Here is a 115,343-nt window from a genome sequence, read left to right as displayed (position 1 = left end):
CGGCCCGGGCCGCCTGCCCGTCGCTCACGGGAGCACCACGGCCCGCAGCTGCTCCGCGACGTCCTCCGGGTTGGTGTCGGTGATGAACGCGCCCATGCCCGACTCCGAGCCGGCCAGGTACTTCAGCTTCCCGGGGGCCCGGCGGATCGAGAACAGCTGGAGGTGCAGCCACCACTCGTCGCGGCCGTCGCCCACCGGCGCCTGGTTCCAGGCGGCGATGTAGGGCATCGGGGTGTCGAAGCGGTGCCGGAAGCGGCCCAGGACGTCGAGGTAGACCTCGACGAAGGCGTCGCGCCGGGCGTCGTCGAGCGCCGGCAGGTCGGGGGCCCGCCGGGTCGGGAAGAACTGCACCTCGTAGGGCCAGCGGGCGGCGGCCGGCACGAACGCCGTCCAGTGCTCGTTCGCGGTGACCACGCGGGGGCCCTGCTTCTCGCCCTCGACCAGCTCGGCGAACAGGTCGCCGCCGGTGCGCTCGCGGTGCCGGCGCACCGAGTCGAGCACCTTGGCCGCCCGCGGCGGCAGGTACGGGTAGGCGTAGATCTGCCCGTGGGGGTGGGACAGGGTGACGCCGATCTCCTCGCCGTGGTTCTCGAACGGGAAGACGTACTCGATGCCGTCGATCGCGCCGAGCTCGGCCGTCCGGTCGGCCCAGACGTCGACCACCAGCCGGGCGCGCTCCGCGCCGAGGTCGGCGAAGGCGCGGTCGTGCTCGTCGGTGAAGCAGACGACCTCGCAGCGGCCGAAGCCCGGTCGCAGCTCGGCCAGCGGGGCGCCCGGCGCCGTCGGCGGCACGTCGCGCTCGACGGCGGTGGCCAGCGACGGGAAGCGGTTCTCGAAGACGACGACCTGGTAGTCGCTCTCGGGTATCTCGGTCGGCCGGCCCGGCGCGGACGGGTCCAGCGGGCACTCGTCGGCCGGCGGCAGGAAGGTGCGGGTCTGGCGGTGCGAGGCGATGGCCACCCACTCGTCGAGCAGGGCGTCGTACCGCAGCTGCGAGCGCGTGCTGACCGGCGGGAGGTCGCGCGTGTCGACGGCGTCGCGCGGCCGGGCGTCGTCGTCGCTGTCGAAGTACAGAATCTCCCGGCCGTCGGCCAAGCGACGGCTCGTCCGGATCACCTTGCCGACCTCCACGTCTCCGGGGCCGGTTCCGGCCCACTGGACGCTATCCCCGGCTCCTGATCAGGGGCCACTCGGGGCACCGGACGCCCCCAGGACGCGGCAGAGCCCCCGGCCGGGTGGCCGGGGGCTCTGCGCGCTGTAGCCCCGAGGGGATTCGAACCCCCGCTACCGCCTTGAGAGGGCGGCGTCCTGGGCCGCTAGACGACGGGGCCGCGGCCGGTCCATCTTCCCACGGCGTCCCGGTGCGGTGGCACCGGGGGCCGCGGATGCGCCGAGCGCCCCCGGTCTCGGTGGACCGGGGGCGCTCGGACGGTGCGTAGCCCCGAAGGGATTCGAACCCTCGCTACCGCCGTGAGAGGGCGGCGTCCTGGGCCGCTAGACGACGGGGCCGTGCGGGCGGTGCATGAGGAACCGTGCTGCCAGGACGTCAGCTTCCTCGCTGGGGTACCAGGACTCGAACCTAGACTAACGGAGCCAGAATCCGTCGGGCTGCCAATTACCCCATACCCCAAGGTTGGCGTGGCACCTCGCGGCGCCGGAGACGACCATACCCGACGTTCCGGGAGGGCCGGTCACCGCCCCCGGGGCGTGGCGGCCGCGAGCGCCGGCGGGCGCAGGTCCAGCGCCGGGGTCACCGTCTCCGGGCGCAGCCGGCGGCGCGACCGCGCCACGACCGCCACGTACGCGCCCAGGGCCAGCAGGTCGACCAGGACGACGAGGAATGCGGGGCCGGAGACGCTCTCGGTGGCGACCGCCTCACCCAGCGCGCCGGCCAGCAGGAAGACCAGCACGTTGTTGACCGCGTGCAGCACGACCGCCGCCTCCAGCCCGCCGGTGAGCCACACGACCGCCGAGGCCGCCAGCCCGAAGCCGAAGCGGCTGAGGAAGGTCAGGAAGTCGGGCGGGACGTGGGCCAGCGAGAACAGCGCCGCGGTGACGACCCCGGCGACCACGGCGCCGGTCGTGGGGCTGCGGATCCACCCGGCGATGGCCTGGCTGAGGTAGCCGCGGAACAGGTACTCCTCGGCCGCCGACTGCAGCGGGGTGGTGAGGATCACCACCAGCAGCAGCCAGCCGTACCCGCTCACCGGCCCGCTGATCGACTCCGGGTCGATGGCGACGCCGATGCCCACCGTGAGCGCGATGCCGACCCCGAGCGTGGCCAGCGCCCGCAGCGTGAACGGCGCGAACAGCCGCCAGCGCAGCCGCGCCAGCACCGACGCCGACCAGCCGACCTGCATGCCGTGCGCCACGCCCCAGGCCAGCCACACGGTCGGGATGGCGACGATCAGCGTGAGGTTGGTGACCAGCAGCGTCGCCGGGTCGATCAGGTTCTGCATGGCCAGGTCGGGGCCGATCCCGGTGACGATCGCCACCAGGACGACGACGACGTCGGCCACCGCGAACACCACGGCGAACAGCAGCAGCCCGAGCAGCGGCCGCCACCACCGCCAGTCCCGCGCCCGCATGGCGTGCAGGAACGGCTGCGGGACGTCGTGCGGCGGGGTGCCCGGCGGGGGCGCCCAGCGCACGTCCGGCGGCGGCTGCCACGGGACGGGGGCCGGCGGGTACTGCTGCGGGACGCCGGCCCAGGGCCCCGGCGCGTACGGGGCCGCGTACGGCTGGAGCGGGTGCGGCTGCGGCGGGTGCTGCTGGGGCGGGTACGGCTGCGGCGCGGCGGCCCACGGCGGCTGCGGGGCACCGGCCCACCCCGCGCCGATCCCCGCCACCACCGGCGGGGCCCCGTAGGGGCCGGTCGGCGGTGGGCCGGTGTAGGGCTCCGGCTCGGTCACGCTTCCCCGCCTTCCCTCGTGGCCGTGCGGCTACGCGCCGGTGCCGAGCGCGCGCGCCCGGTCGAGCCGGGCGAGCGTGCGCTCGCGGCCCAGCAGCTCGATCGACTCGTACAGCGGCGGGGACACCGTGCGGCCGCTGACCGCCACCCGCACCGGGCCGAACGCCTGCCGCGGCTTGCGCCCCAGGCCGTCGACCAGCGCGGTCTTCAGCGCCTCCTCGATCGCCGCGGTCGACCAGTCCCCCAGCCCGGCCAGCGCCGTCGACGCGGCGTCGAGCACCTCGGCCGCGCCGTCGCCGGCCAGCTGCTTCTCGGCCGCGGCCGGGTCGATCTCGACGTCGTCGGTGAACAGGAAGGCCAGCAGCCCGACGGCGTCGGAGAGGACGACCATGCGCTCCTGGGCCAGCGGGGCGATCGCGTCGAGGACGCGGCGCTGCTCGTCGGTGGGCGGGTCGGCGACCAGCCCGGCGGCCGCGAGGAACGGGACCACCCGCTCGACGAACTCCTCGACCGGCAGGGCGCGCAGGTGCGTGGCGTTGATCGCCTCGGCCTTCTTCAGGTCGAAGCGCGCCGGGTTGGCGCTCACGCGGGTGACGTCGAAGGCCTCGACCATCTCGGCGACCGAGAAGACGTCGCGGTCCTCGGCGATCGACCAGCCCAGCAGGGCCAGGTAGTTGGCCAGCCCCTCGGGCAGGAAGCCGCGCTCGGGGTAGACGTCGAAGTTCGCCTGCGGGTCGCGCTTGGACAACTTCTTCGTCCCCTCGCCCATGACGTAGGGCAGGTGGCCGAAGCGGGGGGTGCCGGCCGCGACGCCGATGTCGGTCAGCGCGGCGTAGAGCGCCAGCTGCCGGGGCGTCGAGGGCAGCAGGTCCTCGCCGCGCAGCACGTCGGTGATGCCCATCAGGGCGTCGTCCACGGGGTTGACGAACGGGTACAGCGGGACCCCGTTGCCGCGCACGAGGACGAAGTCGGGCACCGAGCCGGCCGCGAAGCGGACCTCGCCGCGGACCAGGTCGTCCCACACCAGGTCGGTGTCGGGCATCGTCAGCCGGAGCACGGGCTGGCGGCCCTCGTCGCGGAAGGCGGCCTTCTGCGCGTCGGTGAGGAAGCGGTCGGCGTTGTCGTAGCCGAGCTTGGGGTCCTGCCCCGCGGCGAGCCGGCGGGCCTCCACCTCCTCGTTGGTGGAGAAGGACTCGTAGGCGTGCCCGGACTCGAGCAGCTTCGCCGCCACGTCGCGGTAGATCCCGTGGCGCTCGGACTGCCGGTAGGGCCCGTGCGGACCGCCGACCTCCGGGCCCTCGTCCCAGTCCAGGCCCAGCCAGCGCAGGCTGCGCAGCAGGTGCTGGTAGGACTCCTCGGAGTCGCGGCTGGCGTCGGTGTCCTCGACGCGGAACACCAGCTGACCGCCGGTGTGCCGCGCGTGCGCCCAGTTGAACAGGGCGGTGCGCATCAGGCCGACGTGCACCATGCCCGTCGGGGACGGGCAGAAGCGGGTGCGGACCGTCACCGGGCACCCGCCGTCGAGCTGCGGTCGGCGTCGGAGACGGGGTTGGACAGCGTGCCGAGGCCCTCGATCGTCACGTCGACCCGCTGGCCGGCCGCGATCGGCCCGACCCCGGACGGCGTCCCGGTGAGCACGACGTCACCGGGCAGCAGCGTCATGACGTCGGAGATGTAGGAGACCAGGGTCGGGACGTCGAACAGCAGCTGGCTGGTGCGGCCGGACTGGCGCAGCTCGTCGTCGACGGTGCAGGTGATCTCGAGGTCGGCCGGGTCCTTGCCCAGGCCCCCGAGGTCGGTCTCGATCCACGGGCCGAGCGGGCAGAACGAGTCGAAGCCCTTGGCGCGGGTCCACTGCCCGTCGCTCTTCTGCATGTCCCGCTCGGTGACGTCGTTGCCGATCGTGTAGCCGAAGATCGCCCCGGCGACCTGGTCGGGGCGCACGTGCCGGGCGCCGCGGGCACCGATGACGACGGCCAGCTCGGCCTCGTGGTGCACGTTGGTGCTGCCCGGCGGGATGCGGATCGAGTCGCCGGGGCCGATCACCGAGGTCGACGGCTTGAGGAACAGCAGCGGCGCCTTCGGCGCGTCGCCGGTGTCCATCTCCCGGACGTGCTCGGCGTAGTTCTTGCCGACGCAGACCACCTTGCTCGGCAGGATCGGCGAGAGCAGCCGCACGTCGGCCTGGGCGTACCGGGCGCCGGTGAAGTTGATCTGGCCGAACGGGTGGCCCTCGATCTGGGCGACGTTGCCGTCGCCGTCCAGGACGCCGAAGGACATGCCCTGCGGGCTCGCGAAGCGGACGATGCGCACGTGGTCGAGGCTACTTCCGCCCACCTAGGGTCTCCCCCGTGGCCTGTCGCTTCACCGAGCTCGTCGTCGACTGCCGCGACCCGGAGGCGCTCGCCGCCTTCTGGGCCGCCGTCCTGGGCTACCGGGTGCTCTCCCGCGAGGAGGACGAGGTCGAGATCGGCCCGGAGGCCGGCTTCGGCGGCCCGGCCCCGACCCTCGTGTTCGGGCGGGTGGCCGACCCGACCCCCGGCAAGCTGCGGCTGCACATCGACGTCTCGCCCACGGACCGCGACCAGGACGCCGAGCTGCAGCGGCTGCTCGACCTCGGCGCCCGCCCGGCCGACGTCGGTCAGACCGGCGAGGAGTCCTGGCACGTGCTGGCCGACCCCGAGGGCAACGAGTTCTGCCTGCTCAGGAACCGCCAGAGCCCCTGATCACTCGACCGGGGTGCCGACCCGCGAGCGGTGGCGGACGGCGTAGGTGAGGGCGTCGACGAGGGCGTGCCAGGACGCCTCGACGATGTTGTCGTGGACGCCGACGGTGGTCCACTCGCCGACGCCGTCGGTGGTGTCGATGAGCACCCGGGTGGTGGCGCTGGTGCCGCCCTTCCAGCCGAGGATGCGCACCTTGTAGTCGGCCAGCGCGACGTCGGCCAGCTGCGGGTACCGGCTGACCAGCGCCTGCCGCAGCGCGTTGTCCAGCGCGTTGACCGGGCCGTTGCCCTCGGCGGTGCTGATGATCCGCTCGCCGTCGACGTGCACCTTGACGGTCGCCTCGCTGACCACGACGCCGTTGCCCCAGTGCTCCACCGAGGTCTTGTAGCTCTCCAGCTCGAACAGCGGCGCGGGGGCGTCGGGCAGGGCGGCGCGCAGCAGCAGCTCGAAGGACGCGTCGGCCGCCTCGAACGACCAGCCGTCGGCCTCGAGCACCTTGACCTGCTCGACGACCTTGCCGATCACGTCGGCGTGGCCGTCGAGGTCGACCCCGAGCTCGCGGCCCTTGAGCTCGACGGAGGCCCGGCCGGCCATCTCGGTGACCAGGATGCGCATGTCGTTGCCGACGACGGCCGGGTCGAGGTGGTTGTACAGCTCGGGGCTGACCTTGATCGCGCTGGCGTGCAGGCCGGCCTTGTGCGCGAACGCCGAGGCGCCCACGAAGGGCTGGTGGTCGTCGGGGGCGATGTTGGCCAGCTCGGCGATCGCGTGGCTGACCCGCTGCAGCTCGGGCAGGCACTCGGCCGGGACGACGGGCAGCCCCATCTTGGTGACCAGGTTGCCGATCAGGGCGAAGGTGTCGGCGTTGCCGGCGCGCTCGCCGTAGCCGTTCGCCGTCCCCTGGACGTGGGTGACGCCGGCCTCCACCGCGGCGAGCGAGTTGGCCACGGCGCAGCCGGTGTCGTCCTGGCAGTGGATGCCCAGCCTGCCGTCGACCCGGGCGCGGACCTCGGCGACGACCCGGCCGACGCCCATCGGCAGCATGCCGCCGTTGGTGTCGCACATGACGCCGACCTCGGCGCCGGCCGCGAACGCCGCCTGCAGGACCCGCACGCCGTAGTCGGGGTCGGCCCGGTAGCCGTCGAAGAAGTGCTCGCAGTCGAGGAACACCCGCCGGCCGTGGCCCACGAAGAAGGCGACGGTGTCGGAGACCATCGCCAGGTTCTCCTCCAGCGTCGTCCGCAGCGCCTCGCGCACGTGCCGGACGTCGGACTTGGCGACCAGGCAGACGACCGGTGCCTCGGAGTCGAGCAGGGCCCGGACCTGGGGGTCGTCCTCGACGCGGACGCCGGCCTTGCGGGTGGCGCCGAACGCGACCAGCTGGGCGTGGCGCAGCTTGAGCTCGGTGCGGGCGCGGGCGAAGAACTCGGTGTCCTTGGGCAGCGCGCCGGGCCAGCCGCCCTCGATGAAGCCCACGCCGATCTCGTCCAGCAACCGCGCGACGGCGAGCTTGTCGGCGACGGAGTAGCTGATGCCCTCGCGCTGGGCGCCATCGCGCAGCGTGGTGTCGAAGACATGGAAGTCGGGGGTGCTGGCCACGGGAGCTCCTGGGTGCGGATTCTGGAATGTTCCCGGCAAACAAAAAGACCCCCCGGGTACGGGAGGTCTGCGCGCAGTCGGGAACGGACTGCGCGCTAGGCGATAATGACGGTGCGGAGGACGGACATCGCCGACGAGTAAAGCACGTCCGCCGCCCGCCGTGGTGCACCGGTGCGGGACGGCGTCCCCCTCGTGGACCCGCCGCGGCGAGTCAGAGGACGGAGAACCCGGCGGGCAGGCCCGTCCGTCCGGTCGCCGCGAGCAGGAGCGGGCCGGCGGTCCCGTCCGCCGCGGCCAGGTCGGCGACGAGCCCCAGCGCCTGCGCGGCGGCCGTCGGGGGGACGACGGGCGCCTCGCCGAGCGCGACGGCGAGGTCGCAGGTGTGCACGACCAGCTCGAAGGTGCGGGTGGGCAGGTAGTCGGCCAGCCGCATGCCGCCGGCGACCGTCGTGAGCACCTCGCCGCCGTCCCGGGCGCCGACCAGCGGGAGCACCCGGTCGGCGATCGCGGCGACCGCGGCCGCGGGGTCGTCGCCCAGCGCGGCCCCGGCGTCCCGGCCGCGCTCGGCCACCGCCGGGCCGGCGGCGATCGCCCGCGTGGCGCGGAAGTAGTCCGCCGCCGACGCCACCTCCACCGTCGCGGCCGGCTGCCCGAGGTAGGCCTCGACGGTCAGCAGCGACCGGCTGGTGTGGCCGACCAGGGCGCGGACGTCCCACTCCCCCAGTCCCGGCGCGCCCCAGCGGTCCCCGACGGCCGCGGCGGTGGCGACGAACCACCCGGCGGCGTCGGCGAACGCCCGGCGCGACCCGTCCCAGGCGACTGGCGACGTGCTGGAACGGCCCGGCTGCAGGGGACCGCCGCCAGCGTGCGAGCGGTGGGGGGCAGCGGGGTCCTCCATCAGCCGCCGGCGAGCGCGGCCAGCCGGTCGCCGACCTCCGCCGTCCGGACCGGACCCTGCGGGTCGCGGGTGGACACGTCGAAGGCGACCGCCGCGTTGACCTTCTTGGCCTGGTCGGCCCGGCCGAGGTGCTCGAGCAGCAGCCCCACCGACAGGACCGTGGCGGTCGGGTCGGCGATCCCCTGGCCGGCGATGTCCGGCGCCGAGCCGTGCACCGGCTCGAACATGCTCGGGTTGGTGCCCGAGGCGTCGAGGTTGCCGCTCGCCGCCAGCCCGATGCCGCCGGTCACCGCGGCGGCGATGTCGGTGACGATGTCGCCGAAGAGGTTGTCGGTGACGATGACGTCGTAGCGGCCCGGGTCGGTGATGAAGAACATCGACGCCGCGTCGACGTGCTGGTAGGCGACGGTGACGTCGGGGAACTCCGAGGCCAGCTCCTCGACCGTGCGCGACCACAGCCCGCCGGCGTGGGTCAGCACGTTGGTCTTGTGGATCAGCGTGAGGTGCCGGCGCGGCCGCAGCCGGGCCCGCTCGAAGGCGTACCGGGCGACGCGCTCCACGCCGAACGCGGTGTTCAGGCTGACCTCGGTGGCGATCTCCTGCGGGGTGTCCTTGCGCAGCACGCCGCCGTTGCCCACGTAGGGGCCCTCGGTGCCCTCGCGCACGCAGAGCATGTCGATCGGGCCGGGGGCGGCCAGCGGGCTGGTGACCCCGTCGAACAGCTTCGCCGGCCGCAGGTTCACGTGGTGGTCGAGCTCGAAGCGCAGCCGCAGCAGCAGCCCGCGCTCCAGGATGCCGCTGGGCACACCGGGGTCACCCACGGCGCCGAGCAGGATCGCGTCGTGCTGGCGCAGCTCGTCGAGCACGGTGTCGGGCAGCAGCTCGCCGGTGCGCTGCCACCGGGCGGCACCGAGGTCGTAGTGGGTGGCCTCGACCTCGGGGGCCACGGCGGACAGGACCTTGAGCCCCTCCGCCACCACCTCCGGACCGATGCCGTCTCCGGGGATCACTGCCAGGCGCATGAGCGAAGACCCTAGGTCAGGTGGTGGTCAGGTCCGCGGCACGGGCCTCGCGCGCGCCGATGCGGCCGGCGATGTCGGCCAGCAGCTCGCCGGGGACCGGGCTGTCGACGGTGACCGCCATGAGCGCCTCGCCCCCGCGCGTGGTGCGGCTGACCTGTGCACCCGCGATGTTCACGCCCGCCTCGCCCAGCGCCGCGCCGACCACGCCGACCACGCCGGGGCGGTCGGTGTAGGTGAAGAACAACAGGTAGCCCGAGGCCTCGAGGTCGATCTCGAAGCCGCCGACCTCGGTCAGCCGCGGCACCTGGTTCTTGCCGTAGAGGGTGCCCGAGACCGCGACCTGGGTGCCGTCGGCCATCGCCCCGCGCACGCTGACCAGGTTGCGGAAGGTGGGGCTCTCCAGCTCGCTGGTCAGCGCCACCTCCAGCCCGCGCTGCTCGGCGAGCAGCGGCGCGTTGACGTAGGTGACCTGCTCCTCGACGACGTCGGAGAAGACCCCCTTGAGTACGGCGAGCTGCAGGACCGAGTCGTCGAACTCGGCCAGCTTGCCGCGCACCTCGACGTTGACCGACTGGGCCAGGCCGCCGGCGACGGCGGTGAACAGCCGGCCGAGCTTCTCGGCCAGCGGCAGGCCGGGGCGCACGTCCTCGGCGACCACGCCGCCGGCCTGCACGTTGACCGCGTCGGGCACGAACTCGCCCTGCAGCGCCAGGCGCACCGACCGGGCGACGGCCTTGCCGGCCTTGTCCTGCGCCTCGGTGGTGGAGGCGCCCAGGTGCGGCGTGACGACGGTGTTGGGCAGCTCGAACAGCGGGCTGTCGGTGCACGGCTCCTTGGCGTAGACGTCGATGCCCGCCGCGGCGACCTGCCCGGTCTTCAGCGCGTCGACCAGCGCGGCCTCGTCGACCAGCCCGCCGCGGGCGGCGTTGACGATGATCACGCCGCGCTTGGTCGTCGCCAGCTCGGCGGCGCCGATCAGGCCGAGGGTCTCCGGCGTCTTGGGCAGGTGGATGGTGATGAAGTCCGACGTCCGGAGCAGCTCATCCAGCGACACGAGCCGGACGCCGAGCTGCGCGGCGCGACCGGGCTGGATGTAGGGGTCGTAGGCGATCAGCTCGACGCCGAAGGCGGCGAGCCGCTGCGCCACGAGGACGCCGATGCGACCGAGACCCACGACGCCGACGGTCTTCTCGGCGACCTCGACGCCGGTGAACTTCGAGCGCTTCCACTGGGCCTCGCGCAGCGACGCGTCGGCCGCCGGGATGTGCCGGGCGGCGGCGAGCAGCAGCGCGACGGCGTGCTCGGCGGCGCTGACGATGTTGGACGTCGGCGCGTTGACGACCATGACTCCGCGCTCGGTGGCGGCGGCGACGTCGACGTTGTCCAGGCCGATCCCGGCGCGGGCCACCACCTTCAGGTCGGGGGCGGCGGCCAGGGCCTCGGCGTCGATCTGCGTGGCGCTGCGGATCATCACGGCCGCGGCGTCGGCCAGCGCCGGCAGCAGGGCGGCGCGGTCGGCCCCGTCGACGTGCCGGATCTCCACCTCCCCGCCGAGCACCTCGAGGACGCTCGGGGCGAGTTCTTCGGCGATCAGGACGACGGGGGCGCTCCCCGTTCCGGTGGCGGTCACAGGAGGACAGCCTAAGGACGCGACGCCCGCGGGCGGCGGGCGGTCCCTGGAGCGACACCACCCACCTCGGGTGAAGGCTGCTTGCCCTGCGGGGGGTCGACCCCCATCCTGGCCGCCGGAGAAGTCGGCACCCCCCTTGCCGGCGGAGGAGACCATGACCGAGCAGAACAACCCCTACGGGCAGCAGCCGTCCTACGGCCAGCAGCCCTCCTACGGCTCGCAGCCGCAGTACGGGCAGCAGCCCGCGTACGGCGCGCAGCCGCAGTACCCGGCCGCCCCCTACGGGCAGCAGCAGCCCTCGCCCTACGGCTCCACCGGCGCGCCGCAGCCGTACGGCCAGTACTCGGGCGGCCGGCCGGCCAAGCCCGGCGGCGTCGTGACCGCCGCCGTCTTCGGGTTCATCTTCGGCGCGCTCGGCGCGCTGGCCACGGTCGGCCTGCTCTTCGCCGGCGCGCTCTTCGGTGGCGCGGCCGGGGACGCCGACGAGGCGCTGCCCGGTTTCGGCTCCTTCGTGGGCGCGGCCGCCGGCATCGCGATCGTCATGGGGCTCCTGGCGCTGGCCTGGACCGTCCTGATGTTCTGGGGCTCGGCGTGGGCGCTGTCCGGCCGCAGCCGGGTGCTGCTCATCGTCGGCGGCTCGATCGCCATCGCGACCACCGGCCTGTCGTTCTTCGGCTCGCTGGGCAACGCCGACCAGAACGGCGCCGGGAGCATCGCGCTCTCGCTCGTGTTCTTCGTCGTCTCGATCCTCATCGTCGTCCTGCTGTCGAACCGGGCCGCGAGCTCGTTCTTCCAGGCGTCCCGGGCGCAGCGCGGCCGCTGAACCCGAGGTGCGAGGCCGTGACCCCCGCGGGGGGTCACGGCCTCGTCACGCAAGGCGCGCATCGCCCCACGGCGTTGCGCCTCCCCCTACACTCCGCCGCCGACCGCCCGTCCGGGCGGCCGCACGTCCCAGGAGGAAACGACCAGATGACCACCCCCACCCCCGGTTCCGACCCGAACTACCCGCAGGGGGGTGCTCCTCAGGGCCAGCCCGGCTGGGGCGCTCCGCAGCAGGGTGGCTACCAGCCGGCCCCGAACTACGCCGGCGGCCCCGCCGGCTACGGCGCGCCCGCCGGCGCGCGGCCGTCGCAGGTCACCACTGCCGCCGTCCTCGGCTTCGTGATCGCCGCTCTGGCGCTCATCGGCGCGCTGGGCTTCTTCGCGCTGTCGACGCTGCTGGGCATCTTCGCCCTCTTCGGCATCCTCTACCTGGGTCTCGCCGCGCTGAACATCGTCGGCGGCGTCCAGGCGATCCAGGGCAAGGGCTCCACCCTGCTGAAGATCGGTGGTCTCGTCACCGCCGGTCTGGCGCTGCTGGGCCTCATCCTGGCGCTGACGCAGGGCACGTTCGACTTCTGGTCGGTCCTGCTGATCGCGGCCGGTGTCGCGATCTTCTTCCTGCTCAACCAGCCGGCGTCGCAGCAGTTCTTCGCCTCGCGCGGCGGCCGGTAACCCCACCCGCACGACAGAGGGCCCCGCTGCCGACCGGCAGCGGGGCCCTCTCTGTTGCCCGATGGAACGGCCCCCTTCAGGGTCCCGCCCCGAGCGGAGCGAGGGGGTGGGGGGAAGGGGGTCCTCCTAGTTGCGGGCGGCGGTGCCGGTGTAGTCGTCGGACGCCGACACCCAGCTCATCAGACCGCGCAGCCTGCGCCCGGTCTCCTCGATCGGGTGCGCCTCGGCCTCGGCCCGGCGGCGCTTGAAGTCCGGCGCACCGGCGTCCTGGTCGGCGATGAAGGAGGCGGCCCACGAGCCGTCCTTGATCGCGGCGAGGACCTCGCCCATGGTGGCCTTGACCCGCTCGTCGATGACCTTCGGGCCGGAGGTGTAGTCGCCGTACTCGGCGGTGTCCGACACCGACCAGCGCTGCTTGGCGATGCCGCCCTCGTACATGAGGTCGACGATCAGCTTGAGCTCGTGCAGGCACTCGAAGTAGGCGATCTCGGGCTGGTAGCCGGCCTCGGTGAGGGTCTCGAAGCCCGCGGTCACCAGCGCCGACATGCCGCCGCAGAGCACGGCCTGCTCGCCGAACAGGTCGGTCTCGGTCTCCTCGGCGAAGGTGGTCCTGATGACGCCGGCGCGGGTGCCGCCGATCGCCTTGGCGTAGGACAGCGCCAGCTGCAGCGCCGAACCGCTGGCGTCCTGCTCGACGGCGACCAGGCAGGGCACGCCCTTGCCGTTCTCGAACTCGCGCCGCACCAGGTGACCGGGGCCCTTGGGGGCGACCATCGCGACGTCCACGCCCGCCGGGGGCTTGATGTAGCCGAACCGGATGTTGAAGCCGTGGCCGAAGAACAGGGCGTCGCCGTCCTGCAGGTTCGGCTCGACCGCCTCGCCGTAGAGGTGCCGCTGCACGTGGTCGGGCGCCAGGATCATGATCAGGTCGGCCTCCGCGGCCGCCTCGGCCGGCGTGACCACGCGCAGGCCCTCGGCCTCGGCCTTCGGCCGGCTCTTGCTGCCCTCGGGCAGGCCGACCCGGACGTCGACCCCGGAGTCGCGCAGCGAGAGGGCGTGCGCGTGCCCCTGGCTGCCGTAGCCCAGGACGGCGACGGTGCGCCCCTGGATGATCGAGAGGTCGGCGTCGTCGTCGTAGAAGATCTCGGCGGCCATGCAGTTCCCTTTCAGATGGTGCTTCATCGCGATAAAGCGTGGACGGGTGCTCGTGGCCCCCATCGAGGGGGTCCTCGTCTCAGGCGGTGCGCTCGACCGGGCGCAAGGTACCGGCGCCCGACATCGACCGCGGACCCCGGCCCAGGGCGACGGTGCCCGACTGGGCCATCTCCTTGATCCCGAGCGGGGCCAGGACGGCCAGCAGCGCCTGCAGCTTGTCGGGCGTGCCGGTCGCCTCGAGGGTCACGGTGTCGGTGTTGACGTCGACCACCCGGGCGCGGAAGAGCTCGGCGGTCTGCAGCACCTGCGTGCGGTCGGCCATGGGCGCGCGGACCTTGACGAGCAGCAGCTCGCGCTGGACGGCGGCGCCCTCCTCGAGCTCGACGATCTTGATCACCTCGATCAGCTTGTTGAGCTGCTTGGTGATCTGCTCCAGCGGCGCGGACTCCGCGTCGGCGACGATCGTCATGCGGGAGAGGTCGGGGTTCTCCGTCGGCCCGACGGCGAGGGACTCGATGTTGAAGCCGCGGCGGCTGAACAGCGCCGAGACGCGGGCGAGGACGCCGGACTTGTTCTCGACGAGGACCGACAGGGTGTGGCGGGTCATTGCCCCAAGGTTCCTTTCCGGTGCCGTCCGGCACCGAGTGCGGCCCCCCTTCAGGGGCCCGTCGCGAGCGTGCGAGCGATGGGGGGAAGGGGGGTCCTACACCTGGTCGTCGCCGAAGACCGGGCGCACGTCGCGCGCGGCCATGATGTCGTCGTTGCTGGCCCCGGCCGCGACCATCGGCCACACCTGGGCGTCGTGGCCGACGACGAAGTCGATGACCACCGGGGCGTCGTCGATCGCCATGGCCTTCTCGATCACCGCGTCGACGTCGTCCCTGCTCTCGCAGCGCAGGCCGACGCAGCCCATCGCCTCGGCGAGGAGCAGGAAGTCGGGGATGCGCACCGGGCGCGGCTTGCCCTGCTCGTCCTGGACGTGCAGCTTCGTGTTCGAGTAGCGGCCCTCGTAGAAGAGGGTCTGCCACTGGCGGACCATGCCGAGGTTGCCGTTGTTGATCACGGCGACCTTGATCGGGATGCCCTCGATGGCGCAGGTCGCCAGCTCCTGGTTGGTCATCTGGAAGCAGCCGTCGCCGTCGATGGCCCAGACCGTGGTCTCGGGGCGGCCGTACTTGGCGCCCATCGCGGCGGGGACGGCGTAGCCCATCGTCCCGAGGCCGCCGCTGTTGAGCCAGGTGCCGGGCTCCTCGTAGGAGATGAACTGCGCCGCCCACATCTGGTGCTGGCCGACGCCGGCGGTGTAGATCGCGTCGGGCCCGGCGATGCGGCCCAGCCGCTCGATGACGTACTGCGGCGAGAGCGAGCCGTCCTCCGGCCAGTCGTAGCCCAGCGGGTACTTCTCCCGCCAGCTGTCCAGCTGCGCCCACCAGCCGGCCAGGTCGGGGGTCCGCCCGGCCGCGTGCTCGGCACGCAGCGCGTCGACCAGCTGGGCGATCGTCTCCTTGGCGTCCCCGACGATCGGGACGTCGGCCTTGCGGTTCTTGCCGATCTCGGCCGGGTCGATGTCGGCGTGCACCACCAGCGCGCCCGGGGCGAACGAGGCCAGGTTGCCGGTGACCCGGTCGTCGAAGCGGGCTCCCAGCGCCACGATGACGTCGGCCTTCTGCAGCGCGGTGACCGCGGCGACCGTGCCGTGCATGCCCGGCATGCCCAGGTGCTGGCGGCTGCTGTCGGGGAACGCCCCCCGGGCCATGAGAGTGGTGATCACCGGCGCCCCGGTGAGCTCGGCCAGCGCGGCCAGCTCCGCCGTCGCCCGCGCCTTGAGCACGCCGCCGCCGACGTAGAGGACCGGTCGGCGCGCGGCGGCGATCAGCTGCGCGGCCTCGCGGACCTGCTTGCCGTGCGGCCGGGTGGTCGGCTTGTAGCCCGGCAGGTCCAGCCGCGGCGGCCAGGAGAAGTCCGTCGTCCGCTGCAGGGCGTCCTTGGAGATGTCGACCAGGACCGGGCCGGGCCGGCCGGTGGCCGCCAGGTGGAACGCCTCGGCGATCCGCTGCGGGATCTCGTCGGGGTCGGTGACCAGGAAGTTGTGCTTGGTGACCGGCATCGTGATGCCGCGGATGTCTGCCTCCTGGAAGGCGTCCGTGCCGATCGCCCCGCTGGGCACCTGGCCGGTGATCGCCACGACCGGGACCGAGTCCATGTGCGCGTCGGCCAGCGGGGTGACCAGGTTGGTCGCGCCCGGACCGGAGGTCGCCATGCAGACGCCGACCTTGCCGGTGGCCTGCGCGTAGCCGGTGGCCGCGTGCCCGGCGCCCTGCTCGTGCCGCACCAGCACGTGCCGCACCGAGGAGTCGAACAGCGGGTCGTACGCCGGCAGGATCGCCCCGCCGGGGATGCCGAAGATCACCTCGACGCCGACCGCCTCGAGCGAGCGGACGAGGCTCTGCGCACCGGTGATGCCGGACACCGGCTCGGGCGTGCGGGGGGATCGGGCGGTGGTCTCGACGCCGGCGAGCGAGGCGGCGGCCTCGTGGGAGGCGTCGCGGCTGGCGGACTCGCTGGTGTGTGCCTCGCGGGGGGGCGTGGTGCTCATCGCGGCGTTTCTCCTGGGGCGCGGGCGGGGTGCGGTGCGGGCCGGCCGAGGTCACGTGGGCGTCCCCGGCCAACAAAAAACCCCTCGTGCCGCAGGCACGGGGGGTCAGCGCGTCGGTCGAGGTACCGACGCGCTAGGCGATTACGAGGCGGGCAGGGCGCACCCGCACACTGTGCGCCCTGCGAGGCGCCGTCGTCAACCAGGCCGTCCCACTCAGTGGACGGCGAGAGTGTGATCCGTGAGATCGGCGGCGTTCCGCAGCACGTCGGCGTCGAAGCCGTCGATGGCGGCCCGGAGCTGCTCGGGCGCCACCGGACGGCCGAGCAGGTAGCCCTGGAGGAAGCGGCAGCCCAGCTCCGCGAGGACGGCGAGCTGCCCCGGCGTCTCCACGCCCTCGGCGACGACGTCCATGCCGAGGGTGCGCCCCAGCTCCACGACGCTGCCCACGAGCGCGGCGCTGCGCGGGTCGCCCTCGATGTGGCCGACGAAGTCGCGGTCCATCTTGATGACGTCGACGGGCAGCCGGGCCAGCCGGGCCAGGGAGGAGTAGCCCTTGCCGAAGTCGTCGAGGGAGATGACGACGCCCATCTCGTGCAGCGTGGACAGGTCGCCCTCGAACCGGTCCTCGGCGCTCATCAGCACCGACTCGGTGAGCTCGACCATCAGCCGGTGCGGGGGCACGCCCGCCTCGGCCAGCGCACGGGCGACGTCCGGGGCCAGGCAGCCGGCCTGCAGGTGCCGGATGGACACGTTGACGCCGAGCTGCAGGTCGCGGCCCTCGGCGAGCAGCGGCGCCAGCGCGCCCACCGCCTCGCGCAGCACCCAGCGCTGCAGCGGGACGATCAGCCCGTCGGCCTCGGCCAGCGAGATGAACTCGTCGGGGGGCACCGTGCCCAGCTCGGGGTGCTCCCAGCGGACCAGCGCCTCCAGCCCGAGCACCCGCCGTTCCTCCACGCCGACGACCGGCTGGAAGAGCAGCCGCAGCTGGCCCTCCTCGATCGCCACGGGCAGGTCGCGGGCCAGCACGGCCCGCCGTCCGCCCGCGCCGTCCGGGGTGTCGACGTAGCAGCGCACGCAGCTCTTGCCGGCGGCCTTGGCCGCCCGCAGCGCGAGGTCGGCCTGCCGCAGCGTCGTCGCGACGTCGTCGGCCGGGTCGAGCGCGGCGACCCCGATGCTGCCGGAGACGTCGAAGACCAGCCCGTGGCCGCCCGCCGGCGCGGTGGGGCGCAGGTCGCGCAGCTCGGCGACGATGCGCTCGGCCAGCGCCGTCGCCTCCTCGAGCCCGGCGCGGACGAGGACGGCGAACTCGTCACCGCCCAGCCGGCTGATCAGGTCGCGGTCGCGCACGGTGCGCCGCAGCCGGCCGGCCACCTGGACCAGCAGGTCGTCGCCGGCGTCGTGGCCGGCGACGTCGTTGACCGGCTTGAACCCGTCGAGGTCGAGCATGAGCAGGGTGAACTCGTCGCCGCCGGCGGCCCGGTCGCGGGCGCTGTCGAGCGCCGACATCAGGCGGGCGCGGTTCGGCAGCCCGGTCAGGAAGTCGGTGTAGGCCATGCGCTCGAGCTCCTGCTCGGCGCTGCGCCGCTCGACGACGTCGCGCAGGTGGAGCACCAGGCCGTCGCCCGCGCGGTCGGGCAGGCGGGCCGACGTCGTCGTCCGCACCGTCTCCAGCCACCGCCACCCGCCGTCCCGGCTGCGCAGCCGGAACTCGGGGGTGGGCCCGTCCCCCGGGTCGGCGGAACGGCCGAGCGCCCGCGCCAGCTCGGGCCGGTCGTCGGGGTGGACGAACTCCTCGAGCGCGCGGCCCACCAGCTCGCGCGCCGACCAGGTCGAGCCGGACGCCCAGGTGATCGCCCCGCCGCTGTCGAGGACGAGCGTGATGTCGGCGGCGCGGTGCACGAGGGTGCGGAAGAACGTCTCGGTCCGCAGCACCTGCCGCGTCAGGCGGGCGCCGTCGGCGGCCCACACGAGGGTGCGCACGAAGGTGAGCACCAGCAGGACGGCGACGGTGGCGACCTCGGCGGTCGTCGCGTCGCGGCCCAGCGCCCAGCCGCCGAGGAGCAGCAGGACGACGGAGAAGCTCAGGCAGTAGCTGACGACCACGCCGGCGAGCGGCATCACCGTCGAGGGGTCGGCCGACGGCGCCTGCGGGCCGGGATCGGCGGCCAGCGCCAGCGTGGCGGCGGCCAGCATGGCGAGGTAGGCGGTGGTGGTGACCGCCGCGAGCACGGCGGAGGGATCGGCCACCGCGAGCGCGCCGGCGACCATCGCGACGGTCAGGGCACCGAAGGCGAGCAGCAGCCAGCCGACCGCGGCCCGGCGCGGGGCCGAGACGCTGCCGAAGGTGACCAGGCCGACCACGCAGAGCACCGCCCCGACCGTGGGGTACCCGGCCGAGACCAGCGCGTCGCCGCGGTGGGGCACCGCGGTCGCCAGGGGGACGAGCATCTCGAGCAGGACGGCGAGCGCGGTGAGCGCGACCGCGGCGTCGAGGACGACCGCGACGCGGACCCGGCCACCGGTGGAGCGCACCAGCCGCCAGCAGACGAGCACCGTCGCCGGACCGGTCGCGGCGAGGGCGAGATCGGCGACGCCGGCCTCGGCCGGGTTGACCCCCACGCCGGCGGCGGCGCGCCCCAGCTGGCCCAGCGCGAGCAGGCCGGACACCAGCGCCACGCCGCGCCACGGCACCGCCGCGGCCGGTGCCAGCGCCCGGCTGTGGCGGACCAGCAGCACGACGACCGCGAGCGTCGCCACCGCGAGGGCGGCCGGCGCGACCCGCGGGGTCCAGCCGGGACGGAGCAGGGTCTGCGCGGCGAGCGCGAGCGCGGTGGCCGCGAGCGCCAGCACGACCGGTCCGCGCGGCCAGCCGGCGACCGGCCGGTCGCTCACCGCTGCCCGACCAGCCCGGGCCACAGCGCGCCGGCCCGGTCGCGCAGCAGCGCGGTGAGCCCGGCGACCGGGAGCGGCCGCGAGATCAGGAAGCCCTGGGCGAAGCCGCAGGACAGGCTGCAGAGGGTGGCCAGCTGCGCCGCGGTCTCCACGCCCTCGGCGACGACGTCGACCCGCAGCGCCCGGCCGATGCCGATGACCGACTCGCACAGCGCGCGCTCCTGGGCGTCGCGGTCGACGCGGGCGAGGAACGACCGGTCCAGCTTGAGGATGTCGACCGGCAGCCGGGTGAGGCTGGCCAGCGCGGAGTTGTCCGCGCCGAAGTGGTCCAGCGCCACGTGCACGCCCATGAGCCGCACGCTGGCGATGTCGAGCGCGATGCGCTCGTCGTCGGCGAGCACGGTGGCCTCGGGGACCTCCAGCACCAGGCGCTCCGGCGAGAGGCCGGTGCGGTGCAGCGCGTTCTCGACGTCGGCGACGAGGGTGCCGCCGGCGACGTAGGAGGCGGCCAGGTCGATGCCGAGCCGCAGCGGGGTGCCGGAGCTCGGCAGCGCGGCCACCTCCCGCATCGCCTCCTCCAGCGCCCAGCGCTGCAGGTCGCCGACCAGTCCGGCGCGCTCGGCCAGCGGGACGAACTCGGCGGCCTCGAGGTCGCCGAACTCCGGGTGCCGCCAGGTGAGCAGCGCCTCGACGCCGGTGATCCGCTGCTCGCCGAGCGAGACGATCGGCGAGTAGAGCAGGGCCAGCTCCCCGCGGGAGCCGGCGCCGTGCAGGTCGTCGAGCAGCCGCTGCCGGCGGGCCTCGGCCTCGCCCAGCGCCGGCGTGTAGCGGGCCGCGGAGCCGGGACCGGTCGCGCGTGCCGCCCGGACGGCGAGCCCGCCGCGGCCGAGCAGCTCCTCGACGTCCCCGTCGGGCTCCAGCACCACGAGCCCGACGCTGGCGGTCAGGTCGACGATGCCGGCGGGCGTCGGGATCGGCTGCTCCACCACGGCCAGGCAGCGGTCGGCGAGCTGGTCGGCCTCGGTCGCCGTGCTGCGGGCGAGGATGCCGAAGCCCCCGCCGCCCATGCGCGCCACGACGTCCTCGGCGCGCACCGTCGCGCGCAGCCGCCGCCCGATCTCGGCCACCACTCCCCCGACGACCTCGCGGCCGGCGAACTCGCGGACGTCGATCAGGCCTTCCATCTCGATCAGCAGCAGCGTGCTGCTGGTCGCGCCGTCGTCCCCGTGCGGCTCGGACCCGGGCTCGGTGAGGGCGTCCCGCACCGCGCGCAGGAACCCGGCCGAGTTCGGCAGGCCGGTCAGCGGGTCGGTGTAGGCCACCCCGCGCAGCGCGGCCTCGCGGGTCTCCCGCTCGGTGACGTCGCGGCAGTGCAGCACGACCGCGCCCACGTCGGGGTCGCGGCGCAGGTCGGACACGCTGGCCTCGAGGCTGCGCCACCGGCCGGCGGAGTCGGCCATGCGCAGCACGACGAGGCCGGTGGCCTGCTCGCCGGCGTCGTCGGCGGTGGCCGAGGGCACCGCCGCGGCGAGCAGGTCGGCGTCGTCCGGGTGGACGACGTCGCGCAGCGCCCGGCCGGGCAGCGGCACCGCCGCGGCACCGAGGACCTGCTCGAGGGCGGGCGACGCCCATGTCAGGCGCAGCTCGGGGTCAAGGATCACGACGGCGTCGGCGCCGGAGGCGACCAGGGAGCGGAAGTAGGCCTCGTTGCGCCGCAGGCGGGCGCCGAGCCGTTGCTCGTCGCGGGCGGTGACCCACCGGTGGACCGCGGTGAGGGCGATGCAGAGGGTGCCGCCGACGTAGCTGATGACGCTCGGCTGGTGGCCGAGGACGGCCGCGGTCCCGATCGCGGTGACCGCCACGACCATCGCCACGTGGGGCAGCACCTGGCCGAGCTCGGTGGACCGCCCGGGCAGCGTCCGCACGCGGCGCCCGCTGGTGCGCGGGCCGGGGTCGGTGAGGGCGGCCAGGCCGACCAGCGTGAGGCCGACGACGACCAGGAGCTGGCTGAGGACGCCGACGCCGTGGGCGGTGAACAGCAGCGCGGCGGTGGACACCCCGCGCCCTGCGGTGAGGAGGACGGTGCCGGCCAGCAGCGTCAGCGCCATGCCCTGGCGGTGCGCCTCGACGACGCCGAGCAGGATGAGCGCGGCGGCCATGGTGAGGGAGGTGGCGACGACCGCGGCGGCCAGGATGAGCCGCTGGTCGACCTGCAGCGACGACCAGCGCCCCGCCGGGCCGATGATCAGCAGCTGCACGACCACCAGGCAGGCGCCGACGAACAGCGCCAGCTCGACGGCGCCGCGCAGGCCGGTGCGCAGCCGGCCGCGGTCGACCAGGGTCAGGATGCCGACGATCGCGACGACGTAGCCGGGCACCGTGGGCACCCAGCGCAGGACGGCGACCTCGAGCGGGGCGGCCGGCTGGACGACGAGCACGAGCAGCGCGCCCAGCACCGGGAACAGCGGCGCGGCGGCGAACAGGCGCCAGCCCCGCCGGCGGCGGGAGTGCTCCCGCCCGGCGGTCCAGACGACGCCGCTGCAGACCAGTCCCAGCAGCGCGACCGCGCCGTAGGCCGCCGGGACGAGGGCAGGCTCGACGGCCGCGGCTGCGCAGGCTGCACCTGCGAGCACGGCGACCACGAGCAGCGCTCGCCTCAGCCTCTCCACACGGCAGGTGTCGGCACCCCGTCCCCCGGTGTGGAGGCCGGCTCACCCACCCGTCACCCGTTGGGGGTGCCCGACGGCCCCGGCGGCCGAGAAGGCATTCCGTGCCCGGGACACGCGCGGACACGCCGGCGGGCCGTGCACGGAGTGCCTTCTCGGCACGAGGAAGGCCTCAGCCGCAGATGGCGCCCCGGGCGGCGGAGCCCACGAGCTTGGCGTACTTGGCGAGCACGCCGGTGGTGTAGCGCGGCGCCGGCGGGGCCCAGCCCTCCTGGCGGCGGGCGATCTCCTCGTCGTCCACCAGCAGGTCGAGCGTGCGGGTGGTGAGGTCCAGCCGGACCCGGTCGCCGTCGCGGACGAAGGCGATCGGTCCGCCGTCGGTGGCCTCCGGCGCCACGTGGCCGATGCACAGCCCCGTCGTCCCACCGGAGAAGCGGCCGTCGGTGAGCAGCAGGACGTCCTTGCCCAGGCCGGCGCCCTTGATCGCGCCGGTGACGGCGAGCATCTCGCGCATGCCCGGCCCGCCCTTGGGCCCCTCGTAGCGGATGACGACGACGTCCCCGGGCTGGAGGGTGCCGTCGGTGACGGCGTCCATCGCGCCCTGCTCGCCGTCGAACACCCGCGCGGTGCCCTCGAAGACGTCGGCGTCGAACCCGGCCGACTTCACGACCGCACCCTCCGGCGCCAGCGACCCGCGGAGGATCGTCAGCCCGCCGGTCTTGTGGATCGGGTCGTTCATCGCGTGCACGATCGTGCCGTCGAGGTCCGGCGGCGCGATCTCGGCCAGGTTCTCGGCCATCGTCCTGCCGGTCACGGTGAGCGTGTCGCCGTGCAGCAGGCCGGCGTCGAGCAGCGCGCGGAGCACGACCGGGACGCCGCCGACGCGGTCGATGTCGGTCATCACGAAGCGGCCGAACGGCTTGACGTCGGCCAGGTGCGGCGTGCGGTCGCCGATCCGGTTGAAGTCCTCGAGGGTCAGGTCGACCTGCGCCTCGTGCGCGATGGCCATCAGGTGCAGGACGGCGTTGGTGGAGCCGCCGAGCGCCATGACCACGGTGATCGCGTTCTCGAACGCCTTCTTGGTCATGATCTGGCGCGCGGTGATGCCCTTGCGCAGCAGGTTGACCACGGCCTCGCCCGACGCGACGGCGAACGCGTCGCGCCGGCTGTCGGGGGCGGGCGGGGCGGCCGAACCCGGCAGCGCCATGCCGAGCGCCTCGGCGACGCTGGCCATCGTGTTGGCGGTGTACATGCCGCCGCAGGAGCCCTGGCCGGGACAGGCGGCCTTCTCGATCGCGTCGAGCTCCTCGCGGCTGATCAGGCCGCGGGCGCAGGCGCCGACCCCCTCGAAGACGTCGATGATCGTCAGGTTGTCGCGGTCGCCGAGCTGCCCGGGCAGGGTCGAGCCCGAGTAGAGGAAGACGCTGGCGAGGTCGAGGCGGGCGGCGGCCATGAGCATGCCCGGCAGCGACTTGTCGCAGCCGGCCAGCAGCACCGAGCCGTCGAGCCGCTCGGCGAACATGACCGTCTCCACCGAGTCGGCGATGACCTCGCGGGAGACCAGCGAGGCGCGCATGCCCTCGTGGCCCATCGAGATGCCGTCGGAGACGGAGATCGTGCCGAACTCCAGCGGGTAGCCGCCGGCGGCGTGCACGCCCTCCTTGGCCCGCTTGGCCAGCCGGTCCAGGGAGAGGTTGCACGGCGTGATCTCGTTCCACGACGAGGCGACGCCGATCTGCGGCTTGTCCCAGTCGTCGTCGCCCATGCCGACGGCCCGGAGCATGGCCCGCTGCGGCGCCCGGGTGATGCCGTCGGTCACCTCGCGGCTGCGCGGCTTGAGGTCGGCGGTCTGGCTGGCCGTGGGGCGGTCCTCGACGCTGGTCACGGACGGCGATGCTATGCCTGCGCGGCGCGGGACCGGTCGGCACGTCTGGGACCATGGGTCCTCGTGGCTGTCCCCGCGCGCTTCCGGTTGGGCCGGACGGCGTACCTGCCGGTCGTCGTCCTGCTGATCTGCGTCCTCCCCCTGGCCGCGGCGGCGAGCCCGTGGGGCTGGCTCGCCCTGCTCCTCCCCCTCGCCGCGGCCGCGTACGTGCTCCGGGCCGGGGTGGACATCGGCGACGAGGGCATCACCGCCCGCTCCGCCGTGGCCTCGCGCACCGTCCCGTGGAGCGAGCTCTCCGCCGTCCGGCTCGGCGAGCGCGGCAGCCTGTGGCTGGTCACCACCGGGGGCACCGAGGTGCGCCTGCCGGTGGTGCGGATCCGCGACCTGCCGAAGATCGCCGAGCTCTCCGGCGGCCGGATCCCCCAGCCTCAGTAGGCGCCGACGACGTTCTCCAGCGGCCGGCCGTCGAGGACCCGGCGCAGCTGGTCGGTGACCGCTGCCGCGGCCCGCTCGTCGGTGCCCGGCACCGCGCCCGCGACGTGCGGGGTGAGCAGCAGCCCGGGTGCGGTCCACAGCGGGTGGCCCGCGGGCAGGGGCTCGGGGTCGGTGACGTCGAGGGCCGCGCGCAGCCGGCCCGCCTGCAGCTCGGCGAGGATCGCGTCGGTGTCGACGACCACCCCGCGCGCGGCGTTGACCAGCAGGGCGCCGTCCTTCATCGCGGCCAGGAACCCCGCGTCGACCATGCCGGTCGTCTCGGGGGTGACCGGCACGACGAGGACGACGACGTCGGCCCGGAGCAGCAGCTGCGGCAGGTCCTCGGTCGACCGGACGCCGTCGCGGGCGGTGCGGGCCACGTAGGTGAGCTCGACGTCGAAGCCGGCCACCATGCGGCCGATCGCGCGGCCGATGTCGCCGGCGCCGACGACGAGCACCCGCGCGCCGACCAGCGAGGAGTGCGTGCCGGGCGACCAGCGCCCCGCCTCCTGCTCGCGGACGAAGTGCGGGATGCCGCGCTGCGCGGCGAGGGTGGCGGTGACCGCCCACTCGGCGGTCGACGGGGTGTGCGCCCCGCGGGCGTTGCACAGCGTGACGCCCTCGGGCAGCCGGCCCACCACGTGCTCCGCTCCCGCGCTCATGAGCTGGACCAGCCGCAGGTGCGGGAGCGCGGCCAGCAGCTCGGCGGACAGCGGCGTGCCGCCACCCCGCGGGACGACGACCTGGGCCCGGGTGGCCTCCCCGGTCGGGACGCCGTCGGCCGGGTCGAACCGGTGCGCGCGCACCCGCGGGGAGAGCGCCTCGGCGGCGCGGACCAGCGCCGTGGAGGGGACGAGCACGTGCAGGGTCTCGTCGGGGCCGACGACGTCGGCGCCGGTGATCGCGGGGGGCACGACCGCCGAAGCTAGTGCCCGCCCGCGGCGCACCTAGTCTGGGCCCCGGAGAAGGAGGGTCCGTGGAGATCGAGGAGACGCGGCTACCGGGCATCGGGCTGCGGCACGACTTCGTCACCGCCCAGGGCCGCCGGATCGGCGTCCTCTCCCAGCGCAACGGGGCCCGGCAGGTCGCGGTGTACGACCGCTTCGACCCGGACGCCTGCTCCGACGCCATCGACCTCACCCCGGACGAGGCCGAGGTGCTGGCCGAGCTGCTGGGCGCGCCGCGGGTCACCGAACGGCTGGCGCGGCTGCGCGACCAGGTCGAGGCGCTGGCCACCGAGGGCATCCCGATCGAGCCCGGCTCCCGGTACGTCGGCGCCACCCTCGGCGACACGGCCATCCGCACCCGCACCGGCGCCTCGGTGGTCGCCGTCCTGCGCGGCGACGAGATGGTCGCCTCCCCCACCCCCGACTTCCGGTTCCAGGCCGACGACCGGCTGGTGGTGGTCGGCACCCAGGCCGGGGTCGACGCCGTCCGCGGTCTGCTCTCCGCCCCTTGAACGAGACCGCTCAGCTCCTCCTCGAGATCGGGGCGGTCCTCTTCGGGCTGGGTGTGATCGGCCGGCTGGCCGGGCGGACCGGGCTCTCCCCGATCCCGCTGTACCTGCTCGCCGGGCTGGCGTTCGGCACGGGCGGGCTGCTGCCGCTGCAGGCGCCGGAGAACTTCTTCGACGTCGGCGCCGAGATCGGCGTCGTCCTGCTGCTGCTCGTGCTCGGCCTGGAGTACACCCCCGACGAGCTGCGGCACAGCCTGCGCACGCAGGCGCCGGTGGGCGCGTTCGACCTGCTGGTCAACGGCCTGCCGGGCGCGGTGCTGGCGCTGCTGCTCGGCTGGGGGCCGGTGGCCGCGCTGGCCATGTGGGGGGTCACGGCCATCAGCTCCTCCGGGATCATCTCGAAGGTCCTCACCGACCTCGGCCGGCTGAGCAACCGCGAGACGCCGGCGGTGCTCGGCGTCCTGGTGCTCGAGGACCTCGCCATGGCGGCCTACCTGCCGCTGCTCACCGCGATCGTCGCGGCGTCGTCCATGACGGCGGCGACCGTGTCGATCCTGGTCGCCCTCACCACGCTGGCCGTCGTCCTGGTGGTGGCGCTGCGCTGGGGCGAGGGCGTCACCCGCTTCGTCGGCGCCCGCTCCGACGACGTGCTCATCCTGCGGGTGGTCGGCCTGGCGCTGCTGGTGGCCGGCGCGGCCGAGGCCGTGCACGTGTCGGCCGCGGTCGGGGCGTTCCTGCTGGGCATCGCGCTCTCCGGCGAGGTCGCCGAGCAGATCCGCGGGCTGGTCGGCCCGCTGCGCGACCTGTTCGCCGCCGTCTTCTTCGTCTTCTTCGGTCTCTCCACCGACCCCTCGCAGCTGCCGGGGGTGCTGCTTCCGGCGGCCGCCCTGGCCGTCGTCGGCATCGCCACCAAGGTCGCCACCGGCTGGGTGGCCGGCCGCCGCGGCGGGGTCGGCCCGGCCGGCCGGCTGCGCGCCGGCGCGGCGCTGGTCGCCCGCGGCGAGTTCTCGATCATCATCGCCGGGCTGGTCGGCAGCACGGTGCACCCCGAGTTCGCCCCCACCGTCGCCGCCTACGTCCTGATCCTGGCCGTGGTCGGACCGCTGGCGCCCCGTCTCGCCGATCCGTTCGCCCGCCGCCTGGCGCTGCGCGGAGCGCCGGCGGCTCGGGGAACCGCCGCGCCGTCCCGGCCGCACGTACTGTGAGCCGGGTGAGGGGACGCTCGGCGGGCCGCGCCGTCCGGCTGCTGGCCGCCACCGTCGTCCTCACCGGTGCGCTGGCCGCCTGCGGCGACGAGGGCTACCAGCAGGACGGGCCGTGGCGGCCGCTGCCCGAGGGGGCGCCGCCCCAGGTCGGGCCGCCCACCGAGTCGGCTCCGCCGCCCGCCCCCGGCCAGCCGGCCGACCCCGGCTCGGGTCAGCAGGCCGGTGACCCCAACGTCGTCGCCAGCGATCTGAACGTGCCCACGGGCCTGGTGGTGCTCCCCGACGGCACGGCGATCGTCGGCGAGCGCGAGACCGGCCGGCTGCTGCAGGTCTTCCCCGACCGCTCCCCGGCCCGCGAGCTGATGACCGTCTCGGGCATCGACACCAGCGGGGACGGCGGCCTGCTCGGCCTGGCGCTCAGCCCGACGTTCGCCGAGGACGGCCTGCTCTACGCCTACGTCACGACGCCCACCGACAACCGCGTCGTCCGCTTCCCGATCGGCGGCACGCCCAACCCGGTGCTGGCGGGCATCCCGCGCGGCGCGACGCACAACGGCGGGGCCCTGCTGTTCGGCTCCGACGGCACCCTCTACGTGGGCACCGGTGACACCGGCGACGCGGCGCTGGCGCAGGACCCGCAGGCCTGGGCCGGCAAGGTGCTGCACATCGACGTCTTCGGCGAGCCGATCGGCTCCGACCCGGTGCACGCGCGCGGGCTGGCCAACGTGACCGCGCTGTGCCTCGGCGCCGACGACACGGTCTTCGCCACCGACGACCCGGCCGCGGGGCCCGACGAGCTGAACGCGATCGCCTTCGGCCGCGACTACGGCTGGCCGACCGAGACGCCCGACACCGCCGACCCGGTGACGTCGTTCGCGACCGCCGAGGCCGGGCCGGGCGGGTGCTCGATCGCCGGCTCGACGGTGTTCCTGGGCATGCTCGAGGGCGAGAAGGTCAGCATCGCCACCCTCGACGAGAACGGCGCCGTCGTCGACGACCCGGAGGAGTTCCTCGCCGGCACCTACGGCCGGCTGCGCACCGTCGTCCTGGACTCCCAGGGCGGGCTGTGGATCACGACGTCCAACCGCGACGGCGTCGGCACCCCCCGCGACGGCGACGACAAGGTGCTGCGCATCATCCCGCCGACGAGCGGCGGCGACAGCCCTCTCTGACGTCGTCGGCCGCCTTCGGCGCCGGGAGCAGGTCCGCTTTCGGCGCCGAAAGCGGACCTCAGCTGCCGAGGACGCGCTCCTCGAGCATGCGCTTCACCGTCGGGGCGTCGGCCTTGCCGCGGGTGGCCTTCATGACCTGGCCGACCAGCGCGCCGAGCGCCTGCACCTTGCCCCCGCGCACCTTCTCGACCACGTCCGGCGCCCCGGCGATGGCCGCCTCCACCGCGGCGACCAGCTCGTCGGACTCGCCCAGCACGGCCAGCCCGCGGGCCTCGACGACCGCGGCCGGGTCGCCCTCGCCGGCGAGCACGCCGTCGAGCGCCTGCCGGGCCAGCTGGTCGTTGACGGTGCCGGCGGCCACCAGGCCGGTGAGCTCCGCGACCTGCCGCGGGGTGATCGGCAGCTCGGTCAGCTCGACGCCGGCGTCGTTGGCGCGGCGGGCCAGCTCGCCCAGCCACCACTTGCGGGCGTCGGCCGGCGTGGCCCCGGCGCCGACGGTGTCGGCGACCAGGTCGACGGCGCCGGCGTTGACCAGCCAGGCCATCTCCGTCGCCGAGACGCCCCACTCCTCGCGGAGGCGGGCGCGCCGCGCGGCGGGCAGCTCCGGCAGCTCGGCGGTCAGCTTCTCGACCCACTCCGGGTCGGGGGCGATGGGCACGAGGTCGGGCTCGGGGAAGTACCGGTAGTCGGTCGCCTCCTCCTTGCTCCGGCCCGGCGACGTCGTGCCGGTCTCCTCGTGGAAGTGCCGGGTCTCCTGCAGCACCCGCCCGCCGGCGTCGAGGACGCCGGCCTGGCGGCGCATCTCGTACCGGACGGCGCGCTCCACCGACCGCAGCGAGTTCACGTTCTTGGTCTCGGTGCGCGTGCCCCAGTCGAGGCTGCCGATCGGTGCCAGCGAGGTGTTGACGTCGGAGCGCAGGTTGCCCTGCTCCATGCGCACCTCGGAGACGCCCAGCGCCAGGAGGATGTTGCGCAGCTCGGTGACGTAGGCGCGGGCCACCTCCGGCGCCTTGGCCCCGGCGCCCGGGATCGGGCGCGTGACGATCTCCACCAGGGGGATGCCGGCCCGGTTGTAGTCGATGAGCGAGTGGTCGGCGCCGTGGATGCGCCCGGTCGCCCCGCCCACGTGCAGGTTCTTGCCGGTGTCCTCCTCGAGGTGCACCCGCTCGATCTCGACCCGGTAGGTCTCGCCGTCGACCTCGACGTCGAGGTGCCCGGCGGTGCACAGCGGTTCGTCGTACTGGCTGGTCTGGAAGCCCTTGGGGATGTCCGGGTAGAAGTAGTTCTTCCGGGCGAAGCGGCACCAGGTGGCGATCCGGCAGCCCAGCGCCAGGCCGATGCGGATCGTCGACTCGATCGCCGCCGCGTTGGCCACCGGCAGCGAGCCGGGCAGCCCGAGGCAGATCGGGCAGGTCTGGGTGTTCGGCTCCGCGCCGAACGTGGTCGCGCAGCCGCAGAACATCTTCGAGGCGGTGCCGAGCTCGACGTGCGTCTCCAGCCCGATCACCGGCTCGTAGCGGGTGAGCAGCTCGTCGAAGTCGACCAGCCGCTCCCCGGTCGTCGTCGTCACGGGGTCTCCTTCTCGGTCGAACGGCCGGTCACCCAGGCGCCGGCGCCGGTGAGCAGGCCCAGGACGATGAAGACGGCGAAGACGGCCCGGCCGGTGACCAGCCAGAGCACCAGCCCGGCCAGGACGACGAACGCGGTCAGCGCCCAGGCGGCCTTGAGCGCCCCGTTCACGCGCCCGCCCCCCGGTCGGCCAGCTCGTCGAGCAGCCGGCGCCCGCGGGCGGCGTCCTGCGCGGCCTCCAGCGCGGCGGCGACCTCGTAGCAGCGGTCGTCGGCCAGCGCGGGCGCCATGACCTGGAAGCCGACCGGCAGCCCGTCGGCCAGCCCGCACGGCACCGAGATGGCCGGCAGCCCGGCCAGGCTGGCCGGCAGCGTGCACAGGTCGGCGGCGTACATGGCCAGCGGGTCGTCGACCCGCGCACCCAGGGGGAACGCGACGGTCGGCGTCGTCGGGCTGACCAGGACGTCGACCTGGTCGAAGGCGGCGCTGAAGTCGCGGCTGATCAGCGTCCGGACCTTCTGCGCCTGCCCGTAGTAGGCCTCGTAGTAGCCGCTGGACAGCGCGTACGTGCCGAGGATGATCCGCCGCTTCACCTCGGGACCGAAGCCCTGCTCGCGGGTCAGCGCCATCACGGTGTCGAGGTCGTTGGAGCCGTCGTCGCCCACCCGCAGCCCGTACCGGACGCCGTCGAAGCGGGCCAGGTTGGACGACGCCTCGCTCGGCGCGATCAGGTAGTAGGCGGGCAGCGCGAGGTCGAAGGCGGGGCAGGAGACCTCGCGGACCTCGGCGCCCATGCTCTCGAGCAGCGCCACCGCCTCGGCCGCGCGGGCCAGCACGCCGGGCTCGTAGCCGTCGGTGTGGCCCTCGCCGCCGAGCTCGCGGACGACGCCGACGCGCAGGCCGGACAGGTCGCCGACGGCGCCCCGCCGGGCGCACTCGGCCAGCGGCGGCAGCGGCGCGTCGATGCTGGTGGAGTCGTGCGGGTCGTGCCCGCCGATCGCCTCGTGCAGCAGCGCCGCGTCGAGCACGGTGCGGGTCATCGGCCCGGCCTGGTCGAGGCTCGAGGAGAACGCGATCAGCCCGTACCGGGAGACGGAGCCGTAGGTGGGCTTGTGCCCCACGAGGCCGGTGACGGCGGCGGGCTGGCGGATCGAGCCGCCGGTGTCGGTGCCGAGGGCCCAGGGGGCGAGGAAGCCGGCGACCGCGGCCGACGAGCCGCCCGAGGAGCCGCCGGGCACCCGATCGAGGTCCCACGGGTTGCGGGTCGCGCCGTAGGCGGAGTTCTCGGTCGACGAGCCCATGGCGAACTCGTCCATGTTGGTCTTGCCCAGCAGCACCGAACCGGTGGCCTTGAGCCGGGCGGCGACGGTGGCGTCGTAGGGCGGGCGCCAGCCCTCGAGGATCCGGGAGCCGCTGGTGGAGGGCACGCCCTCGGTGACGAACACGTCCTTGAGGGCCAGCGGCACGCCGGCCAGCGGGCCGAGCTCGGTGCCGGCGGCACGGGCCGCGTCGATCTCGCCGGCCCGCGCCACGGCCGCCTCGCGGTCGACGAAGAGGTAGGCGCCGATGCGCCCGTCCTCGGCCTCGATCCGGTCGAGGTAGGCCGAGGTCACCTCGACCGCGCTCACCTCGCCGGAGGAGAGCAGCCGGCTCAGCTCGGTGACGTCGGCCCGGACCAGGTCGCTCACCACGGGGGCGGTCACGCCTCCTCCCCCAGGATGCGCGGCACCCGGAACCGGCCGTCCTCGGCGGCGGGAGCACCGGCCAGGACGACGTCGCGAGGCAGGCAGGGGGTGACGACGTCGGGGCGCATCACGTTGGTCATCGGCACCGCGTGCGTGGTCGGGGCGACGTCCTCGGCCGCCGCCTCGCCGACCCGGGCGACGGCGTCCAGGATGACGTCGAGCTGACCGGCGAAGACGTCCAGCTCCTCGTCGGTGACGGCCAGGCGGGCCAGGCGCGCCAGGTGCGCGACCTCGTCCCGGGAGAGCTTGGTCACGGGGTGTGGACTCCGTTCCGGCGGCGCCTCGCGCGCCGCAGCAGGACCTTCGGATGCAACCCCGCCACTGTACGTGGCGGGGGTGTGCTCGACCCCGGGCCGGGGATGCGGGAAGCTTCGGTACCGGCGATCGACGGAGATGGCCCGCGTCCCCAGCGCCTCACCCGCCCGAGCCCCGGAGGAACCGTGTCCTTTCTCCTGCGCCTGGTGGTCCCCGACCGCCCCGGCATCCTGGGCGCCGTGGCCACGGCGCTGGGCGAGGCGGGCGCCGACATCGTCTCCCTCGACGTGCTGGAGCGGGCCGGCGGGCTCGCCGTCGACGACGTGGTGGTGGAGCTGCCGCAGGGGCGGCTGCCCGACAGCCTGATCACCGCGGCGCAGGCCGTGTCGGGCGTGCAGGTGGAGTCGCTGCGCCCGTTCGCCGGACCGCTGGACACGCACCGCGAGCTGGAGCTGCTCGACGCGCTGGGCCGGGCGGCCGAGGGGACCGCCGAGAAGCTGCTGGCCGCCGAGCTGCCGCGGGTGTTCCACAGCGGCTGGGCGGTGGTGCTGGCCGGCAGCGCGCCGGACTCCTGCGAGGTGCTCGCCGCGTCGGAGGCCGCGCCCGCCTTCGACGCGCTCCCGCTGCCGTGGATGCCGCTGTCGACGCCCCGGTTGCTGCCCAGCGAGGAGGAGTGGCTGCCGCAGCGGTGGCGGGAGATGGCCATCGAGATGATGGCCGCCCCCCTCGGCGCCCAGCAGGCGGTGGTGCTCGGCCGGTCCGGCGGCCCGGCGTTCCGCCGCTCGGAGCTGCTGCGCCTGGCCCACCTGACCGGCATCGCCGGCACGGTGGCGCACCTGCCCCCGGCCTAGCCGGAGGACCTCGTGCGGGGGGCCGCGAACGGCTAGCCATCCCGTCGGCGATGCGGTGTCATCGACACGACCACCGACCCGACCGGACGGATGCCGGCGATGCGTCTCGGAGAGGTGCTCGACGCGGCCGGCCGGCGCACCTTCGTCGGCCGCCGGGCGGAGCTCGCCCGCTTCACCGACGCGCTCAGCGGACGCGCGCCGCAGCGGATCTTCCTGGTCCACGGTGAGGGCGGGATCGGCAAGTCGACCCTGCTCGACGAGTTCCGCGTCCGCGCGCTCGCCGCGGGGCGGCCGGCGGTGCTGGTCGACGGCCGGGAGGTGGACCCCTCCCCCGAGGGCGTGCGCGCGGCGCTGGCGCGGGCGCTGCGCAGCGGTCCGCCGCGGCTGGAGGAGCTGCCCGGGCTCGCGCTGTTCGTCGACCACTACGAGCAGCTGACACCGGCCGACCGGTGGATCCGCCGGGAGCTGCTGCCCGACCTCCCCGGCGACGGGCTGGCCGTGCTCGCCGGCCGGGACTCACCGGACCCCGACTGGCGACGGCTGCCCGGGTGGCGCGAGCTGGGCGCGGTGCTGCGCCTGGACTGCCTGACGGAGCGGGAGAGCGCGGAGTTCCTCACCCGGTGCGGCGTGCCCGCCGAGCGGCACGGCGGCCTCGTCTCGCTCAGCCGCGGGCACCCGCTGGCGCTGGCCATGCTCGCCGACGCCGTCGCCGAGGGGCCGCTGCCGGGCGAGCTGGCCGCCGCGCCGGACCTGGTCTCGGCCCTGCTCGAGGTCGTGGTCAGCCAGGTGCCCGCGGAGGCCCACGCCGTCGGGCTGGCCACCTGCACGGTGGCGTGGTCGACCACCGAGGACCTGCTCGCCGAGACGGTGGGCGAGCGGGCGCCGGAGGTGTGGGACTGGCTGGCCCGCCAGCCCTTCGTGTCGTGCGGCCCCCGCGGGCTGGTGCTGCACGACCTCGCCCGGGACGTGCTCACCGCCGAGCTGGAACGGCGCTCCCCCGAGCGGCAGCGGAGGCTGCACCGGATCGTCCACGACCGCGTCGTCGGCGAGATCCGCTCGGCCGCCGGCGCCGACCGGCAGCACGCGGCGGAGCAACTGCTCTACCTGCACCGCCACAGCCCGCTGACCAGCACCTTCTGGCAGCTGCGCAGCAGCGGCTCGACGGCCGTCGTCCCCGCCGGTCCCGCGGACCGCGCCGCCGTGCTGGCGATGGTCCAGCGGTTCCTCGGCCCGGCGCACGCCGACCTGGCCCGCGAGTGGCTGGGCGAGGCGCCCGAGGCGCTGCAGGTGGTGCGCCACGAGGGCGCGGTCGCCGCGTTCGTGCTCGGCCTGCTGCTCCCCACGGGGTCGCCGCTGGAGCAGCGGGACCCGGTGGTGCGGGCGGCGCTCGCGCACGTCGACCGGACCTCACCGCTCCGGCCCGGCGAGCAGGTGCACCTCACCCGCTTCATGGGGGGCGCGCAGGAGTTCGAGCGCGATCCGTACGCCGTCCTCGTGTCCTCGGTGGCCGCGCTGACGACCTGGCTCGGCCGACCTCTCGCCTGGTCGTTCACCGGCACCACCGACCCGGAGTTCTGGGGGCCGTTCTTCGAGTACCTCGCCTTCCTCCCCGTCGGCGAGGTCACGGTCGGCGGACGCCGGCACGTCCTCTACGGCAACGACTGGCGCCGGCTCCCGCCGGACGCGTGGATGGACCTGATGAACGACCGGGAACGGACCGGCGTGACCGGCCCGCCACCGGACTCCCTCCTCCGGCCCGCCCCGCTGGGCCGCGAGGCATTCGGCGCGGCGGTGCGCTCGGCGCTGCGCGACCTCCACCGGGACGACCGGCTGGCCGCCAACCCCCTCATGGGCTCCCGGGTCGCCCGGGGACCCACCGGCCCGGACCCGGCCGCCCTGCGGTCCTCCGTCCGGCGCGCGGTGGCCGTCCTGGCCCAGCAGCCGCGCGGCGGCGGTCGGTGCCGGGTGCTCGACCGCACCTTCCTCCGGCCCGCCGGGACCCAGGAGGCCGCCGCGGAGGTCCTCGGCCTGCCGTTCAGCACCTACCGGCGGCACCTGGCCGCGGCGCTGGACGACCTCGTCGCGCTGCTCTGGGCGGTCGAGATCGGCGAGGCCGCGCTCCCCGACGGCCCGCGGCCGGGTGAGCACCGGGTGAGCACCGACTGATCTGGGAAGCGAGCACCTGGTCGCGCCACCCTCCCCGGCACGGATCGGAGGAGGGAGCGAGAGATGGCGACGATCACGGTCCTCGGTGCCGGAATGAACGGCCTGACGACGGCGATGCTGCTGGCCCGCGACGGGCACCGCGTGACGGTCCTGGAGCGCGACCCGGCCGCCCCGCCGGCGCCGGAGCGTGCCTGGGAGGGGTGGGACCGGCCGGGCGTCGGCCAGTTCCGGCAGCTGCACCTCATGCTGTCGCGCTGGCGCGTCGAGCTGCAGGAGACCCTGCCGGAGGTGCTCGACGACCTCGTCGCGGCCGGCGGGCTGAGGCTGAACGTGATCACCGCGGCACCGGAGCAGGTGCGGGGTCCGATCCGGCCGGACGACGACCGGTTCGAGACGGTCACCGCCCGGCGGCCGGTGCTCGAGGCGGTGCTGGCCGGCGCGGCGGCGCGCACGCCGGGGCTGGACGTGCGGCGCGGGGTCGCCGTCACCGGCTTCACCACCGGGACGCCGACGGCCCCGGGCGTGCCGCACGTCGCCGGGGTGCGCACCGCCGGCGGCGAGCGGATCGCGGCCGACCTCGTCATCGACTGCCGGGGCCGCCGGGCACGGGTGGCCGACTGGCTGGCCGCGATCGGCGCCCGGCCGCCCGCGGAGGAGCGCGAGGACTCCGGCTTCGTCTACTACAGCCGGCACTTCCGGTCGGCCGGCGACGGGCTGCCGGTCGCGATGGCGCCGCTGCTGCAGCACTACGCCCCGTTCACCCTCGTCACGCTGCCCGCCGACAACGGGACGTGGTCCGTCGGGATCGTGACCAGTTCGGCCGACCACGCGCTGCGCGCCCTGCGCGACCCCCGCGCCTGGTCCGCGGCGCTGGCCCGGTGCCCGCTGGCCGCGCACTGGACCCGGGGCGAGCCGTTCACCGGCGTCGACGTCATGGCCGGGCTGGAGGACCAGCACCGGCGGCTGGTGGTCGACGGCGAGCCGGTCGTCACCGGCCTGGTCCTGGTCGGCGACGCGTGGGCGCGGACCAACCCCGCACTGGGCCGGGGCACCTCGATGGGTGCCGTCCACGCGCGGGCCGTGCAGCAGGTGCTGCGCGAGGTGGACCTGGCCGACGCCGACAAGGTCGTGCGGCGGGTGGACGACGTGACGGCCGCGACCGTCGAGCCGCTGTACCGCGCCACCCTGGCGTTCGACCGGCACCGCCTGGCCGAGCTGGCCGGCGAGATGAGCGGGCGCCCGTACGAGACGGACGACCCGGGCTGGGTGGTGGGCGAGGCGCTGACGGCGGCGGCCCTGGTGGACCCGGATGCGCGTCGGCTCTTCGCCCGGCTGGCCCTGCTGGTGGAGCCGGCGGCCCAGGTCCTGGCCGATCCGGCCGTCGTCGCCAGGATCCGCGCGCTGGGCGCGGGCGCGCCGCGCTACCCGCTCCCCGGTCCCAGCCGGGCCGAGGTGCTCGCCGCCATCGGCGCCTGAGCCGGCAGGGGTGCGGGGCGGTGCCACGGCGTCGGTGCGCACCCGGCCGGGTAGTGGGCCGTCATGACAGCTCTGGAGCTCGGCCGGGCCGGCCTGCAGGGGTGGCGGGCGAAGGTCGCCGACGCCGCCGGACCGGTGGTGGCCCGCAACACGCCCTTCACCGAGGACCAGGTCAAGGCGGCGATCGGCGCCGCCTTCGTCGTCCTCTCCGTGGTCTACGTGGCCAAGACCCTGCGGGAGTGGGTCGCGCGGACGTGAGCACCGGAGCGGTCGGCCGGAGCTGATCGCTCGCTCCTCCCTCGCACCGCCCGCTCTGCAGCACGGGGGACCCGCGAGAAGAGCGGGCGAGGCGCGCCACCCCGCCGCACCGGCTACTCCGCCGGCTCGCCGCCGTCGCCGTCGCCGTCGCCGTCGCCGATGGTCGCCACCTCGCGGGCGGCGTCCGGCCCCTGCTCCAGCAGGACCCGGAAGCCGTCGTCGTCCAGGATCGGCACCTTGACCTGCACGGCCTTGTCGTACTTGCTGCCCGGGTCGGCCCCCACCACGACGAAGCCGGTCTTCTTGCTCACCGAGCCGGTCACCTTGCCGCCGCGCTCCTGGATCGCCGCGGTGGCCTGGTCGCGGCTGTGGTCGCGCAGCGAGCCCGTGACGACGACGGTGACGCCGGTGAGCGGGCCCGGTCCGGCCGCCTCCCCCTCGTCGGCCATGCGCACGCCGGCCGCCCGCCACCTGTCCACGACCTCGCGGTGCCAGTCGACGGCGAACCAGTCGCGGATCGACCTGGCGATGGTCGGGCCGACGCCGTCGGCGGCGGCCAGCTCCTCCTCGCTCGCCTCGGCGATCCGGTCGAGGGAGCGGAAGTCGCGGGCCAGCGCCTGGGCCGCCGTCGGCCCGACGTGCCGGATGGACAGGCCGACCAGCACCCGCCAGAGCGGGACGTCCTTGCGGGTCTGCAGGTTGGCCAGCAGCTTCTGCCCGTTGGCCGAGAGGGTGCCGTCCTTCTTGGTGAAGAACTCCGACTGCTCGAGTTTCTCGGCGTCGAGGAAGAACAGGTCGCCCTCGTCGGTGAGCAGGCCGCTCTGCAGCAGCGCGATCGCGGCCTCGTAGCCGAGGTTCTCGATGTCGAAGGCGCCGCGGCCGGCGACGTGGAAGACGCGCTCCCGCAGCTGGGCCGGGCAGGAGCGGGCGTTGGGGCAGCGGATGTCGGCGTCGCCCTCCTTCTCCGGCCGCAGCTCGGTGCCGCACTCGGGGCAGTGCGTGGGCATCTCGAACTCGCGCTCGTCGCCGGTGCGCGCCGCCACCACCGGGCCGAGCACCTCGGGGATGACGTCACCGGCCTTGCGGATGACGACGGTGTCGCCGATGAGCACGCCCTTGCGCTTGACCTCGCTGGCGTTGTGCAGGGTGGCCAGCTGCACCGTGGAGCCGGCGACCTTGACCGGCTCCATGAAGGCGAACGGCGTCACCCGGCCGGTGCGGCCGACGTTGACCCGGATGTCGAGGAGCTTGGTCGTCGCCTCCTCCGGCGGGTACTTGAACGCGATCGCCCAGCGCGGCGCGCGCGAGGTGGAGCCCAGCCGCCGCTGCAGGGCGACCTGGTCGACCTTGACGACGACGCCGTCGATCTCGTGCTCGACCGAGTGCCGCTGCTCGCGGTAGCGCTCGATGTAGGCCCACACGCCCTCGAGGTCGTCGACCACCTCGTAGCGGTCGCTGGTGGGCAGGCCGAGCGCGCGCAGGCGGACGTAGGCGTCGGACTGGTTCTCCGGCTGCCACCCGTCGTGCGCGCCGAGGCCGTGCACGATCAGCCGCAGCCGCCGCGAGGCGGTGACCCGCGGGTCCTTCTGCCGCAGGGAGCCGGCGGCGGCGTTGCGCGGGTTGGCGAACGGCGCCTTGCCCTGCTCGACCATCGAGGCGTTGAGGTCGGCGAACGCCTCGACCGGGAAGTAGATCTCGCCACGCACCTCGAGCCGCTCGGGCAGGTCGTCGCCGGTGAGCTCCTGCGGGACGTCCTGCATGGTGCGGACGTTGGCGGTGACGTCCTCGCCGGTGGTGCCGTCGCCGCGGGTCGCCGCGCGGACCAGCCGGCCGCGCTCGTAGAGCAGGGCGACGGCGAGCCCGTCGATCTTCAGCTCGCACAGGTAGCGGGCGCCGGTGCCGACCTCGCGCTCGACCCGGGCGGCCCAGGCGGAGAGCTCGTCGCTGCTGAAGGCGTTGTCCAGGCTCTGCATCCGCTCCAGGTGCTGGACCGGCGCGAACGTCGCGGTGAAGCCGCCGTTGACCTTCTGGCTCGGCGAGTCCGGCGTGACCAGGGCGGGGTGGGCGGCCTCGATGGTCTTGAGCTCGCCCATGAGCTCGTCGTACTGGCCGTCGCTGACCAGCGGCTCGTCGCGGACGTAGTAGGCGAAGGCGTACCTGTCGAGCAGCTCGGAGAGGTCCCGGTGCCTCGTGCGCGCGTCGTCGGGGACCTGCGTGAGGTCCTCGCGGTCCTCCGCGGCCACCACCTGCGGGACGTCGACCTCAGCCTCGGTGCTCACGCACCGCACCGTATCCGCCGGGTACGACGGCGAACCCGCATCCACCCTGCCGTGGTGGTCACCATGGCGGTCGTGCACGCGGAGCTGGCCCGCGCCCTCGTCCCCGCCGTCCGCGAGCTGACCACCACCGGCGCGCCGGTCCCGCGCGGCACCAGCAGTAGGAGGACCCCGTCCTCCCCGCCCCTCGCACGCCCGGGGAGGTGCCCTGGACGGCGCCGCGCGGTGGGCGTGCCCGAGGGACGGCACCGCCGTCGCCGTCGTGGGCGGGCTGCGCTGAGCTATCCGGGCTGGAGGTGCTTCGCCGCCTCGCGGACGTGGGCCATGGCCGCACGGGCGTAGGCCGGCGTCGCGCCGGCCAGGCCGCACGACGGCGTCAGGGTCACGGCGGTGTGCAGCTGCTCGGCCGGGAAGCCGAGCTCGCGCCAGAGCCCCTGCAGGCGGGAGGCGGTCGCCTTGGGCGCGCCGAGCGGGCCGTCGGTCCCGGGGACGACGCCGACGAGCAGGTGGGTGCCCGCCTCGACCGCCTCGCCGACGGCGTCGAGGTCCTGCACGAGGCCGGAGTCGAAGGAGACCCCGGCGGCGCCGGCGGCGCGGAACAGGCCGAGCGGCGCCCGGGCCGTGCAGCAGTGCACGACGACCGGGCCGGGCAGCGCGTCGACGACGGCCGCGAGCTCGTCCTGGACGACGTTGGCCTCGACCGCGGCGAGCCGTCCGTAGCCGCTCGCGGTCGGCAGCGCGCCCTCGATCACGGCGGGCACCGACGGCTCGTCCAGCTGGACGACGACCCGGGCCCCGGGCACCCGGGCGGCCACCTCGGCGACGTGCGCGGCGAGCCCCTCGGTGAGCGACTGGGCGAGGTCGCGGCGGGCGCCGCGGTCGACGACCGCCCGCTCGCCGCGCTCGCGCTCCAGCCCGGCGGCGAGCGTCCACGGTCCGGCGGCCTGCACCTTCAGCGGCCCGGCGTAGCCGTCGGCGACCTCGGTGAGCGCGTCGAGGTCGCGCTCGAGCAGGTCGTGCGCCCGGCGCAGGTCGACCCCGGGTCGCGGCACCAGCCGCCAGCCGGCCGGGGTCAGGTCCACGGCGACGTCGACGAGCAGCGCGGCGCTGCGGCCGACCAGGTCGGCGCCCGGTCCGCGGCCGGGCAGCTCCGGCAGGTGCGGGAACTCCGGCAGCTCCCCCAGCACCAGCCGCACCGCCTCGTGCGGGTCGGCGCCGGGGAGGGACCCGACGCCGGAGGCCGGCCCCCAGGGTGCGGGGCCCGGCCTCGGCTCGTCGTGCGCGTCGTGCGGTGCGGGTTCGGACGACGGGACCACGACGGCGACGGTAGCCCAGCCGCCGCCGTGGTCCCGGCGGTTCCCAGTCAGACGGTGCACGGGCCCGCGCCCGAGCGGTCGTCGTCCCACGCCTGCGCCGGGTCGGTCGACACGGCCCGGTCGAGCGCCGGCGGCGCCACCGGTCCGGGCTGCGCGGCCAGGTAGGCGTTGAAGGCGTCGACGTCGTTCGGTCCGGTGACCACCTCGGCACCGGGGACGCGGCCGCTCACGAAGGCGGGGAAGGCGTCCCCGCCGGCGATCAGGAACGAGTTGGCGACCACCGTGTAGGTGGCGGCCGGGTCCAGCGGGACTCCGTCGACCAGGATGCTCGCCGGGTCGATCCGGTCCGCGGCACCCGCGGCAGCCGGGATCGGGTCGAACTCGTACGTGAGTCCGGCCACCGACAGCTGCAGGAAGCTGGGCGAGCCGCTGCGGGTTCCCCACTGCTGCTCGAGCACCTGCTCGATCGCCGCTCCGGTCAGCTGCACGGTGTTCACCGTGTTGCTGAACGGCTGCACCGCGAACGTCTCGGCGTAGGTGATGGTCCCGGCCGGGTCACCCGGCCCGGACGACGCGCAGTTGATGTCCGCGCGCAGGCCGCCGGGGTTCATGAAGGCCACGTCGGCGTCGGGGAAGGCCGCCAGCTGGGCGTCGGCGACCAGGTTGCCGAGGCTGGACTCGCTGTCGCGCACGGGGCTACCGGCGCGGTGGGCCCGGTCGAGGTCCGCCGTCTGGGTGCCGACCGGGACGTTCCCCGCCTCGGCGGCGCGTGCCTCCCAGTACGAGACGATCCGCTGGACGTCCGGGTCCGGCGAGGTCCGCCGCACCGGGACGTTGGTGGCGGTCGCGGTGCTCCGGACGACGTCGCCGTCGCTGCCGAGCCGGAACTGGATGTCGGTCAGCGCCTTGCCGTAGAAGCCGGCCTGGGTCACCAGCCGCGGCTGGCCGTCCGGGTCGGGCAGCGTGCAGTCGTAGGGCACGTGGGTGTGCGCGCTGATGATCACGTCGACCGCCGCGGAGACGTCGGCGTTGATGTCGCCGATCGGCGTCCCGGCCATGTCGCCGACGCAGCGGTCGAAGCCGCCGCCGGTGCCCTGGGTGCCGCCCTCGTGGACCATGACGACGATGGCCTCGACGCCCTGCTCCTGGAGTTCCCCGGCGTAGTGGTTGATCGCGGCCGCCTCGTCGCCGAAGGTCAGCCCCTCGATCCCCGCGGCGGCGACGATGGTGGGGGTGTCGTCCGTGACGACACCGATGAGGCCGATCTCCCTGTTGCCGGTGGTCTGCACGATCTCGTACGGCGGCAGGACCGGCTCGCCGGTCGCGTCGTCGGTCACGTTGGCCGCCAGGTACGGGAACTCCGCGCCGGCGAACGGCTGACCGGTGCTGTCGGCGTAGCAGCCGTCGACCTCCGGGGTCACGCCCTCGCAGGCGGTGACGTCGTCGGAGAACTGCCCGTCGGTCGCGCCGGAGATGCGGTACAGCTCCTCCTGGCCGCGGTCGAACTCGTGGTTGCCCACGGCGGAGAAGTCCAACCCGAGGGCGTTGAGCACCTCGATGGTCGGCTCGTCCTTGAACGCGCTGGAGTTGAACGGCGAGGCGCTGACCAGGTCGCCGGCACCCACGAAGAAGGAGTTGTGCTTCGGGCCGCCGAAGCCCTGCCGGAGGTCGCCGAGCGTCGTCGCGACGTTGGCGGCGCCGCCCACCTGCTCCGACACGTCGTCGGCGGTGCCGTAGGCGCCGTCCGGTCCCGGCGCGGTGACCAAGCTCCCGTCACCGCCGGTCTGCGGGCTGATCCGGCCGTGGAAGTCGTTCATGGCGATCAGCTGGACCGGCACCCCTCCGGCGCCGTTGCCCGGTGCGGCGGAGGCGGTCAGCGGGGTGCCCACCGCGACGGACGCCGCCAGTGCGGCGACCACCAGGGTCGGTCGGAATCGGGGCAAGTCGTCCTCCACAGGGCATGCGGGAGCAGACCACCGGGTCGGGTGGCCTCACGGCGAAGTGGTGAGCCGAGCTAAGAAGCTTCGCTCAGGAAGTGGCTCAGGAGGACGCTAGCCCGGACCGTCTCGGAAGTGAAGACCGGGTCGGGAAACGTAGTTCTGAGTTCACGCCGTCGACAGGACGGCGCCCTGCCCGAGCACCCGGTCGCCGCGCTCGGCGTCCGGCTCGTAGAGCACGGCGGACTGCCCGGGCGCCACGCCGCGCTGCGGGTCGTCCAGCCGCAGCAGCAGACCGCCGTCGGCGGCAGTCACCTCGCAGGCGACGGGCGTGCCGTGCGCGCGCAGCTGCACCTCCGCCCGCAGCGGCAGCACCGGCGCTGCGCCGGTCCACGTCGGCGCCGCCGTGCGCACCTCGCGGACGCCGGCGAGGTCCGCCGTCCCGATGGTCACGGTGCGGCTGACCGGCTCGATGCCGAGCACGTACCGCGGGCGGGAGTCGCCGACGCTCACCCCGAGGCCGCGGCGCTGGCCGACGGTGAAGCCGTAGGTGCCGTCGTGCTCGCCCACCGTGGCCCCGGTGGTCGCGTCGACCAGCGGACCCGGCCGGCTGCCCAGCCGGCGGGCGAGGAAGCCCCGGGTGTCGCCGTCGGGGATGAAGCAGATGTCGTGCGAGTCGGGCTTGGCGGCGACGGCGAAGCCGCGCTCGGCGGCGATCCCGCGCACCCGGTCCTTGGTCATCGCGCCCAGCGGGAACGCCGCGCCCGCCAGCTGCTCGGCGGTGAGCACGGCCAGCACGTACGACTGGTCCTTGCCCGCGTCGACCGAGCGGCGCAGCTCGCCGCCGGAGAGCCGGGCGTGGTGACCGGTGACGACGGCGTCGAAGCCCAGCGCCCGTGCGCGGTCCAGCACCGCGGCGAACTTGATCTTCTCGTTGCAGCGCAGGCACGGGTTCGGCGTGCGCCCGGCCTCGTACTCGGCCACGAAGTCCTCGACGACGTCCTCGGCGAACCGCTCGGCGAGGTCCCAGACGTAGAACGGGATGCCGAGCTCGTCGGCGACCCGGCGGGCGTCGTGCGCGTCCTCCACGCTGCAGCAGCCGCGGGCGCCGCTGCGCAGCACCTGCCGGTCGGGCGAGAGCGCCAGGTGCACGCCGGTCACGTCGTGCCCGGCGTCGACGGCGAGCGCGGCGGCGACGGCGGAGTCCACGCCACCGCTCATCGCGGCGAGCACCCTCACCGCGACCCCAGACCCGCCCGCCGTGCGCGCTCCACCACCGGCCCGATCACCTCGAGCAGCGCGTCGACGTCGGCGTCGGTCGAGGTGTGCCCGAGGCTGAACCGCAGCGAGCTGCGGGCCCGCCCCGGCTCGGCGCCGACCGCCAGCAGCACGTGGCTGGGCCGTGCCACCCCCGCGCTGCAGGCCGACCCGGTCGAGCACTCGACCCCGCGGGCGTCGAGCAGCATGAGCAGCGCGTCGCCCTCCGCACCGGGGAAGGACAGGTGCGCGTTGCCCGGCAGCCGTCCGGGCCCGCCGGTGAGGACGTCGTCCAGCGGCGCGCCGTTGAGCTGGGCGTCGGGCACCTGGGCGACGACGCCGGCGACGAGCCGGTCGCGCAGCCGCGCCAGCCGCGGCGCCCGCTCGGGCCGCCCCCGGACCGCCGCCGTCGTCGCCACCTGCATGCCGACGATGGCCGCGACGTCGAGGGTGCCCGAGCGCACGTCGCGCTCCTGGCCGCCGCCGTGCAGCAGCGGCGTGCACTCGGCGTCGCGGCGCAGCAGCAGCACCCCGGCGCCCATCGGGCCGCCCAGCTTGTGGCCGGTCATGGTGAGCGCGTCGGCGCCGCTGGCGGCGAAGTCGACCGGCACCTGGCCGACCGCCTGCACCGCGTCGGTGTGCAGCGGCACGCCGACCGCGTGCGCGACGTCGGCGAGCGCCGCCACGTCGCTGACGGTGCCGATCTCGTTGTTGGCCCACATGACGCTGGCCACCGCGACGTCGGTGCCGTCGCCGAGCGCGTCGGCCAGGGCGTCCGGCGTCACACGGCCGCTGGGCTCGACCCGCAGCCAGGTGACGTCGGCGCCGTCGTGCTTGACCAGCCACTCGACGCTGTCGAGCACGGCGTGGTGCTCGGCCGGGCTGACCACGAGCCGGCGACGGCGCGAGTCGGCCGTGCGCCGCGCCCAGAACAGGCCCTTGACGGCGAGGTTGTCGCTCTCGGTGCCGCCGCCGGTGAACAGCACCTCCGACGGCCGCGCGCCCAGCGCCTCGGCGATCCGCTCCCGCGCCTGCTCGGCCTCGCGCCGCGCGGCCCGGCCGCTGGCGTGCAGCGAGGAGGCGTTGCCCACCCGGCCGAGCTGCTCGGTCATCGCGGTCAGCACCTCGGGGAGCACCGGCGTCGTGGCCGCGTGGTCCAGGTACGTCATGACGCACTCAATGTAGTCGCGCCCTCCGCGGTCGCCCGCCCGGGAACCGGGGCGGCGGCCCGCCCGGCGACCCGGACGCCGACCAGCGCCAGCAGGGTGAGGACGGCGACCGTGCCGCCGATCGCCGCCGGCATCGACAGCGCTCCCGCCGTGGCCGCCGCGACCAGCACCCCGGCCAGGCCGATGCACAGCGCCGAGGCGGTGACGTCAGAGATCTGCAGGGCCGCCGAGTCGGCGCCGCGGCGGTGCTCCGGCGACTGGTCGAGCAGCAGCACGCCGACGCTGGGCATGCCCAGGCCCATGCCGAGCCCGGCGACGGCCCAGGTGAGGTACGCCGGCCACCCGCCGAGCGCCGGGACCGCGGTCAGCGCCGTCCCGGCCAGACCGGCCGCCAGCAACGCGAAGCCGAGCCGCAGCAGCCGCTCGCGCGGGGCGTCGGGGAAGCGCCCCTGCAGGTGCGACGCCAGGGCCCAGCCGACCGCGCCGGCGGTCAGCGGGATGCCGGCGGTGGTGGCGCTGAACCCGTGCACCTCGGTGAGGGCCAGCGGCAGCAGGGCGTCCATGCCGAAGAAGGCGCCGGCGAGCAGCCCGCGCGAGGCGACCACGGCCGGCAGCCCCCGCCGCGCCCGGCCGGTGCCGGCCGGCAGCAGCGGCCGCAGGCCCGCGAGCAGGGCGGCGACACCGGCGACCGCGAGCCCCAGGGCGAGCAGGTCGCGGCGCTGGCCGGCGTACTGCAGCACCCCGATGCCGGCCCCGGCGAGCAGCGCCCAGCCCCACCGGGACCGCGCCGGCCGGCCGGGGCCCTCGCTGCGCGGCAGCGCCCGGACGGCGGGCAGCACCAGCCCGGTGCCGAGCGCGATCAGCGGGAGCAGCCCGAGGAAGACCAGCCGCCAGCTGGCGTGGGTGGTGAGCAGGCCGGCCAGCAGCGGCCCGACGAGCGCGGGCAGCACCCAGGCGGAGCTGATCGCGCCGAACAGCCGCGGGCGCAGCGCCGGCTCGTAGGCCAGCCCGGCGATCACGTAGAGGTTGACCGCGATGGTGCCGGCGCCGAAGCCCTGCACCGCCCGGCCGGCGACGAACAGCGACATGTGCCCGGCGACGCCGGCGACCAGCAGGCCCACCGCGAACGCGGCGACGCCCCAGGGCAGCGCCACACCGGCCCCGCGCCGGTCGCCGAGGTCGCCGCCGACGACCATGCCGAGGACGGAGGCGACGAGGAAGGCGCTGAACGGCCACGCGTACCAGGCCAGCCCGTCGAGCTCGGCCACCGCGGTCGGCATCGCCGTCCCCACCGCCATCGCCTCGAAGGCGATGAACGTGACCAGCATGACCAGCCCCGCCGTCGTCAGCCGGTGCTCCCGGTCGAGCAGTCGCGCCACCCCGTCCACCTTCCGCTCAACCGTCCCGCCCCGCGAACTCTTTCCGGACACACGCCGAGCGCCGGCCCCCCGACGGGGACCGGCGCTCGGCGGCCGTGCTGAGGACTCAGCCCCGGCGGGTCTTGATCAGCTCCGTGGCCTGCGGGGCGACCTGGAACAGGTCACCCACCACGCCGAAGTCGGCCAGCTCGAAGATCGGCGCCTCGGGATCCTTGTTGATGGCGACGATCGTCTTGCTGGTCTGCATGCCGGCGCGGTGCTGGATCGCACCGGAGATGCCGACGGCGATGTAGAGCTGCGGCGACACGGTCTTGCCGGTCTGCCCCACCTGGAAGGTGTGCGGGTAGAAGCCGGAGTCGACCGCCGCGCGCGAGGCGCCGACCGCCGCGCCGAGCGAGTCGGCCAGGTTCTCGATGATCGAGAAGTTCTCCGCGCTGGCCACGCCGCGGCCGCCGGAGACGACGATCGCCGCCTCGGTCAGCTCCGGCCGGCTGCTCTTCTGCTCCACGACCCGGTCGACGACCTTGACCTGCTTGGCGGCGTCGGACAGCGCCACCTCGACGGTCTCCTCGGCCGCGGCACCCTGCGCGGGCTCCGGGGCGACCGAGTTGCCGCGCAGCGTGTAGATCGGGGTGCCGGTGGTGACGCGCGAGTGCACGATCGTCGAGCCGGCGAAGGCCGCCTGGGTGGCGGTGCCGTCGGCGGCGATCTCGGTGACGTCGGTGAGCAGCCCGCTGCCGGTCTTGACCGCCAGCCGGGCGGCCACCTCCTTGCCCTCGGGCGAGGACGGGATGACCACGGCGGCCGGGGAGACGCGCTCGACCAGCTGCGCGAGCACCTCGGCCTTGGGCGCCACGAGGTAGTCGTCGATCTCGGGCGACTCGGCGACGTAGACCTTCTGCGCGCCGTACTCGGCCAGCGCGTCCTTGGCGGCGGCGGCCGAGCCGGGGGCGCCGGCTACGACGGCCGACGGCTCGCCCAGCGCACGGGCGGCGGTCAGCGCCTCCAGCGTCGTCTTGCGGACGCCTCCGCCGGCGGGGTTGAGCTCGACGAGGACCAGGACCTCAGCCATGTCTGTGTTCTCCTTCGCTCTGCAGGTCCGGGTCAGACGATCTTCTGCTCGGCGAGGAAGCCGACGAGCTTCTCGGCGCCGTCGCCCTCGTCGGTCACCTTCACCCCGGCGCCCTTCGGCGGGCGGCCGGCGAAGTCGACGACCTGCGACGTGGCGCTGGCCAGGCCGACCGAGCCGGTGTCGACGCCGAGGTCGGCCAGCGACTTGGTCTCCACCGGCTTCTTCTTGGCGGCCATGATCCCCTTGAAGGAGGGGTAGCGCGGCTCGTTGATCGAGTCCCAGGTGGACACGATGGCCGGCAGCGGGGCCTCGAGCGCCCAGTAGCCGGTGTCGGTCTGCCGCTCCACCTTGGCGACGCCGCCCTCGATGGTGAGCTTGCGGGCGCCGGAGAGCTGCGGGATGCCCAGCCGCTCGCTCAGCAGCGCCGGCATGACGCTCATCTGCGCGTCGGTCGCCTCGGCGCCGCACAGCACCAGGTCGTACTCCAGCTGGCCCAGCGCCGCGGCGATCACCGCGGAGGTCTGGATGGCGCACGAGCCGTGGATCGCCTCGTCGGAGACGTGCACCGCCTTGTCGGCGCCCATCGACAGCGCCTTGCGGATCGCGTCGGTCGCGGAGTCGGGGCCGACGGACAGGACGGTGACCTCGCCGCCCTCGCGGTCGCGCACGAGCAGCGCCTCCTCGATGGCGTACTCGTCCATCTCGTTGATGACGTTGTCCGCCGTCGCCCGCGCGACCGTGTTGTCGGACGGGTCGAGCTTGCGCTCGCTGCCGGAGTCCGGGACCTGCTTGACCAGAACGACGATGTTCATCGCCAGACCTACCTCCGCGATGGGGTCGGGGCGCGGGCCCTGACGCCCGCCTAGCTCCGATCATGGAGGTTACTGGCCGGTAACGGACACGCGCCGGGGTAGGTGGGTGACCTGTATCACCGGCCGGCCGGCCACTCCCCCGTCGCCGCGAAGACCTCCAGCGCGGCGGCGTGCGGAGCGAGGTCCAGGCCCTGCCGGGCGAGCCAGTCGTCGGAGTAGTACGTGTGCGCGTACCGCTCGCCGCCGTCGCAGAGCAGCGTGACCACGCTGCCGGTCCGGCCGGCCGCGAGCATTTCCGCGACCAGGCCGAACGCACCCCACAGGTTGGTGCCGGTGGAGCCGCCGGCCCGCCGTCCGGTGACCCGCTCCAGGTGGCGCACCGCGGCGATCGAGGCCGCGTCGGGCACGCAGATCATCCGGTCGACGATCGTCGGCACGAACGACGGCTCGACGCGGGGACGGCCGATCCCCTCGATGCGCGAGGACCGGCCGGTGGCCACCGCCCGGTCGTCGTCCCGCCAGGACGGGAAGAAGGACGACCCCTCCGGGTCGACCACCGCCAGGCGGGTCGCCAGCCGCCGGTAGCGCAGGTAGCGGCCGATCGTCGCGCTGGTCCCGCCCGTGCCGGCCCCGACGACGATCCACTCCGGCACGGGGTGCCGCTCGAGGGCCAGCTGCTCGAACACCGACTCGGCGATGTTGTTGTTGCCCCGCCAGTCGGTGGCCCGCTCGGCGTTGGTGAACTGGTCGAGGTAGTGCCCGCCGGTCTCGTCGGCGACCCGGCGGGCCTCGTCGTAGACCGCGGCCGGGTCGTCGACGAGGTGGCAGCGGCCGCCGTGGAACTCGATGAGGGCGATCTTCTCCGGGCTGGTCGAGGCCGGCATCACCGCCACGAACGGCAGCCCGAGCATGCGGGCGAAGTAGGCCTCGCTGACCGCGGTCGACCCGCTGGAGGCCTCGACGACGGTGCTGCCCTCGGAGATCTGCCCCGAGCACAGGGCGTACAGGAACAGCGACCGGGCCAGCCGGTGCTTGAGGCTGCCGGTCGGGTGGGTCGACTCGTCCTTGAGGTAGAGGTCGACGCCCCACTCCGGCGGCAGCGGGTAGACGAGCAGGTGGGTGTCGGCGCTGCGCACCGCGTCGGCCTCCACGGCGGCGACGGCGCGGTCGACCCACGAGCGCCCGGCGGGATCGGAGCGGTCGACGTCGTCCGGCGGGTGGGTCACGCCCGCGATCATGCCTGGCCGTCGCCCGTGCCCGACCGGGCGACCGGTGTCCCCCGATCGGGCGCTCTCCCCCTCGGGGAGGAGACGGTGCGTACCGGAACCGGCGTCGGCGCCCTACCGTGCGCCTCCGCCGGCAGGGGGCCGGTGGACGCCGGACCAGCGGGAGGTGGGCCGCCGCATGTTCCGGCGTCGCGTCGGCCCGTTCCAGCTGGTCTCCCTCCTCGGCACCGGCGACCACGGCGAGGTGTACCGGGCCCTGGACACCCGTTCGGACCGCTGGGTGGCCCTCACGCTCTTCGCCCCCGCTCTCGCCCGTGACGCCCGCCGGGTCGCCGCGTTCCGGTCGACCGCCCTGGCCGCCGCCCGGCTGGGCCGGCACGGCGTCGTGCCGGCGGACGAGGTCGGGGAGCTGGGCGGCCGGCTGTACGCCGTGTCGCGGCTGGTCGACGGGGTCGACCTCGGCCGGGTGCTCGCGGACGGCGGCCCCCTGCCACCGGCGCGGGCGGTCGAGGTGGTCGCCCGGGCCGCCGCCGCGCTGGACGCCGTGCACGCCGCCGGCCTGGTGCACCTCGGGGTGCAGCCGGGCACCCTGCTGCTGACCGCCGACGACGGCGTCCTGCTGACCGGCCTCGGCGTGGCGGGCCTGCGCACCGCGTGGGAGGACGCCGGACCGGCGGCGCTGGCGACCACCGCGCCGGAGCGGTTCTCGGGCGGGCCGGTCGACGCCCGGGCCGACGTCTACGCGCTGGCCTGCGTGCTGCACACCTGCCTCAGCGGGCGGGCCCCCTTCGCCGGCACCGACCTCGCCGCGCAGCTCGACGCGCACCTGCACCTGGAGCAGCCGCGGGCCGCGACCACCGTCGACGGCGTCCCGCCGGCGCTGGACGCCGTCGTCCGCCGGGGCATGGCCAAGCGGCCGGAGGACCGGTTCGCGACGGCCGGTGCCCTCGCGTCGGCCGCCGCCGAGGCCCTGCTCGTCCCCGAGCACGCCCTCGTCGGCGCCGGGCGGGTCGGCGCGCCGGACCGGCCGAGCCCCCGCCCCCGCCGCCTGCCCGCGCCGCGTGCGGTCCCGCCGGGACTGCTGCGGCCGGCACCCACCGACCGCCCGCCCCGGCCGCCGGAGCCCGTTCTGGTCCCGCTGCCCGCGACGCGGCCGTCCGCTCGCCGGCGGTCGCTGGCCGTGGCCGCCGGGCTGCTGGTGGTCGCCGCCGGCACGGCGGGTGTCGTCCGCGCGTCCGCCGGCGACCCGGTGCCCGCGGTCGCCGAGAGCAGCGCGCGGCCGACCGTCGTCGCGACGGTCGACGTGGGTGTCTCCCCCGCCTCCGTCGAGTTCTCCCCGGACGGGTCCACCGCGTACGTGACCGGTCGCGGCCGCGACCTCTGGGTGCTCGACGCGGGCGGGCACTCGTTCACCGGCACCCTCGACGTCCCCGACGGCCCGGCCTGGTACGTGGCCCTCTCCCCCGACGGCGGGACGGCCTACGTCAGCGTCAAGGACTCGGAGCAGATCGTGCACCGGCTGGTCGCCCTCGACACCGCGACCGGCGAGGTGGCGTTCTCGACCGAGGTGGGCCCCCGGCCGTTCGGCGCGGCGGTCAGCCCCGACGGCCGGGAGGTCTGGGTGACCAGCCACGGGGCCAGCCGGATCGACGTCGTCGACGCCCGCAGCGGCGAGGTCGTCGACCGGATCCCGGCGCCCCCGGACCCGCACGACGTCGCCTTCTCCACCGACGGCCGGCACGCCTACGTCGCCAGCCACGAGACCGACCGGCTCACGGTCGTCGACACCCGCACGCGCAGCCGGGTGGCCACCCTCGACGGCGGCAACGGCCCGTACGCGGTCGCCGTCTCCCCGGACGGCGACCGGGTGGCCGTCGCCGGGTTCGACGGGGGCGAGCTGGCGATCGTGGACACCCTGTCGGACGACCGGCTGGCCACGGTGCCGGTGGGGCGGCACCCGCAGGACGTCGCGTGGGCGCCGGACGGCCGGCACCTCTACGTGGTGAACGCCGACGACGGCACCGTCTCGGTGGTCGACACGCGCAGCTACACGGTCAGCGCGACCGTGCCCGTCGGGCGGACCCCGACCGGCGTCGCCGTCCGGCCCGACGGCGAGCGCGCCTACGTCACCAACGTCGACGACGGGACCGTCTCGGTGCTCGACATCTCCGCCGGCTGAGCACGGGCCGTCGACCCGAGCCTTTACCCCCTGGTGGCAGCGCCCCTACGCTGCGGCGGTCGCCGTCGAGGGAGCGGGTGCGCATGACACCGCGGCAGTTCGGCCCGTACGAGCTCGAGGCGCTCGTGGGCGTCGGCGGGATGGGCGAGGTGTGGCGCGCCCGCGACACCCGCCGCGACCGGCTGGTCGCGATCAAGCTGCTCCCCGAGTCGCTCGCCCACGACGCGGAGTTCACCACCCGCTTCCGGCGCGAGTCCGAGCTGGCGGCGCGGCTGCGGGAACCGCACGTCATCCCGATCCACGACTACGGCGAGATCGACGGCCGGCTCTACATCGACATGCGGCTGGTCGACGGCCGCGACCTCGGCGACATCCTCGCGGAGGGGCCGCTGCCGCCGGAGCGGGCGATCGCCCTGCTCAGCCAGGTCGCCGACGCGCTGGAGTCGGCGCACGCCGACGGCCTGGTGCACCGCGACGTGAAGCCGTCGAACGTCCTGGTGACGAAGAACGACTTCGTCTACGTCGTCGACTTCGGCATCGCCCGCCAGGTCGGCCACACCCGCACGTCGCTGACCATCACCGGCGCGACCGTCGGGACGCTGGACTACATGGCGCCGGAGCGCTTCACCAGCGCGCCGATCGACGGCCGGGTGGACGTCTACTCGATGGCGTGCGTCCTGGCCGAGTGCCTCACCGCGACGCGGCCCTTCCCCGGCGGCGACCTGCCCGCCCTGCTCTACGCGCACCTCTACGCCGACCCGCCCCGGCCGAGCGAGCTGGTCGCCGGCGTCCCGCCCGCCCTCGACGCGGTGATCGCGAAGGGCATGGCCAAGCGGCCCGAGGACCGGTACGCGAGCCCCTGCGAGTTCATCGGCGCCGCCCGGGAAGCCGTCGGGGCGACCGCCTCCTCCCTCGCGGCGACCCGGCCCCCGACGCCGGCGCCGGTGGCCGCCGCCCCCGCCCCGGCACCCGTCCCGGCGCCTGCGCCCCCGGTGGCCGAGCCGGTCCGCATCCCCCGTGAGGCGTTGCCACCGCCCCCGGCGCCGGCCGGCGTCGGCGTGCTGTCCGCCGACGGCTCGCACAGCTCGGCCGACCCGCTGCTCCCGCCGGGGCCGGTGGTCGGGCCCCGGGGCCCGCTGCCGCCGGGCGGCGGGAGCCACCCGGTCGGCCCGCTCCCGCCCGGGGGGCCGGGGCGGCCCGGCTCGGCGGCGGGACGGCGCCGGCGGTGGCCCCTGCTGGTCGGCGTGCTGGTGCTGCTGGTCGCGGCCGGCGTGCTCACCGCGTTCCTCTGGCCGCGGGACGAGGGCGGATCGGGGGGCGAGACCGCCGCGCCGACCACCGGCGCACCCGCCGAGGGCAGCGGCTCGATCTCGGAGGGGCCGCCGTCCACGGTGCCGTCGGCGCCCGCACCGGCCGACAGCATCGCCGTCCCCACGGTGAACGGCGAGCCGATCGACGTCGGCGAGACGCCCGGCTACATGGCGGTGGCGCCCAACGGGCGCTACGCCTACGTCGCCAACCGGGGCGCCGGTGTGGTGACCGTCTTCGACACCACGCTGAACACGGTCACCGGCACGATCCCGATCGAGGCCGGGCCGCCGCAGTTCATCACCTTCTCCCCCGACGGCTCGGTCGCGTACGTGACGGTGACCAACGAGGACTACACGGAGAACTACGTCGTCTTCGTCGAGACGGCGAGCAACACCGTGACCGACACCGTCGAGGTGGGCCTGCGGCCGTTCGCACCGGAGACGTCCCCCGACGGCCGGCTGCTCTACGTGCCGCTGCACAACGAGGGCCGCGTGGAGGTGCTCGACACCGAGACCGCGCAGGAGATCGCCTCGTACGAGGTGGCGCCCAACCCGCACTGGATCGCCATCAGCGACGACGGGCGGACCGGGTACACCGCCAACCACGAGTCGGGCGTGGTCTCGGTGCTGGACCTGACCGACGACGGCCGGGTGATCGCCGAGGTCCCGGTCGGGCTCGCGCCGCACAGCATCGCGGTCTCGCCCGACCAGACCCAGGTGTCGGTGGTCAACTTCGACAGCAACGAGGTGTCGGTCATCGACACCGCCACCAACGCCGTCGTGGCGACGATCCCGGTCGGCGCCCGCCCGCAGGACATCAGCTACGCACCGGACGGCCGGCACTTCTACACCGCCGACGTCGACAGCGGCACCGTCTCGGTGGTCGACACCACGACCGGCCGGGTCACCGCCACGATCCCCACCGGCGGCAGCCCGACCAGCGTCGCCGTCCGCCCGGACGGCCGGCAGGCCTACGTGACCGACCTCGACTCCGGGACGGTGCGGGTGCTCGACCTCGCGGCCGTCTAGCGACCGGTGAAGGTGGCCTTCCCGGGGCCGCTCTCGAGGAACGAGCGCATGCCGGTCTTCTGGTCCTCGGTGTCGAACATCTCGGCGAACAGCCGGCTCTCCAGCGCCAGCCCCTCCGCCAGCGGCAGGTCCAGGCCCTCGTCGATCGCCCGCTTCGCGGCGGCCAGGGCCAGCGGCGGACCGGCGGCGAACTTCCGCGCCATCGCCACGGCGGTGGCGTAGACCTCGTCGTCGGGGACGACGGCGTCGGCCAGGCCGATCTCCAGCGCCTCCTCGGCCCCGACGTGCCGGCCGGTGAACACCAGGTCCTTGGCCTTGGCCGGGCCGACCAGGCGGGCCAGCCGCTGGGTACCGCCGGCGCCGGGGATGACGCCCAGCAGGATCTCGGGCTGGCCGATCTTGGCGCTCGCGCCGAGCACCCGGAAGTCGGCGCACAGCGCGAGCTCGTAGCCGCCGCCGAGGGCATAGCCGGTGACGGCCGCGATGACCGGCTTCGGCACCCGGGCCACCTCGATGAAGGAGTTCTGCAGCTCCCGGCCCCAAGCCACCATCGAGCTGCCGTCGAGCTGCGACATCGCCTTGATGTCGGCGCCGGCGGCGAAGACCCGCTCCCCGCCGTAGATCACCACCGCGCGGACGTCGGCGCGCTCGGCGGCCTCCCTCGCCGCGGCCCGCACCTCGCGGTGCAGCTGCTCGTCGATCGCGTTCATCTTCGGCCGGTCGAGGCGGATGGTGCCCACCCCGTCCTCGACCTGCAGGGTCACGAACTGCGGCTCCGTCATGGCCGCACCCTAGCCGCGGGGCTACGTGGCGCGGCGAGCGGTGAACCGGCCGTCCTGCCGCGACAGGGTCAGCGCCAGGCCGAAGGTGTCGGACAGGTGCGCGGCGGTGAGGACGTCGTCGGCGGCCCCGGCGGCCACCACCTCGCCGCCGCGCAGCAGCAGGGCGTGGTCGTAGCCGGGCGGGATCTCCTCGACGTGGTGGGTGACCAGCACCTGCGCCGGCGCGTAGAGGTAGCGCGCCAGGTCGGCCAGCCGGGCCACGAGGTCCTCGCGGCCGCCGAGGTCGAGCCCGGCGCCCGGCTCGTCGAGCAGCAGCAGCTCGGGGTCGGGCATGAGCGCGCGGGCGATCTGGGCGCGCTTGCGCTCGCCCTCCGACAGCGTGCCGAACGGCCGGTGCGCGAACTGGGCCACCCCCCACTGGTTCATCAGCATCCCGGCGCGGGTCAGGTCGTGGACGTCGTAGCGCTCGCGCCACCGGCCGACCACGGCGTAGCCGGCGGAGACGACGACGTCGCCGGTCTTCTCCCCCGGCTCGATCCGCTGCGCCAGGGAGGCGCTGGTCAACCCGATGCGCGGGCGCAGCTCGAAGACGTCGACGGCGCCGAGGGTCTCCCCCAGCAGCTGGACCTCCCCGCGCGTGGGGTGCATGTGGGCGGCGGCCAGCTGCAGCAGCGTCGTCTTCCCCGCCCCGTTGGGGCCGAGGACCACCCACCGGTGGTCGGCCTCCACCGTCCAGTCGACGCCGCGCAGCAGGTGGGTGTCCCCCCGCACGACGTCGACCCCCCGCATCCGGACGACCGGTTCGGACGCGCCCCCACCCGACACACTGCTCGACACACGTCCATCCAACCAACTCCCGCAGCGCTCCCTGCGACGCGCCACGGGTCGGGAGGGGGCAGGATCGCGGCGTGGAGTTCCCCGAGGTCGGACCGTCCGGTCCCATCGCATGGCCCGGATGGCCGAGCCCGCTGGGCGCGCACTGGGACGGGACCGGCACCAACTTCGCGCTGTGGGCCGGCGGCGCGCAGGCGGTGGACCTGTGCCTGTTCGACGCCGACGGCGTGGAGCACCGGCACCGGCTGCAGGAGAACACGCACCAGGTCTGGCACGCCCGGCTGCCCGGCGTCGGCCCGGGCCAGCGCTACGGCTACCGGGTGCACGGCGCCTACGACCCCGGCAGCGGCCAGCGCTACAACCCCGCCAAGCTGCTGCTCGACCCGTACACGCGGGCCGTCGACGGGCAGCTCGCCCTCGACGGAGCGCTCTTCGGCTACCGCGGCGACAACCCCGACTCGCAGACCCCCGACGACCGCGACTCGGCCCCGTTCGTCCCCCGCGGGGTGGTCATCCACGACTCCTTCCCCTGGGAGGGCGACCGGCGCCCGGGGACGCCGTGGTCGGACACGGTGATCTACGAGGTGCACGTCAAGGGCGCCACCATGCGCCACCCCGAGGTCCCGCCGGCGCTGCGCGGCACCTACGCGGGACTGGCGCACCCGGCGTTCATCGATCACCTGACCGGGCTCGGCGTCACCGCCGTCGAGCTGCTGCCGGTGCACCACTTCGTCAGCGAGCCGCACCTGCTGCGCCGCGGCCTGACCAACTACTGGGGCTACAACACCCTGGGCTACTTCGCCCCGCACGCGGCGTACAGCTCCGCGGGCAGCGCCGGGCAGCAGGTCACCGAGTTCAAGGCGATGGTCAAGGCGCTGCACGCGGCCGGCATCGAGGTCGTGCTCGACGTCGTCTACAACCACACGGCCGAGGGTGACCACACCGGCCCGACGCTGTCGTTCAAGGGCATCGACAACCGCGCGTACTACCGCGTGCGCGGCGGCGACGCGGCCCGGTACACCGACTACACCGGCTGCGGGAACACCCTCGACGTCCGCCGCCCCGCCGTCCTGGCGCTGCTCATGGACTCGCTGCGCTACTGGGTGACCGAGATGCACGTCGACGGCTTCCGGTTCGACCTGGCCTCGGCGCTGGCCCGGTCCATGCACGACGTCGACCGGCTGTCGGCGTTCTTCGACGTCGTCCACCAGGACCCGGTGGTCAGCCAGGTGAAGCTGATCGCCGAGCCGTGGGACGTCGGCGAGGGCGGCTACCAGGTGGGCAACTTCCCGCCGCCGTGGACCGAGTGGAACGGCAAGTACCGCGACACGGTGCGCGACGTGTGGTCCGGCGCCCAGGTCGGCGTCCGCGACCTCGCCTACCGGCTCACCGGCTCGTCGGACCTCTACCGCTCCGACGGCCGGCGGCCGTTCGCCAGCATCAACTTCGTCACCGCCCACGACGGGTTCACCCTCGCCGACCTGGTCGCCTACGAGCGCAAGCGCAACGAGGCCAACGGCGAGGACAACCGGGACGGCGAGAGCCACAACCGCAACTGGAACTGCGGCGTCGAGGGGCCGACCGACGACCCGGCGATCACGTCGCTGCGGGCCCGGCAGGTGCGCAACCACCTGGCCACGCTGCTGCTGTCGACCGGGGTGCCCATGCTGACCGCCGGCGACGAGCTCGGCCGCACGCAGCTGGGGAACAACAACGCCTACTGCCAGGACAACGAGGTCTCCTGGATCGACTGGAAGGACGTCGACGAGGACCTGCTGGCGTTCGTCCGCCGGCTGGTGCAGCTGCGGCACACCGCGCCGGCGCTGCGGCAGGAGGCGTTCTTCGAGGGCCACGAGCTGCCGGCGACCGGCGGCACCCGCGACCTGGCCTGGTTCAACCCGGCCGGCGCGCAGCTGACCACCTCGGACTGGTTCGACACCGGCCTGAAGACGGTCGGCATGTACCTCGACGGGCGGGCGCTGCGGCACCGCGACGAGTTCGGCCGGCAGGTGGTCGACGAGTCGTACCTGGTGTGGCTGCACGCCGGCGCCGAGGCGACGACGGTGACGCTGCCCGGGCCGCCGTGGGGTGACGGCTACGAGCTGGTGCTCTCCACCGAGTACCCCACCGGCGCCCCGCCGCGGCCGGCGGTGGTGGGCCCCGGTCCGGTGGAGCTGCCGGGCCGCAGCGTCTGGCTGATGCGCATCCTCCGCCGTCCCTGAGGCACCCCGGCGGGCGTCACCCTCGCCGCGTGGCCGCGACCCCCGAGGTCGGCGGCGGGGCTGGCGACCACGCGGCGCGGGTGAGCCGCTCCGGAACGCGGAAGGGCCCCGCCGGCGAACCGGCGGGGCCCTTCGACGTTCGGTCGGGCGTCAGTCCTGCGGCTGCTCGAAGGTGATGACGGTCCAGCCGAGCAGCAGCCGGTCTCCGTCGGACAGGGGGTGGGCGACGCCGGGCTCGAGCTGGGTCCACTCGGTGGCCTCGGGGCCGGCGACGTGGGTGCCGTTGAGCGAGCCCAGGTCGACGAGCGAGACCTCGCGGCCGGCGCGCTGGATGGCCGCGTGCGCCGAGGACAGCACGTTCTGCGTGTCCGCTATCGGCACCGGCCGGGCCGAGCCGGCGGTGACGAGCTCGTGGTTGTCCGGACGGCGGCCCAGCACGAGGTCCTCGTCGACGGTGACGACCATGCCGTCGTCGAACCGCAGGATCGGCGCCGACGGGGTGTCGGGGCGCCAGAACGCGGTCTGCTCGCCCGAGTCGGCGCGCGTCGCACCGGAGGACACCGGGGCGGACGGCGCCGCGCCGAAGCCGGCGTCGGACGGGGCGGAGTACGTCTGCGCGGGAGCCGCGGCCGGCTGGGGCGCGGAGGCGGCCGGCGCCGGGGCGGCCAGCTGCAGCATCGCGCCGGAGCCCGGGACGGTCCCCTCGACCAGGTCGAGGGCGACACCCGGCGGCATCTGGGGCGCCGCCTGGCCGGGGCCGACGTAGAGGGTCTGGCCGAGCGAGAACCCGGCCGCCAGCGTGCAGCCGCCGTCGACCGACGAGCCCGGGACCGGCACGCCGTCGACGGCGGGCTGGCCCTTCCCCGACCACAGCGCGACACCGGTACCGGCGCCCTCCGTGGTGTCGGCGAGCACGAGGGCGAAGGAGGCCCCGCCGTGGGCGAGGGCGGAGACCTGGCCGGCGACGGCGGCCAGGACGCGGTCGGCGCCGGGACCCGAGACCCCCAGGCAGGCGTGGAGGGCCGCCACCAGGGCGGGCGAGCCGGGCGCGTCGACCCACAGCAGGCCGCCGCCGCGGCGGGCGACGACCGACTCTCCGGGGAGGACTTCACAGCGGTCGGGCATGGGCTCCAGCCTAGTGTTGCGCAACAGGTGTGGGCGGCCGCGGAGCACCGCCACGCCGAGCGAGCGAGGTGTCACCCGGGGTGCGTGGGATACCCGTGACCTGAGGGTCTCAAGCGAGAGTACGGGCGGGTGGCGGCCCGCTCCTCAGGCGCTCGTCACCACTCCGAGCTCCGCGGGGTTCGCGAGGTGCTCGGAGTGCGGCAGCACCCGCACCGTGTACCCGAAGGCGCCGGTGCGCTCCAGCGGCACGGTGGCGGTGAACCAGTGCCGCGACCCGTCGGCCTGCTCGTGCGCCATCGGGATGCAGGTCACCTCGTGCAGCCCGTCGGCGTCGTCCACCCGGCCGTAGGCGGCCTGCACCTGGACGTCGGCCGGGGCCAGCCCGGGCAGCTCCACCTCGGCACGCAGGGCGAGGGTCGTCCCGATCTCCGGGGTGTCCCCGGCGCCGGTGGCCTCCACGTGCGCGACCCGGACCGTGCCCCAGTGGTCGAGCAGGTGCGCCCGGCGGGCCGCCTCCTCCCGGGCCGGCGCGTAGGTGCCGCCGTCGGACATCGCCCGCGCCGAGACCGCCGCCGGCCGGTACAGCTGCTGCACGTAGTCGTGCACCATCCGCGCGGCCAGCACCTTCGGGCCGGTCTCGCGCAGCGTGTGCCGCACCATCTCGACCCAGCGGGCGGGGATGCCGTCGCGGTCGCGCTCGTAGAACCGCGGCAGCACCTGGGTGCCGATCAGGTCGTAGATGGCGCGGGCCTCCACCTCGTCGCGCCGGTCGGCGTCGGCGACGCCGTCGGCCGTGGGGATGGCCCAGCCGTTCTGGCCGTCGAACCACTCGTCCCACCAGCCGTCGCGGATGGAGAGGTTCAGCCCGCCGTTGAGCGCGGCCTTCATGCCCGACGTGCCGCAGGCCTCCAGCGGCCGCAGCGGGTTGTTCAGCCAGACGTCGCAGCCCCAGTAGAGGTAGCGGGCCATGCCGATGTCGTAGCCGGGCAGGAACGCGATGCGGTGCCGGATCTCGGGGTCGTCGGCGAAGCGCACCATCTGCTGGATCAGCTGCTTGCCGCCGTCGTCGGCCGGGTGGCTCTTGCCGGCGATGACCAGCTGGATCGGCCGCTCGTCGTCGAGGAGCAGCGCCTTGAGCCGCTCCGGGTCGCGCAGCATCAGGGTCAGCCGCTTGTAGGACGGCACCCGGCGGGCGAAGCCGATGGTGAGGACGTCGGGGTCGAACGCCGTGTCGGTCCAGCCGACCTCGGCCTCGACCGCCCCGCGCGCCAGCGCCGTGTCCCGCAGCCGGCGGCGCACCTCGTCGACCAGCCGCCCGCGCAGGATCCGGCGGGTCTGCCACAGGTCACCGGCGGGGATCCGGTCGACGCCGTCGAAGTGCACCGGGCCCTCGACCTGGAGCGGGTCGCCCTGCGAGCTCGTCTGGGTGCCGAGCTCGACCAGCTCGCGGGCGGTCCAGGTCGCCGCGTGCACGCCGTTGGTGATCGAGGAGATCGGGACGTCGTCCTCGTCGAAGCCCGGCCACAGGCCGTTGAACATGTGCCGGCTGACGTGCCCGTGCAGCTGGCTGACGCCGTTGGCCCGCTGCCCGAGGCGCAGCCCCATGTGGGCCATGTTGAACTTCGCCGGGTCCTCCTCGGCCCCCAGCGCCAGCAGCTCGCCCAGCGGGACGCCGAACCCGGCGAAGTAGCGCTCGATGAGGGCGCGGGGGAAGCGGTCGATGCCGGCGGGCACGGGCGTGTGCGTGGTGAACACGGTGCCGCCGCGCACCGCCTGCAGCGCCTCGGGGAACGACAGCCCGTGCGACTCGGTGAGCTCGCGGATGCGCTCGACGCCCTGGAAGCCGGCGTGGCCCTCGTTGGCGTGGAAGACCTCGGGCTGCGGGGTCCCGGTGAGCGAGCAGAACGCCCGCAGCGCCCGCACGCCGCCGATGCCGAGCAGCATCTCCTGCCGCAGCCGGTGGTCCTCGTCGCCGCCGTAGAGGCGGTCGGTGACCATCCGCTCGGCGGGCGCGTTCTCCTCGATGTCGGTGTCGAGCAGCAGCAGCGGCACCCGCCCCACCTGCGCCCGCCACACGTGCGCGTGCAGGGTGCGGCCCTCGGGCAGCGGCACGGTGATGACGACGGCGGACCCGTCCGGGCGGCGCAGCAGCTTCACCGGCAGGCCGTGCGGGTCCAGCGCCGGGTAGTGCTCGAGCTGCCAGCCGTCGGCGGACAGGCCCTGGTCGAAGTAGCCGGCCCGGTAGAGCAGACCGACGCCGATCAGCGGGACGCCGAGGTCGGAGGCGGCCTTGAGGTGGTCGCCGGCCAGGATGCCCAGGCCGCCGGAGTACTGGGGCAGCACCTCGGTGATGCCGAACTCGGCGGAGAAGTACGCGATGGAGGCGGGGGCGTCGCCGCCGAGCGACTGGTACCAGAGCTCGGCGCCCATGTACTCCTCGAGGTCGTCGACGACGTCCTGGAGGCGGCGCAGGAAGCGGCGGTCCTTGGCCAGGGTGGCCAGCCGCTCGGCCGAGATCTCGCCCATCATCTTGACCGGGTCGCCGCCGCAGTCCTGCCACAGCGCGGGGTCGAGGGCCTCGAACAGGTCCCGCGTCTCGGGGTGCCACGACCAGCGCAGGTTCATCACCAGCTGGGCCAGTGGCTGCAGAGGGTCCGGGAGGGTGGCGCGGACGGTGAACCGGCGGAGTGCTCGCACCGGCCGAGCCTAACCAGGCGGCGCGGCCGGTTCAGCCGCACGCCGAGCCGCCCGGCCACTCCTGCGGGTGGTCCCCCGCCGCCGAGGTGTGGCCGCTCGGTGATCTCGATAGCGTTCCCGGTGATGACTGGCCGACCTGATCTCCGCCTCGGCATCACCGATGTCGCCCCCGTCGTGTCGTGCGGGTCCTTCTCCGCGCGCGCCGTGGTCGGTGAGCACCTGCCGATCACCGCCACCGTGTTCCGCGAGGGTCACGACGCCGTCGCGGCCGACGTCGTGTGGCAGCCCCCGGGCGACACCGACCGGCCGCCGCTGCGCCGCATGGCCCGCTACGGCGAGGAGCCCGACCGCTGGCTGACCACCGTCGTCCCCGATCGCGAGGGCCGCTGGACCTACACGGTCGAGGCGTGGAGCGACCCGCTGGCCACCTGGCACCACGCGGTCGAGGTGAAGATCGCCGCCGGCCAGGGCGCCGGCGAGCTGGCCAACGACCTCGAGGAGGGCGCGCGGCTGCTCGACCGGGTCGCCGCCGCCTGCCCCGCCGAGCACCGCGACGCCGTCTCGGCCGCGGCGGCTGCGCTGCGCGACGAGTCGCTGGAGCTCACTGCCCGGGTCGCCCCCTCCTTCACGCCGGGCCTGCAGCAGGTGCTCCACGACCACCCGGTGCGCGAGCTGGTCACCGCCTCCCCCACCTACGAGGTCTGGGTCGACCGGCCGCGCGCGCTCTTCGGCTCCTGGTACGAGTTCTTCCCGCGCTCCGAGGGCCCGGTGGTCGGCGGCCGCCCCACGCACGGCACGTTCACGACGGCCCAGGAGCGGCTGCCGGCGGTCGCCGAGATGGGCTTCGACGTCGTCTACCTGCCCCCGATCCACCCGATCGGCCGGGTCAACCGCAAGGGCCGCAACAACACCCTCACCCCCGACCCCGACGACGTCGGCTCGCCGTGGGCCATCGGCAGCGACGAGGGCGGGCACGACGCCGTCCACCCGCAGCTGGGCACGCTCGAGGACTTCCGGGCCTTCGTCTGGCGGGCCGGCGAGCTCGGCATGGAGGTGGCGCTGGACCTGGCGCTGCAGGCCGCGCCCGACCACCCCTGGGTCAAGGAGCACCCGGAGTGGTTCACCACCAAGCCCGACGGCACGATCGCCTACGCGGAGAACCCGCCGAAGAAGTACCAGGACATCTACCCGATCAACTTCGACAACGACCCGCAGGGCATCTACGCCGAGGTGCTCCGGGTGGTGCGGCACTGGGTGTCCTGCGGGGTGAAGATCTTCCGCGTCGACAACCCGCACACCAAGCCGCTGAACTTCTGGCACTGGCTGATCTGGGAGGTCAAGAAGACCGACCCCGACGTGCTGTTCCTCGCCGAGGCGTTCACCAAGCCGGCGATGATGCACCAGCTGGCCCGGCTCGGGTTCACCCAGTCGTACACGTACTTCACCTGGCGCACCGAGCGCTGGGAGCTCGAGGAGTACGGCCGCTCGCTGGCCGGGACGGCGCACTACATGCGGCCGAACTTCTTCGTGAACACCCCGGACATCCTCCACGAGTCGCTGCAGTACGGCGGCCCGCCGATGTTCAAGATCCGCGCGGTGCTCGCGGCGATGATGAGCCCGACCTGGGGTGTCTACTCCGGGTTCGAGCTGTTCGAGCACGTCGCCGTCCGGCCGGGCAGCGAGGAGTACCTGGACAGCGAGAAGTACCAGCTGCGGCCGCGCGACTGGGCCGGCGCCGAGGCGTCCGGGCGCAGCCTGGCGCCGTACCTGCGCCGGCTCAACGAGGTCCGCCGGGCGCACCCGTCGCTGCAGCAGCTGCGCACCCTCCGGTTCCACGACGTCGACAACCCGAACCTGGTCTGCTTCTCGAAGACCGACCCGGGGTCCACCGACGCCGTCCTGGTGGTCGTCAACCTCTCCAGCCGGCACACGCAGATCGGGACGACGGCCCTCGACCTGCCGGCCCTCGGGCTCGACTGGCACGAGCGCTTCTCGGTGACCGACGAGCTGACCGGCGCCTCCTACGACTGGGGGCAGTTCAACTACCTCGAGCTGGACCCGTACCGCGAGCCGGCGCACATCTTCTCGATCGCGTTCCCGCGCCCGGTGCAGTTCCCGCCGCCCGCCTGAGCCCGGTCCCACCCCCCGGGCCGTCCGCCCCACCAGAAGATCGAGGACGACTTCTCCCGATGACCCTTCCCGTCCCCGACGCGACCACCGCCGACCACGAGCCGTCGGCGCTGCCGGCCCCCGGCACCGACCCGGAGTGGTTCAAGCGCGCCGTGTTCTACGAGGTGCTCGTCCGCGGCTTCGCCGACAGCAACGCCGACGGCGTCGGCGACCTCCGGGGCATGACCGACAAGCTCGACTACCTGCAGTGGCTGGGCGTCGACTGCCTCTGGCTGCCGCCGTTCTTCGCCTCCCCGCTGCGCGACGGCGGCTACGACGTCAGCGACTACACCGCGGTGCTGCCCGAGTTCGGCGACATCGACGACTTCAAGGACTTCCTCGACGCGGCCCACGCCCGGGGCATGCGCGTGATCATCGACTTCGTCATGAACCACACCTCGGACCAGCACCCGTGGTTCCAGGCCAGCCGCAGCGATCCCGAGGGCCCCTACGGCGACTTCTACGTCTGGGCCGACGACGACTCCGGCTACCCCGACGCGCGGATCATCTTCGTCGACACCGAGAGCTCGAACTGGACGTTCGACCCGGTGCGGAAGCAGTACTTCTGGCACCGCTTCTTCTCCCACCAGCCGGACCTCAACTTCGAGAACCCGCGGGTGCAGGACGCGATCCTCGACGCGCTGAAGTTCTGGCTGGACCTGGGCATCGACGGGTTCCGGCTGGACGCCGTCCCCTACCTGTTCGAGGAGGAGGGGACCAACTGCGAGAACCTCCCCCGCACCCACGAGTTCCTCAAGCGGGTGCGCAAGGTCGTCGACGCCGGCTACCCGGACACGGTGCTGCTCTGCGAGGCCAACCAGTGGCCGGCCGACGTCGTCGAGTACTTCGGCGCCGACGGCGACGAGTGCCACATGGCGTTCCACTTCCCGGTGATGCCGCGCCTGTTCATGGCCGCGCGCCGGGAGCAGCGGTTCCCGATCTCGGAGATCATGGCCCAGACGCCGGACATCCCGAAGAACTGCCAGTGGGGCGTCTTCCTGCGCAACCACGACGAGCTGACCCTCGAGATGGTCACCGACGAGGAACGCGACTACATGTGGGGCGAGTACGCCAAGGACCCCCGCATGAAGGCCAACATCGGCATCCGCCGCCGGCTGGCCCCGCTGCTCGAGAACGACATCAACACCCTCGAGCTGTTCAACGCGCTGCTGTTCAGCCTGCCCGGCTCGCCGGTCCTCTACTACGGCGACGAGATCGGCATGGGCGACAACATCTGGCTCGGTGACCGCGACGGCGTCCGCACCCCGATGCAGTGGACGCCGGACCGCAACGGCGGCTTCTCCACCGCCGACCCGCAGCGGATGTACCTGCCGCTGAACATGGACCCGGTCTACGGCTACCAGACCACCAACGTCGAGGCGCAGCTGCGCAACACCAACTCGCTGCTGCACTGGATCCGCCGGATGATCGCCGTCCGCAAGGAGCACCCGACGTTCGGGCTCGGCACCTTCGAGGAGGTCGGCTCGCGCAACCCGACGGTGCTCTCCTTCGTCCGCCGGTTCGGCGACGACATCGTGCTGTGCGTGAACAACCTGTCGCGGTTCCCGCAGCCGGTCGAGCTGGACCTGCGGCAGTTCGAGGGCTACACCCCGATCGAGCTCACCGGCCGGGTGGAGTTCCCGCAGATCGGCGTCCTGCCGTACATGCTCACCCTGGCCGGGCACGGCTTCTACTGGTTCGAGCTGGCCAAGCCCCTCGAGCCCGAGCCGGAGCCCGAACCGGAGCACGAGACCGGCCTGGCCGAGTCGCTGCTCGCCGCGGGGGTCGTCGGGAACGGCGACACGGCCGGCCCCGAGCACACCGGCGGAGGTGCCCGATGACCGTGGCCAGCGACCTGCTCAAGGACTGGATGCCGGCCCAGCGCTGGTTCGGCGGCAAGGGCCGGGAGTGGGCGGACGTCGACGAGACCGGGTTCTTCCTCGAGCGGGAGCACCCGGTGGTGTCGGTGCACCGGATGACCGTCACCTACGTCGACGGCGGCCGGGAGACCTACCTGATCCCGGTCTCCTGGCACGAGCACCCGACCGAGGAGCTGACCTCCGCGTTCATCGGCGCGGTCACCTTCGAGGGCCGTGAGTTCTACGGCTACGACGCCATGCGCGACCGGGACGCGACGGTGCCCTGGCTCAAGCACCTGGTCGCCGCCTCGACGGTGGGTCCGATGCACTTCCACCCGGCCGGCGTCGCCTACATCCCCGAGGGGCTGCCCGGCGACATCGTCTCCGGCGAGCAGAGCAACACCTCGCTGATCTACGGGTCCGAGGCGATCCTCAAGCTCTTCCGGCGCCTGGAGCCCGGCCTCAACCCCGACGTCGAGGTGCACGACGCGCTGCGCCGCACCGAGAACGTGCACATCGCGCCCCTGCTCGGCTACCTCGAGATCGACGACCCCGACCCGGCGAAGCCGGCGGCGACCGCCGGCATGCTGCAGCGGTTCGTGCCCAACGCCAGCGACGGCTGGCGGCTGGCCACCGCGAGCGTCCGCGACCTCTACGCCGAGGGCGACCTGCACGCCGACGAGGTCGGCGGCGACTTCGCCGCCGACAGCGAGCGGCTCGGGGCGGCGACCGCGTCGGTGCACGCGGACATGGCGAAGGTGCTGCCCACCGAGCCGGCCGACGAGGCGTGGTTCGCCGCGCTGGCCGAGCAGATGAACGCCCGGCTGGACGCCGCGATCGAGGTCGTGCCGCAGCTGGCGGAGCACGCCGACGGCCTGCGCGCGCTCTACGCGGCGGTGGCCGGGACCACCGAGCCGGTCGTCCGCCAGCGGGTGCACGGCGACCTGCACCTGGGGCAGGTGCTGCGGACGGCGACCGGCTGGATCCTGCTCGACTTCGAGGGCGAACCGGCCCGCTCGCTCGAGGAGCGCCGGCAGCTCGACAGCCCGCTGCGCGACGTCGCCGGGATGCTGCGCAGCTTCGACTACGCCGCACGTCACATGCTGGTCGAGCAACCCGACGACCCTCAGCGCGCATACCGGGCCCAGGAGTGGGCAGAGCGCAACCGGACCGCCTACTGCTCGGGCTACTCGGCCGCGAGCGGGCTGGATCCCTGCGGGGACTCCCCTCTCCTCCGGGCGTTCGAGGCCGACAAGGCGGTCTACGAGTGCGTCTACGAGGCGCGCAACCGGCCGCACTGGCTGATGATCCCGCTGCACTCGCTGACCCGGCTCACGTCCGGCAGCTGAGCGCGGCGGGCACCGACTTCCCGACGACGCACCACGGAGCGAGGGCGACGATGACGACGGACGACGCACAGGACCACGTGGCCGGCAAGGAAGAACTGCAGGCCGCTGTCGAGGAGAAGACCGCCCGCGTCCAGCAGCAGGCCGAGGCGGACGAGAACGTGGCCCCGGCGCGACCGGCGCGCAAGACCCCGGCGACGAAGAAGACGACGGCCGCGAAGACGACGGCCGCGGGGACGGCGAAGAAGACGACGGCGAAGACGACGGCCGCCACGAGCGGCACCGACCCCGCCACCGCCGAGGCGGCCGCGCCGGCCGCGCCGGCCGCGAAGGCTCCCCGCAAGGCCGCGGCGAAGAAGACGGCGCCGGCCAAGAAGACGGCGCCGCCCGGGACGGCGGCGAAGCGCACGACGAAGAAGACTGCCGCAGCCACCACGCCGCCGGTGGTGCCGCCGGCCCCGATCGCCGAGCCGGGCGACGGCACCGGCGCCCCGGCCGAGCCGGGCGAGCCGGCCCCGGGGACCACGACCCCGGAGGCCCCGACGCCCGAGACCCCCACGCCCGAGACCTCCGCGCCCGAGACCTCCGGGCCCGCGACCGGCACGGGCGCGGGCGCCGCCCCCGGGGCGGCCGAACCCGCCGCGCCCGCGATCGGGGTCGGCGCCGAGGTCACCGGTGACCAGCTGCGCGCCATCGTCGAGGGCTGGTCGCACGACCCGCACGCGGTGCTCGGCTTCCACCCGGCCGGCGACGGCCGGTGGGTGGTCCGCACCCTGCGCCCGGAGGCGGTCAGCGTCGCCGTCATCGACCAGGACGGCGCGCGCTACGAGGCCCGGCAGCTGCACGGCGGCGGGATCTACGAGGCCGGCCTGCCGCAGCAGCCCGGCGACTACCGCATCGAGGTCAGCTACGGCGACGGCTCCGGCGGCACCAACACCTTCGTCGTCGACGATCCCTACCGCTGGATGCCGACGGTGGGCGAGCTCGACCAGTACCTCATCGGCGAGGGCCGGCACGAGCGCCTCTGGGAGGTGCTCGGCGCGCACGTCCGCCGCTACGACACCCCCGGCGGCCTGAGCGAGGGCGTCTCGTTCGCCGTCTGGGCGCCCAACGCCCGCGGCGTCAAGGTCACCGGCGACTTCGACTACTGGCAGGCCCGCGCCTACCCGATGCGGTCCCTCGGCGCCTCCGGCGTCTGGGAGATCTTCATCCCCGGGGTCCAGGTGGGCAGCCGGTACCGCTACCACGTGCTCGGAGCCGACGGCGAGTGGCGGGAGAAGTCCGACCCGCTCGCCTTCGCCACCGAGGTCCCCCCGGCCAACGCGTCGGTGGTCACCGAGTCGACCTACGAGTGGCAGGACGACGAGTGGCTGGCCGACCGTGCCCGCGCCGGCTGGCACGAGCGCCCGATGAGCGTCTACGAGGTGCACGCCGGGTCGTGGCGGCAGGGGCTGTCCTACCGCCAGCTCGCCGACGAGCTGGTGCAGTACGTGGTGGACGCCGGGTTCACGCACATCGAGTTCATGCCGCTCGCCGAGCACCCGTTCGGCGGGTCCTGGGGCTACCAGGTCACGTCCTACTACGCGCCGACCGCGCGCCTGGGCAACCCCGACGACCTGCGCTACCTCATCGACAAGGCGCACCAGGCCGGCATCGGCGTCATCGTCGACTGGGTGCCCGCGCACTTCCCCAAGGACGCCTGGGCGCTCGGCCGCTTCGACGGCACCGCGCTGTACGAGCACGCCGACCCCCGCCGCGGCGAGCAGCTGGACTGGGGCACGTTCGTGTTCGACTTCGGCCGCACCGAGGTCCGCAACTTCCTGGTGGCCAACGCGCTGTACTGGTGCAAGGAGTTCCACGTCGACGGCCTGCGGGTCGACGCCGTCGCCTCGATGCTCTACCTGGACTACTCGCGCTCCGAGTGGCTGCCGAACATCCACGGCGGGCGGGAGAACCTCGAGGCGGTGGCCTTCCTCCAGGAGATGAACGCGACCGTCTACCGCGAGGTGCCGGGCGTGGTCACCATCGCCGAGGAGTCGACGGCCTGGCCCGGCGTCACCCGGCCCACCCACCTCGGCGGCCTGGGCTTCGGCTTCAAGTGGAACATGGGCTGGATGCACGACTCGCTGGCCTACATCGAGAAGCCGCCGGTCTACCGCAGCTACCACCACGGCCAGCTGACGTTCTCGATGATCTACGCCTACTCCGAGAACTACGTGCTGCCCATCAGCCACGACGAGGTCGTCTACGGCAAGGGCTCGCTGCTGCGGAAGATGCCCGGCGACCGGTGGCAGCAGCTGGCCAACCTGCGCGCGTACCTGTCCTACATGTGGGCGCACCCGGGCAAGCAGCTGCTGTTCATGGGCTCGGAGTTCGCCCAGGACTCCGAGTGGGCCGAGAGCCGGTCGCTGGACTGGTGGCACCTCGACGACCCGGCGCACCGCGGGATCCTCCAGCTGGTCACCGACCTCAACAGCCGCTACCGCGAGCTGGAGGCGCTGTGGAGCCAGGACGTCGACCCGTCGGGGTTCCAGTGGATCGACGCCAACGACTCCTCGGGCAACGTGCTGTCGTTCCTCCGGTACGGGCGACCGGAGAAGGCGGACGCCGAGAGCGACGCGCCGGGGCAGGCGCTGGCCTGCGTCACCAACTTCGCCGGGACGCCGCACAGCGGCTACCGCATCGGCCTGCCTCGCGGCGGCCGCTGGCGCGAGGTGCTCAACAGCGACGCCGAGGGCTACGGCGGCGCCGGGGGCGGCAACTGGGGCGGCGTCGACGCGGTCGAGGAACCGTGGCACGGACAGCCGTACTCGGCGGTCATCGAGGCCCCGGCGCTGAGCACCGTCTGGTTCCTGCACGAGGGCTGATCGCGCGCGGGAGCGCCCCCGGCGTCGGCACGGTCCCGCCACCGTGCTTTGCGACACCGGGCGCTCCTGCGCCCCGCTCGGGGTCGTGACCGTGCATCATGTGCCGGCTCGCGAGAACGACGCCGGTACGGACCGGCCCCGACAAGAGGATCAGCTCCCCCATGAGGCATGGCCTGCGCCGCTCGATCACCGCGGCCGCGGTGGGCAGTGTGCTGCTCACCGGTTGCTCCAGCACCGTCACGGGCGCGGCGTCGCCCGCCGACGGCGTCCCCACCGACGTGGCGGCCGAGGAGTTCCCGATCACCGCCGCCGTCGACGGTGACCTGGTCGACACGGAGTCCCGCAACTCCCTGGCCGACCTGTACACGTTCTGGGAGCAGGCCTACCCGGAGGCGTTCGGCGAGGAGTTCGAACCCCTGCAGGGCGGTTTCTACAGCGTCGACCTGGAGAACCTCGACCCGTCGCAGTTCCCCGACGGCGTCGGCTGCGGCGCCGACCCCGAGGAGGTCGCCGGCACCGGCGCGTTCTTCTGCGCCGGTGCGGGATCGCCGAACGACGACGCCATCACCTACGACAAGAACTTCCTCACCGAGCTGGCCGAGCAGTACGGCCGGGCCCTGGTCCCCTTCGTCATGGCCCACGAGTTCGGGCACGCCATCCAGTGGCGGATCAACGGCCTCGAGGGTGAGTCGATCAACATCGAGACGCAGGCCGACTGCTTCGCCGGCGCCTGGACCGCGTGGGCGGTGGAGGGCAACTCCGACCACACGTCGGTCCGGCTGCCCGAGCTCGACGAGATCATCCGCGGCTACCTGATCACCGCCGACGCCGTCGGCAGCGACCCCAGCCGCGACGGCGCCCACGGCTCCTACTTCGACCGGGTGTCGGCGATCATCGAGGGCTACGACGGCGGCGTGGCCGCCTGCCGCGACAACTTCGAGCCGGGCCGGGTGTTCACGGCGGCCGAGTTCTCCCAGGAGGACCAGGCCAACCAGGGCAACTCGCCCTACCCGACCACCCTGGAGCTGATCGGCGTGAGCCTGCCGCCGTTCTGGGTCGAGGTCTTCCCCCAGGCCTTCGGCACCGAGTTCCAGGAGCCCGCCGTCACCGGCTTCGACGGCACCGCGCCCGGCTGCGTGGCCGGCGACCGCGACCTCGGCTACTGCGCCGACGAGCAGACCGTGTACTTCGACGAGCAGGACCTCACCGAGCCCGCGCACGACGAGGTCGGCGACTTCGCCGTGGCCACCGCGATCTCGCTGCCGTACTCGCTGGCCGTCCGCGCCCAGGCCGGGCTGTCCACCGACGACGGCGCGGCCACCCTCTCCGCGACCTGCCTGACCGGCTGGTGGGAGGCGCAGGTGTTCAGCGCCCGGCTGGAGGGCGTGCAGATCAGCCCCGGTGACGTCGACGAGGCGGTCATCTTCCTGCTCGCCTACGGCGTCGACGACGCCGTCTTCCCGAACACCGACGCCTCCGGCTTCGAGCTGGTCCGCTCCTTCCGGGCCGGCTTCCTGCAGGGCATCGGCGCCTGCGACGTGGGCGTCGAGGGCTGATCGCCCCGCGCGGCCGGGGGCCGGGGCGGGCCGCGGGGGGGGGGCGCCGTCGCCGGCCCGCTTGCCGTTGCCATGCACCCCCCCCCACGCCCGGCCCGCCCCCCCGCCGCCCCCCCCGCCGCGCGCCCGGCCCCCCCCCCCCCCCCCCCCCCCCCCCCCCCCCCCCCCCCCCCCCCCCCCCCGCGTCCGCCGTCCCCGGACCGTGTCACGATGCATGCACCGGCCCGACACGGACGAGGGAACGCACCACATGACGCACTTGCCGATGTGGCGCCGCCTGCGCGCAGCGCTGGCCGCGACCGCGGCGGGCGGGCTGCTCCTCGCCGGCTGCACGAGCACCGTGGTGGGGGCCGCCGCACCCGCCGGCAACCAGCTGCGCGACGCCACCCCCGACGAGTTCCCGATCGTCGGGTCCGTGGACGGCGACGAGGTTGACCAGGAGGCGCGCAACGCCCTCGCCGACCTCTACACGTTCTGGGAGCAGGCCTACCCCGAGGCGTTCGGCTCGCCGTTCGAGCCGCTGACCAGCGGGGTCTTCAGCGTCGACCCGGACGACGTCGACGAGGCGACCTACCCGGACGGCGTGAGCTGCGGGCTGGACCCCGACCGGGTCGAGAACAACGCGCTCTACTGCAACGCGCCGGGTCGGGCCAACCCCGACTCGATCAGCTACGACCGCGTCTTCCTCGGCGAGCTCTCGGCCAACTACGACCTGTCGCTGGTCGCCGTGGTCATGGCCCACGAGTTCGGCCACGCCGTCCAGGACCGCTTCGGCTACCGCGGGCCGAGCATCAACCAGGAGACCCAGGCCGACTGCCTCGCCGGCGCCTGGACCGGGTGGATCGCCGCGGGCAACGGCCGGCACACGTCGATCCGCACGCCGGAGCTCGACCAGGTGCTGCGCGGGTACCTCCAGGTGGCCGACCCGGTCGGCACCGACCCCTCCCAGGAGGGGGCGCACGGCTCGTACTTCGACCGGGTCTCGGCGATCGCCGAGGGCTTCGACGACGGCGTCACGGCCTGCCGGGACAACTACGGCGAGGACCGCATCTTCACCGCCGCGGCCGCCGACCCCCGCGACCCGAACGAGGGCGACGCCCCCTACGACCAGACCCTGGACTTCATCGACGACTCGCTGCCGCCGTTCTGGGTGCAGGTCTTCCCGGCCGCCTTCGGCGAGGACTTCCGGGAGCCGGCGGTGGAGCCGTTCGAGGGCACGGCGCCGGAGTGCGTGGCCGGCAACCGCGACCTCGGCTACTGCGAGTCCGACACGACCGTCTACTACGACGAGGCCGACCTCACCCGGCCGGCCTACGACGAGCTCGGCGACTACGCCGTCGCGACCGCGCTCTCGCTGCCCTACTCGCTCGCCGTCCGCTCGCAGGCGGGGCTGTCCACCGACGACGCCGAGGCGACCCGCTCCGCGGTGTGCCTGACCGGCTGGTACACCGCGCAGCTGTTCAGCGGCGCGTTCGAGGGCATCGCCCTCAGCCCGGGCGACGTCGACGAGGCGGTGGAGTTCCTGCTCGTCTACGGCGTCCAGGACAACGTCTTCCCGAACACCGACGTCTCGGGGTTCGAGCTGCTGCGGTCGTTCCGGGCCGGCTTCCTGCAGGGCGGCGGGCCCTGCGAGGTGGGGATCGACGGCTAGCGCGGTCGGGTTGCCGGCCGTCGGCGCGGGCACTGGCGGGGTGTGGACACCGCTCGCACCCGCCGGGGGACGGCGCTCGCCGCGCTGCTCGCCGTCCTGACCCTCACCGGGTGCTCGTTCGTCGTCATCGGCCGGCCCGGCTCGCAGTCGCCACCGACCTCCGACGTCGGCAGCGGCGAGATCACCGTCGTCGGGGCCACCGACGACCCGGTCGACGCCCGGGTGCGCAACGCGCTCGCCGACCTCCAGGACTTCTGGAGCAGCCGCTTCCCCGACGTGTTCGGCACGCAGTTCCAGCCGCTGCAGGGCGGCTTCTTCAGCGTGGACCCGGACGACGTCGATCCGGCCGCCTACCCGCAGGGGATCGGCTGCGGGACCGATCCGCGCGACGTGGAGGGCAACGCCTTCTACTGCTCGGCGCCGGACGCCCCGCACTCGGACTCGATCAGCTACGACCGGGCCTTCCTGGGCCGTCTGGCCGACGAGTACGGGAGGTTCCTCCCCGACCTGGTCACCGCACACGAGTTCGGGCACGCGATCCAGGCCCGGGTCGGCTCCCCGCAGTCCTCGATCGCCACGGAGACGCAGGCGGACTGCCTCGCCGGCGCCTGGACCGGCTGGGTCGCCGACGGCGAGGCCCGGTACACGCAGCTGCGCCCGGCGGAGCTCGACCAGCTCCTGCAGGGCTACCTGCTGCTCCGCGACCCCGTGGGCACCAGCCCGGCGGGCCAGGCGGCGCACGGCTCCGGCTTCGACCGGGTCTCGGCCTTCCAGGAGGGCTTCGACGACGGACCGGCCGCCTGCCGGGACGACTTCGGACCGGAGCGCGTGTTCACCCAGAGCCCGTTCACCACCGACCAGGACTTCGCCAACCGGGGCAACGCCCCCTACGGGGACCTGCCGACGTTGATCGAGGACTCGCTGACCGAGTTCTGGGAGGCCGCGCTCCCGGCCCTGGGCGGGAGCCGGTTCGAGGCGCCCGAGCTGACCGTGTTCCGGACCGGACCGCCGGCGTGCGCCGTCGACGACCTCGACCTCGTCTACTGCGCGGACGGTCCTGTCGTGGGGTTCGACGACACCGACCTGGGCCGGCCCCTCTACGGGGAGATCGGGGACTACGCCGTGATCACGGCGGTCTCGATCGGCTACGCCCTGGCCGCCCGCGACCAGCTCGGTCTCGCCGCCGACGGCGAGGACGCCTACCGGTCCGCGGTGTGCCTGACCGGCTGGTTCAGCGCCGAGCTGGTGGCCGGCTCCCTCCGGACCGCGACGGTCTCCCCCGGGGACCTGGACGAGAGCGTGCAGTTCCTGCTGCAGCACGCCCGGGACCCGGCCGTGCTGCCCGACGTCGACCTGACCGGTTTCGAGCTGGTCGACCTGCTCCGCAACGGCTTCGTCGGCGGTCCCGGGCCCTGCGACGTGCAGGCCTGAGCGGCCTAGAAGAGCGCCAGCGAGAGCTGCCGGCGGGCCGTGCCCACGCGCGGGTCCTGGTCGCCGACGACCGCGAACAGCTCGATCAGGTGGGTGCGGGCCTGGTCGCGGTCCTCCCCCGAGGTGCGGCGGACGACGTCGAGCAGCCGGTCGAAGGCGGCCTCCACCTGGCCGGTGCCGAGCAGGAAGTCGGCGGCGCGGGTCTGCGCGGCGACGTCGTCGGGCGCGGCGTCGGCTGCGGCCAGCGCGTTCGGCCCGGCCTCCTCGGCGCGCCGGAACAGCTGCACCTGGCGCAGCGCGAGCGCGGCGTCGGGGTGGTTCGGGTCCTCGGCGAGGATCGCCTGGTAGGCGGCCTCCGCGCCGGCCAGGTCACCGCGCTCCAGGGCGGCCTCGGCCGCGTCGAGCCGCGGGTCCTCGGGTCCGGCGTCGTCGGGCTCGCCGCCGCCCGGGACCGCTCCCCCGGTGGTCGCGCGCACCAGCTCGGTGACGAACTGCCGCGCCTGCTCCTCGGGGATGGCGCCGGTGAACTCGGCGACCAGCTGGCCCTGCCACACCGCCTTGACCGCCGGGATGCCCTGCACCCGCAGGCCCTGGGCCAGCGCCGGGTTGGCGTCGACGTCGATCTTGGCCAGCACCCAGGAGCCGCCGCCCTCGGCGGCCAGCCGCTCGAGGACCGGGGAGAGCTGCTTGCACGGCCCGCACCACTCGGCCCAGAGGTCGAGCACGACCGGCACCTGGAAGGAGCGGTCGAGCACCTCGGACTGGAAGGTCGCCTCGGTGACGTCGACGACGGCGCTGCCCGGGGAGCCGGCCGGCGCGCCGGCGCTGGGAGGTGGCGCCGCCTGGGCGCGCGCGGCCGCCTCCGAGCGGGCCTTGACGGCGGCGAGGTCGACGGCACCGGCCAGCGAGGCGGCCATCTGCGCCTGCTGCGCCTGAGCCCGCGGGTCGGGACGTCCGGGACGGGTGGGCTGCATGGCGACGATCATCCCACCGCGCGACCGGGCGTGTCGGACCCCCGTCGGGCTCAGAACCTCGCGGGCTCCGTGTAGCTGCCCCACTCCTCGCGCAGCGCGTCGCAGATCTCGCCGAGGGTGGCCTCCGCGCGGACGGCGTCCAGCATCGCGGGCACCATGTTCTCCTCGGTGCGGGCCACCTCGACCATGCGGGCCACGGCCCGGCGCGCGGCCTCGTCGTCACGGTCGCGACGGCGGTCGGCGAGCTCGGCCTTCTGGTCCTTCTCCACCTGGTGGCTGACCCGCAGGATGTCGAGCTGGTCGTGGGCGTCCACCGAGCCGGTCAGCGTGTTCACCCCGACGACCTTCTTGTCGCCCTTCTCCAGCGCGCGCTGGTACACGAACGCGGCCTCGGCGATCTCGCCGGTGAACCAGCCCTCCTCGATGCCGCGCAGGATGCCCGAGGTCATCGTGCCGTCGGAGCCCATCTCCTTGATCCTGGCGAAGATCTCCTCGGCCTGGCGCTCGATGTCGTCGGTGAGCGCCTCCACGTACCAGGAGCCGCCGAGCGGGTCGGCGACGTTCATGACCCCGGTCTCCTCCATGATCACCTGCTGGGTGCGCAGCGCGATCTGGGCGGCCTTGGCGCTGGGCAGCGCCAGGACCTCGTCGAGGGCGTTGGTGTGCAGCGACTGGGTCCCCCCGAGGACGGCGGAGAGCGCCTCCAGCGCCGTCCGGACGATGTTGTTGTCCGGCTGCTGGGCGGTGAGGCTGACCCCCGCCGTCTGGGTGTGGAAACGCAGCTGCTGCGCCTTCTCCGTCTTCGCGCCGTACACGTCGCGCAGCCAGCGGGCCCAGATCCGGCGGGCGGCGCGGAACTTGGCGATCTCCTCGAAGAAGTCGACGTGCGCGTCGAAGAAGAACGACAGGCCGGGGGCGAACGTCTCGATGTCGAGCCCGCGGGACAGGCCGAGCTCCACGTAGGCGAAGCCGTCGGCGAGGGTGTAGGCGAGCTCCTGCGCGGCGGTCGAGCCGGCCTCGCGGATGTGGTAGCCCGAGACCGAGATCGGCTTGTAGGCCGGGATGTTCTCGGCGCAGTACTCCATGAGGTCGCCGATGAGGCGCAGGTGGGGCTCGGGGGCGAAGAGCCACTCCTTCTGCGCGATGTACTCCTTGAAGATGTCGGTCTGCAGCGTGCCGTTGAGCCGGCCGAGGTCGACGCCCTGGCGCTCGGCGGCCACCAGGTACATGCAGAAGACCGGGACGGCGGGGCCGCTGATCGTCATCGACGTCGTCGTGTCGCCGAGCGGGATGTCGCTGAACAGGACGTCCATGTCGGCGGCGGAGTCGATGGCCACGCCGCAGTGGCCGACCTCGCCGAGCGAGCGCGGGTCGTCGGAGTCGCGGCCCATGAGGGTCGGCATGTCGAAGGCGACGGAGAGGCCGCCACCGCCCTCCTTGAGGATCATCTTGTAGCGCTCGTTGGTCTGCTTGGCGTTGCCGAAGCCGGCGAACTGGCGGATGGTCCACGCCCGCCCGCGGTAGCCGGTGGCGTGCAGGCCCCGGGTGAAGGGGAACTCGCCGGGGTAGCCGATGCGCTCGAAGCCGGGGACGGCGGACTCGTCAGCGGGGCCGTAGACGGGGTCGACCTCGACGCCGGACAGCGTGGTGAAGTCGGCGTCGCGGACCTTCCCCGCGGCCAGCGCCGCGTCGTACCGCTGCTGCCACCGCTGCCGGGCGTCGTCGCTCATGCCGAGATGCTAGGACGTCCGAACAAAAACTGCTAGGACGTCCGACTATCTGCCGGGGCGACGTCGGCCACGTCACCCGCCCCCAGCCGGACCCGCCGCAGGATGTCGAACAGGGTGTCCAGCTCGGCATCGGGCAGGTCGCCCAGGCCGAAGTCGAGCGCGGTGAGCTCGCGGGTGGCCACCTCGACGACCGCGCGCCCCGCCTCGGTGATCCCGGCCAGCACCCCGCGGCCGTCGGCGGGGTTGGGCAGGCGCTCCACGTAGCCCGCCGCGACCAGCCGGTCGATCGCGTTGGTGACGCTGGTCGGGTGCACCATCAGCCGGCTGCCGATCACCTTGAGCGGGAGCCGGCCGGTGCGGCTGAAGGTGAGCAGCACCAGCACCTCGTAGCGCGCGAACGTCAGCTCGTGCGGCTTGAGCACCTCGTCGAAGCGGGCGAGCAGGATCTGCTGCACGCGGAACACGGAGGTCGCCGCGCGCATCGCCGCGGCGGGACCGAAGCGCTGCTCCCAGGTCTCCCCGGCGCGCTCGATCGGGTCGAAGGGCAACCCCAGCGCACGGACCATGCCCGGAACGCTACCGGGCGGTACGCAGCACCCGGATGCGCAGCGGAGAGGTATCACCCGCTCGGGACCGCGCCCGCGTGCGCATCGCGACGTCGGCCTGTGGACAACGCCCCCTGACTCCCCTCCCACCCCGGCAGGGTGCTGACGTGCCCCCGCCGCCCGCACGGCCCGACCGCCTCCGCGGGAAGATCTTCCGCGGCTCCACGGCCGTGCGGTCGGGTCTGCTCACCAAGGCGCAGCTGCGCAGCTCCGCCTGGCAGCGGCTGTTCCCCGACGTCTACGCCTGCGCCTCGCTGCCGCTCGACCACCGACTGCGCGCCGTCGCCGTGGCCGGGGTGCTCCTCCGCGGCGCGGTGCTCACCGGCCGGAGTGCGGCGGTGGTGTGGGGAGTCGAGCTGGCCGCGCCCGACGACGACGTCCAGTGCGCGATCGAGCCGTCCTGCCGGGCCGGCGCCGTTCGCGGCGTCGAGGTCACCCGCCGCCTCCTGGCACCCGACGAGGTCACCAGCCGCCGCAGGGTCACGGTCACCACGCCGGTCCGCACGGCACTCGATCTGGCCCGACGTCGACCGCTCGACGACGCGGTGGTCGATCTCGACCGCTTTCTCCGGAGCGGGCTGCTCGACCTGACCGATGTCCGCGACGCCGCCGGCGTCCTCCCGGGCCCCGGGTGCCGGCTCGTGCGCCGGGCGGTGGAACTGGCCGACGGGCTGGCCGGATCACCGCAGGAGACCCGGCTGCGGTTGCTGATGCACCGTTCCCCGCTGCCACGACCGGTCGCGCAGCACGTCGTGCGGGACGCCGGCGGATTCGTCGCCCGCGTGGACTTCGCCTGGCCGGAGGCGAGGGTCGCGGTCGAGTACGAGGGACGCTGGCACGGGCAGAACGTGGCGAGCGACCGTCGACGGTTGAACGGGCTCACCGCGGCCGGGTGGACCGTCCTCTTCGTGACCGCCGAGGACCTCGCCGACCCGGTGGCCGTGGTCGCCCGGATCGCCGCGGCTCTGGCTGCGTCGCGATACGTCTCCGGGCGGTGACGAGGGCCCGGGACACCGCTCGCAGGCGCCCGAGGGCGCCCACGGCGCGGATCTCAGCGCAGCGGCGGCTTCAGGGGCGGGACCTCCCGGACGCCGAAGACCTCGCGCAGCGCCACCCGCGCGGCGTTGTCGCCGCAGGCGCCGTGCACCGCGGGCCCGGGCGGCGTCGCGGCCGAGGCGAGGTACACGCCGTCCACGGGCGTCTTGTAGGTGTTCCACCGCGGCACCGGGCGGGCGAGCATCTGGCGCAGCGTCGCCTGGCCGTTGGAGATGTCGCCGCCGACGTAGCTGGGGTTCCACCGCTCCATCTCGACGGCGTTCTTGGTGACCCGCTCGACGACCGTGTCGCGGAAGCCGGGCGCGAACCGCTCGATCTGGTTCTCGATCGCCTCGGTGACGTCGACGTCCGCGCCGTGCGGGACGTGCACGTAGGCCCAGAAGACGTGCCCACCCTCGGGCGCCCGGGTGGGGTCGGGCACCGTGGGCTGCACGGCCAGCACGTACGGCTTGTCGGTCAGCCGGCCCTCGTTCGGCGCCCGCTCGCCGGCGATCGTCTCCTCGAGCGTGCCGGCGACGTGGATCGTGCCGGCCCGGCGGACGTCGGGGTTGGTCCACGGCACCGGCTCGGACAGGATCCAGTCGACCTTGAACACGCCGGCGCCGTGCCGGTACCGCGACACCCACCGGCGGTAGCCCTCGTGCACCCGGTCGCCGGCCATCGCGACGAACGCCTCGGGCGTGGTGTTCAGGAGCACGGCCGGGACGCCCTCGAACTCGCGCAGGTCGGTCACGTGGTGGCCGGTGACCACCTCACCGCCCTGCTCCTGCAGCGCGGTGACCATCGCGTCGGCCAGCTTCTGCGAGCCGCCCTCGACCAGCGGCCAGCCCACGTGGTGGGCGAGCATCGTCAGCAGCATGCCCAGCGCGGAGGTCAGCGGCTGGCTCAGGTCGAGCATGCCGTGCGCCGCCGCCCCGCCGAGCAGCGCCTGCGCCTCCTCGGTCCGGAAGTAGCGGCGCGCCAGCCAGCGCACGTTCGGCAGCCCGTTGAGCCCGAAGTGCGCGATCTGCAGGGGGCTCCGGGTCGGCAGCGCCCGCAGCCGGCTGGTGAGGAAGAAGTCGACGACGTCGGTGCCGTGCGCGACCAGCGGCTCGAACAGCCGCCGGTAGGCGTCGGCGTCGGGCCCGAGCCCGGCCGCGGTCTCCTCGAGCGACCGGTGCGACACCGCGGCCCGGCCGCCGTCGAGCGGGTGGGCGTAGTTGAGCTCGGGGTGCACCAGCCGCACGCCGTGGCTCTCGGGGTCGAACTCGCGGAAGAACGGCGCGGCCGCGGCCATCGGCTGCACGATCGAGCACACGTCGTGGTGGTAGCCGGGGCGCATCAGCTCCTCGGTGCGCATCCCGCCGCCGGGGCGCTCCGCCGCCTCCACCACCCGCACCCGCAGGCCGGCCGCGGCCAGCCGCAGCGCGGCCGCCAGCCCGTTCGGCCCGGCTCCGACGACGACGGCGTCCGGCTCTCCGTTCACCGCGGCTCCCTTCCCCCCACGGGGCCGGGTCGAACGTCTAGAGCTGCGCGACCAGCTCGTCGGCCGCCGAGTACGGGTCGGTCTCCCCCGCGACCACCTTGCCGGCCAGCGCGCCGAGGGCGGCCGAGCCGTGCACGTCACCGAGCCGCTCGCGCAGCGCCGCGAGCGCGATGGCCTCGATCTCGGCGGCGGCCCGCTCGGTGCGCCGGCGGTGCCCCTCGCCGGAGGAGTCGAGCCACGCCCGGTGGTCGTCCACCTTGGTCAGCACGTCGTCGATGCCGTTGTCCTTGTCGCGGGCGGCGACGGTCTTCACGATCGGCGGCCGCCAGGCGCCGGCCTCGGAGTGCCGCCCGCCCAGCGACAGCATGTAGCGCAGGTCGCGCACGGTCTGCTCGGCGCCGTCCCGGTCGGCCTTGTTGACGACGAAGACGTCGGCGACCTCGAGGATCCCGGCCTTGGCCGCCTGGATGCCGTCGCCCATGCCCGGCGCCACCAGCACCAGCGTGGTGTCGGCCAGCGAGGCGATCTCCAGCTCCGACTGGCCGACCCCGACGGTCTCGACGAGGACGACGTCGCACCCGGCCGCGTCCAGCACCCGGAGGGCCTGCGGCGTGGCCCAGGCCAGCCCGCCCAGGTGACCGCGGGAGGCCATCGAGCGGATGAAGACGCCGCTGTCGCCGGCGTGGTCCTGCATGCGCACGCGGTCGCCGAGCAGCGCTCCCCCGGAGAACGGGGACGACGGGTCGACGGCGAGCACCCCCACCCGCTTGCCGGCCTGCCGGAAGGCGCGGACCAGCGCGGTCGTCGTGGTCGACTTGCCGACCCCCGGCGACCCGGTCAGGCCGATCACCTGCGCTCCCCCGGCGTGCGGGGCCAGCGCGACGGCGACCTCGCGCAGCGCCGGGCTGGCGTCCTCCACCAGGGAGATCAGCCGGGCGACCGCCCGCGCGTCGCCCTGACGGGCACGCGCGACGAGGTCGGGGACGTCGGCCTGCCGCCGCCCGCGCCGCCCGAGCGGGGCGGCGGGGGCCGGCGCCTGGACCGCGGTTCCGTCGGTCAACGAGCGGGCACGTGCAGGACCAGCGCGTCGCCCTGACCGCCGCCGCCGCACAGGGCCGCGGCACCCACACCGCCGCCGCGGCGGCCGAGCTCCAGGGCCAGGTGCAGCACGATCCGGGCCCCGCTCATGCCGACCGGGTGGCCGAGCGCGATGGCGCCCCCGTTGACGTTGACCTTCTCCGGGTCGAGGCCGAGCTCGCGGGTGGAGACGATGCCGACGGCGGCGAACGCCTCGTTGATCTCGACCAGGTCGAGGTCCTTCGGGTCGATGCCCTCGCGCGCGCAGGCCTTGGCGATCGCCCGCGACGGTTGCGTCTGCAGGGTGGCGTCCGGCCCGGCGACGACGCCGTGCGCGCCGATCTCGGCGAGCGGCGTGAGGCCGAGCTCGGCGGCCTTCTCGGCGCTCATGACCACGACCGCGCAGGCGCCGTCGGAGATCTGCGACGCGGTGCCGGCGGTGATCGTGCCGTCCTTGGCGAAGGCCGGCTTCAGCTTCGAGAGGCTCTCCACCGTCGTGTCGGCGCGGATGCCCTCGTCCTCGCGGAACTCGATCGGGTCGCCCTTGCGCTGCGGGATGAGCACCGGGGCGACCTCGTCGTCGAACAGGCCGTTCTTCTGCGCGGCCGCGGCCCGCTGGTGCGAGGCGGCGGCGAAGGCGTCCTGCTCCTCGCGGGTGAGCTCGTAGGCGGCGTTGGCGCGCTCGGTGAGCGCACCCATCGCGATCTGGTCGAACGTGTCCGACAGCCCGTCGTGGGCCATGGCGTCGACCAGCGCGGTGTCGCCGTACTTGGTGCCGGTGCGCGAGTTCATCAGCAGGTGCGGCGCCTGGGTCATCGACTCCATGCCGCCGGCCACGACCACCTCGAACTCACCGGCGCGGATCAGCTGGTCGGCCAGCGCGATCGCGTCGATGCCGGAGAGGCAGACCTTGTTGAGCGTGAACGACGGCACCGACATGGGGATGCCGGCGGCCACCGCGGCCGGGCGGGCCGGGTTCTGGCCGGCGCCGGCCTGGATGACCTGGCCCATGATCACGTAGTCGACCTGGTCGCCGGAGATCCCGGCCCGCTCCAGCGCGGCCTTGATCGCCACACCGCCGAGGTCGGCGGCGGAGAAGTCCTTGAGCGAGCCGAGCAGGCGGCCCATGGGGGTGCGGGCGCCGCTGACGATGACCGATCGGGGCATGGGGGCCTCCAGTGCCGGGCCGCCGTCGCCGGCGACCGAGTCTCGGGGCGCACCAGGGGGTGCGTCGGGCTGCCGCTCAGGATAGGACGGCGACCGGCGCCCGACCCAGACGAGAACCCGGGACGTGATGCCTCCCACACCGGGATGTCGTCTGAGACGTCTTGCGCCACGATGCCGGGATGACCTCCGAGGAGCGCACGGGTCTGCCCCAGGACCTGTTCACCACGATCGACCACGTCGGCATCGCCGTCCCCGACCTGGACGAGGCGATCGCCTTCTACGCGACGGCCTTCGGCGTCCGCTCGGTGCACGAGGAGACGAACGAGGAGCAGGGCGTCCGCGAGGCGATGCTCGCCGTCGGTGACGGCGAGACGCGCATCCAGCTGCTCGCCCCGCTGACGCCGGAGTCCACGATCGCCAAGTTCATCGGGCGCAGCGGCCCGGGGCTGCAGCAGCTGGCCTTCCGGGTGGACGACGTCGAGGCGGTCAGCGCCACGCTGCGCGAGCGGGGGCTGCGGCTGCTCTACGACGTCCCCAGGCGCGGGACGTCGGACAGCCGGGTGAACTTCGTGCACCCCAAGGACGCCGGCGGCGTCCTCGTGGAGCTCGTCCAGCCGGCCGCCACCGGCCACTGAACCTCGAACTCGCGGTACCGGTTACCGACCGGTAACATCCGCCCGCAGTCCGCACCGCCGGGCCCTCCCCCGCCCGCACCGCACCCCCGCAGCCGACGAAGACCCCGGGAGACGCAGTGAACGAGATCAGGGACGCCATCCTCGCCGACCAGCTGGACGCCGTGGCCGGGCTGCCGGTGCCCGAGTCCTACCGGGCGGTAGTGGTGCGCAAGGACGAGCAGGACATGTTCGAGGGCCTGGCCACCAAGGACAAGGACCCGCGCAAGTCGCTGCACGTGGAGGAGGTGGCGACGCCGGAGCTCGGCCCGGGCGAGGCGATCGTCGCGGTCATGGCCTCGTCGGTGAACTACAACACCGTCTGGACGTCGATCTTCGAGCCGGTGTCGACCTTCGGGTTCCTGCAGCGCTACGGCCGGCTCAACGACCTCTCCAAGCGGCACGACCTGCCCTACCACGTGGTCGGCTCCGACCTGGCCGGCGTCGTGCTGCGCACCGGCCCGGGCGTGAGCAAGTGGCAGCCCGGCGACGAGGTGGTCGCGCACTGCCTGTCGGTCGAGCTCGAGGACGCCGCCGGGCACGACGACACGATGCTCGACCCGCAGCAGCGGATCTGGGGCTTCGAGACCAACTTCGGCGGCCTGGCCGAGCTGGCCCTGGTCAAGACCAACCAGCTGATGCCCAAGCCGGCCCACCTGTCCTGGGAGGAGGCGGCCGCGCCGGGGCTGGTCAACTCCACCGCTTACCGGCAGCTGGTCAGCCACAACGGCGCGCAGATGAAGCAGGGCGACGTCGTCCTCATCTGGGGCGCCTCGGGCGGGCTGGGCTCCTACGCCACCCAGATGGCCCTCAACGGCGGCGCGATCCCCGTCTGCGTCGTCTCCAGCCCGGAGAAGGCTGACATCTGCCGCGCCATGGGCGCCGAGCTGGTCATCGACCGCAACGCCGAGGGCTACAGGTTCTGGAAGGACGAGGACACCCAGGACCCCAAGGAGTGGCAGCGGTTCGGCAAGCGGATCCGCGAGCTGACCGGAGGGGACGACGTCGACATCGTCTTCGAGCACCCCGGCCGGGAGACCTTCGGCGCATCCATCTACGTCGCCAAGAAGGGCGGCACGATCGTCACCTGCGCCTCCACCAGCGGGTACATGCACTCCTACGACAACCGCTACCTGTGGATGAACCTCAAGCGGATCATCGGGTCGCACTTCGCCAACTACAAGGAGGCGTGGGAGGCCAACCGGCTCATCGACAAGGGCCTGATCCACCCCACGCTGTCGAAGACCTACGCGATGGCCGACGTCGGCCAGGCCGCCCTCGACGTGAAGAACAACGCCCACCAGGGCAAGGTCGGCGTCCTCACCCTGGCCCCCCAGGAGGGCCTCGGCGTCCGCGACACCGAGAAGCGCGCCCGCTTCGAGCAGCAGATCAACCGCTTCCGCGGGGTGTGAAGAACACCCTGTCCCCCCCGACCCTCGCACGCTCGGGCCGGGTCCCTGGACGGGGCCGGGCGCGGTTGCTGTCAACCAGCTGGGAACCGCGCCCCGACTCCCCCCGACACGCCCGGGCCGACCCCGATGTCTGAGAGGATGGCCCCATGAGCGACCCGCACCGCGACATGATCCCGATGCACGAGGCTCAGCACTCCTTCGACGTGGTGCTGCGGGGCTACGACCGCAACCAGGTCGCGGAGACGATCGAGCGCCTCGAGGCGGATTTCCGCATCGCGATCGCCGACCGGGATGCCGCGGTCGCCCGCTCCTCCGACCTCGCCGGCCAGCTCTCGGCGATGCACGGCGAGATCGAGCAGCTGCGCCGTCGGGCCGCGACCGCCGCCGCCCCGACCTTCGAGAACATGAGCGAGCGCATCTCGCACATGCTCCGGCTGGCCGAGGAGGAGGCCGCCGACATCCGCGCCGTCGCCGAGCGCGACGCCCAGGCGGTGCGTGAGCAGACCGCGGCCGAGGAGCGCGCCATGGCCGAGCGGCACGCCGCCGGCCAGGCCGAGGTCGAGCGGATGCTCGCCGAGGCCCGCCAGAACGCCGAGCAGATCGCCACCAAGGCGCAGATCCGCGCCGACGAGCTGGTGCAGAAGGCCCAGGAGCGCGTCGCGCGCCTCGACGCCGAGTCGCAGGCCCGCCGCGCCAAGGCCGAGGAGGACTTCGAGATCGCGCTGCGCACCAAGCGCGCGGAGGCCGCCCGGCAGGAGGAGGAGCGCGAGCGGGTCTCCACGCAGGCCGCCCGCCAGCGGGTGGCCGCCGCCGAGCAGCACGCCGCGCAGATCGTCGCCGAGGCCGAGGCCAAGGCGGCGGCGATCCGGGAGGTGCGCGACGAGCTGACCTCCCGGCTGCTGCAGGCGCGCCAGCTGCTGAGCAGCCTGCCCGACCTCGGCGACCGCCCGCAGGTCGAGCGCCCGCAGGCCGAGCGCCCGGCCCCCACCGAGGAGCGCCGTCCCCAGCCCACGGGCCCGACGACCAACCAGCTCACCGTCCGCACCGCGGAGGGCGAGTCGGCGGCCGCCCGCCAGCCGATCCGGCAGGACGCGCCGACGGCCCCGACCCCGGCCGGCCCGCCGACCGCCGTCCAGCCCGCGGTGACCGTCGACCAGCCGACCGAGCGGCGGCCCGCGACCAAGCCGCAGCCCCAGGTGCAGCCCTCGGCCGCGCAGGAGCCGGCCACCGGCGGCGCCCGGGTGCCCGTGCCGCCGCGTCCGTCGCCGTCCCCGACGCCGTCGGGCAGTGGCTCGACCGGCCCCACGCCCGCCCCGGCACCGCAGACCCAGGTCATCGAGTCGCCGAGCCAGGGCCGCCGCTGAACCCGCACGCCCCGGGCCCCCGCGACCTCGCTCGTGGGGGCCCGTCGCGTGTCCGGCGCGCCGTCGCTCTGCTCGTCGCCACGGTGGTGGCCGGATTCCTGCAGCCGCCGTCCCCGGCCGCGGCGGCCGACGAGGGCCTGCTGCGCGTCGCGCACCTGTCCCCCGACTCCCCCGCCGTCGACATGACCGTCGACGACCCCGGCGACGCGGTGCCGGCAGTGACGGTCGCCGGGGTCGGTTACGGCACGGTCTCGGACTACGCCCCGGTGGCGCCCGGCACCTACACGGTCAGCCTGCGCGCCGCCGGCGCCGACCCCGCCGGCCCCCCGGTGCTCTCGACCAGCGTCGAGGTCGGGCCCGGGACGGCGAGCACGGTCGCCGGGGTGGGCGCGTTCGCCGACCTGGCCCTGGCCGTGCTCGCGGACGACCTCTCGCGGCCGCCGAGCGGGAGCGCCCGGGTGCGCGTCCTGGCGGCCGCCGCCGGAGCCCCGGTGGTCGACGTGGGTGTGCCCGGGGCGCCGCTCGCCTCGGGGCTCGAGTTCGGGGAGGCCGGGGGGTACGCCGACGTCCCCGGTGGGCCGACGACCCTCGGGGTGGCTCCGGACGGCGGCGCCCCCGTGGAGCTCCCCCTCACCGTCGAGGCCGGCACGGTGTACAGCCTCCTGCTGCTCGACCGCGAGGGCGGTGGCCTCGACGTCCGCCTGGTGCCCGACGCCACGTCGTCCCCCGTGGTGCCGGTGGGCGGGGTCGAGACGGGGGCCGGTGGCACGTCACCCCTGGGCGGGCTACTGGCGCTGGTCGCCGCCCTGACCGACGCCCGTCCCGTGCCGGTGGCGGGCCCGCCCGCCGCAGCGCCGGTACGCGTGCGCATCCCGGCGATCGGCGTCGACAGCCCGCTGGCGCTGCTCGGTGTCGACGCGGCCGGCGTCCTCGTCCCGCCGGCGGACTTCGACCGGGCCGGGTGGTTCTCGGCGGGGACGGCGCCGGGCGACCCGGGACCGGCGGTCATCGCCGGCCACGTCGACTCCTACCTGGGCCCGGCGGTCTTCCACGGGCTCGACCGGCTCGGCCCGGGCGACGCGGTGCTCGTCGACCGCGCCGACGGGACCTCGGCCCGGTTCGTGGTGACCGGAACGGCGCGCTACCCCAAGACGGCGTTCCCGGCCGGCGAGGTGTACGCACCCACGCCGGACGCCCAGCTGCGGCTGATCACCTGCGGCGGCGACTTCGACCGGGGCGAGCGCAGCTACGTCGACAACGTCGTGGTGTCCGCCCGGCTGGCGCCGTGAGGGCTAGAAGCGGCGGCTGCGGGCCCGCCAGCAGGCGGTGTGCCAGTGCCGCCGCTGGTCGGCGGCCGAGTCGGTGTCCCAGGGGTCGAGGTCGGAGTCGCGGGCGTAGGCCGGCCAGGTGACCACGTGCGGCGTCGCCGGCCGGATTTCCTGGTCGCAGCCTGGGCACCGGTAGGCCTTGGTGGACGCCGAGCCGGTCAGCGCCCGCACGACCCAGTCGCCGTCCGTGGCCTCCTCGACGGCCTCGCGCCGGGGCGGGGGGCCGGACCGTCGACCGGGCGCCGACGGACCACCCCTCCTGCGCCGCGGCACCGCCGTCAGCGGTTCGCGTAGTCCCGGAAGCCGCGCCCGGTCTTGCGACCCAGGTAGCCCGCGGTGACCAGGTGCTCGAGCAGCGGCGCCGGCGCGAAGCCCGGCTCGCGGAACTCGGTGTAGAGCTCGCGCTCGATCGCCAGCGAGACGTCGAGGCCGACGACGTCGAGCAGCTCGAACGGGCCCATCGGGTAGCCGCAGCCGACCTTCATCGCGGCGTCGATGTCGTCGGCGGTCGCGTAGTGCGCCTCGAGCATCTTCACCGCGTCGTTGAGGTAGGGGAACAGCAGCGCGTTGACGATGAACCCGGCGCGGTCGGTGCAGGAGACCGCGTGCTTGCCCAGCTGTGCGCTCACGGCGTGCGCGGTGGCGGCGACGTCGGGCGCGGTGGCGATCGTGGAGACCACCTCGACCAGCTTCATCACCTGGGCCGGGTTGAAGAAGTGCATGCCGACGACGTCGGCGGGCCGCTCGCTGGCCTTGGCGCACTCGATGACCGGCAGGCTGGACGTCGTGGTGGCCAGCACCGCCCCCGGCTTGCAGATCTCGCCCAGGTTGGCGAAGAGCGCCTGCTTGGTGCCCAGGTGCTCGACGACCGCCTCGATGACGAGGTCGACGTCGGCGAGGTCGTCCAGCGAGGTGGTGCCGCGGATCCGGCCCAGGACCTCGTCGCGCTGCGACTCCTCCAGCCGGCCGCGGGAGACCTGCTTGTCCAGGGACTTCGCGAGCACGGACTGCACCGCCTCGACCTTGTCCAGGGTGCGGGCGACGAAGGTGACGTCGAAGCCGCCCTTGGCGACCACCTCGATGATGCCGGTGGCCATCGTGCCCGAGCCGACGACGCCGACCTTCGACACCGGCCGCGCCCCCTCGGAGGCACCACCCTCGGCCGGCGTCAGCGCGTCCGGCACCACCTGGGCGGAGTCGCGCTCGGCGTAGGTGTAGAAGCCGCGGCCGGTCTTCCGGCCCAGCAGGCCCGCGGTCATCATCTGCTTGATGATCGGGCTGGGTGCGTGCAGCCGGTCGCGCGACTGCTTGTACATCGTGTCGAGGATCTCGTAGGCGGTGTCGATGCCGATGAGGTCCATCAGCGCGAGCGGGCCCATGGGTAGGCCGCAGCCCAGCCGCATCGCCGCGTCGATGTCCTCACGGCTGGCGTACCGGTTCTCGTACATCGAGACGGCGTGGTTGAGGTAGCCGAACAGCAGCGCGTTGGCGATGAAGCCGGCCTTGTCGCCGATGGTGACGTCGACCTTGCCCAGCCGCTCGGCCAGCGCCTCGACGTCCTCGATGACCGCGGGGTCGGTGACGACGGTGCGCACCACCTCGACCAGCTTCATGACCGGCGCCGGGTTGAAGAAGTGCATCCCGATGACCTTGCTCGGGCGGCCGGTGGCGACCGAGAGCTCGGTGACCGACAGGCTCGAGGTGTTGGTCGCCAGGATCGTGTCGGCCGGGCAGATCTTGTCCAGCGCGGCGAAGATCTCGGTCTTGAGCTCCATGCGCTCGGGCACGGCCTCGATGACCAGCTCGGCCTGCGCGAGGTCCTCCAGCGAGGTGCTGAACCGGATCCGCTCGAAGATCGCGTCGCGCTCGGCCGGGTCGAGCTTGCCGCGGCTGACCGCGCGGTCGGTGGAGTGCTCGAGGTGCCCGCGGCCGCGCCCCAGCGCCTCCTCGCCCACCTCGACGGCGGTCACGTGCAGCCCGGCGCGGGCGAGCACCTCGGTGATGCCGGCACCCATGGTGCCCAGCCCCACGACGCCGACCTCGGTCAGTTCTCTGGCCACGCTGCCACTCCTCCTGCCGTCCGCGGATCGCAGGAAGTCTCTCACCCGCGGGCGCGGCCGCGCGCGGTGGTCTACTGGTCGGTAACCAGGCCCCGTCCCGAGGCTCGCCCCGAGCTTGCCAGGGGTGAGGAGGACGGGGTCCTTCTACCGTTCAGAAGAGGCGCTGGGAGGGGTCGTCGGTGCCCTTGAGGACGGCGTAGTCGACGGTCAGGCAGTCGATCCCGCGGTCCTGCGCGAGCACCCGCGCCTGCGGCTTGATCTCCTGCGCGGCGAAGACGCCCTTGACCGGCGCCAGCAGCGGGTCGCGGTTGAGCAGCTCGAGGTAGCGGGTCAGCTGCTCGACGCCGTCGATCTCCCCCCGCCGCTTCACCTCGACCGCGACGGTGGTGCCGCTGGCGTCCCGGCAGAGCAGGTCGACCGGGCCGATCGCGGTCGGGTACTCGCGGCGGACCAGCGACCACCCGGCGCCGAAGGTCTCCACGTGCAGGGCCAGCAGCCGCTGCAGCTCGGCCTCGACGCCGTCCTTCTGCAGGCCCGGGTCGACACCGAGGTCGTGCGAGGAGTCGTGCTCGACCGCCTCGACGGTGATGACCAGCTGCTCGCCGGCCTTGTTGGTGACCGTCCACGTGCCGGCGCCGTCGGTGAGCTCGTCCCTGAGCGTGCAGGGCGGGCTCATCCAGTTGAGCGGCTTGTACGCGCGGTCGTCGGCGTGGATCGACACCGAGCCGTCGGCCTTGACCAGCAGCAGCCGCGTGGCCATGGGCAGGTGGGCGGTCAGCCGCCCGAAGTAGTCGACGGAGCAGCGGGCGATGACCAGACGCACGGGCGCCGACGCTACCCGTCCGGTTCCGTCACAGCGTGTCGCGGGCTCGTGTCGCGGGCGGTGCGCCAAGGTCCCCGGTGTGCAGCGGAGCCGTCGTCGTGCCGGCGACCTTCTCCCTCGTCGCCGGCACGGGCCGGAACCGGCGCGTCCCGTGGGTCGTCCTAGGGCCGTGACGACGATCCGGACGACGGTGGCGGCGGTGCTGCTGCTCGTGCTGGCGGCGTGCGCGGCACCGGCCGCCGACGACGGCGGTGGCGGCGGCGGGACCGAGGGCCCCTACCCCTACGCCGCCGACGACCTCGTGCTGCAGGTGGCGTGGACCGGCGGGTTCGTGATGCCGCAGACGGCCGCCGCGCGGCTGCCGCTGGTGAGCGTGTACGGCGACGGCCGCGTCCTCACCGACGGGCCGGTGCCGGCGATCTACCCCGGGCCCGCCCTGCCCAACGTGCAGGTCCGGCAGATCGGCGAGGACGAGGTGCAGGAGCTCGTCGACGCCGCCCTCGAGGCCGGTGTCGGCGACACCGCCGACCTGGGGATGCCGCCGATCGCCGACGTGCCCACCACCCGCTTCACGGTGTCCACCGGGCTGGAGACCATCGTCCGCGAGGTGTACGCCCTCGTGGAGGGCGCCGAGGACGGCCTCACCGAGGAGCAGGTGGCCGCCCGCGCGGAGCTGAGGGGCTTCCTCGACGAGCTGACCGGGCTCGGCGCCGCGGCCACGGAGCCGTACGAGCCGGCGGCGGTGGCCGCGCTCGTCACCCCCTACGCCGCCGAGCCGGAGTTCCCCCAGCCCGACACCGCGTGGCCCGGTCCGCCGCTGCCCGGCGAGCCCTTCGACGAGCCGCTCGGCCTCACCTGCGTGCTCGCCGGCGGCGAGCAGACCGCGCCGGTGCTCGAGGCCGCGCGCGCGGCCAACCGGCTCACCCCGTGGCTGTCGGCCGACGGCGCCCGGTGGTCGCTGACCTTCCGGCCGCTGCTGCCGCACGAGACCGGGTGCGCGGACCTGCACGAGGGCTGAGACGACGGCGCCCCGGCCCTCCGCGGACGGAGGACCGGGGCACCGGTGGCGCGGCTCAGGCGCGCACGGGCTCGCGCAGGTCGGCGTCCACACCGCCGCGCTCGTCGACCCGGGCGAGCGGGTCCACCGTGGAGGTCGACCGGTAGCGGTCGACGTCGAGGATGCCCTCCCGCTTGGCGACGATCGTCGGCACGAGGGACTGGCCCGCGACGTTCACCGCCGTCCGGCCCATGTCGAGGATCGGGTCGATCGCCAGCAGCAGACCGACACCGGCCAGCGGCAGGCCGAGGGTGGACAGCGTCAGGGTGAGCATGACGACGGCGCCGGTGACGCCCGCGGTGGCCGCGGAGCCGACGACCGAGACCAGGGCGATGAGCAGGTAGTCGGTGATCGACAGGTCGACGCCGAAGAACTGCGCCACGAAGATCGCCGCCAGCGCCGGGTAGATCGCGGCGCAGCCGTCCATCTTGGTCGTCGCGCCCAGCGGCACCGCGAACGAGGCGTAGGAGCGCGGGACGCCGAGGTTCTGCTCGGTCACCCGCTCGGTCACCGGCAGCGTGCCGATCGAGGAGCGGGAGACGAACGCCAGCTGGATCGCCGGCCAGGCGCCGGCGAACCACCGCAGCGGCGACAGGCCGTGCAGCCGCAGCAGGACCGGGTAGACGACGAAGAGCACCAGCGCGAGGCCCGCGTAGACGGCCCCGGCGAAGACGCCGAGCGAGCCCAGGGACTCCCAGCCGTAGCTGGCCACGGCGTTGCCGATCAGGCCGACCGTGCCCAGCGGGGCGAGCAGGATGACCCACCACAGCACCTTCTGGACGACGGCCAGCGCCGCCCGGACCACGGCGAGGAACGGCTCGGCCGGCTCGCCGACCTTGAGCACCGCGACGCCGATCGCGACCGCGATGACGATGAGCTGGAGGACGTTGAACGACAGGGCGCCCTCGGCCGAGCCCTGCAGGCCGAGGACGTTGCCCGGCACCAGGCCGGTGAGGAAGTCCCACCACGAGCCGGTGCTCTCGGGCACCTGCTGGGCGGCGGCGTCCACCGAGCTGTTGCGGCCCGGCTCGGTGAGCAGGCCGAGGCCGATGCCGATCGAGACGGCGATCAGCGCGGTGATCGCGAACCACAGCAGCGTCTGGCCGGCCAGCCGGGCGGCGTTGGAGACCTGCTTGAGGTTGGCGATGCTGACGATGACGGCGGTGACGACCAGCGGCGGGACGAGGACCTTCAGCAGCGTGACGAAGGTGCTGCCGATCGTCTGGAGGGTGCTGGTCAGCCAGTTGGGGGTGCCGTCGGCGACCGGGCCGAGGTCGCGGGCGACCAGACCGAGCGCGACGCCGACGGCGAGGGCGAGGAGGACCTGCGCCGCGAACGGGACGCGGCGGAGACGGGCGAGCACGAGGAGGGGTTGCCTTTCAGGGGTTCGGGAGGGTCGACGGCGCGGCGGCGTCAACAGCCGGCGGTCGTCACCCGGCCGAAGTCGAGCGCGCGGCGGCGCGTCAGGCCCCAGAGGTTGTGCACGGGAGGGTCAATGCCGTCCCAGCGCGCAACCATCCCGGGTGTGCGCACCCTCACGCCCGGCGCTAGACCCCCACGTGGGCGAGCGCCTGCAGCAGCAGCGTGCTCTGCCCGTTGGCCATCTCGGCGAGCACGGAGGGCTGGCGCGCCTGCTCGGGGGTGAACCAGGTGAGCTCCAGCGCGTCCTGCGACGGGGCGCAGTCGCCCTCGACCGGCACCACGTAGGCCAGCGACACCGCGTGCTGCCGCGGGTCGTGGAACGGCGTCACCCCGGGCGTCGGGAAGTACTCGGCGACCGTGAAGGGCTGCGGCGCGGTGGGCAGGCGGGGCAGCGCCAGCGGGCCGAGGTCCTTCTCGAGGTGGCGGAGCAGCGCCGAGCGGACCCGCTCGTGGTAGAGCACCCGCCCCGACACCAGCGCCCGCTTGACCTGGCCGTCCTCGCCCATGCGCAGCAGCAGCCCGACCTCGGTGACGGTGCCGCGCTCGTCCACGCGCACGGGGACGGCGTCGACGTAGACGATGGGCAGGCGCTCGCGGGCGGCGTCCATCTCCTCCCGGGAGAGCCAGCTGGTGCCCGACTGCGTCACCTCGGTCATGCGCACTGTCTAGCCGACGCCGCCGGGCGCTGCCCGGCCGAGGCGGCTAGTCCGGCCAGACGGGTGAACGCTTCTCCAGGAACGACGCCATGCCCTCCCGGGCGCCCGGCAGCTGGCTGGCCGACGCCATGACCTCGACGGCGATCGCGTAGGCGTCCTGCTCGGGGCGGTCCAGCTGCGCGTACATGGTCTGCTTGCCCCAGGCCTTGCTGGCCCGGGAGCCGCGGGTGGCCCGGCCGAGCAGGTCGCGCACCGCGGCGTCGAGCTCGTCGTCGGGCACGACGCGGTTGACCAGTCCCCAGTCCAGCGCCGTCCGGGCGTCGATGACGTCACCGGTGAGCGCCAGCTCCATCGCGCGCTTGCGGCCGACGTTGCGGGCGATCGCGACCATCGGGGTGTGGCAGAACCAGCCGCCCTTGCCGCCGGGGGCGGCGAAGCCGGCCGACTCCGCCGCGACCGCCAGGTCGCAGGAGGCCACCAGCTGGCAGCCGGCCGCCGTCGCCAGGGCGTGCACCCGGGCCAGGACGACCTGGGGCACCTCCTGGATCGTCCGCATGAGCTCCGTGCAGAGCGCGAGCAGGCTGCGGACCTCGGTCACCGGGCGGTCCTTGACGTCGCGGAAGTCGTGGCCGGCGCTGAACACCGGCCCCTCACCCGCTAGCACGATGCCCGTCGCGTCGGTGCCGCCGGCCTCGGTGAACGCGGCGAGCAGCTGCCCCAGGTGGTCGCGGGCGAGCGCGTTGCGCCGCGCGCCCCGGGTCATCGTGATGCAGATCGTGTCGCCGTCGCGCTCCACCCGCGGTGCGCCGTCCTCGGTCATGGGCCGACTCCACCACCGCGGGGCGCACCCGGCAAGATCGACCCATGGAGCCCGTCCGGTTCGGCCTGGTGGGGTACGGCTTCGGCGGCCGGTACTTCCACGCCCCCCTGCTGGCCAGCGCGCCCGGGTGCGACTTCCTCGGCGTCGTCACCACGTCCCCGGAGCGCCGGGAGCTCGCGCGCCGGGAGCACCCCGGGACGACGACGTTCGACTCCCTCGAGGCGCTGGCCGACGCCGGCGCCGAGGCGGTGGCGATCTCCACCCCGGCCGACACGCACACCGCGCTCACCGACCGCGCCCTCGACCTCGGGCTGGCGGTGGTCTGCGACAAGCCGTTCGCCCTCGACGCCGAGGCCGCGCGCGGCTCGGTCGCGCGCGCCGAGCGCCTCGGGCTGCCGCTGGCGCCGTACCAGAACCGGCGCTGGGACTCCGACTTCCTGACCGTGCGCGCCCTGGTCGACGGCGGCCGGCTCGGCACGGTCACCCGCCTCGAGTCGCGCTTCGAGCGCTTCGACCCCGAGCCCGGCCCGCCGGCGGCCGGCGGTGGCACGCTGCGCGACTTCGGTGCCCACCTGGTCGACCAGGCGCTGGTGCTGCTCGGCCCGGTCGCGTCGGTGTACGCCGAGTGGCACGTCAACGCGCACGGTCTGGACGACGACTTCTTCGTCGCGCTCGCCCACCGTGACGGCGCCCGCTCGCACCTGTACGGCAGCTGGACCCAGGGAGCGCCCGGCGACCGGTTCCGGGTGAGCGGCACCGAGGGCGCCTACACCGTCGGCGGGCCGATGGACGGCCAGGAGGCGGCCCTGCTCGCCGGCCGGACGCCCGCCACCGAGGGCGCCGGCTGGGGCGCCGAGCCCGAGGAGCGCTGGGGCCGGCTGCGCCGCGGTGACGCCGGCGAGGTCGTGCCGACGTCGGACGGCGCCTGGGACACCTTCTACCCGGCCTTCGCCGCCGCGGTCCGCGGGGACGGCGACGTGCCGGTGCCCGCGCGCGACGCCGTCGTCACCGCCACCGTGCTCGACGCCGCCCGCCGCAGCGCCACCGAGGGCGTCGTCGTCGAGATCGGAGGCTGAGAGCGCGGGGAACCTGCGCTCCCGGCCTCCGGTCAGAGCTTCTGGGCCTCGCGGATCACGTCCACGACCTGGCCCATGATGTCGGTCAGCCCGAAGTCCTTCGGCGTGAACACCCGCGCCACCCCCTGCTCGCGCAGCCGGCGGGCGTCGCTGTCGGGGATGATCCCGCCGACGACCACCGGGACGTCGTCCAGGCCGGCCTCGCGCAGGCCCTGCAGCACGGCGGGGACCACCTGCAGGTGCGAGCCGGAGAGCACCGAGAGGCCGACGACGTCGACGTCCTCCTCGACCGCCGCCGACACGATCTGCGCCGGGGTCAGCCGGATGCCCTGGTAGACCACCTCGAAGCCGGCGTCGCGGGCGCGGACGGCGATCTGCTCGGCACCGTTGGAGTGCCCGTCGAGGCCCGGCTTGCCCACCAGGAAGCGCAGCCGGCCGCCCAGCTCCTCGCCGGTGGCCCGCACCCGCTCGCGCACCGACGCCAGCGACTCGTCGGCCTCGCCGCCGCCGGTCGCCGCCGCGACCCCGGTGGGTGCCCGGTACTCGCCGAACACCTCGCGCAGCACGCCGGCCCACTCCCCCGTCGTCACCCCGGCGCGGGCGCACTCGAGGGTCGCGTCCATGAGGTTCTCCGACGTCCCGGCGACCTCGCGCAGCCGCGCCAAGGCCCGCTCCACCGGCGCGGGGTCGCGCTCGGAGCGCCACTTCCGCACCGACTCGCAGGCGGCCGCCTCGACCGCCGGGTCGACGGTCTGGATGGCGGTGTCGAGGTCGGCCAGCAGCGGGTTGGGCTCGGTCGACTCGAACCTGTTCACGCCGACGACGACGTCCTCGCCGCTCTCCATGCGCCGCCGCCGCTCGGCCAGCGAGGCCACCAGCTGCCCCTTCATGTAGCCGCTCTCGACCGCGGCGACCGCGCCGCCCATCTCCTGCACCCGCGCGATCTCCTCGCGGGCACCTTCGACCAGCTCGGCGACCTTCCGCTCCACCACGACCGAGCCGGTGAACAGGTCGTCGTACTCGAGCAGGTCGGTCTCGTAGGCGAGCACCTGCTGCAGCCGCAGCGACCACTGCTGGTCCCACGGGCGCGGCAGGCCCAGCGCCTCGTTCCACGCCGGCAGCTGCACGGCGCGGGCGCGGGCGTCCCTGGACAGCGTGACCGCGAGCATCTCCAGCACGATCCGCTGGACGTTGTTCTCCGGCTGCGCCTCGGTCAGCCCCAGCGAGTTGACCTGGACGCCGTAGCGGAACCGGCGGTGCTTGGGGTCCTCGACGCCGTAGCGCTCCGCCGTCAGCTCGTCCCAGAGCTGGGTGAAGGCGCGCATCTTGCACATCTCCTCGACGAAGCGGACGCCCGCGTTGACGAAGAAGGAGATGCGCGCGACCACCTCGCCGAAGCGCTCCTGCGGCACCTGCCCGGAGTCGCGCACCGAGTCGAGGACGGCGATCGCCGTCGACAGGGCGTAGGCGACCTCCTGCACCGGCGTCGCGCCGGCCTCCTGCAGGTGGTAGCTGCAGATGTTGATCGGGTTCCACCTGGGCATGGCCGTGACCGTGTAGGCGACCATGTCGGTGATCAGCCGCATCGAGGGCCCGGGCGGGAACACGTACGTCCCGCGCGACAGGTACTCCTTGATGATGTCGTTCTGCGTCGTCCCGGCCAGCTTCGAGACGTCGTGCCCGTGCTCCTCGGCCACCACCTGGTAGAGCGCGAGCAGCCACATCGCCGTCGCGTTGATGGTCATCGACGTGTTCATCTCGTCGAGCGGGATGCCGTCGAAGAGCGTCCGCATGTCGGCCAGCGAGGTGACCGGGACGCCGACCTTGCCCACCTCGCCGGCGGCCAGCTCGTCGTCGGGGTCGTAGCCGGTCTGCGTGGGCAGGTCGAAGGCGACGGACAGCCCGGTCTGGCCCTTGGCCAGGTTGCGCCGGTACAGCGCGTTGGACTCCGCGGGCGAGGAGTGGCCGGCGTAGGTGCGCATCACCCAGGGCCGGTCGCGCTCCTTCGGCGTTGAAGGGAACGGCATGGCGGGAGTCTAGGGGCGGTTACCGGCCAGTAGCAGCCCCGGACGGGACAGCGTGACCGGTGGCACACTCGGCGGGAGGACGGCCGAGCCGAGGAGGTCCCGGGTGCCGATCGAGGCGGGCAGCCTGCACTTCCTGGTGGGGCCGGTCATCGCGATCGCGGTCGTGGTGCTGCTCGGCCTGTTCCTCCGCTGGGCGTCGACCGGTTCCGGTTCCGCGCGGCCCCGCCCCAGCGCGACCGACGACGGCCTGCTCACCAAGGTGGCCACGCTGTCGCGGCGGGAGTCGGCGCTGGCGCTGCGGGCGGTGCTCTCCGACGCCGGCATCCGCTCGACGATCCGCTTCCCTGAGGCCCACCGCGCCGTGGTGCTCGTTTTCCCCGAGGACGCCGACCGGGCCCGCGCGCTGGCCGCCTCGTTCCCGTCGACGGACTAGCCTCAGAAGTCCCGCTGGATGCGCTCGATCTCGACGCCGAGCCCGCGCAGCTGCTGGACGAAGTCCGGGTAGCCGCGGTCGACGTGGTGCACCTCCTGCACCTCGGTGACGCCGTCGGAGACCAGGCCGGCCAGCACCAGCCCGGCCCCGGCCCGGATGTCGGTGGCCACGACCGGCGCGCTGGAGAGCCGTTCCCGGCCCCGCACGACGGCGTGGTGGCCGTCGGTCCGCACCGAGGCGCCGAGCCGGACCAGCTCGTTGACGAACATGAACCGGCCCTCGAACACGTTCTCGGTGATCAGCGCCGTACCGGTCGAGACCGCGGCCAGCGCCACGGCCATCGGCTGCAGGTCGGTCGGGAAGCCCGGGTAGGGCAGCGTGACGACGTCGACGCCGCGCGGCCGCTCGTCCATGGCGACCCGGACGCCGTCGGGCAGCGCCTCGACGTGCGCCCCGGCGGTACGCAGCTTGTCCAGCGCGACGGTCAGGTGGTCGGCCACGGCGCGCTCGATGACGACGTCCCCGCGGGTCATGACGGCGCCGATCGCCCACGTGCCGGCGACGATGCGGTCGGGCACCGTCGAGTAGGTCACCGGCGACAGCGACGCCACGCCCTCGACGGTGATGGTCGAGGTGCCGGCGCCGTCGAGCTTGGCGCCCATGAGCGCCAGCATCGAGCACAGGTCGACGATCTCGGGCTCGCGGGCGGCGTTGTCGATGACCGTCGTCCCCTCGGCCAGGACGGCGGCCATGACCAGGTTCTCGGTGGCGCCGACCGAGGGGAAGTCCAGCCAGATCGACGTCCCGGTGAGCGACGGCGCGCTGGCCACCAGGAAGCCGTGCTCGCTGGTGATGGTGGCGCCGAGCCTCTCCAGCCCGGAGATGTGCATGTCCAGGCCGCGGGAGCCGATCGCGTCGCCGCCGGGCAGCGCCACCCGGGCGCTGCCGCACCGGGCGACCAGCGGGCCCAGGACGCTGATCGACGCGCGCATCCGCCGGACCAGGTCGTAGTCGGTCTCGGTCGACGGGGCCTCGGGGACGTCGATGGTCACCCGGCCGCCCCCGCCGCTGCCCGGCGTGCGCTCGTAGGAGACGCCGCAGCCGAGCCGGCGCAGCACCTCGCTCATGATCGCGACGTCGAGGATGTCGGGCACCTCGTCGAGGACGGTCGTGCCGGGCGCCAGCAGCGCGGCGGCCATGAGCTTGAGGGCGCTGTTCTTCGCGCCCGTGACCCGGACCCGCCCGCGCAGGGCCGTCCCCCCGGTCACCTGGAAGCACTCCACCGGTCCACCCTACGGTGGGCACACGCAGGACTACGCTCGCGGCCGTGACGGTCCGGCTCACCCGCATCTACACGAAGACCGGCGACGCCGGCCAGACGCACCTCGGCGACATGAGCCGGGTGGCCAAGACCGACCCGCGGCTGGTCGCCTACGCCGACGTCGACGAGGCCAACAGCGTGCTCGGCGTGGCCCTCGCCCTGGGCTCCCCGCCGGCCGGGGTCGCCGAGCTGCTCAGCAGCATCCAGAACGACCTGTTCGACGTCGGGGCCGACCTCTCCACGCCGATCACGCCCGACCCGGAGTTCCCGCCGCTGCGGATCACGGCGGCCTACACCGAGCGGCTCGAGGCGGCCTGCGACACCCACAACGCCGCGCTGCCGAAGCTGAACAGCTTCATCCTGCCCGGCGGCACCCCGGCGGCCGCGCTGCTGCACCAGGCGCGGGTGGTGGTGCGGCGGGCCGAGCGCAGCGTCTGGGCGCTGCTGGCCGTCGACGCCGAGCGCACCAACCCCGAGACGGCGCGCTACCTCAACCGGCTGTCGGACCTGCTGTTCATCCTCGCCCGGGTGGCCAACCCCGACGGCGACGTGCTGTGGGAGCCCGGCGCGCACAGCGGCGTGCACGCCCAGCGGGCCGCCAAGGCGACCGAGTAGGTCACCTGACCCCCGGCGCGGACTCCACCCAGGACAGGAAGCCGGTCAGCGTCGAGGGCTCCATGGCGAGCTCCTGCGGTCCGACGTCGGTCCGGCAGGTGAGGACGACGACGTCCGTGGGGAGCGCGACGTCGTCCGCGGTCACCCGCCGGCGTCCCTCGACGGTCAGCGTGGCGCGCGGCAGCCGGCGCTGCGGGCGCACCGCCAGCGACAGCGCGCGGTACCAGAGCAGGCTGTCGTCGCCGAACCACGCGACGCCGACCGACCAGCGCGCGGAGTGCGCCGGGCGCAGCCACATGGTGACCGCACCCAGCCCGGTGAGCAGGAAGCGGCGGCGCAGGAGGAACGCGACGACGACCGCGACCACCAGCACTCCCGCCAGGACGAGCAGAACAGTGGTCACGGCACGTCCTGCGGCATCCGGGGGGAGCGGGAGCGGACCGGGTCAGACGTCCTGACCGGCGGCCCGCAGCCGGCCGATCGCGCGGCGGGCGGCGGCGACCGACTCGGGGTCGTCCTCGTCCTGCGCCCGGCGCAACGCCTCGCGGGCGCGCTCGACGTCGATGTCGCCGGAGAGCTCGGCGGTCTCGGCGAGGATGGAGACGCCCTTGTCGGTCACCGACAGGAAGCCGCCGTGCGCGGCGACGACGACGTCCTCACCGGACTCGGTGCGGATGGTCACCACGCCGCCCTCGGCCAGCTGCCCGAGCAGCGGGGCGTGCCCCGGCAGGACGCCCAGCTCGCCCTCGGTGGTGCGGGCGATCACCATGCGGGCCTCGCCCGACCAGAGCCTGCGCTCGACGGCCACCAACTCGACCTGCAGGGTCGCCACGACACTCCTCGGGGTCCACCGACGATGGCGGTACGGGTCGCCGGCCCGGGAGGCGCGACGACGAGTCCTGCTCACTGTAGCGGCGCGTCGTCGACCGGCCGCGCGCAGGCTGCTGCGCTCAGGCGGCGCGGCGGTACAGGATGGTCCAGCGGCCGACCCGCACCCAGGGGTGGCGCACCGTGGACGCGGGGGCCCACTCGTCGAGCGCGTACCGGGCCTCGTCGAGGGATTCCCACGGCGCGTAGGCGGGCCAGCTCCAGCCGGCGCCGGCGTCGATGGTCCTCGTGTCCTGCGGTTCCACTGTCGTCTCCCACGGTGCCCACGGGCTGGGCGCCACCACAGAGGATGCTCGGCAGCCCGGCCGGGCGGAAGGAGTTTTCCCACGATGCATCACCCGGCCGGGTGACGGCCCTCCCGGGAACGCCGGCGGCCGGGCCCCGTGAGGGGACCCGGCCGCCGGAACGTCCTGGAACGGCCCCCTGCAGGGCCCCGCCGCGAGCTCGCGAGCGGCGGGGCGCAGGGGGTCCTTCGTCAGCCGCGCTTGAGCTTCTCCGCGTTGCGCTCGAGGTCCTCGAGGCCACCGCACATGAAGAAGGCCTGCTCCGGCACGTGGTCGTAGTTGCCCTCGGTGAGCGCCTTGAACGCCTCGAGGGTCTCCGACAGCGGGACGAAGGAGCCCGGCTGACCGGTGAAGGCCTCGGCCACGAACATGTTCTGCGAGAGGAAGCGCTCGATGCGCCGCGCCCGCTGGACGGTGACCTTGTCCTCCTCACCGAGCTCGTCGATGCCGAGGATCGCGATGATGTCCTGCAGCTCGACGTAGCGCTGCAGGATGCGCTGCACCTCGCGGGCGACGTTGTAGTGCTCCTGCCCGATGTACTGCGGGTCGAGGATCCGGCTGGTGGAGTCCAGCGGGTCCACGGCCGGGTAGATGCCCTTCTCGGAGATGGGCCGGGAGAGCACGGTCGTCGCGTCGAGGTGGGCGAACGTGGTGTGCGGCGCCGGGTCGGTGATGTCGTCGGCGGGCACGTAGATCGCCTGCATCGAGGTGATGGAATGGCCGCGGGTCGAGGTGATCCGCTCCTGCAGCTCGCCCATCTCGTCGGCCAGCGTGGGCTGGTAGCCCACGGCCGACGGCATGCGGCCGAGCAGCGTCGACACCTCCGAGCCGGCCTGGGTGAACCGGAAGATGTTGTCGATGAAGAGCAGCACGTCCTGGTTCTGCTCGTCGCGGAAGTACTCCGCCATCGTCAGCGCCGACAGCGCCACCCGCAGCCGGGTGCCCGGCGGCTCGTCCATCTGGCCGAAGACCAGCGCGGTCGACTCGATGACGCCGGACTCGGTCATCTCCGTGATGAGGTCGTTGCCCTCGCGGGTGCGCTCGCCGACGCCGGCGAACACCGACACACCACCGAACTCCTGGGCGACCCGGCGGATCATCTCCTGGATGAGCACCGTCTTGCCCACGCCGGCACCGCCGAACAGGCCGATCTTCCCACCGGCCACGTACGGCGTGAGCAGGTCGATGACCTTGATGCCGGTCTCCAGCATCTCGGTGCGGCCCTCGAGCTGGTCGAAGCGCGGCGCGTGCCGGTGGATCTCCCAGTGCGGGGCGTCCTCGCCGTAGCCCGGCTGGTCCAGGCAGTCGCCGAGGGCGTTGAACACGTGGCCCTTGGTCACGTCGCCGACCGGCACCGAGATGGCCGAGCCGGTGTCGGTGACCGGGGCGCCGCGGACCAGGCCGTCGGTGGGCTGCATCGAGATGGTGCGGACCACGTTGTCACCCAGGTGCTGGGCGACCTCGAGGGTCAGCGTCTTGCCCAGGTCGGCCAGGGTGACGTCGACCTTCAGGGCGTTGAACAGGTCGGGCATCGCGTCGCGCGGGAACTCGACGTCGACGACCGGCCCGGTGACCCGCACGACCCGGCCGGTGGCGCCCTGGGTCTGCGAGGTGGTCGAGCGGTCCTCGGTGACGGTCATCTGTACTGCTCTCCTGCCCTGCGGCTGTCTGGTGCGGTTCGGATGGGGTCAGTCGTCGGCGCCGGCCGACACGAGGGCGTCGGCACCGCCGACGATCTCGCTGATCTCCTGGGTGATCTCGGCCTGGCGGGCCTGGTTGGCCTGCCGCGAGAGGTTCTTCGCCAGCTCCTCGGCGTTGTCCGACGCCGACTTCATCGCCCGGCGCCGCGACGCCGACTCCGAGGCGGCCGCCTCGAGCATCGCCGCGTAGATCCGGGTGGTGACGTACTTCGGCAGCAGCGCGTCGAGCAGCGACTCGGCCGAGGGCTCGAACTCGTAGGACGTCGGCACACCGGAGTCCCCGGTGCGCCCCGCCTCGCGGTCCTCGCGCTCGTAGTCGAACTCCTCGACCTCCTCGACCTCCAGCGGGGCCATCCGCTTGGCGACCGGGACCTGGCTGAGCAGCGACCGGAACTCGGTGTAGACGATGTGCAGCTCGTCGACGCCGAGCACGCCGTCGGCGCCGGCACCGCCGTCCTCGTCGTCCTCACCGGCGGTGAACGCGTCGATGAGGACGCGCCCGACCTCCTGGGCGTTGACGTAGCCGGGCTGCTCGGAGAAGCCGGTGAACGACTGCTCGAACGGCCGGTTGCGGAAGGAGTAGTAGGTCTCCCCCTTCCGGCCGACGACGTAGAGCACCGGCTCCTTGCCCTCCTGCCGCAGGAGGGACAGCAGCTCCTCGGTGCGGCGCAGGACGTTGACGTTGTACGAGCCGGCGAACCCGCGGTCGGAGGTGATCACCAGGACGCCGGCGCGGCGCGCGTTCTGCCGCTCGGTGAGCAGCGGGTGGTCCAGCGAGGCGGAGGACGCCAGCGCCGACAGCACCCGGGTGATCTCCCGGGCGTAGGGCTTGGACGCCTCCACCCGCGCCTGCGCACGCACGATGCGGGCACCGGCGATCAGCTCCTGCGCCGAGAAGATCTTCTTCGTCGACTGCGTGGAGCGGATGCGGCGCCGCAGCGCGCGGAGGGAACCGGCCACGTCAGGCGCTCCGCTTGACCTGGACGCGCTCCTGGCCGCGCTCCGACGCGTCCATGGCCTCGGCCTCGGGCTCGTTGATCCGCAGCGTGCCGCCCTCGGAGGTCTGGTACTGGCCGTAGAAGGAGTCGACGGCGCGCTCCAGGGTCGAGACCGCGTCGTCGCCGAGCTGCTTGGAGGTGCGGATCTCGTCGTAGACGCCGCCGTGGTTGCGGGCGAGGAAGTCGAGGAACTCGCTCTCGAACCGGCGCACCTCGCTGACCGGCACCTTGTCGAGCTTGCCGGTGGTGCCCAGCCAGATCGAGACGACCTCGCGCTCGACCGGGTACGGCGAGTACTGGCCCTGCTTGAGCAGCTCGACCAGGCGCTGGCCGCGGTCCAGGGTGGCCCGGCTGGAGGCGTCGAGGTCGGAGGAGAACGAGGCGAACGCCTCGAGCTCGCGGTACTGCGCGAGGTCCAGCCGCAGGCGGCCGGCCACCGAGCGCATCGCCTTGATCTGCGCCGAACCGCCGACCCGCGACACCGAGATGCCGACGTTGATGGCCGGGCGGACACCGGAGTTGAACAGACCGGTCTCGAGGAAGATCTGGCCGTCGGTGATCGAGATGACGTTGGTCGGGATGTACGCCGACACGTCGTTGCCCTTGGTCTCGATCAGCGGCAGGCCGGTCATCGAGCCCGCGCCCAGGTCGTCGGAGAGCTTGGCGCAGCGCTCCAGCAGCCGGGAGTGGAGGTAGAAGACGTCGCCGGGGTAGGCCTCGCGGCCCGGCGGGCGGCGCAGCAGCAGCGACACCGCGCGGTAGGCCTCGGCCTGCTTGGTCAGGTCGTCGAAGACGATCAGGACGTGCTTGCCCTCGTACATCCAGTGCTGGCCGATGGCCGAGCCGGTGTAGGGGGCGATGTACTTGAAGCCGGCGGCCTCCGAGGCGGGGGCGGCGACGATCGTCGTGTACTCCATCGCGCCGGCGTCCTCGAGCGCCGCGCGGATGCCGGCGATCGTGGAGCCCTTCTGCCCGACGGCGACGTAGATGCAGCGCACCTGCTGCGCCGGGTCGCCGGTGGCCCAGGCCTCCTTCTGGTTGATGATCGTGTCGACGACGATCGCGGTCTTGCCGGTCTGCCGGTCGCCGATGACCAGCTGGCGCTGCCCGCGGCCGATCGGCGTCATGGCGTCGATGGCCTTGATGCCGGTCTGCAGCGGCTCCTTGACCGACTGCCGCTGCACCACCGTGGGGGCCTGCAGCTCGAGGGCGCGGCGGCCGGAGGTCTCCACCGGGCCGGCGCCGTCGATCGGGTTGCCCAGCGGGTCGACGACCCGGCCGAGGTACCCGTCGCCGACCGGCACGGAGAGCACCTCGCCGGTGCGGCGGACCTGCTGGCCCTCCTCGATCCCGGCGAAGTCGCCGAGGACGACGACGCCGATCTCGCGGGTGTCGAGGTTCAGCGCCAGGCCGCGGACGCCGCTCTCGAACTCGAGCAGCTCGTTGGTCATGACCGACGGCAGGCCCTCGACGCGGGCGATGCCGTCACCGGCCTCGGTGACGATCCCGACCTCCTCGCGGGAGACGTCGGGGGCGTACTCGGTGACGTAGCTCTGGATGGCGCTGCGGATCTCGTCCGCGGAGATGGTGAGCTCGGCCATGGCGGCGTCCTCTTCCCTGCTTTTCGTCGTTCTGGAGGCTTGTGGTGTCGGGGGCCGGTCAGCCGACCAGTCGCCGGCCCGCGGTCTCGAGGCGGTGGACGATGCTGCCGTCGATGACCTCGTCACCGACGCGGATGACCAGGCCGCCGAGGACCTCGGGGTCGACGGTGACCTGCAGCCCGATCGCCCGCCCGTAGAGGCGGCCGAGGATCTGGCTGAGCCGCTGCTCCTGCGTCGCCGTCAGCGCGACGGCCGACGTGACGTACGCGATCGACTGACCCCGTCGGGCGCTGGCCGCTTCCGACAGCCGCTCGATCGCGGTCTCCGCCTGGCCGACGTGCCCGGCGGTCAGGACGTTGCGCAGCAGCTGGGCGGTGACCGGGCTGACCCGGTTCGCCAGCAGCCGGTCGAGCAGCTCGGCACGGCCCTTCGCCGACGCGGCGTGGTCGTTGAGCAGGCGGGACAGCTCGGCGTCGCCGCCGACGATCCGGGCGAACCGGAACAGGTCGTCCTCCACGCTGTCGAGCTCGCCACGCGTCTCGGCCGCCGACAGCGAGGCGTCGGTGCCGAGGGCCTCGAGCGCCTCGGCCAGGTCGAGCGGACGCGACCAGCGCTGCCGGGCGACGCCCTCGAGCAGGTCGACGGTGCGGCCGGAGACCTTGCCGTCGAACAGCCGCCGGGCCAGACCGGCCCGGTCGTCCGGCCGGGCGCTCGGGTCGGACAGCGCACGGCGCAGCGTCGGCTGCTGGTCGAGGACCCGGGCGACGGCGAACAGCTCGTCGCCGAGCTGGAGCAGCTCGGCGTCGGTGGCCGCGCGCGGGCTGCCCGAGACCTTCTCGCGCGCCTTCTCGAGCAGGCCCGAGGCACCCCGGGTCCGCTCGGTGAGCAGCTCGCGGACGGCGGCGAGCGCCTCCCGGCTGGAGGCCTCCATCAGCGGCCGCCGTCCCGGGCGGCGACGGTGCTGCCGCCCCGGCCGTCGGACGCCGCCGTCATGCCGTCGAGCTGGTCGAGGAAGCGGTCGACGGTGCCCCGCCGGCGCGCCTCGTCGGCGAGCGACTCGCCGACCACCCGGCCGGCGAGCTCGACGGCCAGGGCGCCGAGCTGACCGCGCAGCTCGTTCACCACGGCCTGGCGGTTGGCCGCGAGCTGCTCCTCGCCGCGGGCGACGATGCGCGCCGACTCCTCCTGCGCCTGGGCCCGCAGCTCCTCGATGATCTGCTGGCCCTCGGCGCGGGCCGCGTCGCGGATCTGCGCCGCCTCGGTGCGCGCCTCGGCGAGCTGGGCGCGGTACTGCTCCAGCGCCGCCTTGGCCTCGGCCTGCATGCTCTCGGCCCGCTCGATCCCGCCCTCGATCGCCTCGCGGCGGGCCCGGAAGACCTGCTCGAAGCGCGGCGCGACGAACTTGAACAGCACCAGCAGCACGATGCCGAACGCGATCAGCCCGATGATGATCTCGCCGACCGGCGGGAGCAGCGGGTTGTGTTCCTCCGCAGCGAGGATGCTCATGCTCTCAGTGTCCCTGTCTGGAGTGGACGCCCGTACCTGGAGGTACGGGTCAGATGCCGAAGACGAAGGGGACGACGAAGCCGATCAGGGCGAGCGCCTCGGAGAGGGCGAAGCCGAGGAAGGCGTAGGTACGCGTGAGGCCGGCCGACTCGGGCTGACGGGCGGTCGCCTGGATGTAGGCGGCCCAGACGATGCCCACGCCGATGCCCGGGCCGATGGCGGCGAGGCCGTAGCCGACCGAGCCGATGCTGCCGGTCAGTTCCGCGAGAACGTCCATTGCGGGGTGTTCCTCCTGTGTCGTCGCCCAGGGAGTCCGGGCGGCTGGCGGGGGTCGTGCGGTGGTGCGGTTCGGGGGTGCGCTGGCTCAGTGCTCGGCTTCGATCGACCCGTTCAGGTACGTGCCCATCAGGACCGTGAAGACGTAGGCCTGCAGGAAGATGACCAGCAGCTCGAAGAAGGTCATGACGATCGCCATCAGCGCCGAGACAGGGCCGAAGATGAACGAGAAGTTGTCGCGGCTGAAGAGGTAGACCGCGCCGAGGGAGAAGACGACCAGCAGCATGTGGCCGGCGAACATGTTCGCGAAGAGCCGGACCGCGAGGGTGAACGGCCGCACGATGAAGTTCTGCAGGATCTCGATCGGCGTGACCAGGATGTACATCGGCTTGGGCACGCCGGGCAGGAACAGGATGTCCTTGAAGTAGCGGCCGGCGCCCTGCTCCCGGATCCCGATGTAGATGTAGAGGACCCAGCAGATCGCGGCCAGCACCAGCGGGAACGCGAACTTCGACATCGGCGAGATCTGCGCGAACGGGATGATCGACAGCATGTTGTTCGCGAGGATGAAGAAGAACAACGAGGCCAGGAACGGCGCGAACGGCAGGCCCTTCGGCCCGACGACGTCGCGGGCGATCCCGTCGCGGACCAGCGAGTAGCCGCTCTCCCCGACGAACTGCAGCTTGCTCGGGACGATCGACGGCTTGCGCACCGTCGCGACGAGGAAGAGCAGCATCGCGATCGTGGCGATCCACAGCCAGACGGTGATCCGCGTGACCTCGAACGGGATGCCGAGCAGCGTGAACGAGAACAGGGGCTCCGGGTAGAACTCCTCGATACCGGGGGCCTGGAAGCCGTCGCCGCCACCGCCCTCGGCGGCGGCGAGCACGTTCCCTAGCGCGAGGGCGCTCGAGGTCACCGTTGTCCCTTCTGCGTCCTGGGCCGGCTCCGTCGTCCGCCCGGGGTCTTGCCCTGCCCGCTCCCGTCGGTCGGGGGCAGGCCTCCGTACCTGGCCACCACCAGGTAGATGGCGACCGAGATGCCGAGGAGGATCCCGACCGGGACGAACACCTTGGTGTCCAGCCACCGGTCGAGCAACCAGCCGACCCCGCCCCACACGGCCATCCCGGAGATCAGCGTCCCGATGACGGCGTAGCCGGTCTCGGCACCACTGCCCTGCCCGGGCGTGACCGCAGGTCGAGGCCGGGGCTCCCCACGAGGGGGAAGGTCCTCGGCCATCGCGGCCGACAGTATCAGCCGGGGATCAGGCGCTCCGTCCCAGCCCGGGAGCCGGCGTCGTCAGTCACCCGTCCGGGGCGGTGCGGGCGGTGGCACGTAGTAGATCTGCCGCGTCCAGACCCAGCGCAGCTGCACGCCGCTCCAGAGCAGCGCCCCCACGATCACGCTCCAGGCGAGGGCGAGCCGGTCGAGCCAGCCCTCCTCCGGCAGCGCGTTGAGCACGCCGAAGAGCACGACCGCCTTGACGAAGAACATGCCGAGCGCGGCCGGCAGCGTGAAGGAGTCGTTGATCCGCCCCGCCCACGCCACCACCAGGCCGGACGCGCAGAAGAACGCCGTGACGACGACGGCCCCGGCCAGCACGCCGACGGCGTCGTCCCACCCGGCGAGCAGCCCCACGACGGGTGCGGCCACCGCGGTGACGGCGGCGGCGACGAGGGCGCCCACCCGGAGGAACGACAGGTCCCACGGGGCGTCGGACCGGGCGGCGGGGGTGGTCACGGGACCACCTGCCGCACGCCGGGCGTCCGCGGTTCCTGCTCGGGAGGGGCGGCCGGCAGCGGCGGCTGCACGGCGGCGGCCCGCGCCGCCCGGGCGGTCGGGTGGTCGGCGCGGCTGCGCTCCTTCTGCGCCAGCAGCTCGGCGGCGCGCGCCTCGCGGGCGGCCCGGCGGGCCCGGGGGCTGAGCACGACGACGACGCCGACGACCAGCAGGACGCCGATGGCCACCAGCAGCTCGGCGCGGCCGCCGGTGATCGACAGCGTCACCGCGCCGAACGACAGGAGCGCGGCCCAGAAGTACATGACCAGCACCGCGCGGCGGTGCGAGTGGCCGATCGAGAGCAGCCGGTGGTGCAGGTGCATCTTGTCCGGCGAGAACGGCGACTTGCCCCGCAGGCTCCGGCGGACCACGGCCATGACCAGGTCGACGAACGGGATGAGCAGGATCGCGATCGGCACGAGCAGCGGCAGGGTCAGCGGCAGCAGGCTGGCCGCGGAGTCGAACGACTGGGGGTCCACCCCCCCGGTCGCCGTCACCGCCGCCGCCGAGAGCATCAGGCCGACCAGCATCGAGCCGGAGTCGCCCATGAAGATGCGGGCCGGGCTGAAGTTGTGCGGCAGGAAGCCCAGGCAGGCACCGGCCAGCGTCGCGGTGATGAGCGCCGGGGCGCTCGCGACGTCGTCGTAGCCGACGAGGCCGAGGTTGTAGCTGTAGGCGAAGAAAGCCAGCGCCGCGATCGCCGAGACCCCGGCGGCCAGCCCGTCGAGGCCGTCGATGAAGTTCAGCGCGTTCACCGTGAGGACGGTGAGCAGGATCGTCAGCGGCACCCCGACGTCGGGGCCGAGCGACAGGGTGCCGATGTCCGCGACGGGCAGGAACACGAAGGCCAGCTGCACGCCGAGCAGCACCATGACGCCGGCCGCGGCGATCTGGCCGGTGAGCTTCGTCAGGGCGTCCAGGCCGAACTTGTCGTCGAGCACGCCGAGCAGGCAGATCAGGCCGCCGGCGGCGAGCACCGCGGCGGTCTGCGAGTCGTCGAAGGTGCGCTGCAGCGCCGGCAGGCGGGTGGCCACGAGCACGGCCGCCGCGACGCCGAAGTACATGGCCACGCCGCCGCCGCGCGGGGTGGGGATGACGTGCACGTCCCGCTCGCGCGGGGCGGCCATCATCCGCAGCCGGATCGCCACCATCCGCACCACCGGCGTGGCCAGGAAGGTGACCAGGCCGGCGGTGAGCAGGACGACGGCGTACTCGCGCATGGGCGGCGGCGGTCAGCCGGCGTGCTGCGGCTCGGGGTAGGCCGGGTGGGCCGAGACGAGCTCGCGGACGGCGGTGGCCACCTCGGTGGTGCGGCTGCCCTCGGCGTCGCGGATCGCCGTCCCGATGAGCGAGGCGATCTCCTTCATGTCCGTCTCGGTCATGCCCTGGGTGGTGACCGCCGGGCTGCCGACGCGGATGCCGGAGGCGACCGACGCCGGCTGCGGGTCGAACGGGATGGCGTTCTTGTTCAGCACGATGCCGGCGGCGTCGCAGCGGGCCTCGGCGTCGGCGCCGGTCACGCCCGTCTCGCGCAGGTCGAGGAGGGCGAGGTGGGTGTCGGTGCCGCCGGCGACCGGGCGCAGGCCCTCGGCGGCCAGACCCTCGGTCAGCGCCTGCGCGTTGGCGATGACCTGGCGGGCGTAGGCCTGGTACTCCGGCTGCAGGCACTCCTTGAGGTTCACCGCCTTGGCGGCGACGGCGTGCATGAGCGGGCCGCCCTGCATCATCGGGAACGCGGCCTTGTCGATCGCCTTGGCGTGCTCCTCCTTGCAGACGATCGCGCCGCCGCGCGGGCCGCGCAGCACCTTGTGCGTGGTGAAGGTGACGACGTCGGCGTAGGGCACCGGGCTCGGGATGGCCTTGCCGGCGACCAGGCCGATGAAGTGCGCGGCGTCGACCATCATGACCGCGCCGACCTCGTCGCAGATCTCGCGGAAGGCGGCGAAGTCGATCAGCCGCGGGATCGCGGAGCCACCGCAGATGATCATCTTCGGCCGGTGCTCGCGTGCCAGGTCGCGGACCTGGTCGTAGTCGATGTGCTCGGTCTCGGGGTGCACGCCGTACTGGACGGCGTCGAACCACTTGCCCGAGAACGACACCTTGGCGCCGTGCGTGAGGTGCCCGCCGTGCGGCAGCGCCATCGCCAGCAGGGTGTCCCCGGGCTTGAGGAAGGCGCCGTAGGCGGCCAGGTTGGCGTTGGCGCCGGAGTGCGGCTGGAGGTTGGCGTGGTCGGCGCCGAAGAGCTCCTTGGCGCGGGCGATGCCGATCTCCTCGGCCCGGTCGACGACCTCGCAGCCGCCGTAGTAGCGGCGGCCGGGGTAGCCCTCGGCGTACTTGTTCGACAACGTGCTGCCCAGCGCGGCGAGCACCGCCGGGCTGGTGAAGTTCTCGCTGGCGATGAGCTGCAGGCCGCCGCGGAGGCGGTCGAGCTCGTCGACGACCACGCCGGCGATGTCGGGATCGAAGTCGGCCAGGGCGTCGAAGTCCGGGCCCCAGTAGGGGGTGCTCATCGCGGCGCGCTCCAGAGGCGTCGGGCGGGGGGCTGTCGCACCACGGTATCGCCCGGACCTGGAACGGAGTGGATCCGTGCCGGTCCCCCGCGTGGTGACGGATTGGAACGGCTCCCCTGCAGGGCCCCGCGCCGAGCCTGCGGGGCGTGGGGGGCAGGCTCGTCCTTCTTCAATCGGTGATGTCGGGCACGACCTCGCGCAGGCGCTCCACCAGGATGGCGCCGACCCGCAGCACGCGCGGGGTCGGCGCGGTGCAGTCGACGATCGTGCTCGCCGCCGAGCCGGCCCGCGGTCCGCCGTCCAGGACGACGGCGGCGTGCTCGCCGAGCTGGTCGACCGCCTCCTGCGCGGTCGTCGCGGCCGGGCGGCCGGAGCGGTTGGCGCTGGACACCGCCAGCGGGCCGGTGCGCCGCAGCAGGTCGCGGGCGACGTCGTCGTCGGGCAGACGGACGGCGACCGTGCCCTCCGCGTCGCCGAGGTCCCACGCGAGCGACGGCGCGTGCTCCACGACGAGGGTCAGCCCGCCGGGCCAGAACGCCTGCGCCAGCTCGTTCGCCACGGGCGGCAGGTGCAGCACCAGCCCCGACAGGGTGGAAGCCTCACCGACCAGCACCGGCACCGGCATGGCCCGGCCGCGGTTCTTCGCCGCCAGCAGGCCGGTGACGGCCCCGGGGCTGAACGCGTCGGCGGCCACGCCGTAGACGGTGTCGGTGGGCAGCAGGACCAGCTTCCCGTCGGCGATCGCGGCGGCCGCGGCGTCGAGGCCGGCAGCCCGGGCGTCGGGATCGGAGCAGTCGAAGACGTCGGCCACGACCGACGATCCTGCCGCACCTGCGCTGCGGTCCCGTGCGGTGGGCGGCGCTCGCGGTCGCCGGGCTGCTGGTGCTGCCCGGCTGCGGCGGGGTGCCCGACGTGCTCCTGCCGCCGCGCGGTGGTGGCTTCGACCACCAGCTCGGCGGCGCCGACCCGACCGCGGCCGGCGTCGGCATCGTCGTCCGCGACCGGGAGGATCCGGCCGACCCGGCGCTCTACTCGGTCTGCCACGTCAACGCCTTCCGGACGCAACCGGGCGACACCTCGATCCCCGGGGAGCTGCTGCTCCGCGACGCCGACGGCGACGCGGTCGAGGACCCGGCCTGGCCCGGGGAGTTCCTCCTCGACATCTCCACCGAGGACCACCGGGAGGCGCTGCTGCAGGTGGTCGGCGGGTGGATCGACGGCTGCGCCGCCGCCGAGCTCGCGGACGACGACCTCGGGTTCGACTTCGCCATCACCGAGGACTGCGCGGCGTTCGACGAGTGCGACCTGTACGCCGCGGCCTACGACGTCGTGCTGGACGTCGGGTACGGGCCCTGCGACGCCGCCCCGGAGCAGGTGCGGGTGCTGCGCCGCGACCTCGCGCTGACCACGCCCGGCACGCCGGGCTACGTGTTCGAGGAGTGCGGCTCCTGAGCGCCCGGCTCAGCCGTCGCCCTCGTCGCCGTCGTCCCCTCCCTCGTCGCCGTTCCCGTTCCCGTTGCCGTTGCCGTTGCCGTTCCCGTTGCCGTTCCCGTTGCCGTTGCCGTTCCCGTTGCCGTTCCCGTTGCCGTTCCCGTTGCCGTTGCCGTTGCCGTTGCCCTCGTCGCCGGCGGGCGGCGCCGGTACGGGCGGGACGGCGTAGGACACCCGCACCGCGTCGCCGGGCGCGAGCGTGCCGGTCGGCTCGACCGCCGTGACCTGCCCGGCGGCGACGTCGGCGGTCTCCACGGGGACGAGCTCCACCGCCAGCCCGCGGCCGATCAGGTCCGCCTGGACCTCCGATACGGGCCGGCCCAGGAACTCCTCGGCGGCGACCTCGATCCCTGCCGGGCTCGACGCCGGGCTCGACGTCGTGCTCGTGGGGGCCTCCCCGGCGTCGGTCGGCGCGGAGCGGCCGGCGAGCACGACGACCACGACGGCGACGGCGATCGCGGCGAGCGCACCCAGCAGGAGCGGGACGACGCGCCGCCGGCGGGCGGGTGCGGCGGCCGGCGGCGTCCCGGGCGAGGTCGCCGGCACCGAGGCGACCGGCAGCACCAGCGTGGGCGCCGGCCCCACCGGGCTGGTCGGCGCACCGGCGACCAGCCGGTCCACCGCGTCGCGCACCGCGGCGCCGTCCGGGAACCTCTCGGCCGGGTCCTTGGCCATGGCCCGCTCGACGAGCGCGCGGACGGCCGGCGGCACGTCGGCCGGCAGCGGCGGCGGCTCCTCGCGGATGTGCTTGACCGCGACCTGGACCGCGTTGTCGCCGTCGAAGGCGCGCCGCCCGGCCAGGCACTCCCACGCGACCACACCGAGGGAGTAGACGTCGCTGGCGGCGCTGACCGGCGCACCGGAGGCCTGTTCCGGCGAGAGGTAGTGCGCGGTACCGAGCACCTGGCCGGTCGCCGTGACCGGCACGCCGGCCGCGGACCGGGCAATCCCGAAGTCGGTGACCTTCACGACGCCGTCCCGCCGGACGAGCAGGTTGGCCGGCTTGACGTCGCGGTGCACGAGGCCGGCGGCGTGCGCCGCGGCGAGGCCGTCCGCGGTCTGGCGGACCAGGTCGAGGGTCCGCTGGACGCCGGGCCGCGGCTGCCGGGCGAGCAGCGCGGCGAGCGACTCCCCCTCGACCAGCTCCATGACGAGGTAGGCCAGCGGCGCGCCGCCCGTGGCGGAGCGCGTCTCGCCGTAGTCGAAGACCGCGGCGATGTGCGGGTGGGTGAGGACGGCGGCGTGCTGCGCCTCGGCCCGGAACCGGGCCAGGAAGGAGGCGTCGGCGGCCATGTCGTCACGCAGCAGCTTGACGGCGACCGGGCGGTCGAGGAGCGTGTCGCGGCCGCGCCACACCTGGCCCATCCCGCCACCGGCGATCAGGGCGTGCAGCTCGTAGCGACCGGCGAGCAGCCGGGTTCCCGCTTCCATGCCCACCTCCTGAGGTCGTTGGGTGCCACCGGGGCGTGCGCGCCATGCACGGGACGCCCGGACGGGTGAGGGCGCTCAGCCGCGCCGCGCGGTCGTGTACCGCGGCCGGCCGGTCAGGTCGGCGTGGTCCTCGACGTCGGTCCAGCCGCCGTGCGCCCGCACCAGCGCCGGGAGCGCGCCGCCCTGCTGGTCGGCGTGCTCGATGCCCAGCCACCCGCCGGGCCGCAGCAGGCGCGCCGCGGTGACCAGCAGGCCGCGGACGACGTCGAGCCCGTCGGGCCCGCCCCACAGCGCCAGCGGCGGGTCGTGGTCGGCGACCTCGCGGGGCACGCGGGCGCCGTCGGGGACGTACGGCGGGTTGGACACCACCAGGTCGACCCTGCCGTCGAGGTCGGTGAGCAGGGTGGGGTCGGTCATGTCGCCGGCCAGCACCTCGACCGTCGAGCCGGAAGCGTTCGTCCGGGTCCACTCGATGGCGACCGGGTCGCGCTCGACGGCGACCACCCGGGCGCCGGGGTGCTCGTGGGCGATCGACAGGGCGATCGCGCCGGATCCGGCGCCGAGGTCGACGACCACGGGTGCGGCCGCCCCGGCCAGCCGCTCCAGCGCCCAGCCCACCAGCGCCTCGGTCTCGGGCCGGGGCACGAAGACGCCGGGGCCCACGGCCAGCTCGAGGTGGCGGAACGGCGCCCGCCCGGTGAGGTGCTGCAGCGGCACTCGGTCGGCCCGCTGCTCGAGGAGGGCGGCGAACCGGGCGGCGACGTCGTCCGGGATCTCGTCGAGGGTGAGCAGCCCGGTGCGCGTGGTGCCCACCGCGAAGGCGAGCAGCAGCTCGGCGTCGACGCGCGGCGAGGCGACGCCGGCCTCGTCCAGGCGCCGGGCGGCGTCCCCGAGCAGCGTGCGGGCCTTCAGGAGCCGGCCGCCAGCAGCTCGGCGGTGTGCGCGCGGTCGAGCGCGTCGATGACGGCGTCGAGGTCGCCGTCGAGCACCTGGTCGAGGTTGTAGGCCTTGTAGCCGACGCGGTGGTCGGAGATCCGGTTCTCCGGGAAGTTGTAGGTGCGCACCCGCTCGCTGCGGTCGACCGTGCGCACCTGGCTGCGCCGCTGGTCGCTGGCCGCGGCGGCGGCCTCCTCGCGGGCGGCGGCGAGCAGCCGGGAGCGCAGGATGCGCAGCGCCGACTCGCGGTTCTGCAGCTGGCTCTTCTCGTTCTGGCAGCTGACCACGATGCCGGTGGGCAGGTGGGTGATCCGGACGGCGGAGTCGGTGGTGTTCACGCTCTGCCCGCCCGGGCCCGAGGAGCGGAAGACGTCGATGCGCAGGTCGTTCGGGTCCACGGTGACGTCGACGTCCTCGGCCTCGGGCAGCACCAGCACGCCGGCGGCGGAGGTGTGGATCCGGCCCTGCGACTCGGTGACCGGCACCCGCTGCACGCGGTGGACGCCGCCCTCGAACTTCAGCCGCGACCAGATGCCCTCGTCGCCGCGGGCCTTGATCGCCACGCTCACGTCCTTGTAGCCGCCCAGCTCGGCGTCGACGGCGTCGATCACCTCGGCCGACCAGCCGCGCCGCTCGGCGTAGCGCAGGTACATGCGCAGCAGGTCGCCGGCGAACAGGGCCGACTCGGCGCCGCCCTCCCCCGCCTTGACTTCGAGGATGACGTCCTTGTCGTCGTCGGGGTCCTTGGGCAGCAGCTGCTCGCGCAGGCGGTCGGACAGCTCGTCGATGCGGCCCTCCAGCGCGGTCGCCTCGGCCGCGAAGGAGGCGTCCTCGGCCGCCAGCTCGCGGGCGGCGGAGAGGTCGTCGCGGGCGCTGTCCAGGGCGCGGGCCGTCTCGACGACCGGCGCGAGCTGGGCGTAGCGACGGCCCAGGCGGCGGGCGCGGGACTGGTCGGCGTGCACGGCCGGGTCGGCGAGCTCGGCCTCCAGCGAGGCGTGCTCGGCGAGCAGCCCGGCCAGCCGGTCGGTGCCGGCCTCGGTGCCGGAGGTCACTGGTGGCTCACCTCACTACCGCTTTCGGCGCCGAAAGCGGAGATGTCGCGGGGGCCGCGTTCGGGGCCGAAAGCGACAGGGGGGGACAATGGAACGGCGCCCGGCCCCACCCCCCCGGGGGGGGGCCCGG

The 115,343-nt window shown here is 74.2% G+C and carries 96 protein-coding genes and 3 tRNA genes (1 of these 99 running past the window's edge); 31 read left to right on the top strand and 68 right to left on the bottom strand.

Translation table 11 applies throughout. From position 1 onward, the window contains the following. The 8 genes from galK to ACI8AF_RS12180 form a co-directional block, all read right to left on the bottom strand. Positions 1-28, bottom strand: the 5' end (the start) of a protein-coding gene (galK, locus tag ACI8AF_RS12215; protein WP_456539974.1) for a galactokinase. 1,145 nt of this gene lie to the left of the window's left edge; only the first 28 of its 1,173 coding nucleotides appear in the window; its start codon is at positions 26-28; its stop codon lies off the left edge, out of view. Continuing rightward, on the bottom strand, positions 25-1,095 hold the full coding sequence (gene galT / locus ACI8AF_RS12210; RefSeq protein ID WP_456539973.1) for a galactose-1-phosphate uridylyltransferase: 1,071 nt from the start codon (positions 1,093-1,095) through the stop codon (positions 25-27). Before galT ends, galK begins: the two co-directional genes overlap by 4 nt. A gap of 163 nt (positions 1,096-1,258) precedes the next feature. Further along, positions 1,259-1,331: transfer RNA gene (locus tag ACI8AF_RS12205), tRNA-Glu, on the bottom strand. 105 nt (positions 1,332-1,436) lie between these two features. Beyond that, positions 1,437-1,509 (bottom strand) — tRNA-Glu (locus tag ACI8AF_RS12200). Between the two features lie 49 nt (positions 1,510-1,558). Beyond that, positions 1,559-1,630: transfer RNA gene (locus ACI8AF_RS12195), tRNA-Gln, on the bottom strand. Positions 1,631-1,691: 61 nt separating this feature from the next. After that, positions 1,692-2,912 carry a CPBP family intramembrane glutamic endopeptidase gene (locus ACI8AF_RS12190; RefSeq protein ID WP_456539972.1) on the bottom strand — a complete coding sequence of 407 codons (1,221 nt, stop codon included), beginning with the start codon at positions 2,910-2,912 and terminating at the stop codon, positions 1,692-1,694. Positions 2,913-2,942: 30 nt separating this feature from the next. Then, positions 2,943-4,418: a glutamate--tRNA ligase gene (gene gltX / locus ACI8AF_RS12185; RefSeq protein ID WP_456539971.1), complete on the bottom strand. Its 1,476-nt coding sequence runs from the start codon at positions 4,416-4,418 to the stop codon at positions 2,943-2,945. Beyond that, on the bottom strand, positions 4,415-5,224 hold the full coding sequence (locus ACI8AF_RS12180; protein ID WP_456539970.1) for a fumarylacetoacetate hydrolase family protein: 810 nt from the start codon (positions 5,222-5,224) through the stop codon (positions 4,415-4,417). The genes gltX and ACI8AF_RS12180 overlap by 4 nt, the downstream gene beginning before the upstream one ends. 38 nt (positions 5,225-5,262) lie before the next feature. Here ACI8AF_RS12180 and ACI8AF_RS12175 point away from each other — a divergent pair, with 38 nt between their 5' ends. Beyond that, positions 5,263-5,637, top strand: a complete 375-nt coding sequence (locus ACI8AF_RS12175; protein ID WP_456539969.1) for a VOC family protein — start codon at positions 5,263-5,265, stop codon at positions 5,635-5,637. Here ACI8AF_RS12175 and cimA read toward each other — a convergent pair whose 3' ends face one another. From cimA to serA, 4 genes are all read right to left on the bottom strand, one after another. Next, on the bottom strand, positions 5,638-7,236 hold the full coding sequence (gene cimA, locus ACI8AF_RS12170; protein WP_456539968.1) for a citramalate synthase: 1,599 nt from the start codon (positions 7,234-7,236) through the stop codon (positions 5,638-5,640). It abuts the gene before it with no gap. 211 nt (positions 7,237-7,447) lie between these two features. Further along, on the bottom strand, positions 7,448-8,134 hold the full coding sequence (locus tag ACI8AF_RS12165) for a maleylpyruvate isomerase N-terminal domain-containing protein (RefSeq protein ID WP_456539967.1): 687 nt from the start codon (positions 8,132-8,134) through the stop codon (positions 7,448-7,450). Beyond that, on the bottom strand, positions 8,134-9,156 hold the full coding sequence (locus ACI8AF_RS12160; RefSeq protein ID WP_456539966.1) for a 3-isopropylmalate dehydrogenase: 1,023 nt from the start codon (positions 9,154-9,156) through the stop codon (positions 8,134-8,136). The genes ACI8AF_RS12165 and ACI8AF_RS12160 overlap by 1 nt, the downstream gene beginning before the upstream one ends. Positions 9,157-9,172: 16 nt before the next feature. Beyond that, positions 9,173-10,786 carry a phosphoglycerate dehydrogenase gene (serA, locus tag ACI8AF_RS12155; protein WP_456539965.1) on the bottom strand — a complete coding sequence of 538 codons (1,614 nt, stop codon included), beginning with the start codon at positions 10,784-10,786 and terminating at the stop codon, positions 9,173-9,175. Between the two features lie 154 nt (positions 10,787-10,940). Between serA and ACI8AF_RS12150 the strand changes: the two genes are divergently transcribed. Together ACI8AF_RS12150 and ACI8AF_RS12145 are read left to right on the top strand one after the other, a co-directional pair. Beyond that, entirely contained in the window at positions 10,941-11,609 is a 669-nt protein-coding gene (locus tag ACI8AF_RS12150; RefSeq protein ID WP_456539964.1) for a hypothetical protein, read from the top strand. A gap of 146 nt (positions 11,610-11,755) precedes the next feature. Continuing rightward, positions 11,756-12,280: a hypothetical protein gene (locus tag ACI8AF_RS12145; protein ID WP_456539963.1), complete on the top strand. Its 525-nt coding sequence runs from the start codon at positions 11,756-11,758 to the stop codon at positions 12,278-12,280. A gap of 126 nt (positions 12,281-12,406) precedes the next feature. Here the strand turns inward: ACI8AF_RS12145 and ilvC are convergent, their stop codons facing one another. From ilvC to ilvD, 6 genes are all read right to left on the bottom strand, one after another. Beyond that, the gene (gene ilvC, locus ACI8AF_RS12140) at positions 12,407-13,462 is read right to left on the bottom strand and encodes a ketol-acid reductoisomerase (RefSeq protein ID WP_456539962.1); all 1,056 of its coding nucleotides are present in this window, start codon (positions 13,460-13,462) and stop codon (positions 12,407-12,409) included. 52 nt (positions 13,463-13,514) lie between these two features. Continuing rightward, positions 13,515-14,042, bottom strand: coding sequence for an acetolactate synthase small subunit (gene ilvN / locus ACI8AF_RS12135; RefSeq protein ID WP_456539961.1), 528 nt, complete (start codon positions 14,040-14,042; stop codon positions 13,515-13,517). 96 nt (positions 14,043-14,138) lie between these two features. After that, positions 14,139-16,031 (bottom strand): acetolactate synthase large subunit, encoded by a 1,893-nt coding sequence (locus ACI8AF_RS12130; protein WP_456539960.1) that lies wholly within the window; start codon positions 16,029-16,031, stop codon positions 14,139-14,141. 213 nt (positions 16,032-16,244) lie between these two features. Further along, complete coding sequence (locus tag ACI8AF_RS12125) at positions 16,245-18,923, bottom strand: putative bifunctional diguanylate cyclase/phosphodiesterase (protein ID WP_456539959.1); 2,679 nt, start codon at positions 18,921-18,923, stop codon at positions 16,245-16,247. Next, positions 18,920-21,556, bottom strand: a complete 2,637-nt coding sequence (locus ACI8AF_RS12120) for a putative bifunctional diguanylate cyclase/phosphodiesterase (protein ID WP_456539958.1) — start codon at positions 21,554-21,556, stop codon at positions 18,920-18,922. The genes ACI8AF_RS12125 and ACI8AF_RS12120 overlap by 4 nt, the downstream gene beginning before the upstream one ends. Before the next feature lie 205 nt (positions 21,557-21,761). Further along, complete coding sequence (ilvD, locus tag ACI8AF_RS12115) at positions 21,762-23,474, bottom strand: dihydroxy-acid dehydratase (protein ID WP_456539957.1); 1,713 nt, start codon at positions 23,472-23,474, stop codon at positions 21,762-21,764. A gap of 63 nt (positions 23,475-23,537) precedes the next feature. Here ilvD and ACI8AF_RS12110 point away from each other — a divergent pair, with 63 nt between their 5' ends. Continuing rightward, a complete protein-coding gene (locus ACI8AF_RS12110) occupies positions 23,538-23,909 on the top strand; it encodes a PH domain-containing protein (RefSeq protein WP_456539956.1) in 372 nt (123 codons plus the stop codon). On the opposite strand, the gene ACI8AF_RS12105 is transcribed toward ACI8AF_RS12110, so the two are convergent. After that, positions 23,903-24,862, bottom strand: coding sequence for a 2-hydroxyacid dehydrogenase (locus ACI8AF_RS12105; RefSeq protein WP_456539955.1), 960 nt, complete (start codon positions 24,860-24,862; stop codon positions 23,903-23,905). The genes ACI8AF_RS12110 and ACI8AF_RS12105 overlap by 7 nt on opposite strands. Positions 24,863-24,924: 62 nt before the next feature. On the opposite strand from ACI8AF_RS12105, the gene ACI8AF_RS12100 reads away from it, so the two are divergent. From ACI8AF_RS12100 to ACI8AF_RS12090, 3 genes are read left to right on the top strand one after another with little or no spacing between them, the layout of a single operon-like run. After that, positions 24,925-25,407, top strand: coding sequence for a cation:proton antiporter regulatory subunit (locus tag ACI8AF_RS12100; protein ID WP_456539954.1), 483 nt, complete (start codon positions 24,925-24,927; stop codon positions 25,405-25,407). After that, positions 25,404-26,609 (top strand): cation:proton antiporter, encoded by a 1,206-nt coding sequence (locus tag ACI8AF_RS12095; protein ID WP_456539953.1) that lies wholly within the window; start codon positions 25,404-25,406, stop codon positions 26,607-26,609. The genes ACI8AF_RS12100 and ACI8AF_RS12095 overlap by 4 nt, the downstream gene beginning before the upstream one ends. Positions 26,610-26,614: 5 nt before the next feature. After that, positions 26,615-27,781 carry a PQQ-dependent sugar dehydrogenase gene (locus tag ACI8AF_RS12090; RefSeq protein ID WP_456539952.1) on the top strand — a complete coding sequence of 389 codons (1,167 nt, stop codon included), beginning with the start codon at positions 26,615-26,617 and terminating at the stop codon, positions 27,779-27,781. Positions 27,782-27,839: 58 nt separating this feature from the next. Here ACI8AF_RS12090 and gatB read toward each other — a convergent pair whose 3' ends face one another. The 4 genes from gatB to gatC are packed head-to-tail and all read right to left on the bottom strand — an operon-like array spanning position 27,840 to position 31,349. Then, positions 27,840-29,351 carry an Asp-tRNA(Asn)/Glu-tRNA(Gln) amidotransferase subunit GatB gene (gene gatB / locus ACI8AF_RS12085; RefSeq protein ID WP_456539951.1) on the bottom strand — a complete coding sequence of 504 codons (1,512 nt, stop codon included), beginning with the start codon at positions 29,349-29,351 and terminating at the stop codon, positions 27,840-27,842. Beyond that, entirely contained in the window at positions 29,348-29,521 is a 174-nt protein-coding gene (locus ACI8AF_RS12080) for a hypothetical protein (protein ID WP_456539950.1), read from the bottom strand. Before ACI8AF_RS12080 ends, gatB begins: the two co-directional genes overlap by 4 nt. After that, complete coding sequence (gene gatA / locus ACI8AF_RS12075) at positions 29,518-31,053, bottom strand: Asp-tRNA(Asn)/Glu-tRNA(Gln) amidotransferase subunit GatA (protein WP_456539949.1); 1,536 nt, start codon at positions 31,051-31,053, stop codon at positions 29,518-29,520. The genes ACI8AF_RS12080 and gatA overlap by 4 nt, the downstream gene beginning before the upstream one ends. Next, entirely contained in the window at positions 31,050-31,349 is a 300-nt protein-coding gene (gene gatC / locus ACI8AF_RS12070; protein ID WP_456539948.1) for an Asp-tRNA(Asn)/Glu-tRNA(Gln) amidotransferase subunit GatC, read from the bottom strand. The genes gatA and gatC overlap by 4 nt, the downstream gene beginning before the upstream one ends. Positions 31,350-31,535: 186 nt before the next feature. Here gatC and ACI8AF_RS12065 point away from each other — a divergent pair, with 186 nt between their 5' ends. The 4 genes from ACI8AF_RS12065 (at position 31,536) to ACI8AF_RS12050 (ending at position 36,101) form a co-directional block, all read left to right on the top strand. Beyond that, positions 31,536-32,201: an ACT domain-containing protein gene (locus ACI8AF_RS12065; RefSeq protein WP_456539947.1), complete on the top strand. Its 666-nt coding sequence runs from the start codon at positions 31,536-31,538 to the stop codon at positions 32,199-32,201. A gap of 99 nt (positions 32,202-32,300) precedes the next feature. Beyond that, positions 32,301-34,367, top strand: a complete 2,067-nt coding sequence (locus tag ACI8AF_RS12060; protein WP_456539946.1) for an AAA family ATPase — start codon at positions 32,301-32,303, stop codon at positions 34,365-34,367. A gap of 63 nt (positions 34,368-34,430) precedes the next feature. Further along, complete coding sequence (locus tag ACI8AF_RS12055; RefSeq protein WP_456539945.1) at positions 34,431-35,843, top strand: FAD-dependent oxidoreductase; 1,413 nt, start codon at positions 34,431-34,433, stop codon at positions 35,841-35,843. 63 nt (positions 35,844-35,906) lie between these two features. Continuing rightward, on the top strand, positions 35,907-36,101 hold the full coding sequence (locus tag ACI8AF_RS12050) for a hypothetical protein (RefSeq protein WP_456539944.1): 195 nt from the start codon (positions 35,907-35,909) through the stop codon (positions 36,099-36,101). A 113-nt stretch (positions 36,102-36,214) separates the two neighbouring features. On the opposite strand, the gene ligA is transcribed toward ACI8AF_RS12050, so the two are convergent. The 9 genes from ligA to cds1 all read right to left on the bottom strand — a co-directional run bounded on the left by ligA (position 36,215) and on the right by cds1 (position 48,545). Continuing rightward, positions 36,215-38,380 carry an NAD-dependent DNA ligase LigA gene (gene ligA / locus ACI8AF_RS12045; RefSeq protein WP_456539943.1) on the bottom strand — a complete coding sequence of 722 codons (2,166 nt, stop codon included), beginning with the start codon at positions 38,378-38,380 and terminating at the stop codon, positions 36,215-36,217. Positions 38,381-38,658: 278 nt separating this feature from the next. Then, positions 38,659-39,693: a methionine synthase gene (locus ACI8AF_RS12040; protein ID WP_456539942.1), complete on the bottom strand. Its 1,035-nt coding sequence runs from the start codon at positions 39,691-39,693 to the stop codon at positions 38,659-38,661. A gap of 47 nt (positions 39,694-39,740) precedes the next feature. Next, positions 39,741-41,636 (bottom strand): bifunctional metallophosphatase/5'-nucleotidase, encoded by a 1,896-nt coding sequence (locus tag ACI8AF_RS12035; RefSeq protein WP_456539941.1) that lies wholly within the window; start codon positions 41,634-41,636, stop codon positions 39,741-39,743. 162 nt (positions 41,637-41,798) lie between these two features. Next, on the bottom strand, positions 41,799-42,863 hold the full coding sequence (gene mnmA, locus ACI8AF_RS12030; RefSeq protein WP_456539981.1) for a tRNA 2-thiouridine(34) synthase MnmA: 1,065 nt from the start codon (positions 42,861-42,863) through the stop codon (positions 41,799-41,801). A 2-nt stretch (positions 42,864-42,865) separates the two neighbouring features. Then, positions 42,866-44,056 carry a cysteine desulfurase family protein gene (locus ACI8AF_RS12025; RefSeq protein WP_456539940.1) on the bottom strand — a complete coding sequence of 397 codons (1,191 nt, stop codon included), beginning with the start codon at positions 44,054-44,056 and terminating at the stop codon, positions 42,866-42,868. Next, the gene (locus ACI8AF_RS12020) at positions 44,053-45,435 is read right to left on the bottom strand and encodes an MFS transporter (RefSeq protein WP_456539939.1); all 1,383 of its coding nucleotides are present in this window, start codon (positions 45,433-45,435) and stop codon (positions 44,053-44,055) included. Before ACI8AF_RS12020 ends, ACI8AF_RS12025 begins: the two co-directional genes overlap by 4 nt. A gap of 106 nt (positions 45,436-45,541) precedes the next feature. Further along, positions 45,542-46,507: an electron transfer flavoprotein subunit alpha/FixB family protein gene (locus ACI8AF_RS12015; RefSeq protein ID WP_456539938.1), complete on the bottom strand. Its 966-nt coding sequence runs from the start codon at positions 46,505-46,507 to the stop codon at positions 45,542-45,544. Between the two features lie 32 nt (positions 46,508-46,539). After that, the gene (locus ACI8AF_RS12010) at positions 46,540-47,319 is read right to left on the bottom strand and encodes an electron transfer flavoprotein subunit beta/FixA family protein (protein ID WP_456539937.1); all 780 of its coding nucleotides are present in this window, start codon (positions 47,317-47,319) and stop codon (positions 46,540-46,542) included. Positions 47,320-47,435: 116 nt separating this feature from the next. Next, positions 47,436-48,545, bottom strand: a complete 1,110-nt coding sequence (cds1, locus tag ACI8AF_RS12005) for an L-cysteine desulfhydrase Cds1 (protein ID WP_456539936.1) — start codon at positions 48,543-48,545, stop codon at positions 47,436-47,438. Between the two features lie 178 nt (positions 48,546-48,723). On the opposite strand from cds1, the gene ACI8AF_RS12000 reads away from it, so the two are divergent. Together ACI8AF_RS12000 and ACI8AF_RS11995 are read left to right on the top strand one after the other, a co-directional pair. Further along, positions 48,724-50,724 carry a protein kinase domain-containing protein gene (locus tag ACI8AF_RS12000; protein WP_456539935.1) on the top strand — a complete coding sequence of 667 codons (2,001 nt, stop codon included), beginning with the start codon at positions 48,724-48,726 and terminating at the stop codon, positions 50,722-50,724. An 83-nt stretch (positions 50,725-50,807) separates the two neighbouring features. Beyond that, on the top strand, positions 50,808-53,063 hold the full coding sequence (locus ACI8AF_RS11995) for a protein kinase domain-containing protein (protein WP_456539934.1): 2,256 nt from the start codon (positions 50,808-50,810) through the stop codon (positions 53,061-53,063). Here ACI8AF_RS11995 and ACI8AF_RS11990 read toward each other — a convergent pair. Then, a complete protein-coding gene (locus ACI8AF_RS11990) occupies positions 53,060-53,845 on the bottom strand; it encodes an enoyl-CoA hydratase/isomerase family protein (RefSeq protein WP_456539933.1) in 786 nt (261 codons plus the stop codon). The genes ACI8AF_RS11995 and ACI8AF_RS11990 overlap by 4 nt on opposite strands. A gap of 21 nt (positions 53,846-53,866) precedes the next feature. Beyond that, complete coding sequence (locus ACI8AF_RS11985) at positions 53,867-54,634, bottom strand: ABC transporter ATP-binding protein (protein WP_456539932.1); 768 nt, start codon at positions 54,632-54,634, stop codon at positions 53,867-53,869. A gap of 119 nt (positions 54,635-54,753) precedes the next feature. Here ACI8AF_RS11985 and glgX point away from each other — a divergent pair, with 119 nt between their 5' ends. Further along, positions 54,754-56,901, top strand: a complete 2,148-nt coding sequence (gene glgX, locus ACI8AF_RS11980) for a glycogen debranching protein GlgX (RefSeq protein ID WP_456539931.1) — start codon at positions 54,754-54,756, stop codon at positions 56,899-56,901. A gap of 150 nt (positions 56,902-57,051) precedes the next feature. On the opposite strand, the gene ACI8AF_RS11975 is transcribed toward glgX, so the two are convergent. Continuing rightward, on the bottom strand, positions 57,052-58,026 hold the full coding sequence (locus ACI8AF_RS11975) for an FHA domain-containing protein (RefSeq protein ID WP_456539930.1): 975 nt from the start codon (positions 58,024-58,026) through the stop codon (positions 57,052-57,054). A 144-nt stretch (positions 58,027-58,170) separates the two neighbouring features. After that, the gene (glgP, locus tag ACI8AF_RS11970) at positions 58,171-60,723 is read right to left on the bottom strand and encodes an alpha-glucan family phosphorylase (RefSeq protein WP_456539929.1); all 2,553 of its coding nucleotides are present in this window, start codon (positions 60,721-60,723) and stop codon (positions 58,171-58,173) included. Positions 60,724-60,846: 123 nt separating this feature from the next. Here glgP and ACI8AF_RS11965 point away from each other — a divergent pair, with 123 nt between their 5' ends. The 7 genes from ACI8AF_RS11965 (at position 60,847) to ACI8AF_RS11935 (ending at position 73,602) form a co-directional block, all read left to right on the top strand. After that, a complete protein-coding gene (locus ACI8AF_RS11965) occupies positions 60,847-62,853 on the top strand; it encodes an alpha-1,4-glucan--maltose-1-phosphate maltosyltransferase (protein WP_456539928.1) in 2,007 nt (668 codons plus the stop codon). A 59-nt stretch (positions 62,854-62,912) separates the two neighbouring features. Continuing rightward, entirely contained in the window at positions 62,913-64,733 is a 1,821-nt protein-coding gene (gene treS, locus ACI8AF_RS11960; RefSeq protein WP_456539927.1) for a maltose alpha-D-glucosyltransferase, read from the top strand. Then, on the top strand, positions 64,730-66,100 hold the full coding sequence (locus ACI8AF_RS11955; protein WP_456539926.1) for a maltokinase N-terminal cap-like domain-containing protein: 1,371 nt from the start codon (positions 64,730-64,732) through the stop codon (positions 66,098-66,100). Before treS ends, ACI8AF_RS11955 begins: the two co-directional genes overlap by 4 nt. A gap of 50 nt (positions 66,101-66,150) precedes the next feature. Continuing rightward, complete coding sequence (gene glgB / locus ACI8AF_RS11950; protein WP_456539925.1) at positions 66,151-68,964, top strand: 1,4-alpha-glucan branching protein GlgB; 2,814 nt, start codon at positions 66,151-66,153, stop codon at positions 68,962-68,964. Positions 68,965-69,125: 161 nt separating this feature from the next. Continuing rightward, complete coding sequence (locus ACI8AF_RS11945) at positions 69,126-70,520, top strand: neutral zinc metallopeptidase (protein ID WP_456539924.1); 1,395 nt, start codon at positions 69,126-69,128, stop codon at positions 70,518-70,520. Positions 70,521-70,770: 250 nt separating this feature from the next. Then, complete coding sequence (locus tag ACI8AF_RS11940) at positions 70,771-72,171, top strand: neutral zinc metallopeptidase (RefSeq protein ID WP_456539923.1); 1,401 nt, start codon at positions 70,771-70,773, stop codon at positions 72,169-72,171. A 42-nt stretch (positions 72,172-72,213) separates the two neighbouring features. Then, positions 72,214-73,602, top strand: a complete 1,389-nt coding sequence (locus ACI8AF_RS11935) for a neutral zinc metallopeptidase (RefSeq protein WP_456539922.1) — start codon at positions 72,214-72,216, stop codon at positions 73,600-73,602. A 5-nt stretch (positions 73,603-73,607) separates the two neighbouring features. On the opposite strand, the gene ACI8AF_RS11930 is transcribed toward ACI8AF_RS11935, so the two are convergent. The 3 genes from ACI8AF_RS11930 to ACI8AF_RS11920 are packed head-to-tail and all read right to left on the bottom strand — an operon-like array spanning position 73,608 to position 76,872. Then, positions 73,608-74,576 carry a tetratricopeptide repeat protein gene (locus ACI8AF_RS11930; protein ID WP_456539921.1) on the bottom strand — a complete coding sequence of 323 codons (969 nt, stop codon included), beginning with the start codon at positions 74,574-74,576 and terminating at the stop codon, positions 73,608-73,610. Between the two features lie 50 nt (positions 74,577-74,626). After that, positions 74,627-76,306, bottom strand: a complete 1,680-nt coding sequence (locus tag ACI8AF_RS11925; RefSeq protein ID WP_456539920.1) for an acyl-CoA mutase large subunit family protein — start codon at positions 76,304-76,306, stop codon at positions 74,627-74,629. A gap of 32 nt (positions 76,307-76,338) precedes the next feature. Beyond that, complete coding sequence (locus ACI8AF_RS11920) at positions 76,339-76,872, bottom strand: MarR family winged helix-turn-helix transcriptional regulator (protein ID WP_456539919.1); 534 nt, start codon at positions 76,870-76,872, stop codon at positions 76,339-76,341. Positions 76,873-77,018: 146 nt separating this feature from the next. Here ACI8AF_RS11920 and ACI8AF_RS11915 point away from each other — a divergent pair, with 146 nt between their 5' ends. Then, the gene (locus tag ACI8AF_RS11915; protein WP_456539918.1) at positions 77,019-77,909 is read left to right on the top strand and encodes a DUF559 domain-containing protein; all 891 of its coding nucleotides are present in this window, start codon (positions 77,019-77,021) and stop codon (positions 77,907-77,909) included. Positions 77,910-77,962: 53 nt separating this feature from the next. Here ACI8AF_RS11915 and ACI8AF_RS11910 read toward each other — a convergent pair whose 3' ends face one another. From ACI8AF_RS11910 to ACI8AF_RS11900, 3 genes are read right to left on the bottom strand one after another with little or no spacing between them, the layout of a single operon-like run. Next, the gene (locus tag ACI8AF_RS11910) at positions 77,963-79,432 is read right to left on the bottom strand and encodes a phytoene desaturase family protein (RefSeq protein WP_456539917.1); all 1,470 of its coding nucleotides are present in this window, start codon (positions 79,430-79,432) and stop codon (positions 77,963-77,965) included. A gap of 37 nt (positions 79,433-79,469) precedes the next feature. After that, a complete protein-coding gene (gene meaB, locus ACI8AF_RS11905; protein ID WP_456539916.1) occupies positions 79,470-80,492 on the bottom strand; it encodes a methylmalonyl Co-A mutase-associated GTPase MeaB in 1,023 nt (340 codons plus the stop codon). Continuing rightward, complete coding sequence (locus ACI8AF_RS11900) at positions 80,489-81,676, bottom strand: acetyl-CoA C-acetyltransferase (protein WP_456539915.1); 1,188 nt, start codon at positions 81,674-81,676, stop codon at positions 80,489-80,491. Before ACI8AF_RS11900 ends, meaB begins: the two co-directional genes overlap by 4 nt. Before the next feature lie 179 nt (positions 81,677-81,855). Here ACI8AF_RS11900 and mce point away from each other — a divergent pair, with 179 nt between their 5' ends. The 4 genes from mce (at position 81,856) to ACI8AF_RS11880 (ending at position 86,412) form a co-directional block, all read left to right on the top strand. Beyond that, positions 81,856-82,311, top strand: coding sequence for a methylmalonyl-CoA epimerase (gene mce, locus ACI8AF_RS11895; RefSeq protein WP_456539914.1), 456 nt, complete (start codon positions 81,856-81,858; stop codon positions 82,309-82,311). A 116-nt stretch (positions 82,312-82,427) separates the two neighbouring features. Next, on the top strand, positions 82,428-83,759 hold the full coding sequence (gene ccrA, locus ACI8AF_RS11890; RefSeq protein ID WP_456539913.1) for a crotonyl-CoA carboxylase/reductase: 1,332 nt from the start codon (positions 82,428-82,430) through the stop codon (positions 83,757-83,759). 146 nt (positions 83,760-83,905) lie between these two features. After that, entirely contained in the window at positions 83,906-85,123 is a 1,218-nt protein-coding gene (locus ACI8AF_RS11885) for a DivIVA domain-containing protein (protein ID WP_456539912.1), read from the top strand. Positions 85,124-85,206: 83 nt separating this feature from the next. After that, entirely contained in the window at positions 85,207-86,412 is a 1,206-nt protein-coding gene (locus tag ACI8AF_RS11880; protein WP_456539911.1) for a class F sortase, read from the top strand. Positions 86,413-86,415: 3 nt separating this feature from the next. Here ACI8AF_RS11880 and ACI8AF_RS11875 read toward each other — a convergent pair whose 3' ends face one another. The 3 genes from ACI8AF_RS11875 to nucS all read right to left on the bottom strand — a co-directional run bounded on the left by ACI8AF_RS11875 (position 86,416) and on the right by nucS (position 89,334). Then, complete coding sequence (locus tag ACI8AF_RS11875) at positions 86,416-86,622, bottom strand: hypothetical protein (protein ID WP_456539910.1); 207 nt, start codon at positions 86,620-86,622, stop codon at positions 86,416-86,418. A 107-nt stretch (positions 86,623-86,729) separates the two neighbouring features. Further along, complete coding sequence (locus ACI8AF_RS11870) at positions 86,730-88,511, bottom strand: 3-hydroxyacyl-CoA dehydrogenase family protein (RefSeq protein ID WP_456539909.1); 1,782 nt, start codon at positions 88,509-88,511, stop codon at positions 86,730-86,732. A 151-nt stretch (positions 88,512-88,662) separates the two neighbouring features. After that, positions 88,663-89,334, bottom strand: coding sequence for an endonuclease NucS (nucS, locus tag ACI8AF_RS11865; RefSeq protein ID WP_456539908.1), 672 nt, complete (start codon positions 89,332-89,334; stop codon positions 88,663-88,665). A gap of 169 nt (positions 89,335-89,503) precedes the next feature. Here nucS and ACI8AF_RS11860 point away from each other — a divergent pair, with 169 nt between their 5' ends. After that, positions 89,504-90,352 (top strand): hypothetical protein, encoded by an 849-nt coding sequence (locus ACI8AF_RS11860; protein ID WP_456539907.1) that lies wholly within the window; start codon positions 89,504-89,506, stop codon positions 90,350-90,352. 55 nt (positions 90,353-90,407) lie between these two features. Here ACI8AF_RS11860 and ACI8AF_RS11855 read toward each other — a convergent pair whose 3' ends face one another. The 3 genes from ACI8AF_RS11855 to ACI8AF_RS11845 all read right to left on the bottom strand — a co-directional run bounded on the left by ACI8AF_RS11855 (position 90,408) and on the right by ACI8AF_RS11845 (position 93,289). After that, the gene (locus tag ACI8AF_RS11855) at positions 90,408-91,754 is read right to left on the bottom strand and encodes a dicarboxylate/amino acid:cation symporter (protein WP_456539906.1); all 1,347 of its coding nucleotides are present in this window, start codon (positions 91,752-91,754) and stop codon (positions 90,408-90,410) included. A gap of 184 nt (positions 91,755-91,938) precedes the next feature. Beyond that, positions 91,939-92,469, bottom strand: coding sequence for an NUDIX hydrolase family protein (locus ACI8AF_RS11850; RefSeq protein WP_456539905.1), 531 nt, complete (start codon positions 92,467-92,469; stop codon positions 91,939-91,941). Between the two features lie 46 nt (positions 92,470-92,515). Then, the gene (locus ACI8AF_RS11845) at positions 92,516-93,289 is read right to left on the bottom strand and encodes an enoyl-CoA hydratase-related protein (RefSeq protein ID WP_456539904.1); all 774 of its coding nucleotides are present in this window, start codon (positions 93,287-93,289) and stop codon (positions 92,516-92,518) included. Positions 93,290-93,333: 44 nt separating this feature from the next. Between ACI8AF_RS11845 and ACI8AF_RS11840 the strand changes: the two genes are divergently transcribed. After that, the gene (locus tag ACI8AF_RS11840; RefSeq protein ID WP_456539903.1) at positions 93,334-94,365 is read left to right on the top strand and encodes a Gfo/Idh/MocA family protein; all 1,032 of its coding nucleotides are present in this window, start codon (positions 93,334-93,336) and stop codon (positions 94,363-94,365) included. A gap of 32 nt (positions 94,366-94,397) precedes the next feature. On the opposite strand, the gene ACI8AF_RS11835 is transcribed toward ACI8AF_RS11840, so the two are convergent. Further along, positions 94,398-96,392, bottom strand: coding sequence for a protein meaA (locus ACI8AF_RS11835; protein WP_456539902.1), 1,995 nt, complete (start codon positions 96,390-96,392; stop codon positions 94,398-94,400). A gap of 103 nt (positions 96,393-96,495) precedes the next feature. On the opposite strand from ACI8AF_RS11835, the gene ACI8AF_RS11830 reads away from it, so the two are divergent. After that, entirely contained in the window at positions 96,496-96,825 is a 330-nt protein-coding gene (locus tag ACI8AF_RS11830; RefSeq protein WP_456539901.1) for a hypothetical protein, read from the top strand. 2 nt (positions 96,826-96,827) lie between these two features. Here the strand turns inward: ACI8AF_RS11830 and murA are convergent, their stop codons facing one another. Then, positions 96,828-98,108 (bottom strand): UDP-N-acetylglucosamine 1-carboxyvinyltransferase, encoded by a 1,281-nt coding sequence (murA, locus tag ACI8AF_RS11825; protein ID WP_456539900.1) that lies wholly within the window; start codon positions 98,106-98,108, stop codon positions 96,828-96,830. Between the two features lie 44 nt (positions 98,109-98,152). On the opposite strand from murA, the gene ACI8AF_RS11820 reads away from it, so the two are divergent. After that, on the top strand, positions 98,153-98,761 hold the full coding sequence (locus tag ACI8AF_RS11820; protein ID WP_456539899.1) for a cob(I)yrinic acid a,c-diamide adenosyltransferase: 609 nt from the start codon (positions 98,153-98,155) through the stop codon (positions 98,759-98,761). Position 98,762: 1 nt separating this feature from the next. Here the strand turns inward: ACI8AF_RS11820 and ACI8AF_RS11815 are convergent, their stop codons facing one another. The 15 genes from ACI8AF_RS11815 to ACI8AF_RS11745 all read right to left on the bottom strand — a co-directional run bounded on the left by ACI8AF_RS11815 (position 98,763) and on the right by ACI8AF_RS11745 (position 111,114). Beyond that, positions 98,763-99,164: a DUF2550 domain-containing protein gene (locus tag ACI8AF_RS11815; RefSeq protein WP_456539898.1), complete on the bottom strand. Its 402-nt coding sequence runs from the start codon at positions 99,162-99,164 to the stop codon at positions 98,763-98,765. A gap of 42 nt (positions 99,165-99,206) precedes the next feature. Continuing rightward, positions 99,207-99,593 carry a F0F1 ATP synthase subunit epsilon gene (locus tag ACI8AF_RS11810; protein ID WP_456539897.1) on the bottom strand — a complete coding sequence of 129 codons (387 nt, stop codon included), beginning with the start codon at positions 99,591-99,593 and terminating at the stop codon, positions 99,207-99,209. 118 nt (positions 99,594-99,711) lie between these two features. Next, on the bottom strand, positions 99,712-99,894 hold the full coding sequence (locus tag ACI8AF_RS11805) for a hypothetical protein (protein ID WP_456539896.1): 183 nt from the start codon (positions 99,892-99,894) through the stop codon (positions 99,712-99,714). 230 nt (positions 99,895-100,124) lie between these two features. After that, a complete protein-coding gene (atpD, locus tag ACI8AF_RS11800) occupies positions 100,125-101,573 on the bottom strand; it encodes a F0F1 ATP synthase subunit beta (RefSeq protein WP_456539895.1) in 1,449 nt (482 codons plus the stop codon). Between the two features lie 48 nt (positions 101,574-101,621). Next, positions 101,622-102,593, bottom strand: coding sequence for a F0F1 ATP synthase subunit gamma (locus ACI8AF_RS11795; RefSeq protein ID WP_456539894.1), 972 nt, complete (start codon positions 102,591-102,593; stop codon positions 101,622-101,624). A 1-nt stretch (position 102,594) separates the two neighbouring features. After that, a complete protein-coding gene (gene atpA / locus ACI8AF_RS11790; protein WP_456539893.1) occupies positions 102,595-104,232 on the bottom strand; it encodes a F0F1 ATP synthase subunit alpha in 1,638 nt (545 codons plus the stop codon). A gap of 58 nt (positions 104,233-104,290) precedes the next feature. Next, positions 104,291-105,163 (bottom strand): F0F1 ATP synthase subunit delta, encoded by an 873-nt coding sequence (locus ACI8AF_RS11785; protein ID WP_456539892.1) that lies wholly within the window; start codon positions 105,161-105,163, stop codon positions 104,291-104,293. Next, a complete protein-coding gene (locus ACI8AF_RS11780; protein ID WP_456539891.1) occupies positions 105,163-105,738 on the bottom strand; it encodes a F0F1 ATP synthase subunit B in 576 nt (191 codons plus the stop codon). The genes ACI8AF_RS11785 and ACI8AF_RS11780 overlap by 1 nt, the downstream gene beginning before the upstream one ends. Before the next feature lie 49 nt (positions 105,739-105,787). Then, the gene (gene atpE, locus ACI8AF_RS11775) at positions 105,788-106,015 is read right to left on the bottom strand and encodes an ATP synthase F0 subunit C (RefSeq protein WP_135139887.1); all 228 of its coding nucleotides are present in this window, start codon (positions 106,013-106,015) and stop codon (positions 105,788-105,790) included. Positions 106,016-106,102: 87 nt separating this feature from the next. Then, the gene (gene atpB, locus ACI8AF_RS11770) at positions 106,103-106,933 is read right to left on the bottom strand and encodes a F0F1 ATP synthase subunit A (protein WP_456539890.1); all 831 of its coding nucleotides are present in this window, start codon (positions 106,931-106,933) and stop codon (positions 106,103-106,105) included. Next, positions 106,930-107,253, bottom strand: a complete 324-nt coding sequence (locus ACI8AF_RS11765) for an AtpZ/AtpI family protein (protein WP_456539889.1) — start codon at positions 107,251-107,253, stop codon at positions 106,930-106,932. The genes atpB and ACI8AF_RS11765 overlap by 4 nt, the downstream gene beginning before the upstream one ends. Positions 107,254-107,313: 60 nt before the next feature. Then, positions 107,314-107,754 (bottom strand): hypothetical protein, encoded by a 441-nt coding sequence (locus ACI8AF_RS11760; protein WP_456539888.1) that lies wholly within the window; start codon positions 107,752-107,754, stop codon positions 107,314-107,316. Further along, positions 107,751-109,013, bottom strand: coding sequence for a glycosyltransferase family 4 protein (locus ACI8AF_RS11755; RefSeq protein WP_456539887.1), 1,263 nt, complete (start codon positions 109,011-109,013; stop codon positions 107,751-107,753). Before ACI8AF_RS11755 ends, ACI8AF_RS11760 begins: the two co-directional genes overlap by 4 nt. Positions 109,014-109,025: 12 nt before the next feature. Then, the gene (locus ACI8AF_RS11750) at positions 109,026-110,303 is read right to left on the bottom strand and encodes a serine hydroxymethyltransferase (RefSeq protein ID WP_456539886.1); all 1,278 of its coding nucleotides are present in this window, start codon (positions 110,301-110,303) and stop codon (positions 109,026-109,028) included. Positions 110,304-110,472: 169 nt separating this feature from the next. Beyond that, positions 110,473-111,114, bottom strand: coding sequence for an L-threonylcarbamoyladenylate synthase (locus ACI8AF_RS11745; RefSeq protein ID WP_456539885.1), 642 nt, complete (start codon positions 111,112-111,114; stop codon positions 110,473-110,475). Positions 111,115-111,149: 35 nt separating this feature from the next. Here ACI8AF_RS11745 and ACI8AF_RS11740 point away from each other — a divergent pair, with 35 nt between their 5' ends. After that, positions 111,150-111,755, top strand: a complete 606-nt coding sequence (locus ACI8AF_RS11740; protein ID WP_456539884.1) for an endo alpha-1,4 polygalactosaminidase — start codon at positions 111,150-111,152, stop codon at positions 111,753-111,755. 9 nt (positions 111,756-111,764) lie between these two features. Here ACI8AF_RS11740 and ACI8AF_RS11735 read toward each other — a convergent pair whose 3' ends face one another. From ACI8AF_RS11735 to prfA, 3 genes are all read right to left on the bottom strand, one after another. After that, on the bottom strand, positions 111,765-113,225 hold the full coding sequence (locus ACI8AF_RS11735) for a protein kinase domain-containing protein (RefSeq protein WP_456539883.1): 1,461 nt from the start codon (positions 113,223-113,225) through the stop codon (positions 111,765-111,767). Positions 113,226-113,300: 75 nt separating this feature from the next. Next, positions 113,301-114,122, bottom strand: a complete 822-nt coding sequence (gene prmC, locus ACI8AF_RS11730) for a peptide chain release factor N(5)-glutamine methyltransferase (protein ID WP_456539980.1) — start codon at positions 114,120-114,122, stop codon at positions 113,301-113,303. A gap of 11 nt (positions 114,123-114,133) precedes the next feature. Continuing rightward, positions 114,134-115,213: a peptide chain release factor 1 gene (prfA, locus tag ACI8AF_RS11725; protein ID WP_456539882.1), complete on the bottom strand. Its 1,080-nt coding sequence runs from the start codon at positions 115,211-115,213 to the stop codon at positions 114,134-114,136. Positions 115,214-115,343: the final 130 nt, after the last annotated feature.

This window comes from Blastococcus sp. SYSU D00669 (assembly GCF_054050715.1).
This window is presented reverse-complemented; position numbering and strand designations above follow the sequence as displayed.

Coding starts and splice junctions, on each gene's coding strand:
- ACI8AF_RS12010 (WP_456539937.1), bottom strand. CDS start 47,319: ATGAACATCGTCGTTCTGGTCAAGCAGGTCCCGGACTCCGGCAGCGAG.
- atpA (WP_456539893.1), bottom strand. CDS start 104,232: ATGGCCGAGCTCACCATCTCCGCGGACGAGATCCGCAGCGCCATCCAG.
- ACI8AF_RS12025 (WP_456539940.1), bottom strand. CDS start 44,056: ATGACGTACCTGGACCACGCGGCCACGACGCCGGTGCTCCCCGAGGTG.
- ACI8AF_RS11900 (WP_456539915.1), bottom strand. CDS start 81,676: ATGCCCCGATCGGTCATCGTCAGCGGCGCCCGCACCCCCATGGGCCGC.
- ACI8AF_RS11840 (WP_456539903.1), top strand. CDS start 93,334: ATGGAGCCCGTCCGGTTCGGCCTGGTGGGGTACGGCTTCGGCGGCCGG.
- ACI8AF_RS12015 (WP_456539938.1), bottom strand. CDS start 46,507: ATGGCTGAGGTCCTGGTCCTCGTCGAGCTCAACCCCGCCGGCGGAGGC.
- ACI8AF_RS11995 (WP_456539934.1), top strand. CDS start 50,808: ATGACACCGCGGCAGTTCGGCCCGTACGAGCTCGAGGCGCTCGTGGGC.
- ACI8AF_RS12050 (WP_456539944.1), top strand. CDS start 35,907: ATGACAGCTCTGGAGCTCGGCCGGGCCGGCCTGCAGGGGTGGCGGGCG.
- ACI8AF_RS12060 (WP_456539946.1), top strand. CDS start 32,301: ATGCGTCTCGGAGAGGTGCTCGACGCGGCCGGCCGGCGCACCTTCGTC.
- ACI8AF_RS11845 (WP_456539904.1), bottom strand. CDS start 93,289: ATGACCGAGGACGGCGCACCGCGGGTGGAGCGCGACGGCGACACGATC.
- ACI8AF_RS11765 (WP_456539889.1), bottom strand. CDS start 107,253: ATGGCCGAGGACCTTCCCCCTCGTGGGGAGCCCCGGCCTCGACCTGCG.
- ACI8AF_RS11925 (WP_456539920.1), bottom strand. CDS start 76,306: ATGAGCGACGACGCCCGGCAGCGGTGGCAGCAGCGGTACGACGCGGCG.
- ACI8AF_RS11850 (WP_456539905.1), bottom strand. CDS start 92,469: ATGACCGAGGTGACGCAGTCGGGCACCAGCTGGCTCTCCCGGGAGGAG.
- ACI8AF_RS11785 (WP_456539892.1), bottom strand. CDS start 105,163: ATGGAGGCCTCCAGCCGGGAGGCGCTCGCCGCCGTCCGCGAGCTGCTC.
- ACI8AF_RS11955 (WP_456539926.1), top strand. CDS start 64,730: ATGACCGTGGCCAGCGACCTGCTCAAGGACTGGATGCCGGCCCAGCGC.
- ACI8AF_RS11750 (WP_456539886.1), bottom strand. CDS start 110,303: ATGAGCACCCCCTACTGGGGCCCGGACTTCGACGCCCTGGCCGACTTC.
- mce (WP_456539914.1), top strand. CDS start 81,856: ATGACCTCCGAGGAGCGCACGGGTCTGCCCCAGGACCTGTTCACCACG.
- atpD (WP_456539895.1), bottom strand. CDS start 101,573: ATGACCGTCACCGAGGACCGCTCGACCACCTCGCAGACCCAGGGCGCC.
- ACI8AF_RS11920 (WP_456539919.1), bottom strand. CDS start 76,872: ATGGTCCGTGCGCTGGGGTTGCCCTTCGACCCGATCGAGCGCGCCGGG.
- ACI8AF_RS11985 (WP_456539932.1), bottom strand. CDS start 54,634: ATGCGGGGGGTCGACGTCGTGCGGGGGGACACCCACCTGCTGCGCGGC.
- ACI8AF_RS12145 (WP_456539963.1), top strand. CDS start 11,756: ATGACCACCCCCACCCCCGGTTCCGACCCGAACTACCCGCAGGGGGGT.
- ACI8AF_RS12150 (WP_456539964.1), top strand. CDS start 10,941: ATGACCGAGCAGAACAACCCCTACGGGCAGCAGCCGTCCTACGGCCAG.
- ACI8AF_RS11835 (WP_456539902.1), bottom strand. CDS start 96,392: ATGCCGTTCCCTTCAACGCCGAAGGAGCGCGACCGGCCCTGGGTGATG.
- ACI8AF_RS12055 (WP_456539945.1), top strand. CDS start 34,431: ATGGCGACGATCACGGTCCTCGGTGCCGGAATGAACGGCCTGACGACG.
- ACI8AF_RS11975 (WP_456539930.1), bottom strand. CDS start 58,026: ATGCCCGACCGCTGTGAAGTCCTCCCCGGAGAGTCGGTCGTCGCCCGC.
- ACI8AF_RS11930 (WP_456539921.1), bottom strand. CDS start 74,576: ATGCAGCCCACCCGTCCCGGACGTCCCGACCCGCGGGCTCAGGCGCAG.
- ACI8AF_RS11990 (WP_456539933.1), bottom strand. CDS start 53,845: ATGACGGAGCCGCAGTTCGTGACCCTGCAGGTCGAGGACGGGGTGGGC.
- ACI8AF_RS12160 (WP_456539966.1), bottom strand. CDS start 9,156: ATGCGCCTGGCAGTGATCCCCGGAGACGGCATCGGTCCGGAGGTGGTG.
- ilvC (WP_456539962.1), bottom strand. CDS start 13,462: ATGAAGCACCATCTGAAAGGGAACTGCATGGCCGCCGAGATCTTCTAC.
- glgB (WP_456539925.1), top strand. CDS start 66,151: ATGACGACGGACGACGCACAGGACCACGTGGCCGGCAAGGAAGAACTG.
- ilvN (WP_456539961.1), bottom strand. CDS start 14,042: ATGACCCGCCACACCCTGTCGGTCCTCGTCGAGAACAAGTCCGGCGTC.
- ACI8AF_RS12000 (WP_456539935.1), top strand. CDS start 48,724: ATGTTCCGGCGTCGCGTCGGCCCGTTCCAGCTGGTCTCCCTCCTCGGC.
- ACI8AF_RS11965 (WP_456539928.1), top strand. CDS start 60,847: ATGACTGGCCGACCTGATCTCCGCCTCGGCATCACCGATGTCGCCCCC.
- ACI8AF_RS11945 (WP_456539924.1), top strand. CDS start 69,126: ATGAGGCATGGCCTGCGCCGCTCGATCACCGCGGCCGCGGTGGGCAGT.
- ACI8AF_RS11940 (WP_456539923.1), top strand. CDS start 70,771: ATGACGCACTTGCCGATGTGGCGCCGCCTGCGCGCAGCGCTGGCCGCG.
- ACI8AF_RS11735 (WP_456539883.1), bottom strand. CDS start 113,225: ATGGAAGCGGGAACCCGGCTGCTCGCCGGTCGCTACGAGCTGCACGCC.
- ACI8AF_RS11780 (WP_456539891.1), bottom strand. CDS start 105,738: ATGAGCATCCTCGCTGCGGAGGAACACAACCCGCTGCTCCCGCCGGTC.
- ACI8AF_RS12165 (WP_456539967.1), bottom strand. CDS start 8,134: ATGGAGGACCCCGCTGCCCCCCACCGCTCGCACGCTGGCGGCGGTCCC.
- treS (WP_456539927.1), top strand. CDS start 62,913: ATGACCCTTCCCGTCCCCGACGCGACCACCGCCGACCACGAGCCGTCG.
- ACI8AF_RS11755 (WP_456539887.1), bottom strand. CDS start 109,013: ATGCGCGAGTACGCCGTCGTCCTGCTCACCGCCGGCCTGGTCACCTTC.
- atpE (WP_135139887.1), bottom strand. CDS start 106,015: ATGGACGTTCTCGCGGAACTGACCGGCAGCATCGGCTCGGTCGGCTAC.
- ACI8AF_RS11885 (WP_456539912.1), top strand. CDS start 83,906: ATGAGCGACCCGCACCGCGACATGATCCCGATGCACGAGGCTCAGCAC.
- ACI8AF_RS12130 (WP_456539960.1), bottom strand. CDS start 16,031: ATGAGCACCACGCCCCCCCGCGAGGCACACACCAGCGAGTCCGCCAGC.